We start from the raw sequence: 89,295 nt of genomic DNA, 5'->3' as shown, positions 1-89,295 counted from the left end.
GGTCGTGGGCGTCGGCCCACACCGACCAAGGGAGGCGTAAACGCGCCTCCCTTGGAACCCTGCGTTTTTTCTGTTGTGAGATCGAGGCTGCGCAGGGTCGGAATGGACGTGTTTCAGGCACCTCAGTGATCGCCACGAAATGCCGGCGCTTAGGCGGTTCTCTCAGTTCGGGATTACTCGGCCTCCGGCCTCGCCCTTCGGGTCGTTGCTACGCAACGCTGTCTCGCTTCGCTCGGCTCGAGCCATAGGTCTCGAACCACTCCCTCGGCGTCACATCTGAACGCGACTTATTGGCTTCTCAACAGTGCCGTTCCAGTGGAGCGTTGGTCTACTCCACTGAAACGGCACGGGGTAAATGCCAGTAGGCCACGTTCAGAAATGACGCCGAGCAAGAGGTGGAAAACCGCGTGTCTTTGTACGCGGGTTGGAATCCCGCAGCGAGGGCACCGCCTAAGCGGCGGCATTTCGTGGCGACCACAGAAGCAACTGAAACATGTCCATCCCAACCTTGCGAAGCCTCGATCTTCCAGTTGCAGAAAAACGCAGGATTCCAAAGGGTTTCGTTTAAAACCCTTTGGGCCAGTGTGGGCGGCGAGCCCACGGTTTTGACCTTAAGGCCGGTGTGGCGGCAGCGCACGACCTTGCCCTTAAGGCCAGTTTGCATGGCAACGCAAGGTTTTGCGGGGGTGGGCGGCGAGCCCACGGTTTAGAAGTTAAGTTTTAAGCGGTTTTACAAAACCGCTCTCAAGTTATACATCGCCCTGCCGATAACCCTCTGTAGATGAATTAATGGAAAAAGGCACAACATGATGTTTAAGCGTATGAAAGTGGTCACGGCCATCGTTGTCTTACTGGTGGTCTTTGGGGCGTTACAGTTGGTTTCTGGTGGGCTGTTCTTCAAATCGCTTAAAACCGATAAAGATAACTTCGCCACTTCGCAGCAAATTCGTGTGCAACAGGCTGAGCTAAATGCCAGTTGGATTTATCTTCTGCAAACCCGTAACACCCTCAACCGCGCGGGCATTCGCTTTATGCTCGATGCCAACCAAATGGGGAGTGGGGCAACAGTTAAAGAGCTTATCGACGTCGCGCAAAAGGATTTGAAAGTTGCCGGCGAGCACTACGCCAAATATCAAAAAATTCCTAGCGATGCGAGCCAAAATCCGGCATTAGCGGCAGATATTAAAAAGAATTATGACGTTCTTAACGGCGCGCTGAGCGAGCTGATTGACCTTATCGGCTTGGGACGCATCAATGACTTCTTCGAACAGCCGACCCAGCAGTATCAGGACGGATTTGAGAAAGCATTCGTCAACTATATCGACCAAAACGACAAACTGTATAACCACGCGGTTAACGTCAGCGAAAACTCCTTTAGCAGCTCACTTTGGGTGCTGGGTGTGATCCTGATGGTGCTGGTGCTGTTTATCGGCCTGGCGTGGTTCGGCGTGCAGCGCGTGTTGGTTCACCCACTGCGTTCACTGGTGGAAAGCATTCAGCACATTGCTCGCGGCGACTTGACGCAGGAAGTGACGGTGGAAAGCCGTAACGAAATTGGTCTGCTGGCTGAAAGCATCAAAGACATGCAAAGCGAGCTGATCCGCACGGTGTCTGGCGTGCGTCAGGGCGCGGACGCTATCTATAGCGGCGCCAGCGAAATCTCTGCGGGTAACAACGATCTCTCTTCACGCACCGAACAGCAGGCGTCTTCTCTGGAAGAAACGGCCGCCAGCATGGAGCAACTGACCGCGACCGTGAAACAAAACGCCGAAAACGCGCGTCAGGCGAGCCAGCTTGCACTGAGTGCCTCCGAAACGGCACAGAAGGGCGGCAAAGTGGTGTCTAACGTGGTGCAAACCATGAGCGATATCGCCGCTAGTTCGAAGAAAATTACCGACATTACCGGCGTTATCGACGGTATTGCTTTCCAGACAAACATTCTGGCACTGAACGCGGCGGTTGAAGCTGCCCGCGCCGGTGAGCAAGGCCGCGGATTTGCCGTGGTTGCTGGGGAAGTGCGCAGTCTGGCGCAGCGCAGCGCTCAGGCGGCGAAAGAGATTAAAGGCCTGATTGATGACTCGGTAAGCCGCATTAATACCGGTTCCGTTCTGGCCGAAAGCGCCGGTGAAACCATGAGTGATATGGTCAGCGCCGTCACCCGCGTGACCGACATTATGGGCGAAATCACCTCTGCTTCTGATGAACAGAGCCGTGGCATCGAGCAAGTGGCGCAGGCCATTACCGAAATGGACCGCGTAACCCAGCAGAACGCCGCGTTGGTTGAAGAATCAGCCTCGGCCTCGGCGGCGTTAGAAGAGCAGGCGAGCCTGTTGACGCAGTCCGTGGCGGTATTCAGCCTTGGCCAGCATCAGGTGAATGTCGCTCGCCCGACCACTACCTCGGCCCGTCAACCTTTGCTAACGCCAAATCTTTCTTCCACACCAGCTGGCAAAGGTGCCGCCAGCAACAACCTGACTGAAAACTGGGAAACCTTCTAAGCAGTCAGTCATTGAGCATTTAACAGTAGCAATAGCATGACAGGGGCGGTTTCCGCCTCTGATGCGTCAGTAATGAGAGTAGGGAAAGCCATTTGGGCAACAGCAACAGAATCTGTCGTTTAAGGAGTCCGCATTATGAGTGCTCCTAATTCAAACCATGTTCCGGATAACGCGTCAATTATGGCGCAAATGATCCAACGGCTACCGCTGTCGGACATCCATTTTCGCCGTATCAGTGAGCTTATCTATCAGCGCGCCGGTATCGTTCTGGCGGATCACAAAAGAGAGATGGTTTACAACCGACTGGTTCGTCGATTGCGAATTCTAGGAATTAATGATTTTGGCCAGTATCTGGCGATGCTGGAAAGTGATGCGAATAGCGCCGAATGGCAGGCATTTATTAATGCTTTAACCACCAACCTGACGGCTTTTTTTCGCGAAGCTCATCATTTTCCTATTCTCGCTGAACATGCTCGCTCGCGGCCGAACAATTATAGCGTCTGGAGTACCGCCGCCTCAACGGGGGAAGAGCCTTACTCCATCGCCATGACCCTGAGTGAAGCACTGGGGCCAAGAATGGCCAGTTGCAGCATTTATGCCAGCGATATTGATACGCAGGTATTAGAGAAGGCCGTCGCTGGCGTCTACCGTCAGGAAGAGTTGCGCACGCTCAGTGCCCAGCAGATGCAAAAGTTCTTCCTGAAAGGCACAGGCCCGCACAGTGGGTTGGTGCGCGTTCGCCCGGAGCTGGCGCAAATGGTGGCTTTTCAGCAGATCAACTTGCTGGCTGGCCATTGGCAGCTTACTGGGCCATTTGATGCGATTTTTTGTCGGAACGTGATGATTTACTTCGACAAACAGACGCAGGAAAAAATCTTACGCCGATTTGTTCCGTTACTAAAACCGGGCGGCCTGATGTTTGCCGGACATTCCGAAAACTTCAGCCAGATTAGCCGGGAATTTTATTTGCGTGGCCAAACTGTTTACGGTCTCGCCAAGGAGAGGTAATGAATAAAATCAGAGTGTTGAGTGTCGATGACTCGGCGTTGATGCGGCAGTTGATGACCGAAATTATCAACAGTCATCCGGATATGGAAATGGTGGCAACCGCGCCTGATCCGCTGGTTGCGCGCGACCTGATAAAAAAATTCAATCCGCAGGTTTTGACGCTTGACGTCGAAATGCCGCGCATGGACGGACTGGATTTTCTCGAAAAATTGATGCGCCTGCGCCCGATGCCGGTGGTGATGGTTTCTTCTTTAACCGGGCAAGGGTCGGAAATTACCTTACGGGCGCTGGAGCTGGGGGCCATTGATTTTGTCACCAAGCCGCAGTTGGGGATCCGCGAAGGCATGCTGGCCTATAGCGAACTGATTGCCGACAAGATCCGCACGGCGTCAAAGGCGCGGCTGAATAAGAACGTCAATGCTGATATGCCGCGCATGCTGAGCCATACGCCGCTGCTCAGTAGTGAGAAGTTAATTGCCATTGGCTCGTCTACCGGCGGGACCGAGGCGATTCGCCACGTATTGCAGCCACTGCCGCCGACATGCCCGGCACTGATGATCACTCAGCATATGCCGCCTGGGTTTACCCGCTCTTTTGCTGACCGGCTGAACAAGCTGTGCCAAATCACGGTGAAAGAGGCGGAAGACGGCGAGCGTGTGCTGCCGGGACATGCTTACATCGCGCCGGGGGACAGGCATATGGAGCTGACCCGCAGCGGGGCAAACTATCAGGTCAAGTTGAACGACGGCCCGGCGGTGAATCGCCATCGCCCGTCGGTTGACGTGTTATTCCGTTCGGTGGCGCAATTCGCCGGACGCAATGCTGTTGGGGTGATCCTCACAGGAATGGGCAATGACGGCGCTGCCGGCATGCTGGAGATGCACCGCGCCGGGGCCTATACCCTGGCACAAAACGAAGCCAGTTGTGTGGTGTTCGGGATGCCCCGTGAGGCGATCGCCTCCGGTGGGGTCAATGAGGTGGTGGATCTCAGCCAAATAAGCCAGCGCATGCTGGCACAAATATCAGCCGGACAGGCTTTACGTATTTAATTTTTCATCCCGCTAGGGTGATGAAGCAGCACAATTTAGGAGCACTAAAACATGGCCGATCCAAATCTGCGTTTTCTGGTGGTAGATGACTTTTCAACTATGCGCCGCATCGTGCGCAACCTGCTGAAAGAACTTGGTTTCCAGAATGTGGAAGAAGCCGAGGATGGCGTTGATGCACTGAACAAATTGCGTGCCGGTGGATTCGACTTCGTGGTGTCTGACTGGAACATGCCAAACATGGACGGTCTTGATCTGCTGAAAACTATCCGCGCCGACGCCGCATTGGCAAAAATGCCGGTGCTAATGGTCACCGCAGAAGCCAAGAAAGAGAACATTGTGGCAGCCGCTCAGGCTGGCGCCAGTGGCTATGTCGTTAAGCCATTTACTGCCGCGACTCTGGAAGAGAAGCTCGGCAAAATTTTTGAAAAACTAGGCATGTAGGAGCAGATATGGCTGACTTACTTCCTCCAGGAATGACAATGCCTGCAAACGATGCAGCAACCGCGGGCGATATTATCGCCCGGATTGGGCAACTGACACGCATGTTGCGCGACAGTATGCGCGAATTGGGGCTTGATCAAGCCATCGCCCAGGCAGCGGAAGCCATTCCTGATGCCCGCGATCGTCTGGATTACGTTGTCACCATGACCGCTCAGGCGGCAGAACGTGCTTTAAACTGTGTTGAAGCGGCGCAACCGCGCCAAAACAAACTTGAAGCTGCGGCGAAGAAACTGGATGCGCGCTGGGACGAGTGGTTCGAAAACCCAATCGAGCTGTCCGATGCTCGTGAGCTGGTGACGGACACCCGCAGCTATCTGAAAGAAGTTCCTGAGCACACCAGTTTTACCAATGCGCAGTTGTTGGAAATCATGATGGCGCAGGACTTCCAGGACTTAACCGGGCAAGTTATCAAACGCATGATGACCGTGGTCCAAGAGATTGAGAATCAGCTGCTGTCCGTACTGATGGATAACATTCCTGAGCAGAACATTAAAGCCAAGCGTGAAAACGACAGTCTGTTGAATGGCCCGCAACTCAATGCAGAAGGCGTCGGCGTGGTGGCTTCCCAAGAACAAGTTGATGACTTGTTGGACAGTTTGGGCTTCTAAATCGTCGCCTTCCTCTTTTATCTCTACCTCCCTTATTCCATCCGTTTGTATTCTGAGCAAACGGATGGAGTCAGTAATAGCGATCTTTAGCGCAGCTTAATCATTTTTTCTCAAAAAACAGTTACCTGGCTTATTAGAATAAATCTAAACCAATGATCCTTGTTTCTTAGTTAATTCTAAGCGAGAAACACTCACATCTACTGATTAATTTCTATGAATTTCAATCTCATGAGTTTCTTAAGCGCGATGCTTGGAATATATAACCAAGAAATATCCTAATTAAAGTAATTTAATGTGAGTGGCTTTATTAGTAAATACGCCTTCCAAAGTATTGCTCCATTAAAATGCTGTCGTTATACTGCGCCGCATCAAGAGGTTATTAGCGTTATCAATAACTCTTCTTGTTATCTTTGAACATATTTCCTCATTTTAATTAACAGAGGAAAAAAAGGATATTGGTTATTGTTAACCAATAAATGTAGCAGTAATAATTGACTATATATAAGGAAATTACCCATGAAAAAGATGACTATGTCACAAGCAGCTACCATCGTTGGCGGTACTTTTAAAAGCTATTGCAGCAATACCTATGAGCAGAGTATGGGCCCTAACGGTAAAGCAGCATGCTATTCCGTAAAAACCTGTACTGATAAGCACGGTGTTATCAACAAGAAAATGACCGTTAGCTCGGGTTCAAACTGTTTAGCAAACTGATGAGTCGTTAAGTTGATTTAGTCAGTTGGGTACATTGTTAGTTATAACTTTGTACCCATTTTTTTAATTAACTCCCTATACTCAAGGATTGAGTGGATCATGCGTAAAAAAATAATCTCCGTTACTTTATATTCGATTTTCATTGCGGTCATTTCTGCCTTGATCACTACGGCCTATTTTCACCAGTTTGTTTTAAATAAAAACGAACAATCCTCTCAAGATTTATTAACATCGCTCAGTACAGATAACGTCACCAACAGCATCATTGAGGATGGGCAGGATATTATTGAAATCCTCTCTTATGGTTGCCATTACTGTGCATCGAATGAAGAAAATATCCAACAGCTTGAAAAACGACTGCCTGCGGGGAAAAAGCTGGTGCGTTTGCATGTAAGCTATGACGACCAGTCCGGATTGGGGCGCTATGCCGCAGTATTTGCCACCCTTGATGCCATGGGCGTAGAAGCCAAATATCGTGATAGCGCTTATCAGGCAGTCAATAAAGATAATATTGATTTAGGTGATGTCGCACAGCTAACAGCCTGGCTTAAAAGCAACAAAATCAGTCTGGCGGAATACAATAAAGCGCGCCAATCACCTGTTGTGAAAGAGAAGCTGGCGTATATGACCCAGGTGACCCGCGATTATAATATCACCGTCACACCGACTTTTATCGTTGCTAAGAAGTGGGTAGCGATTCAGGATCGTTCATTCCCTGAATTTGCTGACCAGTTATTATCCTTACTGAATACAGACCGTCCGCTGGAGCAGTAATGAAACTCCTGCTGTTACGGTGCCTATTAGCCTGGATGAATCTTGCCACTTATTTTCGGCGAGTGGGTGATCTCTTTCCGCGCATTGGGACGCGAATTAGCTATTTTTTATTGCGGCATATTCGCTATCGCTGGCTTTTCATTTTACCGCACATGAGTCGAACGTTAGGCATGACCGGACGTGGGCTCAGGCTGCGGGCCGAGGTTGCGCGGGCGAATAAAGCGTCTTTGCTGCAAGACAGTAAACCCCTCGATTATATCTGGTTAACCCAGCGCCGCGAGTGGCTGGTGAAAGCCGCGACCTATGGGCGTAATGCTCAGGTTCTTCAAGAGATTGCTGCCTGCACCGGGCAACTTAACGCAGTGGTTGAACCCTTACATCGACAGGGACAGCCAGTGATGCTGGCTCCGCTCCATATGGTGTCGGACATTCTGGCGACCATGGTGGCAGCCGGGGTTTATCCTGGTAAAGCCACAGTGATTGCCTCCTTTGGCGAGCAGGTTCATTCACCTGAAGAGCTGACACTAGGCGGGTTGAACCTTGATTACTGTTCGATTCATGACCAGAGCAATGTTATCGCCGGAAACTTACTCTCTTCTGTGATGGGAGCGGCGCAGGGTGATCGTAATATTATATTGTTCCCCGATATTACCCCTGAATTCACGCTTGGCGCTTACCAAGGGCAAACCTCTAAATTGGCGTGCCAATTATTTCAACGCCCGGCCAAATTACATAATGGCATTGTGAGGTTGTCACGTGCGATATCCGCCCAGGTGGTGTTTTATCATCTCTATTATGAAGGGGGCGTGAAGATAAAGATTTATCCGCCGATGCAAGCCAGGCAATTAAAACAGCAGATGCCAGAAATTATTGAACAGTCGATTAGAGAGCATGCCGATGATTGGATGTTATGGCATGCACATTCACTCTACTTTATTAATGAGTAACACCCGAGATCCCATTACTGCGCATTAATTTAACAGGACGTTAAAACAGTCAATTATGGATAATATTATTCCGAAATTAATTTTTCAGGGCGAAACCAACGAGTGCGGCTTAGCCTGCATCAGTATGCTTGCTGAAACGCAGGGGATCAGCATCTCTCTGGAAGAGCTTCGCGAGCGTTTTCCCGCTTCGGCTCACGGCACTGCCTTGTCGACGCTATGTGAAATTTTATCCGAATTGGCTATTCCGGCCTATCCGGTGGTGTTCGAGCGGCAAGAGCTCGCTGAGATCCCACTCCCCGCCATTCTCCATTATGGGGCTAGCCACTATGTGCTGCTGGCCTATCGGCAGGGCAACTATGTTTGTGTGATGAATCCCGGCATAGGTGAACAGTTGCTGCCTGTGGAGGCTCTTAAGGCAGAAATCAGTGGCTACGCGTTGGTGATTGACTCAGAGACGCCGCCTGACCCACAGGCCGTTGCCGCCGTGCAGCGCAATCGCCGTTTTCGCCTGCTGGAGTGCATGAGCCTCAAACAGACGGCGGCCATTCGCGGTATCTACGGCCTGATGGTGCTGGCATTTCTGGTGTCGCTAACGCTCTTCATCATGCCAATCATGGTGAGTAGCGCCATCAATACGGTGTTTTCATCAGCGGGTAACGCTGATTTTCCCTATTTCTATTTCCTGCTCGCCTTTATTGTCTCGACCCTGCTGGCCTATGTGGTTAGAAGTGTCACAGAGCGATTTATTAAGCGTTTTGTAGTCTTGCAAAGCGTGGCGGGCTTTTCACGGTTACTCAGCAACACTTTAAGCTTTTTTGATAAGCGCAGCCCGGGCGAAATCTACAGTCGCTTCTCCAGTTGGCAGTTGGCCGCGGCGCAGAAAATCGAGCTTGATAACGGCCTGCGAACTGACTGGATCGTTGGTGCCATTGCCTTCGGCGTGATGTGTTATATGAGTCCACTGCTGGCGATGGTGTCGGCGGTGGGGGTGACATTGATGGGTCTGGTGAGCGTCTGGGCGATTTATCGCGACCGGTTTTACACGCAGCAATTGCAGGTCAAAAGCGCCGAACAGAGTGATTTCTTACTGGAAACCATTCAGGGTTTTTCCACTATAAAGTCGGCGGGTATCAGTCCTCAGCGCCAGCAAGTTTTCGCCACCTACGCATCATCGCTATTCATCTGCCAGCAAAAACAAAAGATGTACGAGCAGGTGAAAAGCAGTCTGTATCAGTTTATCAGTAGTCTAGAAATGGTGCTGTTTATGCTGCTGGCGCTTCCTTTGCTGAAAAACAGTGTTATCTCGCTGGGAGAGTTTTTTGCCTATAGCTTTGTGCGCCAAATTTTTACTAATTACATCACGCAAATCTTCTTTTCAGTGCTGCAAAAAAACCAGCTCCATGTCATCGATACCCGCGCGAATGATTTGTTCCCCCATGGCGCAAGCAAGGTGGAGCCTGAGAGCCAGCGTGCTGCCCCGGCGGTTCACTTCCACCAGTGCCTGAGCTATCGGCAGATCAATTTTGCTTATGATGCCGCCAAGCCTCTGTTGCAGCAGCTGTCATTTAGCGTCCAGCGTGGTGAAAAAATTGCCATTGTCGGCGAGTCAGGGGCTGGAAAAAGCACCTTGCTGAAAATTATTACCGGGCTGGTTAGCCCTCAGTCGGGGGAAATATTGGCTGATGGTGATGCATTAGACAGTCAGCAATTGCAGAAACTGTTTTTCTTGCAGAGCCAGGAGGACATCCTGTTTAGCGCCTCGGTGCTGGAAAATATCACGCTGTTTGATAACCACGTTGATGGTGAAAAACAGAGCCGCATTGATAAATCGCTGATGGGATTGAAGTTGCACCAGGTAATTGAGCAGCTTCCAGGCAAACAGCATGCGCTGATCCGCGAAAGTCATGCCGCGCTCTCTTTGGGACAGCGCCAGCGCCTGTTGCTAGCCAGGGCCATGTACAGCAATTGCCCAGTCTTAGTGCTGGATGAGCCCACGGCCAATCTCGATGATGAGACGGCTTACCGGGTCATGGCCTATTTAATCGAGCACTGCCGCGAATTTAACAAATCGCTGATCACCGTCACCCACAGCGAATCGACCTTGGCGCTGTTTGACAAGGTCTACCGCATGTCTTCCGGCCATATTGCTCAACTGAGTCAAGAGGCCACGCCAGCATGAGAAGAGCTATCGCTTTAATGAAAAACAAGCCCGGCAAAGCGGCGGCGGTAGTGACTGTCGTCATTGTCATGCTGATTGTCGGCGCGTGGCTGCGTCAGGCAAGCGCCATCGGCGATATCTCGATTGCCACGGTCGCGGTGAGCCGCGGTGATATTGAGAAAACCGTGCTGGCGACCGGTACCCTCAAACCCTCTCTGCAAGTCAACGTGGGGGCGCAGGTCAATGGGCAATTGACCAAGGTTCATGTCCGCCAAGGGGAGAGAGTACAGAAAGGCCAACTGCTGGCTGAAATCGACCCGACGTTGCAGCTTAGCGAATTGCGCAAGTCTCAGGCAGAGCTGGCAAGCGCCGAGGCGCAAAAGAGGGCGGCGGTGGTCACCCTTGAGCAATATCAGTTGGAACTCAATCGCCAGTTGCGCCTCGACAGAGAAGGGGCGGGGACGCGCAGCACCCTCGAACAAGCACAGGCCAAGGTGGCCACTCAAAAGGCGCAAATTGATGTCAATCAGGCTGGGATAGTGCAAGCGCAGATGTCACTAGAAACGGCACAAGCCAATCTGGGCTTTACCCGTATTGGCGCGCCCATCGATGGTGTCGTCTTGGGGATTGTTACCCAAGAGGGGCAGACCATCGTTTCTTCGCAAAGTGCACCAACCATTTTGGTTCTCGCCGACGTCAGCACTATGTCGGTCCACACCCGCATTTCCGAGACGGACATTCTAAAAGTAAAAGTCGGCCAGCCGCTGTGGTTTTACGTGCTCGCCGAACCGCAACGGCGCTATGACAGCCAGATGCAGGCTATTCAGGACGCGCCGACTCAGGCATTGCAAGACAGCAATGGCGAAAGCTCATTCGATGATCAACCCTCCGCAGTCTATTACAACGGAATGTTCAACGTCGCCAACCCACAGGGCGTGCTGCGCACCTCGATGACTGCGCAGGTGTTTATCGTTGTGGAGCAGGCGAAGAACGCACTGCGCCTGCCGGTGACCGCCCTCGGGCCGCAGCAGGGTAAAAATCGCTATCAAGTGCAAGTGCTTAAAGATGGCCGCGCTGAGTCAAGATTGATTAACGTTGGCATCAACGATCGCCAGTTCGTGGAAGTGCTTGAAGGGCTGCAAGAAGGTGAGTCGGTGGTCACGGCGGCTGAAGCTATGACGGAGAGTGAAAATGGCTGATTCGACAGCGTTGATCGAACTCAAGCATATCTCCCGCAGCTTTGTCTCTGGCAGTGAGCAGGTGGAGGTATTGAAGAATATCTCCTTGAATATTCATCGTGGCGAGATGGTCGCCATCATTGGCGCATCCGGTTCGGGAAAGTCGACGCTAATGAACATTATTGGTTGTCTCGACAAGCCGACTCAGGGCGAAATGCGCATCATGAGCGTCCCCACCGGCTCCGCCAGCAGCGCCGAGTTGGCGCAGCTGCGCAGCCAGTTTATCGGTTTTATTTTCCAGCGTTATCACCTGATACCTTACTTAACCGCGCAGGAAAATGTTTCTATTCCGGCGTTATACACCGCCATGCCCGCCGCAGAGCGCGAACTCAGATCACAGCATTTATTAACCCGTCTGGGCCTTGCCGGGCGCATGTTGCATCGCCCGTCACAGCTTTCTGGTGGCCAACAGCAGCGCGTGAGTATTGCCCGCGCATTGATGAATGGCGCGAATATTATTCTGGCCGATGAGCCGACCGGGGCGCTCGATAGCTCCAGCGGGCAGGAGCTTATGGCCATTTTACACGGCCTGCACCATGCAGGGCACACGCTAATTATCGTTACCCATGACCGTAGCATTGCCCGCCAGTGCCAACGGATTATTGAAATTAGCGATGGCGAAATTGTGGCGGACGGCGCGAACCCAGAGTGGCAAAAGGCTCCGATCAACACCGCCTTGCCCGTGGCCGTCGACACAGGCCGATCTCCCGCGTGGCGAGATGTAAAAGAGTCTATCCGCATGGCGTGGCGTTCGCTGCTCGGCCATCGCGGCAGAGCGTTTTTATCAATGCTCGGGATCATCATTGGTATCTCCTCCGTAGTCTCTTCAGTGGCGGTAGGAGAAGGGGCGAGACAGAGCATCCTTAGCGAAATCAGCCAGTTGGGCAGCAGCACTCTGGAAATACTTCCCGGATTGAGCTGGGAACAAATGCGCCCGGAGTTTCAATGGGCGCTGAAAATCAGTGATGTAGAACTGTTGCAGCGCCAGCCCTATGTCGACAGCCTTTCACCCGTGGTCAGCAAGTCAGTAATGGCGGTGCGCGGTGGCAGGCAGGTTTCAACTTCCCTGTCTGGCGTTAGCGAGGGGTATTTTGACGTGCTGGGGGCCGTTTTCAGCGCGGGCAGTCGCTTTACTCGGCAAGACGTGGACGAGCGCGAACCGGTGATTGTCATCGATACCAATATCAAAAACACCCTTTTTCCTCACTCCGAAGAGCCTATTGGGCAAATTATCCAACTGGCCGGTGTGCCTTTTCGAGTGATTGGCGTTGCCAATAAGCCCGGCCCGAAATATGCCGGGGACCTATTGCAAGCCTGGATGCCCTATACCTCGCTGCTACAGCGAATGTCGGGAGATAAGCCGCTGGCGTCAATCACCCTGCGGGTTGCCGAGGGCTATGCCATTGCTAACGTGCAGGACAAAGTTGAGAAACTGCTGGAGCGTGAACACGGTCAACGCGACTTTTTCACCATGACCAATGACCAAATGACCAAAGCGATACAAAGCGCCTCCGACTCGATGACGCTGCTGATCACCGCCATTGCCGGTATTTCCCTGCTTGTGGGCGGAGTGGGGGTCATGAATATCATGCTGGTATCGGTGACCGAGCGGACGCATGAAATCGGCATTCGTTTGTCCGTCGGCGCGCGCCCGGGCGATATCATGCGGCAATTTTTAATCGAAGCCATGGTCATTTGCTCGCTAGGCGGCGCTATCGGCATTGTCGGGTCTGGCATTGCCGGTCTGATTTTCGCCCAGATCACGGATGCCTTCACCCTGGTCTTTACCTGGCCGCCGATTGTCATGGCCTGCGCCTTTTCCGCTTTGATTGGCTTGGGATTTGGTTTTGTCCCGGCTCGCAACGCGGCCCGTCTACACCCAACGGAGGCACTGGCTCGCGAATGAGAAAAATACTTGGTTTGATCATGCTGTTCTGCCTGTCGGGATGTGGACCCGCGCTCAAAAGTGACTATCAACGCCCGACGTTATCCATCCCCGAACAGTGGCGCGCAAGCGAGAATACCGGCTCAACCGGCGCATCCTTCCTTAGCCACAGCGCCCATTGGTGGGACAATTTTCAGGACCCGCAGCTCTCTCGGGCGATTAACGCCATGTTGGAGAGCAATAACGATTTGGCTCTGGCAACTTTGGCGCTTCAGCAAGCCCAACTGACCGCAGGCCTGCGAAAGACCAATATGACGCCAGATTTCACCGCGTCGCTGGGGGCCAGCAATAGCAAAAATATCAGCACCTCGGCCCACGCTGATGAGAATTACAACGGCGCATTAAACGCTTCCTATGAGTTAGATTTGTGGGGGAGGCTGGCACGCAGCCGGGATCAGGCCGAATGGTTGGCTAAGGCATCAGAGCAAGACCGGCAGGCCACGGCGCTGACGCTGATCGGCACGCTGTCGCAGCTATATTGGCAGTTGGGTAGTCTCAACCAGCAAATTATTAACGGCCAGCAAGGCCTTAATATCGCCGAAAGCTCTCAGCGTTTGGCCATGTCACGCTTTAACGCCGGGGAGGTCAGCCGTTTAGACGTGGTGCAGGCGGAACAGGCAGTACTCAACCGCCGCGTGACCCAGCGTGACCTCGAGCGGCAGCGCGAAGAAGCGCGTAACGCGATGGCGATCCTGTTTAACCGTGGTCCTCATCAGAGACAGGCGGAGCCTGCAACGCTAAAGATTCATCAGTCGGTCGCGGTCGTAGAGCATTTGCCGTTGGAGGTCATCGCCAAGCGACCGGACGTGCAGGTCGCGGAGTGGAACCTTCGGGCAGCCCTCGCGGGGTCAGACGTGGCACGCCTCGATTTTTATCCCAAACTGACCTTAAGTGCTGGACTCGGCGCCGGAGCCACGGCCTTTCAGCAGTGGTTCAGTAATCCGGTGCGCACGCTGGGAAGCACGCTTTCCCTGCCGTTCATTGAATGGAATAGGGTGCAGCTGACCATTGAGCAGTCAAAGCTTGAGGTACAACGGGCAGCTATTCAATTTCGCAGCAAGGTGTATAGCGCTCTGAGTGACGTGGATAACGCCATGTCGCAGCGCGTGACCTATCAACAGCAGAAACAGAGCCAATTGATTGATTTGCAACTTAGCCAGCAGCGGCTGCAACTGGCAGACAGCCAGTATCGCGCGGGTGCGGTTTCCTATCAGACATTGCTTGATGCACAGGACAGTTTGCTAAACAGCGAAAATACGCTGGTGCAAACGCAATACAACTATCTCTATGCCACGATGAAACTCTGGCTGGCGTTGGGCGGAGTTTGATTTAACCGCCAGAAATTTAAAGGAATGCAAGATGAATAAGGATATTGCTGGCGCGGGGAATTCTCCACGCCGTGTAGTGATCACAGGTTACGGCGCGGTGACGCCAATGGGAGCAAATGCCACTGAAAGCTGGGACGCTATCATGAATTACCGCCTCGGCTACCGTTACTACGACAGGTCGGCGGCGGGGATTAAATCACGCTTTTTCGGCCTGATTGATAATGAGCCGCCGCTTAAGTCGGTGCCCGCCGCGATCCGTCGCCGGCTGCCGCGTTTTGCACATCTGGCCTTGCTCTCCGCGCAACAGGCCATGCAGATGGCCTTTGGTGAAAAGCGCCCTGAGGAGTTCTACGATTTGCTTGAGTGCGGCGCAATCATAGGCTCAGGCTGGGCTGGGCAGGATGAAACGCAGATGCAACATGAAGATTATCTGCGCAGCAATATGGGTTCACCCTTTGGTTGCTTCTTTTCGATGCCCAGTTCAGCAACGGCGGCGGTCAGTTTGTTGTGGGGCTTGAGGGGATATCAAAACTCGCCGGTGGCGGCTTGTGCCACTGGCACCATCGCCATTGGTGATGCTTTCGAACTGATTCGAGCCGGGCGCGCCAAGATGATGCTGGCCGGGGCGGGTGAGTCGCTGCGTTCTGACTCGTCGACCTGGAATATCGATATTCTCGGGGCGCTATGCCGCGAGCCGCAGGACATCACTAAGGCCTGTTGCCCGTTTAGCTCCGAGCGCAACGGCTTCGTCTTGAGCGAGGGGGCAGCCGTGCTCTGTCTGGAAGATCGCCAAAGCGCTCTGGCGCGCGGAGCAAGGATCCTTGGCGAGATTAAAGGTTATGGCAATTACTCTGATGCCTTTGATTTCACAGCTCCTGCGGAAGACAAAATTGCTCGCGTAGAAACGATTCGCCGCGCATTGGCGCAGGCCGGGATAACTCCCGATGACATTGATTATATCAATGCGCACGGAACCTCAACCCCGCTGAATGACCTAAACGAAACACAGGCCATCAAACAGGCTCTCGGCGAACAGGTCGCCTATAGCACCCCCTGTTCCAGCACTAAATCCTATTCCGGACACCTTATTGCCGCGGCAGGGAGCTTTGAAAGTATCGTCTGTTTGCAGGTGCTTGAGCATCAAATCATGCCCGCGACTCATCATATGCAGACTGCCGATCCCCATTGTGACCTTGATTACATCGTCGAAGGGCACCGTCGTGGCGACGTGAAAAATACGCTGAATCTTAGTTTTGGATTTGGTGGAGCAAACGCCGCCCTGATCATAGGTAAGGGGGAGTAATGTCAATGCAATACCAATTGCAAGATGCCGAGCAGTGGGCGGCATTTTCCGGCGATAACAATCCTATTCACTTTAATTTAGCGGCAGCCCGCCATTTGGGGCTGGATGTGTTATGCATCCATGGCATGCGCGCCATGCTGGATATCAAAGCGAGTCTGGGGATCCAGGCACCCGTTGTCATGCCACAGAATCAAAGCCTGCTGTTTAGCTGTCGTCTGGATAGGCCGGTTTTTTATCAGCAAGCCCACCTGCTGGAGACTGAGGAACTCTCACGCAACGGCCAGATCCAACTGCGTAGCACCCTGCGTAATGCGCTAAGCCAGGAGGGGTGTATCAATGCCAAACTGGTCGCAGCACCTGATCTGACTAAAGGCCCGGAGGCCGAGGATGGCCAGATCTCAACGCTGGAAATGCTCACATCGGCGCGGCAATTGTCTGCAATGACCGGGCAGAGTCTCAACTTATGGAATGTGCTAGACGCTCTGCTGTTTAAGCAGCTTATTCACTCGCCAGAGACCATGTGCCGCGTTCGCGATGTCTTGCCAGAGCTGGATTGCACAGATTTGATGGCGGTATTTAAGCAAATGCAAATAGTGCAAACTCATCATGAAACGCATTTCTCCCCCAGTCTGTTAGTGCCTGATGACATAACCGCTTTTGCCCAACCCCTGAACTTCTCTATCTTGCCTGCGCTAATGGTGGGAAAGAGCCATAGCGGCTTTATTTTGTGCGTGGCCATCCAAGCTTTTGTGAATAAAAAAGCGTTGATAAAAAGCTCCATTACATTGAAAGCGACAATTTTTGGCGCTAAATAACACACCTAAAACATAGCTTTTAAGGGAATAAAAATGATTGATTACAATGAAGTTTATAGCAAAGTTTGCGCCATGCTGTGTGAAGCTAAGGATCTCGAGATAGAGTCCATTTCTGAAGACATGCCTCTCTCACAGCTCAAGTTAGACAGTCTGGATTATGTTGAGCTGATGCTTCTGGCCAATAAAGAGTTCAGCGTTACGATAGAAACTGACGTTTTCGTTGACCAACCTGGCCTCACTCTGCGCGAGCTTTGCCAATTCATTAGTGAGAAGGGTGAATAGCCTATGCTGGACAAATGGATCTTGGTCACCGGCGGAAGCCGCGGTATTGGCCGGGCGACGGTTCTCGAGCTGGCGAAAGAGTGGAATGTTGTGTTCACCTGGCAGAGTGCTGAACAGCAAAGCCAATCACTTCTGGCATTGTGCGAGTCATTACCTGGGCAGGTTGAAGGGATTCGCTGTGACGGTCGGAATGAGGCGACGGTAAATGACACGGCTTCTCAGCTTATTCAACGCCTTGGCGCTCCCTATGGCATTATTCACAACGCGGGCGTTACGCTTGATGCATTGCATATGTTTCAGACATCCGACAACTGGCGACAGGTGATGGATACCAATCTTAATGCCGTGTTCAATTGGAACAAGCCCTTGCTTCCCGCCATGATTGCGCAAAGGGAGGGGGCGATAGTCATGATGTCGTCAGTATCAGGCATTAAAGGCAATATTGGGCAGACGGCTTACAGTGCCAGTAAAGCGGCCATGATCGGCCTGAGCCGCTCTCTCGCAGTAGAGTTAGGCAGGTTTGGCATTCGGGTCAATAGCTTATTACCTGGCTTTATTGATAGTGAAATGCTGCAATCTCTACCCAAAGAGAAAATGACAGCCATCCGCAGCCTCATTCCGATGAGAAGATTGGGGCAACCTGAAGACATTGCCAATGCGGTATCATGGCTGGTCGGCGAGGGTGCCCGTTACATGACAGGCCAGACGATAGTTATTGACGGCGGCCTTACCGCCTGACACCTCTCTCCAGTACTGACTTATCAACGTTAAATGAACATCAAGGGCACCTTTACTCTTGATGTTCAATTTGATGTATTTGTTTTCCCACTCCTTCTTCCTCTCTTTCACAACACTCTCATCCTGTTCTGTTAATTTTTCTCCAATCTCGGTCAGTAGTATAAACAGAAGCTAAACATTAGAAATATCTTACCCAGATCCTTTTAAAGTAAAGACTTCGCTTAGCCATACCTCTAGGTGTTTAATTGTTAACTACAAGGCTGTTATCGTTGCCTTTTATTAGTGAGTTAGTTAACTCGTCTGGCTTAATGTGACAGTGGATTTGAGTGTTTACAGGTATCTTGACGTCAGGGGCTAATATAAACACTAGGCTTTAATTTAAATAATTCATTTTAAACTGAAATGACACATTTGGCTTTATATGCTAACTAAACATTGCTTATGGAGCATGCGTTCAAAATTTTTATGTTTCTTGGAATAAAAAGTTAGTGATTTCATATCAGGCGTTCATATAAAAGCAAAGACTAATTGTAGCGTAAGAAAATACTTAGTTTTGAATGGAGTCGAAAGTTTTAATTTTTAACGCAAAGTACTGATTTATAATCATTAATTTAAAGTTTTATATTATAATAGACTGTCTATTGACAGTTTTTTTTAGCGGAACTAAAGTAGAGCCACTTTGCTTCGGAATGAATTGTTGAGCATTTTTACTGTAATGACTTAGCCGTTTATTTAAGAGGTGGAACCTCTAAAGAACAAAGTAATGGAATGGCAGATGGTTTTGTCAAAAACAATGCGAACGCCAATGACGGCGTCCTCTATGCATATGTTCAAAGGAAATTTGAAATGAAAAAAAATATTACTGGTCTTGCTTTGTTGGTTGCTTCTGTAATCTCTTCTTCAGCTTTCGCTATTGACGGTACAATAAATTTTAAGGGCGACGTTATTAGTAACCCTTGTACCGTTAGTGCAGCATCCAAAAATCTGGATGTTCAACTGGGTAAAATTGGTACTACAGCGTTTCCAACATCTGGATCTTTATCTGCTGCTCAAAAATTCACCTTAGTATTAACAGGTTGCCCTTCAACAGTGACCAGTGCCAAAGTGCGTTTTGATGGTACGCAAGTGGCGGGTGATAATACCGTATTAGCCGTTGCTACTGGTACAGGTAAAGCGACTGGCGTCGGTATCAAAATTTATGACAAAGATGATAATCCGATTAGCTTGTATCAAGATTCAGCAGCCTATGCTTTAAAGACCACTGCTAATAACCTTGATTTCAAGGCACGTTATGTCTCTCTGACTACTGCTGTTACCGCTGGTGCAGCAGAAGGTGCAGCTCAATTTACAATTATCTATCAATAAATCTCAGTCATTAAACATAATGGTTTAGAAGCGATTTGATATATCAGATCAGGGGTAGATATTACCCTTGATCTATTTAAGATATTTTATTGGGTAAACATCATGGAAAGATGGCGAGCTACGATTATCACAGCATTTTTGCTGTTTATAACCACATCGGTACAAGCAGGGATTGTCATTGGCGGCACACGTCTTATTTACGAAGGCAATAAGAAAGAAGCATCAATCACTGTTAATAATCCTGACAAGGTTCCTTTCCTTATTCAATCCTGGGTAGACGGTGAGCTTGTTTCAGGGCAGAAAAAAGCAGAAAAGGCGCCATTTCTCGCTACACCGCCATTATTCCGTCTGGATGCTGAACGGCAGAATGTTTTGCGCGTGATACGCGCCGGAGGAAATCTGCCGGAGGATAGGGAATCTATATTCTGGATGAATATTAAATCAATTCCTTATGCGGAAAAAAGAGAGAATACACTGCAAATTGCCGTCAAAACGCGGATTAAGTTGATATATAGACCTACAGGTGTCGAAACTACACCCGAAGATGCCGTAAAAAAACTGACATGGCAACGTACGGGTAATTCTGTGCAGATCACCAACTCTTCAGCCCACTATTTTACTTTCTTTAACGTCAAACTTAACGGCGCGGAAATTAAAGATGTCCCAATGGTGGCGCCATATTCAAACGTCAGTTTTACTTTACCGAATAATATCTCCGGTAACACCTTAAGCTGGCAATATATCAACGATTATGGCGGCACAAGCCAATCATTTGTTCAGACATTATGATCGCTAATAGCCACTAAGTAGGCGTAAATAACGTCAGGGCGCTATGGATGCGCACTACCTATCACGCCGATTATTTGGCGGTGATAAGAATGGAATCAAAATAATGAAAAAACCGAAGAGTTACCGCTCAGTCGGCTTCAAACATTCCTATCTCGCTTGGTTCATCTCCTGCCAGCTTGCTGCAATGCTTGGCGGAGCCGGGATCGCGAACGCTGAGGAATATTTTAGTCCGGCTTTACTTGAAATTGATAACCCAATGCAGGGAAATGCTGATCTTTCAATTTTTGAAAAAAGTGGAAATCAGCCACCAGGGACTTATCGCGTTGATATTTATCTCAACGGGACAATGATCATCACACAGGATGTCAACTTTAACTTATTCACTGATGCAGCAGGAACCCAAAGCCTTCTACCCTGCCTAAATAGTGAGATGTTAAAAGAGTTGGGCGTCAAACTCGCGCTGTATCCAAAAATCAACACAACGGATGAGTGCGTGAACCTCAGCCAGGATATTCCGCAGGCATCGGCACGTTTTGATTTTGAACAGCAGCGTTTAGACCTTAGCCTTCCTCAAGCAGCACTAAATCAACAGGCTCGTGGCTACGTATCGCCGGAAAAATGGGATAACGGTATTCCAGCCCTGTTGATGAATTACAATTTTACCGGTGCGAATCAAGAGGCCAAAAATAGTATTTCACAGGATAGTGATAGTTATTATTTGAACCTTAGAACCGGCATGAATCTGGCCGATTGGCGCCTGCGTAACTATTCTACGTGGAGCCGAGATAGCGATGGTAAGGACCGCTGGAAATCAATTAATACCTATATGCAGCGCGATATTAAGGTATTAAAGAGCCAGTTAACTCTGGGTGATAGTGCTTCGCCAAGTGAAGTATTTGATGCTGTTTCGTTTCGCGGTGCGCAACTCGCCTCTGACGATGACATGCTCCCTGACAGCATGAAAGGCTACTCACCGGTAGTGCGTGGGATTGCGCGAAGTAATGCGCAGGTCACTATCAGGCAGAATGGTTATATTATTTATCAAAGCTATGTCGCACCGGGTCCATTTAATATTTCGGATCTCTATCCAACATCGGGCTCCGGTGACTTACAGGTCACTATCAAAGAGGCCGACGGAAGCGAACAGAATTTGGTTGTTCCTTTCGCCGCTGTCCCGGTACTTCAGCGCGAAGGTCGACTCAAATATAGCCTGACCAGTGGTCAATACCGCTCAAGCAACAGTGATGTTGAGAAAGCAGTCTTTTCACAGGGCACTGCTATTTATGGCATGCGCTATGGGGCCACTGTTTACGGTGGGGTACAGGCTGCCACTAAATATCAGGCTTTTGTCGCTGGTTTGGGGCAAAATTTAGGGCGAATTGGTGCGTTGTCTGCTGATGTCACGCAAGCTTGGACCACTCAGAAAGATACCCCTAAAACCAGTGGTCAATCATATCGGTTGCGCTACGGGAAAAGCTTCGTAGAAACAGGGACTAACTTCAGTCTTGCTAGCTACCGTTATTCAACGGCAGGTTTCTATACCCTGCAAGAAGCATTAGACAGCTACAACAACGGCAATAGCTATACTTCGGACCAGAAAAAGAACCGTTTTGAGTTGACCATGAGCCAAAATCTGTGGCAGAAGGGCGGTGCGATTTCAGTCAGCATGGTTAAAGAAAAGTATTGGAATAATAATCGCAGTACTGAATCTGTCGGAGTGGGATATAACAATACATGGTCTGGTATTTCGTATGGCCTGAATTACACTTACAACAAAAATGGTACGGACGGCTACGGTTCCCGTACTCTATATACTGACCAAATTTTTGCCCTTAACGTCAGCATACCATTGAATAAATGGTTACCGGGCGGATACGCCACCTATGGTATGAGCACCAGTAAAAAAGGCAATACCACTAATAACCTAGGCTTAAGTGGTACAGCTTTGGCTGATGATAATTTAAGTTATAACCTGAGCCAGGGCTATGGCAGTCAAGGTCAGGGATCCAGTGGAAGCGCCGCCGCCGATTATAAAGGGGGACAAGGCGAATTCAATGTTGGCTATAGCTATGACAAAAACCAACGCCGTCTGAGTTATGGTTTAGAAGGTGGAGCGATAGTCCATGAAAATGGTTTAACCCTCTCTCAACCTTTGAGTGAAACCATGGTCTTGGTGAAAGCGCCAGGGGCTGGAAATGTAAGAGTAACTGGCAACTCAGGCGTTATCACTGATGGGCGCGGATACGCGGTCGTACCTTACGCAACGCCATATCGTAATAACCAAATTGTGCTTGATACTCAATCCCTGCCTGACGATGTAGATATCACCATGAGTTCAACATCGGTGATTCCTGCTCGAGGAGCTGTAGTACGTGCCGATTTCAACCCTCGCGTTGGCCAGCGTGTATTAATGACTCTTATCCGTAGCAATGGTGAGCCAGTGCCATTTGGTGCCATGGTTACTGATCTTAGTAACAAGAGTTATAACGGAAATATCGTCGGTGACGGTGGCCAGGTTTATCTTACCGGGATGAGTGACTCAGGACGATTAAGTGTGAAATGGGGTAATGCTGCATCGCAAACCTGCGAAGTGGATTATCGCCTGCAAAAATCGATTGACGCTGCCAATATCGAGTTGTTGAAAGGGGAATGTCGATGAAATGGAATTTGAATATGAATAATATAAATAGCACTGTTTTCTCGCAGTTAACGAACTCTGCCAAGAACAAAGTTGGATATGCCAGAGCGTTTACGCTGTTAGGGACGAGTATTGCATTATTCGCGTTTAGTGGAACAGCAAATTCTGCTACCTGCGGGCCTGACACCAGTACTAAAGTGTATAATTTTAATATGAATTATACCTTAACTACGCCATCAGAAAATACCGCGGGAATGTTAAAGCCCAACGCATTTAGTTGGAATACCGCGGGTGATTACATTATTCGATGCAATTGCCGTGGGGTCTTTTTTGCACCATATATTACCGCAAAAGTACCTGAAAGTGGTGGGGTGGTTTATAACGATGGTACTAATAAATACTATGGGATAAGCCCTTACTTAGGAGTGGCGAGTAGTATTTTTGTCGCGGGTGGTTTAAGGAAAATGATCCCTGCACCTTTCCATATGAGCAATCAAAATACTACAGGTACATCCTGTGAAAGAAGTGGTTTTTGGGAAACTGGCAATAAAGGTTCAGTTTCACTCTATTTTAGAAGAGCCTTCGTCGGCGTACAGACTATTCCAATGACTAAAGTTGTTGATATTTTTGTTGCTACTGATGGCGAAAGTATCTCAACAGTACCCGTTTCTTCTGTCTATATGAGTGGAACAGTAACTGTACCCCAATCCTGCACTATCAACGGCGGAGGAGTGATCACTATTCCTTTCGGCGATATTATCGCCACGAATATTAATACTAAAGGTGAGATGGCCAAAGGTTTTGTGCCTAAAAACCAGCAACTTAATGTCGCCTGTAACAATATTTCAGAGGGTGTCAAGGTGAGCCTTTCGTTTCAGGGGACGCCAGACCCAAGTGAACCCAGCGTTCTGGCAACCACTAACGAAAATGTGGGCGTAAAAATTGAAAATGCTTCAGGCGCAGTTATCCCACCAATAAGCGGAGACCTGCCGTTAAATATGAATTACGCGTCGCAATCTGCATCTACCCAGATAAAGCTCTACCCCATTAATACCACTGGGCGAACACCGGGCACCGGTAATTTTACTGCGACTGCAACGATTCAGGCTGAGCTTGAGTAAGCTGACAAGCAGCATCCCATAGCATTCACCTTAAAAGTGAATGCTACTTAAAGGTTAGAAGGATGTAGATATGACTATTTTTACAGCGACGAAATTCAAGGTGATTTCGTCAATAATGCTGATTTTAAGTGCAACCTCGTTTTCCTCAAAGTCAGCCACGACTTTGCAAATCACCGGCAATATAAAAGCCGCGGCTTGCCGGGTTAATTTCCCGACCTCTGGCGTTGAGGTAAACCTGGGTGATGGTATACATCAATATGTTCTATCATCAGCTGGTTCAGCAGCACCCTGGGTCAATTTTAGTCTGCAATTGAGCGCATGCCCTGAAACCACCAAAAGTGTCACAATGACAGTGAATGGGACCCCAGCCTCCGCAGGCTCAGATACTTTTATCAACACAGGTTCGGCAACTAACCTACAGATCCAAGTACAAAATATCAGTGACAGTCGGATGTTAGGTAACGGCGCCAATGTTACGCAGGCAATAGAGAGCGCAAGTTCTACGGCAAAGTTTAATTTACAAGCGCGTGCATATACTGTTTCCGGTAATGTCACCCCAGGATCAATAGTAGGCAGTATGCAGGTTAGCTTCACATATCAATAAGTAGTATTTTGATGCTGAGAAACGATGATACTTTGTTCCTGTGAGTTTGTAATAAATAAAAGGACTTCACTATTGTTGCTAACTGTTAGAAATGAAAGCGTTAAGCCAGTTTAATAACACTCTCTATTTTCCGAACATAAAGATGAGAAGATGAATAATTTTCCAATGTCGCAGTTACACCGTTGTGCATCGTCATCATCCATGAAACCTCAAGCCGTTAAAAATAACGGGGTGATCATTATGGAGAGCTGCCCCGTGACAGCTTTAGGGATGCGTCGCCTTTTACTGGAGAGTTGCGATGTAGGTAAGGATATTATTCATACCAATTCGCTGGCGGACATCATGCCGCTAATTAAGGCTCATCGCCCAAAACTTTTATTGATGGATTTATGCGGGGAAAAAGAATCTGTTTTGGATGGATTAAGGCTTTTGCCTTCATTACATTCTCGCTGGCCGGAGGTAAAAGTTATTGTCTGCACCGCTTTTAGCGAATACAGAATACTTCAATTGGTCGTTTCATCGGGTGCTCACGGCATTTTATTGAAAAGTGAGCCGACGATAGCCTTTGTTCAATGTATCTCGCAGATTGTATCAGGGGGGAAATTTTACAGCCCTAAACTGCGACAGTTGTTGAGCTTATCAGACCCGGGAAAAGAGATAACTGCGCTGACACGACGCGAGTTGGATGTGTTGACCTATCTTTTTTCCGGTATGAATGTCTCTTCAGTGGCAGCGAAAATGCATCGTGATATCCGCACTATTAGCACTCATAAACGCAACGCTATGGCGAAGTTAGGATTTAAGAACGACAGTGAGCTGTTTGCACAAGGAATATGGATGATGAAAGCTTGGCCCGGCGTTGTCTTCTGACGTAATAACGGTCGGCCAATAAAACGGCATACATCTAATAATACAGGGAGTTATATTTTGCGTGTCATGCCAACTACACCACTCAAAATAGCATTAATGGATAGCAGCCCGCTAGCACTTGCCGGTCTATGCTATTTTCTTGATTCACTAGGTATCGTGAAAGATGTCATTTTGCAAGAAAACAGTCTTAAGAAGGTAAGCGAAGCCTTTATGTATCAGTCAGTTGATGTGCTCGTCACTGATTTGTACAGCCAGAGTGAGTCCTTCATCGAAGGGCGAGATATTATTCTAAATCTATGTTCGCAGTATCCTAATCTGATTATGATTGTCTACACATCTTGTCAGTCAGGAGAGCAAATGCGCCCCTTGCTTTGCGAGCCTAATATCAGTCTTATTGCACGTAGTGAGCCTTTAGCCAAAATTGTTGATTCTTTTAGGCAGGCTTTACAAGGGAGACGTTTTCTAAGCCAGAAGATCTGTGGCTATCTTGCCTTGCAAAATAGTTCAGCCGATCTCTCTGCTCGTCAACTTACCTGCAGTGAAAAGGAAGTGCTTAAGCATCTGTTTAATGGAATGAGTCTGGGAGAAATTGCTACTCTGAGAAGTCTTAGTATTAAGACGATCAGTGCCCATAAGTGTAATGCTATGCGTAAATTATCCGTTAAAAATGATGCTGAATTATTTTTGATGAAAGATAAACTTTATCTCTAAACATAGTGTGTATCTCAATTAGGGTGTAAATAAGTAGGCCCGCCCTTCAACTTTATAGTGAAGGGCGAGAGTCAAACATCAGATTCGGCAACTGAGATTAAATCTCTACCGCCACAAAATGTGGCGTATTGCTGGTAGTGTAAATAGCGGTGTTTTGAATATTACGATGCCCTAAATAATTTTGAATCAATCTTGTATCAAAGCCTTTATCGGCTAAAGCATAGCCGCAGGCATGCCTAAGCATATGGGGATGAACCTGAGTATCCAGCCCGGCCATTTCGCCATATTTACGCACGAGTCGATAGAATTGCTGTCTGGAAAGCTGCCCGCCATGTTTTGATAGGAACAACCACGGAGTATCTGCATCTAAAAAGCCTGAACGTATCTGTAACCAATTTTCTATAGCTACAATTTCGCGGGGCTGCAAAGGGTGCTGGACAGTAAAACCGTTTTTTAAACGGGAAACGGAAATCCTTTTTGTTTGTAATTCAATATCACTAATCCGCAAATTAATTAGCTCTGTCACGCGCAGTCCATGTATAAAACACATTAACAACATGCATTCATCACGCGCACGGTTTTTACCCGTAGCCGTTGCCGTAATCATTTTCTCTATTTCTTGCTGATTTAAAAAATTCTGCATTATTTTGATTACCTATCCATGGTTTTTTGATGGTGTATATATAACGATTTGTAAGAGTTAGTGCCGCTTATTTAATTATGTAGCTCCATTTCATGGCAATATGAGAGGAATTATAAAAGTTGTCATGAAAAAACCTTCGCTGGGTAAGTCATTCCGAGTTGTATAGTTGCGCGTGGCGCAATCTCAGTAATCACCTTCAAGCCATTTATCTCAAGAATAACCCCCATTTATCCCCTTTGTTCCAGCAATCAGACCCACAAGGTTTTGGCATGCTATGCCTGAAATTGTATCCATGGCTTTTTGGCGATGGATGATGCACCAACAGGAACCGACCGGTGGCTGAAGAAAGCGATCTCGAAAAAAGCGAAGCCCCCACACCCCACAGGCTTGAAAAGGCCCGCGAAGAAGGGCAGATACCGCGCTCGCGCGAACTGACCTCCATGCTGATGCTGGGGGCCGGTTTTTCATTGCTATGGGTATCCGGGGAGTCAATGGCGCGGCAGTTAGCGGTGATGATTTCACAAGGTCTGAATTTCGATCACGACATCATCAGCAATGACCGGCAAATGCTGCGGCAAATGGCGTCGTTGCTGGGGCGTGCAGTTTGGGCACTGCTGCCCGTAATTGGTGGGTTAGTTCTGGTTGCGCTGGCCGCGCCTCTGCTGCTCGGCGGGTTGAACTTCAGCGGCAAATCTTTTGCGCCGAAGCTCAATCGTCTGGACCCCATTGCCGGGCTGAAGCGCATGTTTTCAGCGCAGGTGCTGGCAGAACTCCTGAAAGCCATTCTGAAAGCCACCATTGTTGGCTTCATTTGCGGTCTTTACCTGTGGCATCACTGGCAGGACATGATGCGCCTGATGGCGCAGCCGACCATTCCGGCGCTGGCCGAGGCTCTAAGCATGGTGGCGTTTTGCGCCATGATGGTGGTATTCGGCCTGATCCCAATGGTGGCGTTCGACGTCTTTTGGCAAATCTGGAGCCACATTAAAAAGTTGCGGATGAGTAAACAAGACATTCGCGACGAGTTTAAGAGTCAGGAAGGCGATCCGCACGTTAAAGGCCGTATTCGCCAGCAGCAGCGGGCCATGGCGCGTCGCCGCATGATGGCCGACGTGCCGAAGGCCGACGTTATTGTTACCAACCCGACGCACTACGCCGTTGCGCTGCAATATAGCGAAAGCAAAATGAGCGCGCCGAAAGTGTTGGCGAAAGGGGCGGGTGACGTGGCGCTGCGCATAAAAGAACTGGCTGCCGAACATAGAATTCCGACGCTGGAGGCCCCGCCGCTGGCGCGAGCGCTTTACCGTCATAGTGATATTGGTCAGCAGATCCCCGCCGCGCTTTATGCCGCGGTCGCGGAAGTGCTGGCGTGGGTGTATCAGCTTAAGCGCTGGAAGCGTGAAGGCGGATTAATCCCGAAAAAACCTGAACATTTACCGGTGCCTGAAGCATTGGACTTTGCTGGAGAAACAGAAACACATGGGTAATCTGGCCGCGCTGCTGCGCTTACCGGGCTTCAAAGATACACAATGGCAGGTGCTCGCCGGGCCTATCCTGATCCTGATTATTTTGTCGATGATGGTGCTGCCTTTGCCGCCGTTCATCCTCGACCTGCTGTTTACCTTTAACATTGCCCTGTCGATCATGGTGTTGCTGGTGGCGATGTTCACCCAGCGCACCCTTGAGTTTGCTGCTTTTCCAACCATTCTGCTGTTCTCTACCTTGTTGCGACTATCCCTCAACGTGGCCTCGACGCGTATCATTTTGCTCGAAGGCCATACCGGCGCAGGGGCGGCGGGGCGTGTGGTTGAAGCATTCGGCCACTTCTTGGTTGGCGGTAACTTTGCTATCGGTATAGTGGTGTTCATCATCTTGGTATTGATTAACTTTATGGTTATCACCAAAGGTGCCGGGCGTATTGCTGAGGTGGGCGCGCGTTTCGTGTTAGACGGAATGCCGGGTAAACAGATGGCCATTGACGCTGACCTCAACGCCGGGCTGATTGGCGAAGAAGAAGCGAAAAAACGCCGTTCCGAAGTGACTCAGGAAGCCGATTTCTACGGCTCAATGGACGGTGCGAGTAAGTTCGTGCGCGGCGACGCCATCGCGGGCCTGATGATCATGGTGATCAACGTGGTTGGCGGCCTGCTGGTGGGTGTGTTGCAGCACGGAATGGATCTCGGCCACGCGGCTGAAAGCTACACCTTGCTGACCATCGGTGACGGTCTGGTTGCGCAGATCCCAGCATTGGTTATCTCGACCGCGGCGGGCGTTATCGTTACCCGCGTGGGCACCAATGAAGATGTCGGCGAGCAGATGGTCACCCAGCTGTTCCGCAACCCTCGCGTGATGATGCTCAGCGCCGGCGTTTTGGGCCTGCTCGGTCTGGTGCCGGGTATGCCGAACTTCGTCTTCCTGCTGTTCACCGGGGCTTTACTGGCTCTGGCGTGGTGGACTCGCGGCCAGCAGCAGAAACCGGCAGTGGCGAAAGAGACGGTGCAGGTGAATACCGAAAGCCAGCAGCTGGTGGAAGCCAGTTGGTCGGATGTTCAGTTGGAAGACTCTTTGGGTATGGAAGTCGGCTATCGCCTGATCCCAATGGTCGACCACGCGCAGAACGGCGAGCTGCTGGGGCGTATCCGCAGCATTCGTAAGAAGTTCGCGCAGGAGATGGGCTATCTGCCGCCGGTTATCCATATTCGCGACAATCTTGAATTACCACCTGCCGGATACCGCATCTTGATGAAAGGGGTGGAAATCGGTTCCGGCGAGGCCCATCCGGGTCGCTGGATGGCGATTAACCCTGGCAACGCGATTGGTCAATTACCGGGTGAAGTAACTCAGGATCCGGCCTTTGGCCTGGCCGCCGTGTGGATTGAACCGGCACTCCGCGAACAGGCACAAATTCAGGGCTTTACCGTGGTGGAAGCCAGTACCGTGGTGGCCACCCACCTTAATCACCTGATCAGCATGCATGCGCAAGAGCTGTTTGGCCGTCAGGAAACGCAGGAGCTGATGGAGCGCGTCAGCAAAGAGTTGCCGAAGCTGACTGAGGACTTCATCCCGGGCGTGGTAACGCTGACTACCTTACATAAAGTATTGCAGAACCTGCTGGCGGAGCGCGTTTCTATTCGCGACATGCGCACCATTATTGAGACTCTGGCCGAGCATGCGCCGAATCAAACTGACGCCAACGAACTGACGGCCGTGGTGCGCGTCGCGCTGGGCAGGGCAATCACTCAACAGTGGTTCCCGGGCACCGGTGAAGTGCAGGTTATTGGATTGGATACCGCCCTTGAGCGCCTGCTGCTGCAAGCACTGCAGGGCGGCGGCGGGCTGGAGCCGGGGCTGGCGGAGCGTCTACTGACACAGGCCCAGGCCGCGCTGCAACAACAGGAGGTCAATGGAGCGCCGCCGGTATTGCTGGTCAACCATGCGCTGCGCGCTTTGCTGTCTCGCTTCCTGCGTCGTTCATTGCCGCAAATTGCCGTGATGTCGAATTTGGAGATGAGCGACAGCCGCCAGATTCGTATGACTGCCACCATTGGCGGAGAGTAATGATGAAACAAATGGCTACGGGGCTTTTAATCATGTGCTGCTCGGCATCCGCTCTGGCGGCCTCTGGCTCCTGGTCGGACAGCAAGGCGGGCATCACGCTGCAAAATCGCGGGCAGATGGCTTCTGCTTCAATGCTAAGTCCATCAGCAAACGCGCCGGTGATGCAGATGCCCTCGGCGGTTATCGATACTATAAGTTGGAGCTACAGCCTGTTGGGTCCGGAACCGGCGGGTTTGCAGGTGCAGCTGTGCAGTAGCAGCAACCGCTGCCAGCAGCTGGACGCCGCGCAGGGGCAAACGCGTAACTTCTTTGGTCAGTCGGCGCAGTCTTCTTTCAGGCTGGTATTTGGGGTTGAGGGACAAGGCAGGCTAAACCCGCCGCTGCGCGTGGTGAGTCAGCAGGTGATCGTGAATTATCGCTAAATGGGTTGCCAGGGCTGGCTTTTAAAACCAATCCTGCCGTCAATCACAAAAATATCGCTGATATCGGCGATATTTTTTTGTCTGAGTTTTGGCAGGCTGGGAATTTATGAGCAGGAGAAAGGAGGATAAAGTTGGAGAGGTTATACCGAAATTTTACGCACGGTCTGCCCGCTGACTGAAGTCTGGCCGTTTGGGCCATAAAGCTTTTGCGTTTGGCTGGCGCCCAGAATGGCCATGGCCTGCGTGTTGTAGTCAATTTGCTTATTGAGCAGCATACCGTTATGGCGGTTTAGCGCGCTGAGCTTCTCACTCAGTTGAACCACGGCCTTCCACATGGCAGCAATTTCAGGCTGACGCGAATAGGGCGCATTCTGCTTCAATCTCGCGTCATGTTCCCGACGCTGTTTATCAAGATAATCGACGGTGGTCAGCAGGGAGCTTTTTTGTTCAGTTATATTTTGCAAAGCTACCCCATTGACGCGGCCTGAGCAGAGCAGGGTTTGTTCATGTTGAATGATCAAATCCAGCGCTTCCAGCGTTTCCACCAGCGTCTTCATGGTCTTGATAAAATCTTTCATCGGGCTTCTTTACCTTTCAACTTAAGCTTATTGACTTAAATATCGTTGAGATAGGCCTGCGTGTCCTGCAACAACGCATCGGCAATTTTGCCGGTATCCATGGTCAGTTTGCCGTCACGGATAGCCTGCTTTAACTGTTCTACACGCGCAGTATTGATATCTTGTGAACTTGATTTGGTCAGCACGGCCTGAGCGTCACTCAGGGTAACGGCAGTCCCGCTAACCGGCGCGCTGTTGGTGCTTTCTTTGCGTGTCACTTGCGCATTGGTGTCAGACGGATCGCGCTGTTGAATCGGGCTAACCGGTTGCGATGCCTGAGTGCGTTCGATGCTCATAATACTTCTCCCAATCTGATATGCCGTCAAATTGCGGCTTTGATATCAGGTTATCGACACTTTACGGAAAAACTTTAGCCTTTATTGCAATGGCAGGGAAACATTCGCTAGATGGCGATGCTCACCGTGCCATCTGCTGCTACTTTGCCGTTAACAATCTGCCCGGAAGGCATTCTGACCCGCACGGTTTCACTGGCGGCGGCGTTATTCATCGCCTTGCCCGAGCTGGAAACATTAAACCCGGTTCCCGTCGCCTGTACCTGAACTTCCTGCCCTGCGTGGACCATCCACGGGCGGCGCAGCATCGATAAAGTTAGGGGCTGACCGACATTAATATTGCGCAGCGTCACCGCGTTGATGGCTTGCTGGCTGTCAAGAATAGCCCGTGGCGGCAATAAGTCCAATCTCCCCGTTTTCTGCTGCATATCGGCCTGAGTCAGATGCGCGCCGGAAGAGACGTTTCGCGCCGCCACCCAGTAGCTGCCACTGACCTGCACCTGTGCCTGCACGTAGCTTTTTTGCCCGTTGCAGTTCACCGCCACGGAGACATTTCCCCAAGGCCGCGCATTGGGGGAAAGAGAAAGCTGTGGTGAAAGGCACTGCGGCTGGCGGGCGGCAGGGGTGGTAATAAGGCTTTTCACCTGAGTCCCATTACCGGCGTACTGCTGACTGAAAAACTGCTGAATATGTCCAGCCAAGGGCGTGTTGTTATTGTCTGACGCCGCCGACGGCGCTGCTGCCAGCACCGCGCCCGGTATCAGGCTCAGTAAAAACACGCCTGCTTGTCCACTCTTCAGCTTAGTCATTTCGCCTTGCGCCTCGTCATGATGGCCTCTGGGGGGAACCCCACTTCTGGCGACAAGTCTACCCGCAGTTTGCATTTCCTAAAGGGACAAATAGCGGGGCATTTTGCGCTTATTCCCGCGATAGGTTGTTGACATAGGGATTTATGCTGTCGGCTCCAAATTCTCACTTTGCGGAGGGCGCATGCTCGACAAATTGAACGCCGCACTACAGTTCCAACAGGAAGCGCTCAACCTGCGCGCCCAGCGGCAAGAAATTCTTTCGGCGAATATCGCCAACGCCGACACCCCGGGGTTTCAGGCGCGCGATATCGATTTCGCCAGTCAGTTACAGAAAGTGATGGAAGCAGGGCGAGCGAACGGCAGCGGCATGTCGCTGGAGTTAACCAACGCGCGCCACATTCCAGCGGCGACCAGCTCAGGCCCGGATCTTGACCTGATGTACCGCATTCCCGATCAGCCGTCGATGGATGGCAACACGGTGGATATGGACCGTGAGCGTACCAATTTCGCGGATAACAGTGTGCGATATCAGACTGACCTGACCGTATTGACCGGGCAGGTGAAAGGCATGATGTCGGTACTTCAAGGATAACCAGTATGTCGATGCTCAACATTTTTGATATCGCCGGTTCGGCGCTTTCTGCCCAGTCGCAACGCATGAACGTCAGCGCCAGTAACATGGCCAACGCCGACAGCGTCACCGGCCCGGATGGTCAGCCATACCGCGCCAAGCAGGTGGTCTTTCAAGTCAACGCCGCGCCTGGCCAAGAAACCGGTGGCGTGAAAGTAGCCGAGGTGGTGGATGACCCGGCACCGATGCGCATGGTGTTTCAGCCCGGCAACCCCATGGCGGATGCCAAGGGTTATGTGCAGATGCCCAACGTCGACGTGGTGAGCGAAATGGTTAACACCATCTCCGCCTCACGCAGCTATCAGGCCAACGTCGAGGTGTTGAATACCACCAAATCGTTGATGATGAAAACCCTGACATTGGGTCAATAACGGAGCCGCTTATGTCAGTTTTAAGTTCAGTCAACGACAGCACCGACAACACCATTAATACCGACAACAGCAAGCCGAAATCCACGGCGGATGATCTGTCGAATAACTTCCTGACCCTGCTCGTCGCCCAGCTTAAGAACCAAGATCCTACCAACCCGATGGATAACGCCCAGCTCACTAGCCAGTTGGCGCAAATCAATACCGTGAGCGGCATCGAAAAACTCAACACCACCTTGGGCAGCATCTCCGGGCAGATCAACAGCAACCAGTCGGTTCAGGCCACGGCGCTGATTGGTCACGGGGTGATGATTGAAGGGCGGGCGATTCTGGTGGGCAGCTCTGACGGCAAGGTCAGCACCACGCCGTTTGGCCTGCAACTCGAAAGCGCGGCGGACACCAACAATGTGGTGATCAGTGACTCCACCGGCAAAGTGGTGAAAACCATCGCGCTGGGTTCACAGACTGCCGGCGTCCACAGCTACACCTGGGACGGCAAGCAGGATGACGGCACGGCGGCACCGGACGGCGCATACACCTTCAGCATCAACTCGACCAACGGCGGCCAGCAGATGGTCGCCACCGCGCTGAACTACGCGCTGGTCAACGGCGTTACCAATGACAGCTCCGGCGCAGTGCTGGATCTCGGCGTGCGCGGCACCACCACGCTCGCCAACGTTCGACAGATTTTGTAGCAGATTGAAGATTTCACACAGCAGCATAAACAGAAATTTATAATTTTAACCTATTGATTTTGCTTTTAATCACTCTCGTTTTAGGACTGGCTACAGCCCTGCAACAAGAAGGATGACAGGCAAAAAGGAGCAGACCATGAGCTTTAACCAAGCAGTCAGCGGCCTGAATGCAGCATCGACCAACCTGGACGTGATTGGTAACAACATCGCCAACTCCGCCACCGCTGGTTTCAAATCAGGCACCGCCTCATTCGCCGACATGTTCGCCGGTTCTCAAGTAGGTATGGGTGTCAAAGTGGCAGCTATTACTCAGGACTTCAGCGACGGTACCACTACCAATACCAACCGTGGTTTAGACGTTGCGCTGAGCGGCAACGGCTTCTTCCGCCTGACTGACTCCAGCGGCGGCGTGTTCTATTCGCGTAACGGCCAGCTCTCTCTGGATGACAAACGCAATCTGGTGAACACCCAAGGTTTGAGCGTGACGGGCTACCCGGCAACCGGGACTCCGCCAACCATCGCTCAGGGCGCACAGCCAGTGCCGTTGACCATTCCGAACACCATGATGATCGCCAAGCCAAGCAGCAGCGGCCTGATGGTGGCTAACCTGAACTCCAGCGACAAGTTGCCGAAAAACGCCACTTTCTCCAGTTCAGATCCGGACAGCTACAACTACGTCAACACCATTACCACCTATGACTCACTGGGTAATAAGCATGACAACAACGTGTATTTCGTTAAGTCATCTAACTCGGCTACCCCGAACTCTTGGGACGTCTATTCACAAGATACCAGCGTTTCAGGCTCTAAAGCGGGCAAGCTAGGCACCTTGAACTTCAACCAAAACGGTACTCTGGCGAGCACCACCAATGCTGACGGCACGCCAACTGCGACGGCTTTTGCTTTCACTCTGCCGATGGATAACAGCACCAACGGTGCTACGACGCCGCAAAACGTCTCGCTGAGCTTCCTTGGCAGTATTCAGCAGAACACCGGTAGTAACAGCATCGGTGCGTTGAATCAGGATGGTTATGCCGCGGGCCAGATGACCGGCTACCAAATCAATAACGACGGCACCATCACCGGTGTCTACTCCAACCAGAAAACCCAGCTGTTGGGTCAGATCGTGATGACTAACTTCTCTAACCCGGAAGGTCTGAAATCTGAAGGCGATAACGTGTGGTCCGCCACCCAGTCCTCTGGTCAGCCAATCACCGGCATTGCGGGTGCAGGCGGTTTTGGTGAGATGAAAAGCGGGGCGCTGGAAGCGTCAAACGTCGACCTGAGTAAAGAGCTGGTCAACATGATCGTGGCTCAGCGTAACTACCAGTCGAACGCGCAGACCATCAAAACCCAGGACCAGATCCTGAACACGCTGGTCAACCTGCGCTAATCGCGCTGAATGACAGACGCAAAAGGAACGCACTATGGATCACGCTATCTACACCGCGATGGGTGCTGCCAGCCAGACGCTGAACCAGCAGTCGGTCACCGCGAGTAATCTGGCCAATGCCTCAACGCCGGGTTTTCGTGCCCAACTGATGGCGCTGCGCGCGGTGCCGGTCGATGGGCCAAGCCTTGAGACACGTACTTTGGTGACGGCTTCAACGCCGGGTGCCGACATGACTCAGGGCCAGCTGAACTACACCGGTCGCCCGCTCGACGTCGCGTTACAGCAGGACGGCTTTTTGGCGGTGCAGATGCCTGATGGTTCTGAAGCCTATACCCGAAACGGGGATCTTCAGGTTTCGCCGACCAATCAGTTAACCATTCAGGGGAACCCAGTGATGGGTGACAACGGCCCGATTGAAGTGCCGCCGAATGCGCAACTGACCATCTCGGCCGACGGCACCATTTCGGTGCTTGAGGCGGGTGCGGACCCTAACACCATGGGCCAGCTGGCCCAGTTAAAACTGGTGAAAGCCAACGGCAGTGAAGTGACCCGTGGCGATGACGGCATGTTCCGTCTCACGCCGGCCACTGCCCAAGCTCGGGGCAATACCCTCCAGGCCGACCCGACCATCCACGTGATGCCGGGAACGCTGGAAGGCAGCAACGTCAAACCGGTGGAAACCATGGTTGACATGATTGCCAACGCCCGTCGCTTTGAAATGCAAATGAAGGTCATCCACAGCGTGGATGAAAACGAACAACGCGCCAACCAACTGCTGTCGATGACCTAACGGCGGCAGAGGAGTAACAACATGATCCCATCGCTATATATCGCGAAAACTGGCCTTGACGCGCAGCAGACCAACATGGACGTCATCGCCAACAACCTGGCGAACGTCAGCACCAACGGGTTCAAACGCCAGCGCGCGGTGTTTGAAGATTTGCTGTACCAGACAATCCGCCAGCCGGGTGCCCAGTCTTCCGAGCAGACCAATCTGCCGTCAGGCTTGCAGATCGGTACCGGTGTTCGCCCGGTCGCTACCGAGCGTATCCACGCGCAGGGCAACCTGTCGCAGACGGATAACAGTAAAGATATCGCCATCAAAGGGCAGGGTTTCTTCCAGGTGCAGCTGCCTGACGGGACCTCAGCCTATACCCGTGACGGCTCTTTCCAGGTTGACCAAAACGGTCAGCTGGTGACCTCCAGTGGTTATCAGGTTATCCCGGCTATCACCATCCCTGCTAACGCCCTGAAAATCACCGTCGGCCGTGACGGCATTGTCAGCGTGACCGTGCAGGGGCAGGCGGCAGCGCAGCAGGTAGGGCAACTGACGCTCAGCACTTTCATCAATGACTCAGGCTTAGAGTCCACCGGTGAAAACTTGTATCAGGAAACCCAAAGTTCTGGCGCGCCAACGGAAAGCACGCCGGGCCTGAACGGCGCAGGCCTGCTGTACCAAGGCTATGTTGAAACCTCAAACGTTAACGTGGCGGAGGAGCTGGTCAACATGATCCAGACCCAGCGCGCGTATGAGATCAACAGTAAAGCAGTATCAACATCCGACCAGATGTTGCAGAAGTTAACTCAGCTTTAAGAGTAAGAAAGGTAACGCCCGGCGTTACCTTGGCCTGCGGGGGACGGTACGCCGCCCCCGTTACTTCAGGCTCCGATTCATTCTTTTTCGAAGGCGATTTCCGTGGTGACCATGAAATTAACGTCGGTAGACAGTGCACATTTTCACCGACATGGCGTGTTGGCTCTGCCGCTATTAGTGACCTTATTGCTCAACGGGTGCGCGTACATGCCGCATAAACCCTTGGTCGAAGGCGCCACCACGGCTCAACCTGCTCCTGCGGCACCACCGGTTCCGAACGGTTCGATTTTCCAATCCGTTCAGCCGATGAACTATGGCTATCAGCCCCTGTTTGAAGACCGTCGACCACGTAACGTCGGCGATACCTTGACGCTTGTACTGCAAGAAAACGTCAGTGCCAGCAAAAGCTCCTCCGCCAACGCCAGCCGTAATGGCTCAAGCAAGTTTGGCGTGGCGACCGCGCCGCGTTATCTGGAAGGCCTACTCGGCAATGCCCGCGCCGATATGGATATCTCCGGCGATAACACCTTCGGCGGCAAAGGCGGCGCGGCGGCGAACAACACCTTCAGCGGCACTTTGACCGTGACGGTTAGCGAAGTGCTGGCCAACGGCAACCTGCGCGTGGTTGGCGAGAAGCAGATTGAAATTAACCAGGGCACCGAATTTATCCGGTTCTCCGGCGTGGTGAACCCGCGCACCATCAGCGGCTCCAACAGCGTGGTTTCCACGCAGGTGGCGGACGCCCGAATCGAATATGTGGGTAACGGCTACATCAATGAAGCGCAGAACATGGGCTGGTTGCAGCGGTTCTTCCTAAATGTATCGCCGTACTAATGAGGCACTCATGCGAAAACTAATTTCCGGCTTACTCTGTATTACGCTCTGCGCGGCGGCCGCGCTGCCGGCTTCGGCGCAAAGAATTCGCGATCTGGCGACCATTCAGGGCGTGCGTGATAACGCCCTGATCGGCTACGGCTTGGTGGTTGGCCTCGACGGCACTGGTGACCAGACCACCCAAACGCCATTTACCACCCAGACGCTGACTAACATGCTTTCCCAGTTGGGGATCACCGTGCCACCCGGCACTAACATGCAGCTGAAAAACGTGGCGGCGGTCATGGTTACCGCCAAGATGCCGCCGTTCGCTCGCAGCGGACAGGCCATCGACGTGGTGGTGTCCTCCATGGGTAATGCCAAAAGTATTCGCGGCGGCACCCTGCTGATGACTCCCATGAAAGGGGTAGACAACCAAGTTTACGCGCTGGCACAGGGTAACGTGCTGGTGGGCGGCGCCGGAGCCTCGGCGGGCGGCAGCAGCGTGACGGTTAACCAGCTCTCCGGCGGCCGTATTACCGGCGGGGCAACCATTGAGCGTGAGCTGCCAAGCACCTTCGGCACCGAAGGGGTGATCAATCTTCAACTCAATGATGAAGATTTCAACCTGGCTCAACAGGTGACCGACGCCATTAACCGTCAGGGCAGCATGGGCACGGCGACCGCGCTGGATGCTCGTAACATTCAGGTGATGGTGCCACGCGGCAACAGCTCGCAGGTGCGCATTTTGGCGCAGATCCAGAACGTTGAAGTGACCGTCGGCCCGATGGATGCCAAGGTGATCATCAACTCCCGTACTGGCTCGGTAGTGATGAACCGCGACGTGACGCTGGACTCTTGCGCCGTGGCGCAGGGTAACTTGTCCGTGGTAGTCGACAGACAAAACGACGTTTCCCAACCAAACACGCCATTTGGCGGTGGCCAAACCGTGGTGACGCCAAACACCAATATTTCCGTGCGCCAGTCGGGCGGGGCCTTGCAGCAAGTGCAGTCGAGCGCCAGCCTGAACAATGTGGTACGCACGTTGAATGCGCTGGGTGCGACGCCGATTGACCTGATGTCTATCCTGCAAGCCATGAAAACCGCAGGTTGCCTGCGCGCTGATTTGGAAATCATCTAATGAGCGATCTTATGTCGATGTCCGGCGCTGCGTATGACGCGCAGTCACTGAATAAACTGAAAGTGGCGGCCAAGAACGATCCGCAAGGGCAGGTGAGGGAAGTGGCGAAGCAGTTCGAAGGCGTTTTCGTGCAGATGATGCTGAAAAGCATGCGTTCCGCACTGCCGCAGGACGGCCTGCTGAGCAGCGACCAAACCCGGCTTTATACATCGATGTACGATCAGCAAATTGCGCAGGACATGTCGGCTAAAGGGCTGGGCATGGCCGATATGATGGTGAAACAGCTCACCGGCGGTAATCCCGAGCCCTCCGAGAAGGCGGGTACGGTGCCAATGGCGCTGGACAACGAAGTACTGAGCACCATGCCGCTTCAGGCAATGGAGCAGATGATCCGCAAAGCCATTCCTAACGCGCCGGACCGCACTTTGGGCGGCGCACCGTTGCCGCAGGACAGCGGCCAGTTTGTGTCTCGCCTGAGCATTCCGGCGCAGGTCGCCAGTCAGGAAAGTGGCATTTCACACCAGCTGATCATGGCGCAGGCCGCGCTGGAATCCGGCTGGGGTCAGCGCGAAATTCCCACTAGCGACGGCAAGCAGAGTTATAACCTGTTTGGTATTAAGGCGGGCGGCAACTGGACCGGGCCAACCACGCAAATCACCACCACCGAATACACCAACGGTGTGGCGAAGAAGGTGCAGGCCAACTTCCGCGTTTATGGCTCTTATGTCGAAGCCATCAGCGATTACGTGAAACTGCTGACCAACAACCCGCGCTATGCCCACGTGGCGGCCGCCAACACGCCGGAACAGGCGGCCCACGCGCTGCAAGCAGCCGGTTATGCCACCGATCCTAACTACGCCGCTAAGCTGGTGAATGTTATCCAGAAAATCAAAGGGGCCGGCGCGCAGGCGGTCAAAGCCTACAGCACGGATCTCAGCAAAATTTTCTGAAAAAACTGTCTTTTACGTCTCAAGTTCTCAAGGCATTAGCCGATAACTCTTTCAGAGCGGAAAAAGGGCGCGAATCCCGATTTCCATAACACTTTGATTTTATATCATTCGCCGGGCTGGTTCCGGGAGCAGAAGGGTCACTCATGTCCTCAAATGGCTTAATTAATACCGCAATGAGCGGACTGAATGCGGCTCAGGCTGCACTGAGCACGGTGAGTAACAACATCGCCAACGTCAGCGTGGCGGGCTACAACCGCCAGACCGCGATCATTGTTCAGAGCAACGGCAACAGCACGGCGGCGGGTTACATCGGTAACGGCGTTAACGTCAGCAGCATCAACCGTGAATATAACGCCTTTGTTTCCAACCAGTTACTAGGCGCCAGCACCATCAATAGCGCGCTGGGCACCCAGTACGCTCAGGCGAGCCAGATTGATAATCTGCTGTCGAACAGCACCACCAACTTATCGAGCACCATGCAGAACTTCTTCAAAAGTCTGCAAACCCTGACCAGCAACGCCGGTGACAGCGCGTCACGTCAGGCCGTTTTGGGGCAAGCGCAGGGGATGGCGGCACAGTTCAACAGCGCGGCAAAATACCTCGCTGATATGAATACCGGTATTAACCAGCAAATCACCGATAATGTGAACCAAATCAATAACTATGCTTCACAAATCGCCAAGCTGAACCAGCAGATCACCGCCACGCGCGGCAGCACCGGGCAGGAGCCAAACGCGCTGCTGGACCAACGCGATGAGATGGTCAGCAAACTGAATGATATCGCCGGTGTAACCGTGACTCAGCAAGACGGCGACGCCTATAACGTCTCGTTCGCCAACGGCGTGCCATTAGTGCAGGGCAGCGATACCCGTACCGTAGTGGCAACGCCGTCCAGCGCTGATCCGAGCAAACTGACTGTGGGTATGACTCAGCCAGATGGCAGCGTGACCCAGGTTAGCGAAAGCCGCATCACCACGGGTGCCTTGGGTGGCGTACTGGCCTTCCGTAAAGACAACCTTGAGCCAGCCATAAACCAGCTGGGCCAGTTGGCGCTCTCCATTGGCAGCAGCTTCAACGGCGTGAACAAAGCTGGTTTTGACGTGGCCGGTAACGCTGGAACGAACTTCTTCAACTTCAGCAATCCGTCGACCATTTCGAACACCAAAAACACCGGCACGGCTAACATGACGGTGACCTACGCCGACGCAACTGCAGTGAAAGCCAGCGATTATGTGATGTCCTACGAAGGTGGCAAGTGGACGGCAACGCGCACTTCCGATGGGGCAAAAATCACCCCGACGCAGAGCACCGATGCCAATAACGTCACTACCATGACCTTCGACGGCATCAAGATTGATGTCACCGGCACCCCGGCTGAAAAAGACAGCATCACGGTGAAAACGGTAAGCAATGCCGCGAGCAGCCTGAATGTGGCATTGACCGACGGTTCGCAGATTGCCGCCGCCAGCAAAACAGATTCCGGTGCCAGCGATAACACCAACGCGCAGAAACTGTTGGATTTGCAAACCGCCAAGCTGGTGGAAGGTAAATCAACCCTGACCGGCGCATATGCCAGCCTGGTGAGCAGCGTGGGTAATCAGGTTGCCAGTTTGAAAACCAACACCACGGCGCAAACCAACATCGTCACCAACTTGCAGCAGCAACAGCAGTCGATCTCGGGCGTTAACACCGACGAAGAATACGGCGATTTGCAGCGTTATCAGCAATATTATCTGGCTAACGCGCAAGTGATTAAGACGGCATCAACCATTTTCGATGCGATCATTAACCTGTAACGCATTCACCGCGACTCGATAAGGAACTGATGCCATGCGCCTTAGTACCAACATGATTTACCAGCAGAATATGAACAGCGTCTCGAATGCTCAGTCGCTGTGGCAGGATACCGGTGTGCAGCTCTCTACCGGAAATCGGGTGAACAAGCCGTCGGATGACCCGTTGGCCGCCTCGCAGGCGATTATGGTTCAACAGGCGCAGGCGCAGAACGATCAATACGCCATCGCGCGTACCTTCGCGAACCAGAATATGAGTCAGGAAGAGAACATCCTGAACAACGTCACCACCGCAATTCAGAGCGCGCAGAGCCTGATCGTTAACGCCGGAGACGGTGCGTTGAGTGATGATGACCGCGCGTCATTGGCGACCAAATTGCAGGGTATCAAAGACCAAATCGTCAATATGGCAAACAGCACAGACGGTAACGGGCGCTATATCTTTGGCGGTTACAAAAGTGATAAGCCGCCGTACAGCGTGGATGCAACGACGGGGGCAGTGACCTATAGCGGTGGGGATGAAGCGATTTCCCAGCAGGTTGATGCCAGCCGTACCATGACCATCAGCCACACCGGTACTCAGGTATTTAACACGCTGACGTCTAACCCAGTGAAAGAGCCGGACGGCACGCCAAGCCAGACCGATATCTTCAAAACCATCGACGGCGCTATCGCCGCGTTGAAAACGCCAAAAGCTAATTTCGCTAGCCTTTCTGATTACACGGCAGCCATCGACAAAAGCAACCGCGGCCTGTCGAACTCGCTGAACAACGTGCTGTCCGTGCGCTCTCAGTTGGGTACCCAGCTGGACGAGTTGGATAAGCTGGATTCGATGGGCGACGACACCAAGCTGATTAACGGCGATAAGCTCAACGCGCTGGTCGGCACCGACTGGACGGCGGCTATTTCGCAATACAGCTTGCAGCAAGTCGCACTACAGGCGTCCTATAAAACCTTTACCAGTATGCAAGGGCTGTCGCTGTTCCAAATGAATTCTTAATTTCCCGCGAATTCAGGTCTAAAACGTCTCACTGAAAGGGGCCTGCTGGCTCCTTCTCATCTACACCTTTTCTGAGCGTACTTAAACCGGGTGCGTTCAGTTTGTATGTCACTTTGTCAGCCTAAGGGCAGGGTGACATACACTTTTTATTTTCAATTGCATCTTTGGGTTTGAATTCAAATTCAAATTTAAATTCAAGACCTTGCGTTGCCACGCAAACTGGCCCAGAAGGCGCGAAAGCGCGCGCCCTCTGGACACCCACGCTCTTTAGTGCTGGAGGATCGAGGCTACGCAGGGGGGGATGGACGTGTTTCAGGTAGCTAAGTGATAGCCGCGAAATGCCGCCGCTTAGGCGGTTCCCTCGCTGCGGGATTACAACCCGCGTAAAAAGCCACGCGGTTTTCCACCTCTTGCTCGGCGTCACTTCTGAACGCGACCTACTGGCAATTACACCGTGCCGTTTCAGTGGGTTAGGTCAGGCTGGGATGAGGAGTGGTTTAAATCGTGCTCAATGAGGCAAACCTCACCCCAGCCCTCTCCTTAAAAAGGAGAGGGAGCAAAGCAAAACCCAATGATCTGCTTTACCCAAACATTGCCAGCAGCACCGGAAACAGGAAAGGTGCAATAAGCGACGTCATGATCCCGCATATCACCAGTGCCAGCGAGCTAAAGGCACCTTCTTGAAAATCAACTTCTGCGGCGCGGGCCGTGCCTAGGGCGTGGGAGGCGGTACCCATGGCTAAACCGCGTGAGGTTTTGGTGGTGATTTTCAGGACATTCAAAATACTGTGACCAAACACCGCGCCAAGAATACCTACGAAAATCACGCAGACTGCGCTAATCGCCGGGATGCCGTTGATCGAGTGAGCCGTTGCCATGGCAATCGGCGTGGTCACAGATTTTGGTAATATTGAGGCGGCCAATTCAGGCGTCGCGCCCATCCACAAGGCTATCGCCGTGCCGCTGGTCATCGCCACCATACTGCCAATAAAACAGACGCTGATGATCGACTTCCAGCGGGCGCGTATCTGGTGCAACTGCTCATACAGCGGGAAAGCCAGCGCCACCACCGCCGGTTGTAGCAGGTCATTCAGAATCTTACTGCCAGCAAAATAACGGGCGTAGGGAATGTTGGTCACTAACAGTAGTGGGATGATCACCACCATCGACATCAGCAACGGATTCAACAGCGGAAGTTTGAGCTTGATAGCCAGCTTGCGGGTGGCGAAAAATACCAGCAGCGTTAAAGGTAACGACCAGAGAATGTCGATCATGATTTCTCCTCCGCGTCATTATCCAGCGGCTTTTCACGATGAATAAAGTGCGAGCAGTAAGCCGTGATCACCAGTACGACTAAAGTGCTGACCAGACAAGAAACCACCAGAGGGCCGAACTGGGCGCGCAGCATATCGTAATAGGTCATCACCCCGACACCGATGGGTACGAAGAGCAGGGCCATGTAGCGGATGAGCACATTACAGCCTGGCTTCACCCAGCGATAAGGCAAAACTTGCGTCGAAAGCAGGCAGAAAAGGATCAGCATGCCGATAATGCTGCCGGGAATGCTGATTGGCAGCAGTGATGAAATTCCGATGCCAGCGTATAAGCAGGCATAGATCAAAATAAATGACCTTATATATTGTAAAAGCAAAGTTAATACGTCGCGCATAGCCTTCATCCCAGTAAGGTGACGCATTCATCATACAATTAAACTGTGATCTGCACCACAAAAAGGAGTATGAAATTAATGCATGAAGTGTATGCCATTTTGGAAACGTACTTAATGTAACTTTGCAGCTTTATCTCAGCTTTGACGTGGTTGACAGAACGTCCGCGTGCCCTTTGAAACGATAAAAGGGCACGTGGTGGCTCATTTCATTAAGGGCAGCAGGCTTTGATAAAGCTCGTGGAAGATTTTTCGTCGTTCAAGATAGCACTGCTGCTTTGCAGCGTCAGGGCGATGCGTTTGTTCCAATGGTAACTCAGGTAGCAGCTCTTCCATTGACTTATTCGGGTTCATCGCCAACTGCGCCAAACGCGCTGCACCAAGGGCTGGTCCAACATCGCCGCCGGTTCGATACTCCAGCGTCAGCCCGCTGATATCCGCCAGCATTTGCCGCCAATAGGCACTGCGTGCCCCACCGCCTATAAGAGTGATGGAATCAGGTTTCAGGCCCGTGGCGTGAAGGGCATCCATACCTTCTGCGAGGGCGAATCCTACGCCTTCTAATACGGCCCGACCAATATCGGCCGGGCCGTGTTCATGTGTTAAGCCAAACAGGGTTCCGGTAGCGTTCGGATTATTGTGCGGCGTGCGCTCGCCAGAAAGATAGGGCAAGAACCAGACAGGGCTTTGGGCCGGCGTCGATTCTTCAACCAGCTTAAGCAGACTCGCTACCGAGTCCATCCCCGTTAGCTTTACCGCCCAGTCCAGACAAGAAGCGGCGCTCAGCATTACCGACATCAGATGCCATTTATTGGGCAAGGCGTGACAGAAGCTGTGCACCGCCTGCTGCGGATTACTGAGGAAGCCTTCGCTAACTGCAAAATAGACGCCCGATGTGCCGAGTGACAGCATCGCCTGGCCTGCCCGATAGAGGCCAACGCCCACCGCACCGGCTGCGTTATCTCCTCCGCCTGCGACCACCGGCACGCGTGCGATACCCCAACGCTGAGCCAGTTCGGCACTCAGCTCGCCTGTGATCTGATTGCCTTCAAACAGGCGTGGCATTTGTTTGCGCGAAAGGCTACAGGCGGCGAGTATCTCATCGCTCCAGTCTCGTTTGGCGACGTTCAACCACATCGTGCCTGCGGCATCTGACATATCACTGGCAAACACGTCGGTCATGCGCCAACGCAGATAGTCTTTCGGCAGCAGCACTTTGTCGATGCGACTGAAAATATCAGGTTCGAATTGCTTGACCCATGCCAACTTCGGCGCGGTAAAGCCCGGCATCATAATATTGCCCGTGATTTCCCGCGAGTTGGGCACTGCCTTTTCAAGCGCCTGACACTGCTTGGCGCTACGCCCGTCGTTCCACAAAATGGCCGGACGCAGCACTTGCCCCTGCTGATCTAACAGCGTGGCGCCGTGCATTTGTCCCGTCAGCCCAAGGGCCTTAACTGTGGCAAGGTTATGTTCAGCCCCCAACGCGAGAAGTGAGTTATCGGTGGCTGTCCACCAGTCTGCGGGATCTTGCTCCGACCACAAAGGGTGAGGGCGGGAAAGGGGTAGAGGTTCCGTGTGCGTAGCCACGACCTGACCTTGTTCGTTAAGTAAGATGGCTTTGACACCCGACGTGCCAAGATCGATACCGAGATACATAAACACTTCTCTCCCTGTAGGCTGCTGCATGAGTCTGCTTCGCCCAGCAATTATCATGCCGGGCGAAGCAGATTTTATATCTTATGGGGCTTAGCCAAATAAATAGCGGTTGACGAGATTCTCTAGTTTTTCTTGTTGACCACTCTGATGAGCCGGAGCTAACTGATGCTGCTGAGCAAACTGGGACAGGGCCTCAAGAGACATCTTGCCCTGCAAAATTTGCTGACCAAACTCAGCATTCCAGCCGGCGTAACGCTGGGCGACGTGCTTGTCCAACTCGCGACTTTCCACCATTTTAGCCGCCACTTTTAGTGCGAGCGCCATGGTGTCCATCGCGCCAATATGACCGTAAAACAGATCGTATTTGTCAGTGCTTTGGCGACGCACTTTGGCATCAAAGTTCAGGCCGCCGGTGGTAAAACCGCCAGCCTTAATGATTTCGTACATGACCAGCGCATTCTCTTCCACGCTGTTAGGGAATTGGTCGGTATCCCAGCCCGACTGTGGGTCGCCGCGGTTGGCATCAACGGAGCCAAAAATTCCCAACGCGATCGCATTGGCGATCTCATGATGGAACGAGTGGCCGGCAAGGGTCGCGTGGTTGGCCTCCACGTTAACTTTAACCTCTTTCTCCAGACCAAACTGTTTCAGGAAGCCATACACCGACGCCACGTCAAAATCATACTGATGCTTGGTGGGTTCTTGCGGTTTTGGCTCAATAAGCAGTGTGCCCTGAAAACCGATTTTATGTTTGTGCTCAACGACCAGCTGCATAAAGCGGCCAATTTGCTCGCGCTCTTGGCGTAAGTCGGTATTCAGCAGGGTTTCATAGCCTTCGCGGCCCCCCCAAAGCACATAGTTTTCTCCCCCGAGTTTTTGGGTCGCTGCCATCGCATTGCACACCTGCGTTGCTGCCCAAGCGAACACTTCTGGGTCGGGGTTGGTCGCCGCCCCCGCGCCGTAGCGTGGATGTGAAAAGCAGTTCGCGGTTCCCCACAGTAGCTTAACGCCGGTGCTCTCCTGTTTGCTGGCTAATACGTCAGTCATCACCGCGAGATTATGGGCATACTCCTTGATGGTCGCGCCTTCAGGGGATACATCAACGTCGTGGAAACAGTAGTAAGGAACATTCAATTTTTGGAAAAATTCGAAAGCGACGTCTGCTTTGCTTTTTGCCAGTTCCAGAGCCTCTCCCGGTTGCTGCCAAGGGCGGTCAAATGCCCCCAGACCGAACATATCAGAGCCGTTCCAGCAGAAGGTATGCCAGTAACAGGCCGCAAACCTTAGATGTTCTGCCATGGTTTTACCCAAAATGACTTCATTGGGATTGTAATGGCGGAATGACAAAGGATTGGTGCTGTTGATTCCCTCGTAGCGAACCGCGTCAAGCTTGTCGAAATAAGCGTGCATTGAAAACTCCTTGGAAACTGGCCCAGATCGGCTGGGAAGTGAGTTTTAATCTTCGGAGTTGAACGCCTTGCTAACAATTACGTTATTTCACACTCAAATTAACTTAATTATTAAATGTGCTGTAGATCGCATAAATAAGCAGAGCGGGACGATTTATTTTCAGGAGTTACGTGATGTCACGTAAATAAATTGAGCGAAGTGCAGCTCGTTACCATAAAACTATGACATCCATCAAACATTCGGAAAGAAACTAAAAAACATAACGCGACGATTAAAATCTGCAATTGCCGAAGTGAGGGGCAGAGACAACAATTCCACGGCGACAATAACTCTTCATTGATGAGCAATCTTTGGTGGTTAAGCCAGAGCTTCTCCTTTTCAGCCTCGATATAAAAAAGGTCTTAGAAGATGAAAATGAAAAAAATCTTACTTACAGCCTGTGCCGCAATGTTGTTTATCAGCCAAGCTGGTATCGCTAAAGAAATTAAAATTGGCATGGCTATCGATGACTTACGATTAGAACGCTGGCAGAAAGATAGGGATATATTTGTTGCCAAGGCGAAAACATTGGGCGCGGATGTTTTTGTACAATCGGCCAATGGTAATGAAGAAACACAGATGGCGCAGATTGAAAATATGATCAATCGCGGCGTGGATGTCTTAGTGATTATTCCCTATAACGGCGAAGTGTTGAGTAATGTTATTGCCGAGGCGAAGCGAGAAGGGATCAAGGTTCTGGCTTATGATCGCATGATCAATAATGCTGATATCGATTTTTATATTTCGTTTGATAATGAAAAAGTGGGCGAGCTGCAAGCACAAAGTCTGGTCCAGCGCGTGCCTCAAGGTAACTATTTCCTTATGGGAGGATCGCCTGTCGATAACAATGCCAAGCTCTTCCGTGCAGGGCAGATGAAGGTGCTTAATCCATTAATCAAAGAGGGTAAAATTAAGGTTGTTGGCGACCAGTGGGCAGATGGATGGCTACCGGAAAACGCGCTGAAAATTATGGAAAACGCATTGACTGCCAATAACAATAAAATTGATGCCGTCGTAGCCTCTAACGATGCCACGGCAGGCGGTGCTATTCAGGCTCTTTCTGCCCAGGGGCTGGCAGGTAAAGTAGCGATTTCAGGTCAAGATGCCGACCTTGCCGCGATAAAACGTATTCAAGCCGGCACGCAAACTATGACGGTTTATAAACCTATCACCAAGTTAGCGGATAAGGCCGCTGAAATCGCCGTTCAGTTAGGCAAAGATGAGAAACCGGCGTCCAATGCCACCTTAAACAATGGCAAAAAAGAGGTGCCTTCCTATTTGTTAACCCCTATTCAAGTTGATAAAGAAAATATCGACTCAACCGTGATTGCCGATGGTTTCCATAAAAAGTCGGAACTTAATTGATATTGAGTTAATGATTTTTGCCATCAATGGGACTCGCTCGGCATTCGACGGTTTTACTGTCTGAATGTCCGAGCAATGCGAGGTAACTCATGCCTGTATTATCGGAAAAAAGCTGTCTGCTGGAAATGCGACACATCACCAAAAAATTTGGTCAGGTTAAAGCCGTCGATAATATTAGTCTTAAGCTAGATGCCGGCGAAGTGCTTTCTCTTTGTGGGGAAAATGGTTCCGGAAAATCAACCTTAATGAAAGTGCTATGCGGTATTTATCCTTATGGTAGCTATGAGGGAGAGATCTATTTCTCCGGCGAGCCGCTATTAGCCAAAGGCATTCGTGAGACAGAACAGAAAGGCATCGCGATTATCCATCAGGAATTAGCGCTAGTGAAGCAGATGAGCGTGCTGGAAAATATGTTCCTTGGTAACGAGTGGGGCAAGTTCGGCTTCCTCGATACCGACCAGATGTATTTACGCTGTCGGCGGATGTTAGCCCAGGTTAAATTAAACATTGATCCTCATACGTTGGTGGGGGAATTAGGTCTTGGGCAGCGCCAACTGGTTGAAATTGCCAAGGCGCTCAACAAGCAAGTGCGTCTGCTGGTTCTGGATGAGCCAACCGCCTCGCTCACTGAGAGTGAGACGGAAATCTTATTAGATATCATCCGCGATTTACGAAATCACGACATCGCTTGCATTTATATTTCGCACAAACTGAATGAGGTGCGGTCAATCTCCGACAGACTTTGCGTCATCCGTGATGGGCAACATATTGCCACGCGGGACGCACCCGGAGTCACGGAGCAGGAGATTATTGCGATGATGGTCGGCCGAGAGTTGACCGAACTCTTCCCTGAGCGCCAGAGGCGGATTGGCAAAGAGGTGCTGCGCGTATCGCAGCTAACTGCCTGGCATCCGATTAACCGTCACATTAAGCGAGTGGATAACGTCAGTTTCCATCTGCATGCCGGAGAAGTATTGGGCATTGCAGGGCTAGTGGGGGCTGGACGTACTGAAATTGTGGAGTGCCTATTTGGGGTTTATCCGGGGCGCTGGCAGGGCGAAGTGACCATTGCCGGCAAGATTGCACACATCAACAACTGCCGTGATGCGATGCGACTGGGATTAGCCATGGTGCCGGAAGACCGCAAACGCGACGGCATCGTGCCGGTTATGGCGGTAGGCAGCAACATCACTCTGGCGGCACTGGATAATTTCACCGGCGGCGGCGTGATCCACGAAGCCAATGAGCAGCAGACCATCCGGCAGTCGGTGCGCCAACTGAACATCAAATCTTCCTCTTCCGAATTGGCAATTGGTCGTCTGAGTGGCGGCAATCAGCAAAAAGCGATTTTGGCCCGCTGCCTGTTACTCAAACCCAAAATCCTCATTCTCGATGAGCCGACGCGCGGTATCGATGTCGGCGCAAAACATGAGATTTATAAATTGATCGGTCAACTGGCGGCAGAGGGTATGGCAATCATTGTTATCTCTTCCGAACTGCCAGAGGTGTTGGGGTTAAGCGACAGGGTGCTGGTGATGCATCTTGGCCAGTGCAAGGCCTGTCTGGATAACCATAATTTGACCCAGCAACAAGTGATGGAAGCCGCCTTAAGGAGTGAAGTTAATGTCTAAAATATCCCCGCCAGTCACTGGCGAAACGGCTAATCAATCAGCAGGGTTTTCACTGCATCGCCTTAAGAATATAAACCTGCAGGTCTATGTCATGCTCGCCGCTATTGCGGTGATTATTGTGTTCTTTTCAATCACTACCGATGGCGCCTACATCAGTTCACGTAACATCTCCAACCTGCTGCGCCAAACGGCTATCACCGGGATTTTGGCCGTGGGAATGGTGTTCGTCATTATCTCAGCGGAGATTGATCTCTCCGTCGGCTCAATGATGGGCTTACTCGGCGGCGTGGCGGCCATTTTTGATGTCTGGCTGGGATGGCCGTTGCCGTTAACCATTGTCGTCACGCTACTACTGGGATTGCTGCTTGGGGCATGGAATGGCTGGTGGGTCGCCTACCGTAAAGTCCCATCGTTTATTGTCACGCTAGCGGGGATGCTGGCATTCCGTGGCATCTTAATTGGTATCACCAGTGGGACCACGGTAGCACCGACCACGGCGCAAATGTCGCTGATTGGTCAAAGCTATCTGTCAAATGGCTTGGGTTTTGGGGTTGGCGTGGTGGCACTGGTGCTGTTTATTGGTTTTCAGTGGCGTAAGCGTAATCAGCGGGTAGCGCTCGGTTTGCCGGTGACAGCGGCGAAAAACGATGTTACCCGACAGGCACTGACGGCGGTGATCGCTCTGGGCGCAGTCTTACTGTTGAATGAATATCGTGGCGTGCCGACCCCGGTGTTGATTCTGGTCGCGCTGATGCTGGGCGGGATGTTTATGGCTTCGCGCACGGCCTTTGGGCGGCGAATTTATGCTATCGGTGGCAATATCGATGCTGCACGACTCTCCGGCGTTAATGTTGAGCGCAGCAAGATGGCGGTCTTTGCTATTAATGGCCTGATGGTGGCGATTGCCGGTTTGATTCTCAGTTCACGCCTTGGCGCGGGTTCACCTTCGGCGGGTAACATTGCCGAACTGGATGCCATTGCTGCCTGCGTTATTGGCGGAACCAGCTTGGCTGGCGGGGTGGGCAGCGTCGCGGGGGCAGTGATGGGAGCTTTCATTATGGCTTCACTGGATAATGGCATGAGCATGCTGGATGTTCCCACCTTCTGGCAATATATCGTCAAGGGCGCGATTCTACTGCTGGCAGTATGGATGGACTCGGCCACCAAGCGGCGCGCATAAAGAGACTTATTCACGAGGCGGCTTATCCGAAAGGGGACAAATGGCGATTAAATCCAGTAAACATCACAAATTCTCACGCCGAAGGCGCGGATTTGCCGCGGTCATGTTATTGAGCTAACTCACTGCGCCCCATCTGTTTCTAAACGCTGGGGCACTTTCTTAACTATCTTTCGCTGAGATGGAAACGGCATGTTTGATAAGCGCTTTCGCATAACACTGCTATTCAACGCTAATAAAGTCTATGACCGGCAGGTGGTCGAAGGCGTCGGCGAGTATTTACAGGCGTCACAGTGTGATTGGGATATCTTTATTGAAGAAGATTTCCGTTGTCGTATCGATAACATCAAAGATTGGCTGGGTGATGGCGTTATTGCCGATTTTGACGATCGTGAAATAGAGCACATGCTGCACAATCTCAATGTGCCGACGGTGGGCGTGGGCGGTTCTTATCACCGCGCGGAGGATTATCCCCCCGTACACTACATTGCGACTGACAACTATGCGCTGGTGGAAGCCGCGTTTATGCACTTGAAAGAGAAGGGTATAAACCGTTTCGCCTTCTATGGCTTACCCGGCAGCGGCGGCAAGCGCTGGGCGCAAGAGCGAGAACACGCCTTCCGCCAACTGGTTGCGGCAGAGCAATATCAGGGCGTGGTCTATCAAGGGATGGAAACTGCGCCGGAGAACTGGCAGTACGCGCAGAACAGGCTGGCCGACTGGATACAAACTTTGCCCCAGCAGACGGGGATCATTGCCGTGACGGATGCACGCGCTCGCCATCTGCTTCAGGTGTGTGAACATCTGGATATCGCGGTGCCGGAAAAACTGAGCGTTATTGGCATAGATAATGAGGAGCTTACCCGTTACCTGTCGCGCGTTGCGCTGTCATCCGTGGTGCAAGGCACGCGGCAGATGGGCTACCGGGCGGCCAAGTTACTTCACCAACTGCTGGATAAGCGAGAATTGCCGTTGCAGCGTATTTTGGTTCCGCCGGTAAAAGTGATGGCGCGCCGCTCTACCGATTTTCGTTCATTACGTGACCCTGCCGTGATCCAGGCTATGCATTACATTCGCCACCACGCATGCAAAGGCATTAAGGTTGAGCAGGTGCTTGATGCAATTGGCATATCACGCTCAAACCTTGAAAAGCGTTTTAAAGATGAAACCGGCCAAACTATTCATGGCATTATTCATGATGAAAAGCTGGATAGGGCGCGGAACTTGCTGGCGGCAACCTCAATATCTATCAATGAGATCTCGCAAATGTGTGGCTATCCGTCATTGCAGTATTTCTACTCGGTATTCAAAAAAGGCTATGACATGACGCCGAAAGAGTATCGTGATAAGCATGGTGAAGTCCTTTATTGAGTCATAAAAAAGCCCCCGGGCACCGGGGGCAACATAAATCACAACTTGATCAATCTCAGGCCTTTTATGGCTCTTTGACTTCCTGATATCCGACAAGCATTAATGTGGCGTTTTTCCCACCTTCTTTGCTACTCATCGAAATGACTCTCCCCTGACGTTCACCGCCTACGATGTAGGAAATTTCAGTTTTACCTGCCGCCAGTGCGGCCCTGACGGGTTTGTCTACGGTCACATAACGGAACTGCTGGTTATTGTTTAGCTGCATACTGCCATCGGCGGTGTAATTGAATGGTGGTCGAGTGTTCCACGTCACGCTCTTTTCACTCCAGGCATTAGGATCCGTCGGATAGAAGAAGATATTTCTGACTGCGGAGTCGGTGGTATTGCCATCCCAGACGCGAATTTTATAGGTAAAGGTTACGCCCGGATAATCCTCCATATTGCTCGGGAGTGGCGGAATAGTGAATTTTAATAATGCCATGCTCTGTTTATTCACATCCCGACCCGGAGGGTTCCAGTTGTCTTGAATTAACATAGTAGTTTGGTCATTAAAGTTTTTATCACTATCTTCCAAATTACTAATATAGGTATCTTCAATCACGTCGGTATAGCTATATGGAATATTCTTTCCACAATCCATCTTATAATTCATACAGCGTTCGGTCATGAATGTTGCGGCTTGGTCTGTCCATGCATTCATAAAATCACCGTGAGCTGTATAAGGGCTGCCCCAGCGAGGCGTTAATACGCCATCAACTATTGTAGGATCCATCGATAACTCTATTTTACTCACATCCAGAGAAGTAATTTGTGGCAAGACGTAGGCGATGTTCATATTGACGGTGGCGAGTTTCACCGGATAATCCGTCGGGCATTGATTATTAGTACTATAAGTTGCGTTAATGACGCCGGCGCCCGCTTTGAGATTTTTTCCATCCCAACAGTTGGGGAAAGCAATGCCGATATTTAATTGCACGGCGTCACCGGCAGATCTCAGCCCGCAGATTTGGTCTGCCTTGTTGGTGTATCCAGTACCGTTGGCACATAAGAAAGTAATATGCGGATTTGGGCCGGTACCATCGTGGTCACCGGCTAAGAGTTGCAGCCCGTGTGGATAGGGGGTTAGCGGGTTGTTAATAACATCATTGGCCTGATAGTAGTTCTTCATATAGGACGGATGGACGATCTCACCATTGGGGAGTTTCATGGTGGGAACCCAATAGGCGGTGCTGTCCGCCGCGTTGTTGCAAGTCGTGCCTGACTTGGTTAATAGGGTATCGGCGGTGGAAAAGGCGTTAGTAGAGCGATTGCCAAAAAAATCATGGGACATCGCCATACCAGGTTTGCCGAACATTAAAATCGGATCGTCAGATTTCATATGGCTAAAACTACAATCAACGTCGATTTGAGAATCTGCCGCCAGAGCAGGCACGGGGAGGAAAGCCGCTAGCCCGAATAAGCAGGGCAAAGTGGTCAATACTTTTCTCATGGGATATTCCTCAAAAATAATCAATGATGCACAAGAGAATAAATCGATGAGAGAAGTATTAGCGAAGTTAAATCATTTAGAGAACTTAAAATCTGCTTTCCTGTTATTAATGACAGCAGTCTATGCACTATATATGGGGTGACTAAGAAGTGGGTGGCGGAAGATAATCCTTGCAACGATCATTTATCGAAAAAATTATCTTCCTGTTCTTCTAATGCAGGTTTTTACAGCCTGATACTCAAGGGTGCATTACTTTCTGTCGGCTTAAAAAGGATGCCTTTATCACTTTCGCTGGTTGCGAAGTTTTCAACATAGCTAATCTTGTGAACATTACGCAGACAGAGACTCCAGTCTGTAGCTTCACCCTCAGCGGTAAAGATTATCTGCTCGCCTGAGCGGGTCGCCGTGAGGGTGAAAATCGTATTGCCGTGCAAATCGGTCAGCTTGCTTTCGGCGGTGTGACCTTCATCCAGCTCGAAAAGGTGGAATTCTGGCGCAACGCTATAGTCATAATCTGGCTTCTGATTATTACTGCCTAACGCCAGCAGCGTATTAGGCCGCACATAGAGCGGCAGGCTGTCAAAGCCGTGCTGCTGGTGATGCCAGCGGTTACCTTCTGCCACTTGGTTAGAGAGCAAGTGGGTCCAGCGGCCCGAAGGCAGATAGAAATCAACCTCTCCTTGTTCACTAAATACCGGGGCGACCAGCAAGTCATCGCCGAGCATATATTGGCGATCGAGATAGTCACAGGCCGGATCCTCAGGGAACTCAAGCATCATGGCGCGCATTACTGGCGTTCCATTGTTTGCTGCCTGAGTGGAGGCAGGATAAAGGTAGGGCATCAGTCTGCATTTGAGTTCGGTAAACAGGCGCAAGACGTCGCAGGCCTCTTCATCATAAACCCAGGGAACCCGATAAGACTTACTGCCATGCAACCGGCTATGGCTCGACAGCAGGCCAAAGGCGCACCAGCGCTTATAGATATGTGCAGGAGCCGTGTTTTCAAAGCCGCCGACGTCATGACTCCAGAAACCAAAGCCGGACAGGCCGATGGATAGCCCTCCGCGTAAACTTTCTGCCATTGATTCATAGGTGGCGTAACAGTCGCCGCCCCAGTGAACAGGGAATTGCTGCGCTCCTACCGAGGCTGAACGCGCAAAAAGCACGGCTTCCGACGCGCCCAGCATGTCTTGTAATGTTTCGTAGACCAGTTGGTTGTAAACAAACGCATAGTGGTTGTGCATTTTCTGCGGATCACAGCCGTCATGCCACACCACGTCCGTAGGAATTCGCTCGCCAAAGTCAGTTTTGAAGCAGTCAACGCCCATGTCGATGAGCCGTTTTAGATGATCGGCATACCATGTGCAAGCCTGTGGGTTCGTGAAATCAACAATGGCTTGACCAGGCTGCCATTTGTCCCATTGCCACACGCTTCCATCCGGGCGTTTTAATAAATAGCCGCGTTCTTTGCCTTCTTTAAACAAAGGAGATTTCTGCCCGATATAGGGATTAATCCATACGCAGATTTTTAATCCTTTATTTTTAAGCCGGCGGAGCATGCCCTGTGGGTCCGGGAACACTTGCGGATCCCACTCAAAATCACACCATTGGAAGGCTTTCATCCAGAAGCAGTCAAAATGGAAAACGTGTAGCGGCAAGTTACGCTCAGCCATGCCGTCAATAAAGCGATTCACCGTCTCTTCGTTATAGTTCGTGGTAAACGAAGTGGTCAGCCATAAGCCGAATGACCAGGCGGGAGGCAGTGCTGGTCGGCCGGTGAGCCGAGTATATCGGTCTAACACTTTTTTGGGCGTCGGACCGTCAATGACCAGGTATTCAAGGTATTCGCTTTCCACGCTGAACTGCACCTTCGACACTTTCTCGGAGGCGACTTCAAAGGAGACGGCTTCAGGGTGGTTCACCAGCACGCCATATCCGCGATTAGTGAGGTAAAAGGGAATGTTTTTGTAGGCTTGCTCGGTACTTGTGCCGCCATCGCGGTTCCAGGTTTCTACCGTCTGGCCATTCTTTACCAGTGCGGTAAAGCGTTCTCCCAGACCATAGACAGTTTCGCCGACGCCTAAATCCAGACGCTCCATAATGTAGTTTTTGCCATCACGGTTGTTCTGCACATAGCCATTGGATTTGGCTACGCTGCCGGTGATGCGCTTGCCGTGCCGCAGAAAGTCCAGCGACCAGTGCGGGCCTTTGGTCACGCGCACGCTGAGGTCGCCGCTGTGCAGCGCGCAATATTCCTCACCGTTTTCGAACCTGACGTCGTGCTGAGTTTCGACGTTGAGCGGATACTGCGGGCCGAGATCCAAACCGCCATCAAAATGGGTAATTCGTACCCCAATGACGCCATGCTGCGGGGAGAAGAAACGCAGCGTAAAGAGCGACGTATCAAGCTGGTTGGCTCGCTCACTGGCTTCTCTCGGCGCGGCATATACTGTCATTTCTTGATCAGAAAACTGGACGTCCGACACATACAGTGGATGGGTTAGGACCAGTCCCTCTTGAATTAACCAGTTACCATCACTGATTTTCATTTTTCACTCTCCTTGCTCTCATGATCCTGAGCCAATTTAAAATATGGATTAATGTCTTACTTGAAAAATTCACGTTGATTACGGCGAATACCGCTGGCAACTTCGTCCAAAATGCGGCGTAAGAGTGGGGTGCGCAGGATGTAAAAGCGTTTACAAATAATGGCGCTGAGCAGATAACAGGCGGCGGGAACCAGAGTAAACAGAGCAATGATGCTGGTGAGGGTGCCGCCATTTTGGGTTGCCGCGCCGGACTGATATCCCGCACCAGCCAACACCCAGCCGATGAGCGCGCCAGCAAGGGCTAAACCGAGTTTTAATACAAACAGCGTCCCGGCAAAACTGATCCCCGTCAGGCGCTTACCGTCGTTCCATTCACCGTAATCTACGGTGTCAGACATCATTACCCACTGAATGGGCGTGACCAACTGGTGGAATACGCCAATCACAAAGATGAAGGCAAACATGGTGACGCTGGCGTGAATCGGCAGGAAGAACATGGCCGCACTGAGTACTGCTAAAATGGCGTTAGTCCACCAGAAGACGCTGACCTTACACTTCCAATCGGTCAGAGGTTTAGCCAGCGCGCTGCCGAAGAGGTTGCCCACCGAGTAGGCTCCGAGGAACCAGGCAAAGAGCACCGGATTGCCCAGAATGTAGGTGACGTAATACATCATGGCCCCGCCGCGAACGGCTACCGCCATAATGTTGAGAATGGTCAACAGGCCGACAATGCGCCATTGATCGTTATGCCAGATATCCCGGAGATCTTCTCGCATCGTGCCGGTCGGTTTACCTTCATCGCTGACGCGCTCTTTGGTAGTCGCAAAGCATATGGCAAGCATAACAATGGCCACCACCGCCAGTACCGCGATCCCGCCTTGAAAACCGAGCGCCTTATCCTCGCCACCGATCAATTGCACCAGCGGCATCATTAAGACGGTGCTCAGCATGCCACCGGCGGTGGCTAAAACGAACCGATAGGACTGCAGCGAAATACGTTGAGTAGGATCGGCTGTTATAACGCCACCGAGGGCGCAATAAGGGATATTAACCACCGTGTACATCAGCGTCAGCAAGGTATAAGTGACTGCGGCATAGACCATTTTTCCGGTCATGCTGAGATCGGGAGAAGAGTAGGCGAACACGCACACTATGCCGAAAGGTATGGCACCGAACAGCACGTAAGGGCGAAATTGCCCCCAGCGGGTGCGTGTTCTGTCGGCCAGTAACCCCATGCAAGGGTCGGAAATCGCATCCAGTGCGCGGGCCAGCAAAAACAGCGTGCCCACGTATCCGGCGGGAATACCGAAAATGTCCGTATAGAAAAACATCATATAGAGCATGACGTTATCAAAAATAATGTGGCTAGCCGCGTCCCCTAAGCCGTATCCCACTTTTTCTTTTACCGAAAGAACCTCAGAAACCGATCGCACTTCAGAGCTCATAACGAGACGTCCATATCAACAATGTGAGCTTGCAGTTTTAATCCTTGTCGCGGGTATGGGCTATTGAGTTATTTACTTCTGAAATTACGTTTATTTATTTTTGTGATCGGGCAACAGAAAAACGGCTTAGGTTTGCAAAGTTGCGTTGTTTTGCTGCGAGGAAGCCCTGCTTTATAGCATTTGGCTCTATTCTTAACGGACGAAAAATAATCGAATGGAGATCTGATGAATACTCTTTTTCGCCCCACAGCGCTGTCCATGCTGGCCGCATTGTTCCTCTCTCCCGCCTTTGCCGTGGATAAATCCCCAGAGTCGGTCCCTGAAGCCAACGCCAAGGTTGAAGAGCTGGCAGCGGGCTTGGATCATCCTTGGTCTTTGGCATTTTTGCCCGGCCAGCAGGCCGCATTAATCACCGAGCGTTCCGGGCAGTTGAGGCTGTGGCGGGCTAATAAAGGCTTATCTAAGCCTTTGGCAGGATTACCAAAAGTGTGGGTTGCAGGGCAGGCTGGGCTGTGGGATGTCCGTCTGGCGCCTGATTTTGCCAGTAGCCGCCGCGTCTACCTCAGCTTCGCGCAGCAGGGAGATAAGGGACAGGCCAATGCGGCATTGGGCTACGGGCGTCTGGCCGAGGATGACAGCGGCCTGAAAGACTTCAAAACTATCTTTGTGCAACAACCGGCGTTGAGCAGCGGGATTAATCTCGGCGGCAGGCTGGCTTTTGATTTGCAGGGCAATATCTTCATGTCGACGGGAGATAACAACCAGCGGATGTCGGCCCAGCGGCTCGATAGCCTCAAGGGTAAAATCCTACGCCTGACCCCTGAAGGCGGCATTCCGCAAGATAATCCTTTGGTGAATAAGCCAGCGGCCAAGGGGGAAATCTGGACTTATGGCAATCGCAATGTACAAGGTTTAGCCATTAATCCCTGGAGTCACGCGCTGTGGGAGACAGAGCACGGACCGCGCGGCGGGGATGAAGTCAATCTGCCGCAAGCAGGCAAAAACTACGGCTGGCCGCTGGCGACCTACGGCATAAACTATTCAGGGCAGCCGATACCCGAGGCCAAAGGAACCCATCTTAACGGGGCGGAGGACCCGCTCTACTATTGGCCGGTATCGCCGGCGCTGAGTGGCATGGCGTTTTACAACGCGTCTAAATTCCCGCAGTGGGATCACTCACTATTTATTGGCGCGTTGGCGGGGAGATCCTTGATTAGGTTGACGTTACAGGGTAACAAAATCATCGCGGAAGAGCGTCTGCTAAGCGAGCGTAATGAGCGTATTCGCGAGGTGCGGCTGGGGGAAGATGGCTATATCTACGTGTTGACCGATGAAAGTAATGGCAAGTTGCTGAAGGTGGCGCCGGGAGCCTAGGGCGAAAATGGCCGGAGCTGTCTCCGGCCAGAAGCATATTAAGTCAATGCGATCATCACGTGCTGCTGATACGCCGCGCGTTGAGTAAGCTGTTGGTACCAGCGCTCAACGTGTGGGTGCTTTTGGCGCTCAATATCCAAATTGAACCACGCATAGGCTAAACAGCCCAGCGGGATATCCCCCAAGCCAAACTGTTCCCCGGATAACCATTTTTGCTTCGCCAGCACCTCGTCGAGCGTGGCCCAGGCCTTCTCAAAAGCCGCCATGCCGGTAGCGATAACCTGCGCATCGCGCTGTGCTTCAGGCGTGCGGATCAGGCTGACATAGACCTGCCGGAAGGGGATCGCCAGCGTGCCGCTGGCCCAGTCCAGCCATTTATCGGCAGAAGCGCGCTGTTGGGCATTTGCCCCCCAGAACTCAGGCTGCGCGGAGCGCTCCGCCAGATAGCGCAGAATGGCATTGGATTCCCACAGCACGAAGTCGCCGTCCTGCAAGCAAGGGACTAAGCCATTAGGGTTGAGCGCCAAAAAGCTGGCTTCATTGTTTTTGCCATATTGGCCCCCGGCGTTTATCAGCTGGTACTGCTCACCAAGCTCTTCCAACAGCCACAAGACTTTCTTCACATTGGTCGAATTTTCACGACCCCAGACCGTTAACATGATAATCACTCCAACAAAGTAAAAAGAGGGGCGGCTCAGCTGTGAAAACGCGTCCAGAGCGAAATCAGCAGCCAAGCGGCAAGTGTCCAGCACAGTACGCCGCCGAGTAGTGCATAGGGCAGTTTCATTGAGCCGACGAGGAAATAGAGGGCGACCAGGTAGACCATGTAAGGGATCACGGCCCACAGCCCGAAGATGATGGTAGTGCGTAACGCTTCAATGCTGCGTTCAGTGCCGACAATATAGTGGGCTATCAGCGCAAATGTGGGAAATAGAGGCAATAATCCTGCGATATAGTAGTTTTTGGTTTTCGACAATAAGCCGATTGCCACGACCATTAGCGCACCAATCAGCGCTTTTATGAGCAGACCCATCTTTTATTTCCTATCGTATTACCGCGCTATGTTGAGAGTCCATTGCGGGTAAGCACTTTATAGTTATCGTCAATAATCAATGCCGTGGCACAAACTTGCCCGAGTCACATTATCTGGTCAAGAGGCGCGATGAGAATAAATATTGCGCAGCAAAATGCAACAAAGCTTAAAAATCGCGACTATTCTAACAATCTTTACATTGCAACGGTTTCATCGCCGCGCATAAAACGGTAGGTTTTAGTCTCGGCGAACGTTTCACTTTTCAGGCGTAAATCTGTTTGAAAGATAAGATAAATTTCAGTTACATGGACAAAAGCGCTGATAACCTATGACAATTTCTCCTAAATTCCAACGGACCTTCCTATGCGCGCTCGGCGGCGGCGTTATGCTGCTAGCGCTTCCTGCTGCACAGGCAGATACCAACCCCGTAGCCCCGCAGATTAACGCGAAATCTTGGGTATTAATGGACTATAACAGCGGCAAAGTGCTGACTGAGTCCAACCCCGATGCCCGTCTTGACCCGGCCAGCCTGACCAAAATTATGGTCAGCTATGTGGTGGGTCAGGCGATTAAATCTGGCAAAGTCACTCCTGATGACATGGTTTCAGTTGGGCAGGATGCCTGGGCGACGGGCAACCCGGTGCTGCGCGGCTCCTCGCTGATGTTCCTCAAGCCGGGCGACAAGGTGCCGGTTTCCGAGCTGAACAAAGGGATCGTGATTCAATCGGGTAACGACGCCAGCATTGCCTTGGCTGATTACATTGCCGGAAGCCAAGACTCTTTCGTCAGCCTGATGAACCGCTATTCGCAGCAGCTCAAGTTAGATAACACTCATTTCAAAACCGTCCACGGTCTTGATGCAGACGGGCAGTACAGCTCGGCGAAAGACATGGCGCTGCTGTCTCAGGCGCTGATCCGTGATACGCCGGACGAATACGCGCTGCACAAAGAAAAAGAATTCACCTTCAACCATATTCGCCAGATTAACCGTAACCGTCTGTTATGGAGCAGCAGTCTAAACGTTGACGGCATCAAAACCGGCTATACCTCCGGCGCGGGTTATAACCTGGTTTCTTCGGCCAGTGACCCAAGCGGCATGCGCCTGATTGCCGTGGTGATGGGCGCGCCAAGTGACCGTATTCGTTTTAGCGAAAGCGAAAGCCTGCTGACCTGGGGGTTCCGTTTCTTTGAAACGCTGACGCCGATTAAAGCGGGTAATGCTTTCACCACCCAGCGCGTGTGGTTCGGCGAGGAGAAAATGGTGCCGCTGGGCGTGGCGGAAGACGCATCTTTGACCATGCCAAAGGGCCAGCTCAAAAACCTTAAGGCCAGCTTTAATCTAACCAACAAAGAGTTGGAAGCCCCGCTGAGCAAGAATCAGGTGGTGGGAACGGTTGATTTTAGCCTCGACGGCAAAGTCATCGACTCACGCCCGCTGGTGGCGTTGCAGGAAGTGAAAGAGGGCGGCTTCTTCAGCCGTATCTGGGATTTCGTGATGATGAAAATCACCGGCCTGTTTGGTTCGATTTTCGGCAAATAATTTTGTCATTGTCTGTAATCAAAAGGCCCGGCATGAGTATGCCGGGCCTTTTGTTTTCGTGGCTTGTGACGCGTCGCGATAAGAGATTACTCGCGAACCCAGCCTTTACGGATGGGCAGGGCAAAGCTAAAGCGATAGAGCTTGTCTAAGCCTGCTGAGATCTGCTCGCCATACAGGTTCCACACCAGCTGCGAGAACAGACAACCCACCATGCCGACCAACAGGCCGCCGAGCATATCCAACGGCCAGTGTACCCCGAGGTAAACGCGTGACCAGGCAATGCCAAGGGCGGTGACGATTAACAGCGCGCCAGACCACAGGCGATGCCAGAACAAGAACGCAATGGCAAAGGTGAAAATCGCGGTGCCGTGGTCGCTAGGGAAGGAATCATCGGGCGCGTGATGCAGGAAGTTATAGCCAAAGCCTTCAACGAACGGACGTGCGTGCGGGAATAGCATCGACAAGGTTTTTGCGCAGCTCATTGAGAACAACAGTGCGATAACGGTTTTTGTCACTAAGGTACGCTGGAAAACGATATGTTCGCGGTGACCCCATAGCCAAAGCCCAATAATGAGCATCGGCACAATCATAATCATGTCATTGGCCATAAAAGTGGCAAATTTGATCAGCGCGGGCGGGGAGTCTGGCGTGGCGTTAATCCAGGTAAATAAAAGATGGTTTAATTGCTCCATGCTTGGTACCCCAGCACGGTTTTTTGTTCACTTTGAATCTGCAAAATCACTACCCTCATCATCATTGGAGTCAGCCAAATAAGCGGCTGAAAATGTTCTAGTAACTTACTGACCATAATTCCAAAATTCGGTTCAACGTTAGTTTGAGTTAAGCGCTGGGTAAAGGGGGATCGTCTGAATATCCCAATTTCATTGAGCTACGGTATAGGTTCAGAGTGAAATCAGTTTATGGAGTGAAAATTAAGAAATCCTTAAGCCGGGGGAGGACGAGCCTCCCGACTTAAACAGTCTGAAAATGGTGATGAGGCAGGAAAGAGCGTGTTTTTTAATGCAGTGAGTGATTAACGCGGTTTTTGCGCGGCGAGCAGGAACATCATTGGGCGTTCGGTCTCTTCTTGCAGAGCGGGCGTGCTGGCTAATTGCTCGGCAGAAGGACCCCACTCATCAAGCTGGGAGATAATAAATCCACTCTTGATCAGCAAGTTAATGTAAGTCGCCAGTTTACGATGCTGTTTGACAACCCCTTCGGCAAACCAGTTTGTGACGCGTTCGCCTTCCCGCTGATAGCCGTCTATCGGCCAGGTTTTCTGCCCGCTGGTGGTCGTTAGCCAACCCGGTTGCGCCGGTGCGGTGAAAATCGGGTGCTCGGCCGAAAAGACAAAATGCCCGCCCGGAACCAGAGATTGATACACCTGGTCAAACAGCCCTGAGAGGTTTTGCAGATAGTGCAACGCCAGAGAACTGTAGGCCAAAGAGTATGTTTCAGCCGGTAATCTCAGCTGATCCAAGTCTTCACGGCGATATTCAATACCAGAATCAGCCGTCATACTGCGGGCCTTTTCCAGCATCTTTGCAGAAATATCTAACCCTAAGACCTGCGCCGCCCCCTGTTCGCGCATATGGCGGCAGAACCAGCCATAACCACAGCCGAGGTCAACCACTTTTGCCCCGCGAAGGTCGGGCAGCATGGCTTTTAGGGCAGGCCATTCCGGCGCGCCGTCTAAACCATGAATTGAACGGTTAAGTTGTGAATAACCCTCGAAAAATTGCTGATCGTCATAAATGTTTTGAGCCATATTAATGCTTCCTTTAAAACGTTATCCTGTGCCGTATAGGCCCACATAGTGTAGTGAAAAAAGTCCGGGAGAAAAACGTTTGGAGATTCGACAGGCGGTACTGGCTGAGATTGAGCCACTTCGGCAGCTAGGGATTTCAACTTACCGCCACTATTTTGGCGCGTTGTGGCAAAGCCCGGCGGAGCTTGAGGCGTTTCTGGAAAGTGACTTCTCCCTTGAGATTCTCACCGCAGGGTTTAGCGATCCGCAGCAACAGTGGTGGGTGGCTTGTGAAGAGGGGCGACTGCTGGGGTTTGCCAAAGTGCACGACCAGCAGACGCTGCCGGAGAGCGAACAGCGCGGTGCTATGCTTTGTAAACTTTATCTGCAGCCTGGCGCGAAATCCCGGGGACTGGGCTCGCTTTTGTTCAACCACGTTGAGCAACAGGTAAAAAACCGCCAGCAGAACTTACTTTGGTTGACCGTGTTGCAAAGCAATACTGCCGCTATCGCATTTTATCAACGTCAGGGCATGATGATTCATAGCGAATCCGCCTATGTGACACAGACGCAAACTACGCCGCTGTGGACAATGAAAAAGGAATTAGGATGAGAAGGAAGGTGCAATGGTCAGAGTAAAACTGGGCGGGCTGTTTATCACGCTGGCAGAGAATGAAGAGATCCCAGCTGACGAAGAGCTTTACGAGCATTACACCTACATTATTCGCTCCCAGCCGCGCGGTTTTGAGATCCTGCGCTACGATCCTTATGCTGGTTGGAAACGCAAACCTGACCGTTGGTTCTCGACCGGGCACAACGCCTTTGTCTTTGCCTACGAGTCTTACGTTGAAGAGTGGAATCAGGTCGATGGCCGCATCGGCGGGCCTTCTCAGACCGTCAATCGTATCATTTAGGCCATCACCAGGAGCGCCCGTGGATCACCCTTCGGCAGACAAGATTATCGATTTATACCAGCGTAACAGTGATTATTGGGATGATATTCGCGGCAAGCAGCTTTTCGAGTTGCCCTGGCTCGAGCACTTTCTCAACCTGCAATCCGCCGTAGCCGACATTCTGGACATCGGCTGTGGCTCCGGCAAGCCGATAGCTAATTACTTTGTCGAGCAAGGCCATCGGGTGACCGGCGTGGACTCTTCGGCGGCGATGATTGCCCTCTGTCGCCAGCGTTTTCCTGCCCATCACTGGCAAGTGGCCGATATGCGGCAGCTTGCGCTTGGGCAGAAATTTGATGGCATTCTGGCGTGGGACAGTTTTTTTCATCTTAAACGCGACGATCAGCGTGGGATGTTTGCCCTCTTTGAGCAGCACGCCAAACCCAACGCGGCACTGATGTTTACCAGCGGCCCCGCCAACGGCGAAGCGATTGGCGAATTCAATGGCGAAACTTTGTATCACGCCAGTTTAGCGCCAGAAGAGTACCGCCAGTTGTTGGCTGATCATGGCTTCAGCCTAGTGAAAAACGTGGTTGAAGACCCTGAATGCGGCGGCCACACCATTTGGCTGGCGCAGGCAGGCGAATCCTGAAACCTAACAAATAGAGCATTAATAAATAATCATCAATGGTTATATAAATTAATGCTTTTAAAAATTCGATAAATTATCTTCCTAATAAAATCATGCGGATGTGTTTTTATTCCGTTCACTAGCACCTCTTACACATTGCATTTGTTAAACCATGGTCTAATTTTTAATCAGGTGCCGGCATCATGCATAAGCCGCCCACCTACATAGCCCGTATTTAATAGCTCTGGCTTAATCATTCAACTGCAATAAGGGTATATTCATGAAAGAAAACAAAGAATTGCGCGAATTGTCTATGGACGAAGTTGATGCTGTAAGTGGTGGTGGATTGATCGGTGATTTGCTGGGTAACGTGGGTCAAATTGTGACGCCAGTACCGATTGTCGGCCCGATTTTGGGCGGAATTTTAGGTACCATTGGCGGCAAGTTCCCTCTGTAACTTTCCCAAAAGTATTTGAAGAAGCCCCGTTTATCGGGGCTTTTGTATTGGTCCAATCTCAGATAACGACTAAGCTAAGCCAACTGATTTTCAGGCCGGAGCAAAGCATGACCTTCGATTGGCATAGCGCACCTTTATCCCGCGGCACGGTGATAGATAACCACTATAAAAACACCCAAAACGTACGCCGTTTTCTCACTCAGGAGTGCGGGGAAAACTTCAAATTCGACAGAGACTTTATGGCTTGGATCCGCAGCGGCGCAGCTAAGAATCTGGGCGACGTGGTAGATGAGTGGGTTAGGCGGGGGGAGGGAAGTACAAAAGAAAAAACCCGATAGTTTAATTAGTCTATATAAAACAATGAATTACATATTTTACAATGAGTTGGCTATGTGGTGATAGGTGATGAATTAGGAGTATTGCCATTCTCTATCGCCACTTTGTCGCCACTTTTCATGGTGGCCAAGGGGTTGAAGTGAAGGGCGGTATCGAGGTGTTCAGGTGCGAAATGAGCATAGCGCATTGTCATCTGAATATCAGAATGACCAAGAATTCTTTGTAGCACCAAAATATTGCCACCGGACATCATAAAATGGGCTGCAAAGGTGTGGCGTAGAACGTGAGTAAGCTGGCCTTTAGGCAAAACAATATCAGTTGAATCGATTGCGGCCATAAATCGGAAGTAGCATTCGCTGAAAAATCTGTCTCCCTTAAGGCTAGTGATTTCGTCGTAAAGTTCCTTGCTGACCGGAACGCTACGATTCTTCTTTCCCTTCGTTCTGACGAACGTAATTTTATACGGCGTAACCTGCGAACGTTTAAGTTTTTCGGCTTCACTCCACCTTGCACCAGTCGACAAACAAACCTTCACTACAAGAGGTAAATCAGGCTTACCTTTGCTACAAGCTACGAGTAACTGCGCTATCTGCTCATGGGTTAGCCAGGACATTTCTTTTTCAGCTGTTGCAAATTTTCTCAGCGTCTCTAGTGGATTGGGTTGTTTCCATTCTCCAAGGCGGATCAGCTCGCTGAACATACCGCTAAAATAGCTTTGCTCAAGGTTAATGGTTACCGGGTCAGCACCTTGTCGCCAGCGTTCTGCAAAGTAGATTTCGCCGTTTAAGCGTTTATCGCGGTAGTGTGCAAAGTCTTTGGCAGTGAAAGTAGTAGCGGGGGGATTGCCTAGGGCTTCGACCATGAGGCAAATCTTTTGATAGGTTTGCTTACCCGCTGTCAGAGACTGGCCATGCAGGTTATACCAAAGCTTTGCTATGTCGCCCAGGCTGCGGCGATCCGTCTTTTCACCAAGCCAAGGCTTATTATCCGCTTCATCCATCGTGTGACGTTCGAAAGCTAAAGCCTCGCCTTTAGTTGCAAACTGTTTACGTACCCTGCGGCCGTTGCGGCCAGCAGGGTAGCATTCACAAATCCATGAACCTGTTGTAAGTTTCCGAACTGCCATTCTGACCCCCTTCTTAGAAGGGGATATTTAACTGTATATAAAAACAGTGGTCAATGTGTGTTTTTGAAAATTCATACATTAAAGCTGAGAATTCTCATCTTTAAAAAATTCAGCAATTTCAAGCATCCATCCAGGGGTGTTAATATCTTCACTATCATAAACTTCTGAGCAGTATCTATAACAAAAATCAACTTTTTTACCAGGAAGATCAAGATAATTTTGTATAATATCTTTTTGCTTAGCTGTTATATCTAATATTCCCGCAGATACCTCGCAATCTAAGGTTTCTATATTTTTCATGAAATCAAAATCTTCATTACCCGCCTCATATAAACTATATAAAGTTTGGTAATAAAAAAGGCCATCCAAAGCATCTTCAATTTCAGTTGCGGGGCTAACTCTATTATCAGTTGTTTTTAATAAATCAATGCAGCCAGTTTTTTTATTAAAAAGTAATCTTCTTAATCTTAAGTTAGCTATGGAATCTGTACTATTGAACTCAGTATGTGCTTGATCAGTATCCAATAAGCAGAATACTTTTCCTTTGATTGTGCTTCTTCTGTCTTTTAATGCAAGTGTCAAGTAGGTATATATGTCTTTGAGAGCAAATGAGCCGCCAACAGGCAAAATAATCAAGTTTTCGATGTCTTCACACTCAAGGTGAACCTGAAGATAATTTTTGTCAGTTTTCCCTTCGCATAATAACCAGTTATAATTATTGGTTGCAGTAATGGAAGCAATTATAGATTGTACTAAATCATGGGTGCTTTTAACTTCTAGCGTGTCTAAATAAATCCCTTTAGACTCTTTTACAAAATTACTTATTTCCTCTTTAAATGATCTTAGGTTAAGTAATTTGATATGATTCTGATTTGGAGATATATAAGTGGCTGAACCGACACCAGCAACCGGGAGGAAACCATACCAGTGAGTGGTAATAAGTGTTTGAACCCCTAGCTCACTGATATTTTTTATCTTTTCGAATTGTTGGAAGCATGCGGTTGCGTGAAGTGAAAGCTCCGGCTCGTCAATGGCAAATATTGTTTGTGATGCGTTCTTTTTTGGGTTTGATTTAAGGAAAGCAAATGCAAGATCTAGTAATGCTTTTCTTTTTTCTCCCGAACTAAGATTAGTTATTGGCGTGTCACTCCCATCGATTCTACGATGCAATATTTTATCAGTAAAAAAGGTTTCTATGATTTTTAGAATCATATGTCTCTGAGTGAAAAGCGTTTGTCGCTGGGAAGGTTTTTTAAAATGATAGCTATTATCAAGTAAATTAGATATATCTGAGATATACTGGTTTAAATGCTTATTTATTTCATCTATATCTTTCTTTTGTATGATTTTTTGTATTTTGTTTTGTATGTCATCACCAAGCAATGATTGCGATAGTTCACCTTCAATCTTTGAGTAACTATCGACAGTAATCTCAGCCGGTAAATAAATGTATGAATAAAGTTCTCTGATGAAATCAAGTATCTTTGGCTTTACCTCATCTAACGAACGTTTTTTTAACCACGCAAAATTTGTGAATGGTTCTAAAGCTTCTGATAACTCTTCTCCGTAATCAGGGATTGATTCAAAGATAGACATTGAAGGAACAGGAATCTCACCAGCTCTCGTTTTTGTAAAACCAATTGGAATTAAAAAATAACTTTTTTCGTTGTAGTTTTTTGCTAAGTTATCTTTATGTTCAATAAATTTGTCCGCAATTCCCCGCTGAAATGTTGAGGTAAATTCGTGTGATTGAAGATTCCAAGTGATATTGCTGATTACTTCCAAAATGCGAGTGATTATATTTCCGCGGCGAATTTTTGATTTCGCAATAAGAAACACAGGTACTATGAAAGGTTCTCTAGTTTCAAGCCCTTGGCCTCTAACTTCATTATTAATATCTAAACGGTGAATGTCATTTTGGTTTAGTACCGTATTTAATGCAGAAAGAACCGTGCTCTTCCCAACACCGTTCTCCCCTATGAAGTAAGATGAGTTACTATCGAGCATTATAGGAATGTAATTCTGGTTTTTGAAAGATTTAAAATTCCGAAGAAATAATCCGACAATCATTGTGAGGTCCTTCTAGAAATGAGTGTTGATGATGACTTTAACTTTTCCTATAAAGTCAATGTCATTTATTGACGTCTCGAAACTACGACCACCCAACTCAATTTTTATCCTTTCAGATGGCAATCTTGTTATTTCCCTAAGACTATTTTTCCCATCTATTCCTATCAACCACAAGCCATCACTAATATCATCATTTTTTTTCTCTAATACGTATGTGCTTTCTCTTTCGACAAGAACAATTGGAGAAATAAGCTGTTCAGTAATTAATGTTTTATCAAGGAAAAAATAACCAAAATTCAGTAGCTCGCCTTCAACTATTTTTGTTTTAGGTAAAGAAAGCAAATCTGAATGGCTATTCTCAAAAATTGGCCCATCGCCAGATACAAGCCATTTTAATGAGGCATTTGTTTCTAATGCACACTGGATGACCCATTCAGCAGGAAATATGTCCCTCATAAATCTCGTTGCAAGAGTGCTCTTTGATACACCCAAGTGATCACACAACATCTGCCGAGTGGAAAAACCATAAGCCTCTACTAGCCGCAAGATAACTTGTTGTCCACCTGTTTTAAAATCCATCAAGTTCGCCCCAAAGAACAAAAATTAATTGACAGATTCCCAAAGCGATCTTAATGTTCGCCATGAAGTTCGATTTGGGAAACTTCACTTGTAATCACTATTAATAGCGGCTCGCCACAAGCCAAAGGGAGATGTTGCCCCATGAGACCTAACATTTCAATCACTCTGATCACCCCCCACGTCACAATTGAACGCTATAGCGAACTCACTGGTTTAGCTGAGGATACTATCAACGACATGCTGGCAGATGGCCGTTTACCGCGACATCGCCTTCGGAAAGATAAGAAGCGCGAAAAAGTGATGATCAATATGGCGCAGTTAACCGTTGACGCGTTATCAGAATGTGACCTCGCCGCCGCTTAGTTCGATATTGCAATACGCTGAGGGTATCGACCATGTTTGATTTTCAAACCTCTATACATCCGCACTTAGATACAGCATGCCGCCGCTTTTCATTGGCTCACAACCTAACCGAGGTTGCGGAAAAAGTGGGGGTGACTGCTCAGGTTCTCCGGAACAAGCTGAACCCTATGCAACCGCATCGCCTAACACTGGCCGAACTAATCATTATCACTGATCACACTGATGATTCGACCTTGTTAGACGGCTTGCTAGCGCAGCTTAATTGCTTGCCAGCCGTGCCAATGAATGAAGCAAAGCCTGACAACTTACCAACACATGCACTCAGTGCTACGGCTGCAATCGGCGCTATCGCCGGTGAAGCTTTATCTACTGCGCCTATGACGCAGACACGTAGAAACGCCATTTTAGACCGAGCCAATCAGGCGATCCGCGATCTATCTTTGCTCGTTGTGTCAGTTGAATCGCGTTTTCATACCGCCCCAGCATTAACCAGCGCAATGGATGTATTAGGTGCGTTTGGTGTGATGCCTGGTCTGAACTGAGGTGATCCGATGCAAGTATTCACACGATTTTTAGTAAAGCAGTCGCCGTCTCTCCAACTGCCAAGTTATGGCCATGGCTGGTTAGAGTTGCCAAACGGTCAGCGCTGGCAGCCCGCCGCCAGTAAAGTGCAGTTTCTAAGTGGCCGCAATAAGCCAGCCGTAAAACCAAAGCGTCGCCCATGGTGGTTTCGCCTGATGGGCTTAAGGGGGGAGCGTGGAAACACCTACACCTAAATGGATAGCACAGGCCCGCAAGATGATTTCTGGCTGTGACAGCCGAGTACAGCACTACTGGAACAATTTAGATGAAGAGGGGCGGCGTTATCTCTGCTTCATCGCCGGACTTAAGCAACGCCATATCGAATGTGATTGGCCTGATTTGAGTGAAGGGGAGAAGGTTTCCTTGTGGGGCGCGGTCTTAAAGGTAAGGCAGTTGCAGCAAGATACGCGGTTCTTCACCCCGGAAGATTTCAAAGGCGCAGGGGCTTGCAGAGTGGCTCCGCGAGAAGTTGAACAAGATGTTAATAATTCAATGCACTGAGGACAGTATGAAAATGATTATGGTTGAGAAAGCAGGGCTTAAGGAAGATTTCATCGCCTGGAACGTTGCACCTAGTTATGCCTCTATGTTCTTGGAAAAGTGCCAAGACGTTGACGGAATGGTGGCCCTGTCGCCTTACATGTTTAACGATTCGATGCACCTTGATAACCCGCACCAGTTGTTTGCGGTCAATTGCGCTTTCTGGTGTCGCGTTTATCGCGAGGCTGAAAGCAGCAAAGAACAGAATGAGGCTCTTGCCTCCATCCGGGCGACGTACTACATGGCCAACTCTCTAGGCCAGGGTTCCATTACCGTATTGATTACACGATGGTGGGATGCTGCCAGACCTTTGCATGGTCTGAATTCGTTGAATGTCTCGCCTGTTGCCCGTCAGAAAACTGCACTTACTCACATTCACTAATTAACCCACAGCTAAGAATTCCCACGGCTTCCCCTTGGTGGCCGGGGGCTCTTGCTGCCTAAATTTGGAGTTTTGCCATGCAAATGAAACGTAATGACCGGAACCAATTCCCTAACCTTTGGAGTGGTTTCGATACTGCAAAGCCTGGTTGTGATCAAACCGCCACATTGATTACAGGAGCACGTGCTGAAGCAATGGCTGATGCTGCGGTGAAGTTTTCCTGCCATCTGGATCGCCTGGCTACGCATGTTGCCAATGAGGGCTTAAGTGCTTCCGAGATTGTAGAGCTAATGCGCCAGGAGTCTGAACAATTGGGCCGCTCCGGCCGTAGCCATTCCTTACCGTGATTGAATTGAATGGCCAGCACCATGCGGTGCAGCAGTGGCAGCAAGAGCAGTTTGCCCCTGGCGCACCGGATGAAATTAGTCTGACCGAGCGTCAGCTCTGGCACCAGAATAGCCTTGATCATGATTGGCGTGCTGAGTACCTGGCAGGGATGCCAGATTTCTTGGCGCGCTATTTTGGCGATCGTTATTCCAAGTTATTGGAGGCTGGCCCAACGGGCCGCCGCCGTGCCAATACGTTTTTACGCACTACGGTAGGTAAGAGCGTATTGCCACGTCTGCGCAAGGTCTGCGCACAATACACAACTTCATACCAGGCAGCTGGTGTTACACCGTTCCCGTTTGTTGCCGATCTTGAAAAGCTGCCAACTTTTGGCCGTGACGAATTGCGAAACCTTGCTCATAGCATTGCTAACTTTATGGGCGAATCCTTTGCCGATTTTATAAGCCTGGCTTTTCCTAAAGAAGCAGCCGGTGAGAAAGAAATGGAGCGCCGGGCGCTGGCAGCGTTTAAGCATTTAGGCAAGCTGGTAAAACAGACAGGTATCAATCCACCATACTGGCAGCAATTTAAGGCGGGGCGCTCTTTTACGCCGCGCCATGCCGAGTCGGGTTTGCTGCGCATGATGGCCCCTGAATGGTGGCGCGGTAAGTTGAAGCGCAGCCGCGATTTACAGCGTGAGCACATGGCCATCGCCGTTGGCCAGGTGCAAAAGGCGGCATCCGCTTATGTCAGCCGTTCGACGAGGGGCGAATGGGTTGAACAGAAGAAGCGTAACCGTGAGTTTTTCAAATCTTACGATTTGCAGAATGAGGAAACTGGCGAACGCCTATCCCTGGCCGACATGGTAGATGCCAGCAACGCCAATCCAGCAAAGCGCCGCTGTGAACTGATGGTGCGCATGCGCGGATTTGAAGACCTGGCCAATGAAATGGGCATGGCAGGGGAGTTCTACACCATAACTGCCCCGTCCAAGTATCACGCCGTGCATAGCAAGGGTGGGTTTGTTTCTCAGTGGAACGGCGCCAGCCCACGACAAACACAAAAATACCTCTGCGGCGTATGGGCTAAGGCTCGCGCTGCGTTTTCGCGTGCGGGTATTAACGTGTTTGGTTTTCGTGTCGTAGAGCCGCACCACGATGGGACGCCGCACTGGCATATGCTTTTATTTATGCCGCCATCATACGTCGAGCAGGTGCGTGACATTGTCTGTTATTACTCCCGCCGTGAAGACTCCGAGGAATTGCAATCTGCATACGCGCTTAAGGCGCGTTTTCACGTTGAGCCAATCGACCCGGAAAAGGGCAGCGCAACCGGCTACATCGCTAAATACATTTCAAAAAACATCGACGGCTTTGCGCTGGATGGAGAAGCTGACGACGAAACCGGCGAAAACCTAAAGGACATGGCCAAATCAGTTTCAGCCTGGGCCAGCCGTTGGCGTATTCGTCAGTTTCAGCAAATTGGTGGTGCGCCGGTGACGGTATGGCGTGAGCTACGCCGCATGGGTGACAAGACGCTAGAAAATAGTTTGATGGATGCCGTGCTGGCCAGCGCGGACGTGGGCGATTGGGCTGCCTATACCCAGGCCCAGGGCGGCGCATTGGTGAAGCGTCGCGATCTGGTTGTGCGCCTTATGTATGAAATCACCGAGTGCGGTAACGAATACGCCGAAGATGTGCAGCGTGTGCAGGGAATTTACTCACCGCTTCTTGGCAGTGGCTCGGAAGTAGAAACGCGTCTGGTTAAGTGGGCGATTGTTCCGAAGTTGGCAGCCAGCGAAGCGGCTGCTGCTGTTCCTGGCGGCCTTGCCGCCCCTTGGAGTTCTGTCAATAACTGTACTCAAAGTACGATCACCGAGTTGAAAAAGGGCATTGGCATTCAACACCAAGATGGCGATCAGATGGCCAAAGCGTTGCTTAGGGGCAATATTGTGCGCCTGGATGATGAAACAGAGATGATTTTGCGTGACGGGGAAGTGAGGTTGCGGACGCGTCGGCGCTACTGCCGTTCCTGCGGCGACTTAATGACGGCAGAAAAATCCTCCTTTGATGATGGGGGGATTTGCTTTGTTTGTGATGAACAGGAAGTGCGGCAAACTCGCGCTTCCGAGTTTTAAATTGATAATGATTTCAAGGCGTTAGGAATTTAGAAGAATTATGAACTTGTAAATGCATCTTCATTTCGCTTTCATAATTACTAACAATCTTGTACTGTACATGCATACAGTCATTTGCGCTAAGGGAGGGGGGAACCTATGAATGATTTGTTTTTTGAAACGCTGGCTTTAGAAAGAATTGAAATGATTACAAGACTCGTATCAGCAGGAACGTGTGCTGCTGGGGATGAAAAACGGGCCGTAGATTGGGTGGCGGAATTATCTGCTGATTTGCTGAAAAGATTAGATGAGTACGACAAACAAAACCCCCAAGATGGGGGCAGTGGTTCAGGCTTGTTGCAGTAGAGTCAAAAGCATTTGTTTGTCATCGCCTTTTAGCGAGTTAACTAAACCTTTCAATAAACTGCCCTGGGATTTGGCGCTGGGGCTGATGGTGTGCGAAAAGGTCATATTCATAACAAAAGTATGACCACACTCATAATCAGAACAGGCGCAATAGATATCTGATATTTCGCGATGTTTGCGGGCGGTCTTCTTAATCACAGAATTAGCGCCGCATTCAGGGCATATCACTTTCATAACGCGCATGTTGATTGCTCCGGGAGAATAATAACCCGGATAGTTTATCTTTTTGCGCCTCATTTATCATCACCGCTTTCATCTTCAAACGCGAAATTCAAATGTAAATGTTGTGGGATATCTGGATCGCTATTCACGGCATTCATAATCATGCGTTGTAACGGGATAACCTCATCTTTTCGGTACGTGGCGCGGGACTTCTCCGGGTCGGGAAGCCCGCCCGTGTTTACTGGGATAATTCCCGCTAAGCCAGCCGGGAAGCGATGTGCGTTGAGAACGTCCTGGGCGCTGATGTTCTTCACGTTGTTAAATTCATCGTTCGCGCCAATATCCCCCACCGGAATAAACTGAATAGCCTTTTCCGTGCCGCCCGGAATATTCACAAAAATGGTAGAGAAATTACCGATCCCCTTTGAGCTTTCCAGCTGGTCGGAAATTTCTTCCTCAACTTCATCGCTCATATTGGGGTCATTGGTATAAATAATACCGCCCGTGTGCGCCCCGTTGTGATAATAGCGGCGGCGGAAAATAGTTGCCTCGCTGTTTAATAAAGCTGAGTGGATGCCGCTGATATAGTCCGGTAGGCCATAAACCTGCTGCTGCGGGTCATACTGCTTTAGAAAAACCACGTCTTCCGGTTCGTAAACCAGTGGTTCCCCGTCCTGCAAAATGACAAATTCTCCTGTTTTACGCACGCGTAAATAAAGTGATGGCAAAGGGCTAAGTGCAACAACGTCGCCCCAGCCGTTACGAATTTTCACGATCCCCAGGTCACCAAGTGAAAGAAAATCAAATACGCCGCCGCGCAGCTGCTCATGCGTTAGGCCGCCTCCTAAATAGTCGGCGGCAACCATATTATGGCGGGCGTAAATCACGCCACCGTGCTGGCTGTTTAGGTTGGTGAGTTGCACCAGGGCGAGGCGATCAATAGGCTGCGTATAATGGTCAAACTCATTGTCATACCAAATATCTTTGTAGTTGGTGCCGGTGGTTAAAATCGGCTCCGGTTTTCCCAGCGTGATGATGCTCATTTTCTTATTGCTGGCCTTGCTCCCTGGCTGTGTGGCGCGAACCTTTGCGGGGCGATGCTGCTTTTTGCGCTTGCTCATGCTGCCTGTTTCCTTACTTTCCAATTAGATTTGCGTTTGTGCTCAAAGTTGATCGGTTCGTTAATAACGGCGTGCGCGATAGCCCAAAAGGCATCGGCGTGGCCAGTCTCCGCGCTGCGGTCTGCTTTAAATGTCATGGCGTTGCCGCTGGCCGTTGCCGTTCGCCGGATAGCCAGGAAAGATGCGGGGATTTCCTTATTGTCTTTGTTCCATTGCAGGCGCTTGGCTCCAATCACATCAATCATTTTCAGTACCAGGCGCGTTTTGGTTTCCATGCCGTAGTGAATGGCCACTGCTTCACGTAGCGCAAAATGCTCAATCAGTTCAAACACGCCGCGCCCGATGCCGGTAACGTCTACGCCGATGTAGCTCATGTTGTATTGGCCAAACAGCTTTTTGATCTGTGCTGCCTGATAGCTGAAATTCATGCCTTTCCAGTGCAGAACGCGCAGCACGCGAAAAACTTCTACGGCGTGAATGGGCGGGGCGACAATCACGAAAGTTGACGTGTCCCCGGAGCGGGCCGGGTCGAAGCCGCCCCACACTTCACGGCCACCGAATGGCCGCTCTGCCGTTTCGTCGTGATCATCCCAATCCTCAACATCGACGCCGCAGCGCTCCAGCTCGCTGAAACTAAAAACGCTGTCTTGGCTATCCACGAACACGCACATGTAAAGCATGTTGAACGTGTCACGGTTGTAGCGATTACGCAGCTTATCGATGCTGGCCAGATTAAAGCCGCCCGCAACGGCATCCTTCAATGTAATGACGTAGCGCCATTGCCCGTCTGGACAGCTGCGGCCGCCGTCGCGCATTTCATCAAAGGTAGGGAACTGAACGGCCGTCCTGTTTTTGTCGCCGCGCTTCCATTCTTCCCCCGTCCAGAACGGGTAAGCCTGGTGCGTTTTGGCGCTAGGTGTTGAAAAATACGTTGTGCGCCAGTGGTCGTGCGTGGCCATGGCGCTGGCCACCTCGTTTAATGCGGCGAAGTTAGGCACCCAAAAATATTCGTCGCAGTACAAATGCCCGCTATAGGATTGCGCGGTGTTTTTGTTGGTAGACAGAAAACGCAGCTCTGCGCCGTTACTCAGGCGGATCGGGTTTCCGGTCAGCGCTACGCCGAAATACTGCTCTGCGATATTCACGATGTAAGAGCGGAATACTTCCGCCTGGGCTTTGGATGCAGATAAGAAAATTTGAGGCTTGCCGGTTAACACGGCATCTTCAAATGCTTCAAACGCAAAGTACCAGGTGGCCCCAATCTGGCGGCTTTTGAGGATGTTGCGGATCTGCTTGGCGATATTTAGGCGTAAATGTTTCTGATACCCGAATAAATGTTCTTCGGCAAAAGCGTCAAAATCATCTTTGGTTAGGCCAGAGATATCATTTTTCTTATTCTTGCGTTTCTTTTTGGGTTCGCCGTTGTCGTTCTGCTCCTGGTGTCCACCCTGATAATCAGGATTTGAAGCAGCCAGCTTTTCTTTATGCTTATTCGTCTGCGCTCGCAGCTTTACGGCGTGAGAAATAAGGGTGTCCATTTCCTTTATTTCAAGCTCTGATTTAGCGTCGCGACCAACCAATAATTGATAGCGGCGCTCAATCGCTTCTTCTGTAGATTCGTGGCTAAGTAAATCTGCCCAATTCCATTTTGTTGCCCAATAGTAAATGATGCGCGCATTTGGCAAGTTTAAATCTTTGGCGATCTCTTTTGGCGTGGCGCGTTTTAAATAAAGCGAACGCGCAACGCTTATTAAATCCTCTGAATAATAAGCCACTTTTATTAGTCCCTTAATGTCTCTCTGTTTCCATGATGGTAATTATGCGGTGGGTGATTCTTTATTTCGTTAACTTAATATCGGGTTTAATTCGTCTAATGGCTATATCCGAATTTATCTTGCTGCGGGGCTGAAAATAATTGGCGATACTGCAATTCACGGAAACAAGGAGATGAATTCCGTATGTCAGGTTCTCATTTAATGACGGAATGGCTTTGCATCGCAACCGAAGGGGAAACAGTTGATAAGCGTTATTTGACGCGGCAAATGTTAATCGACGCGGCAGAAACCTATGACCCGAAATTATATACAGCCCTGTTGTGGCCTGAGCATGGACGCACTGGAAATGTGGGTGAAGTGCTCGAAGTAATGGCCGTTGAAGGGGATGACGGTTTAGTTAGGCTTTATGCTCGTTTGTGTCCATCGGTTGAGCTGATTTACGCCAATCACAATGGAAGACTTATTTTTACCTCCGTTGAATTAACGCCAGATGGCGACTTTCGCGGAACAGGGCGTTATTACCTGGAAGGGTTAGGCGTCACGGATGAACCCGCAAGCGTTGGCACAACGCGGATGCGATTTAATAAGCGAAAGCATAATTATCTTTTTGGTAAAAGTGTTCCGCTTAAATTTAACAAAGTGAAGGAAATTAAGATGGCAGGGAACGGTAAAGCTAAAAGCTCATGGCGCAAAATCTTTAGCATCGAAGACGAAACCCCAGGCGATGATACTCCGCAGGGTGACGACAAATTACAAACGCTAGCGGAAGCATTGGCGGCGTTGGAAACTCGCGTTTCAGCACTTGAAACCAAAACGGATGAAACTGATTCAACCGTTGATGATATTCAAAGCGATGTTGAAACCGTGAAAGAAGTGGTTGATACGGAAGAATTTGCACGCCTTCGCGATCACTTGCCGAAAATCGTTAATAACTTTAGCAAGCTGGACAAGCGTATTACCGACTTGCCAAAAAATAACCCGAAAGGCGGGCGCAAACCTTTTAACCACTTATAAGCCTTTATAAGTGATTCACCAGGGAACCTATTAACCGCAATTGCGATTAAGGATGATTGAACAATGAATTTAAATGCAAAGGCGCGTGGCTTTTTAAAGCAATTCGCGGCGGGCTTGGCGTCGGCCTACGGTCTGGATGCTGGCGAGGAATCTAATTATTTCTCACTGACTGACCCGAAAGAAACCCAGCTGCGCGATGCGTTACTGGAAAGTTCCGACTTTCTGAACTGGATCACCGTGGCAGACGTTGATCAACTGTCTGGCCAGGTCGTTAGCGTGGGCGCTTCTGGTCTGCACACCGGCCGCAGCGAAGAAGGGCGTTTCCGTCGTAATGTCGGCGTGTCCGGCAACGAATACAAGTTGGTAGAAACTGACTCTTGCGCCGCGCTGCGCTGGGACTTGCTGTCTATCTGGGCGAACGCCGGTTCTGAGGATGAATTCTTCCAGCGCGTTACCGACTTCACCACGCAATCTTTTGCGTTGGATATGCTGCGTATCGGTTTTAACGGTAAGAGCATCGCGAAATCCACAGATTACAAAGAGAACCCGAACGGCGAAGACGTCAATATCGGTTGGCATGAAATCGTGCGTAATTGGGAAGGTGGTAAGCAAATTCTGACCGATGCGGTCACGCTGGATCAGCACGGTGACTACAAGTCATTGGATGCCATGGCATCAGATTTGATTAACGCCAAGATTCCGCAGCAATTCCGCAATGACCCGCGCCTTGTGGTGTTGGTCGGTGCTGACCTGGTGGCGGCGGAACAGTATCGCCTTTACCAAGCTGCTGATCGCCCATCGGAAAAAATCGCGGCGCAAATGCTGCAAGATTCGATTGCGGGCCGCCGCGCCATTATTCCGCCATTTATGCCGGGTAAACGTATGGTGGTGACGACGCTGAGTAACTTGCACATCTATACCCAGCGTAACACTCGCCAGCGCAAGGCGGAGTTTGTCGAAGACCGCAAGCAGTACGAAAACAAGTATCTCCGTAACGAAGGTTACGCGGTTGAGTACCTGGATTTGTACGCGGCGATCGATGAAAGCGCGGTGACGATTGGCACCGTGGCCGAACCAGCTGAAAAAGTAGGGGAATAACCATGATGTCACCCGCGCAACGCCATTCGGCACGAATTGCCGCAGAGGCCAAGCTTAAGCAGCATCGGGCGCTGGATATCTCCGAAAGCATGCACGTTATGGCCGCCGCCTTACAAAAGGATGTTGAGGCATTGCACGGGCTGACACTGTCCCAAAAGGTGGCCATCAAGCGCGATCAGTATTTGCCGCGCTGGATGCCAACGGTTGAAAAGTATCTAGCCAGCGGCGAGGTGCAGCGCAACCCGGTTTTAGCCTGGTGCGTGATTTGGCTCTTTGACGTGGGCGACTTTGACGCCGCCCTGGATTTGGTGGATATCGCCATCGAGCAGGGACAGGAAACCCCGGACGACCTGAAAAGCAACTTTGTCACCTTCACCGCTGACACTGTGCTGGCCTGGGCGGAGGGGATGGCCAAGGAGGGCCAGCCGATTGAGCCGTATTTCTCCCGCACGTTTGCCAACGTGATGGAAAAATGGGAGCTGTACGAAGTGATCCAAGCCAAATGGCTTAAGTTCGCCGGTATGCGCCAGCTCTTTGACGGCGACGGCATTCCACGCCCAACGGTAACGGAGGATGTGGCACTGCTAAAACAGGTGGATGGACTGCTGGCCCAGGCGCACAAGCTGCATAGCGCGTGCGGGGTTGGCACCATGCGAAATCAAATTGCCGCCCGTATTCGGGCGTTGCAAAAGTAAAGACTACCGCAAGCCGGGGCGGGCGCGAGGGAGGTAATGCCTATGGGCTATGTACTTTGGATCTCGGTCAGCCCGCTTCTCTTTTCGGAGAAATTTTATGTTCAGTGGAACACCGATTGAATACGACGATGAACCGCTGAAAAACGATGGTTTTTGGCCGGATTTGAACCTGCAAGAGTTTCAGGAACAGCGAAGTATTCCGGCTGATATTGATAGCGGAACGGTGGCCACGGCGCTGCTGACCGCAGCCGGTGAAGTTAACGATTTGCTGGCATCAATCAGGGATGACTACCAGGCCAAGGGGATTGGCCAGGCAAGTGAAGCACCAGGCATAAGCATGATGGACGGGAATCTGTTATGCGCCCGCTATAAGCGTGCGGTTTATGCCCGCGCCAAGGCGGATTTATTGGGGGAGTTTGCCAGCATCGGACGCCGGGAGACTCACCCAGGGCAGGAGAGCGAGGAAACCCGCAATAGCCTGCTGGCCGAGGGTTCCATTGCTATTCGAGCCATCAAGGGAAAACGCCGCGTGGGAGTGCGCAAAATATGAGCCAGTTGGATGAGCTGACCGCTTTCATCAATGCGAACATGCCAAAGCGCACTTTCGCCGGCACCGGGTTCGCCAGTTTCATGGATGAAATGAAGTTTATCCCGGCACAAAGGGATTTGGGGCTAGACCAGTACCGCCTGGCCATCATCCGTTATGACGCGGCGCTGACGTGGGACAGATTCCCCTACCGGGCGTATGACCCGCGCAACCTGGCCGCGCTGCTGATGGTTTGGCTCAACCAGTCTGATCGGGAGCTTTATGACGAGGTGGGCATTGATGTGGATTTGCCCGATTTCGACATAGACGTGATTGACGATGAAACGGCGGTGTTGGCCATTTCGGTGCCGATGGTTGAAGCGCTGACGATGGTCAAAGACGAGCAAGGCAATATCCCCATGGATGGGGAAATGTGGCGACTGGCTGACCCACAAATCTGGCTGGCCAGCGAGGCAACAGTCTACGGCGTGGACAGTCACGGCGTACACATCGGGGACGGTGAGAAGTGATAAGGGGGCAGTTAGACCCCGCCCAGGTAAAGGCGTTACGCAAACAGCTAAACGCCCTGGAGCTGACGCCGCAGAAACGCCAGCGGCTGTTATGGCGATTGGCCAAGTACGGATTAATGCCAGCGGCCAAGCGCAACGTGCGGAACCAGGAAGGGCCGGACGGGCAGAAATGGCAGGGACGCCAAACCAAGCGCAAGGGCAAGATGCTGCGCAACATGCCAAAGCTGCTTCACATCAGGGATATGCCCCAAATTGACGGGGTGCGGGTGTACCTAAGCGGCGGCGGTTATCACAACGGCAAAAAATCCGTGGCAGCGGGAACGGTGGGTTACGGCCAACAAAACGGCATGAGCGTGACCGTGAACCGCCGCCAGGTAGAAAAAAAGAGCCGGGTAGAAAGCCTACCGGCCAGCGTTCGCCAGGCCAAGCGGCTGCGCACGCTGGGGTACAAGGTACGAAAGGGCAAGCGGTGGCGTAAACCAGCGCTAAAGGAAATTCAGGAAAGCATGACGATGGCCAAGGCGGGCCTGTTAATTAGGGTTCTTTCTGGCAAGGCTGCGAAAGCCTCCTGGTCAGTTGATGTGCCAGCGCGTCCCTTCCTGGGTATTTCGCAAGAGGATTTCAACAAAGCGTTAGCGCGTCAATTGCAGGGCATTGGCTACGGCGCAGGATAAGAGGGAACGGCATGACATGGCCAACGGTTGGAGTTAACCAGGTTAACCAGCTACAGGGTGAAACCAAAGAGATTGAGCGTGCAGTCTTGTACGTGGGGACGGGGAAAATCAACGCGGGTAAAACCCTGCCGGTGAATACCCAAACGGATTTTGACACCTTGCTGGGCGCGGCTGACAGCGTGCTTAAAAGCGATCTGAACGCGGCCATGCTGAACGCGGGCCAAAACTGGAGCGGCTTTGTTCACGTATTGGCAGAGAGCGCCGAGCCAGGGGATTGGGTTGACGCGGTGCTGGAAGCGCAGCGCGTGGCGTCGGTTGAGGGCGTCGTGTTATCGCAAACCGTCAGCGATAAGCAATCCATCAACGACGCGGCAAGCCTACGCGCCAAGCTGCTGGCGACGTTTGGCCGCTGGTGCTGGTTCATTCTGGCAGTAGAAGGCCCGCAGGACAAAGAAGCCTGGGCGGATTACCTGGTACGCATGGCGACGCTACAGGCACAAATTGCCGCGCCGTCCGTGCAGTTGGTGCCGCGCCTGTTTGGCAATGAGCCGGGCGTGTTGGCGGGCCGCTTGTGCAGCCGTGCCGTCACCGTAGCCGATAGCCCGGCGCGTGTGCAGACCGGCGCACTTCTGGCGATGGGTAGCGATGAGTTGCCGGTTGATGGCAATGGCGCGGTACTGGAGTTGGCCACGCTACAAGCCTTGCAGGAAAAGCGTTTTAGCGTGCCGATGTGGTACCCGGACTATGACGGGTTTTATTGGTCAGACGGCCGCACGCTGGACGCCGAGGGCGGGGATTATCAGGCTATCGAGGCGCTGCGCGTGGTCGATAAGGTAGCGCGGCGTGTTCGCCTCCAGGCAATTGCCAAGATTGCAGACCGTTCGCTAAACAGCACGCCAAGCAGCATCGCCGCGCACCAGGGCTATTTCGCCAAGGTACTGCGCCAAATGGCTAAGGCGTCGGAAATCAACGGGATCACCTTCCCTGGTGAAGTGATGCCGCCGCAGGATGGCGACGTGACGATCACCTGGAAGTCACCCACTCAGGTGGAGATTTATATTGTGGTGCGCACTTACGAATGCCCGAAAGGCATCACCGTAAGCCTGTTACTGGACGCTGGCGCAGCAGGGAGCAAATAACCCATGAAACGTATTTCAGGACAATCCACCGATGTGCGTATCGATGGCGACTTGATCCACATCGAAAAGGTGAATTTAGATATCACCGACAACACGTCGGCCGCGCAGACTCAAGGTGTACCTGATGGCTACGTGTCCGGGGACGTGGCGGCCGAGGGTGAAATTGAAATCACCACCAAAGTGCTGCAACAGCTGACCGGCATTGCTCGACGTGCGGGTTCGTGGCGCGGTATCGAGCCGGTTGATTTGCTGTTTTACGCCAAGGCCGGTGGCGAAGAAATGAAGTTCGAGGCGTTCGGCTGCAAGCTGGTACTGAGTAACCTGCTTGATAACGATCCGAAGGGGGGCAGCGTGCTGACGCACAAAATTAAGTATTTCGTCACCAGCCCGGACTTTGTACACATCAACGGCGTGCCGTATCTGGAATCAGAAGATACCCGCAACTTGATTGGATAAGGGATTGCAGGGATGCAAGAGCATGAAAAGGGGCTGTTAAGCCTGATGATTATCGGGGCGCTCATTGCCCTGGGTAAAGCACTGAGCAGCGGTGAGCATATTACGCCCTCGCTGTTTATCGGCCGCATTATTTTAGGTTCGGCGGTGTCAGTGGCGGCGGCGGCCATCCTGATTTGGATACCCGACATTAACCCGCTTGCGCTGAGTGGCGCGGGGGCCGCGCTGGGGATTGCGGGCTACCAGGTTGTTGAGGTGTGGATCAGGCGCAAGGGAAATGGCGTGTTATCAGGAAAAGGAAGCCCAAAATGACATTGAGCGAAAAACAGCAGTTGTTCACGCAGCTGATTGCCCAGCTGATTGACTGGGCCGGGCAGCGCGGTTATCGCCTTACCTTTGGCGAAGCCTACCGCACGCCGGAACAGGCGGCACTGAATGCCAAAAGCGGGGCGGGTATCAGCAACAGCTTACACACGCAGCGCCTGGCGGTGGATTTTAATCTGTTTATCAACGGCAAGTACCAGGATAAGAGCGAGGCTTATTTACCTTTGGGTGAATATTGGGAGTCGCTGGGCGGCACCTGGGGTGGGCGCTTTAAATCCCGCCCGGATGGGAACCATTTTAGCCTGGAACATAACGGGGTGAAGTGATGGCCAAGCAGCTGGCCATGATTGGCCTGGCCATTCTGGCCGTGTTTGGGGCCGGGTGGAAAGTGGGCGATTGGTATCGCGACAGTCTGGATTTGGTGATTGACCGCGCCGCTACGGCGGCCGGTGATAAGGCCAGAAGCGAGAGCCAGAAAATTGCCAGCCAGTCAGGCAGAGATTTAGAAATAAAACTGCAAGGGTTAAAGGATGCGTGGCCAGCCGAAATTAGAGCGGAACTGGTTAACCCGGTATTTGATAACGGTTGTCTTTCTTACGATTTTGTCAGGATGTACAACGCCGCCGCCGAAAATGCCGAGCGAACCTTATCAAGAAAACCTGTTAACAAAATGCCCGGAAACAATACCGCGCCTTAATGGCGTATTGGGTAAAGACGTTGCCGCCGTGCTGTTAAAAATAACGCCGCAATATGCGGAGTGCGCCGCACGGCATAATCAATTAATTGACGAAATAAACCAGCGAAGGAAATTAAACCAATGAGCAAAGTAAATACTATTGAATTAGCCGTAAACGGCCAGGCGTTAATTTTTGAGCCAAACACGACCGCCTACAACAAATTCATTAACGAAATGTCGATGGATAATAAGCTGGCTCCGGCTAATAACTACCTGCGCCGCATTGTGGCTACAGACAGTAAAGCCGCGCTGGATGAAATTCTGGATATTCCAGGCGCTGCCTTGCAGCTGGCGGCCGCAGTTAATGATAAATACGCGCCTAAGCTGGAAATTGAACTAAAAAACTAACGGCGCGGGTTAGCGCCATCGAAAATAATGGCTTGGAGCAATACCTTATTTTGCGCCGCCATTATCTCCCCCACGAAAATGACGATATGGAAAACCTAGCGCGTGCCGTTTGGCTGGACAATCGTCATTGGGAATATCAACGCATTGCCATTGCAAATGGCATTGCCCTGGCTTTTAAAGGCGACTAATGGCGGATTTAGATTTTACGCTGAGTTTAATTGACCGAATCACCGGCCCCTTAAAACAGGCCAAGACGTCGGTTAATGACTTTGCGCAGGACAGCCAGGCCGCCTTTGGAAAGCTTGCCATTGGCGTGGGGGCGCTGTGGGGCGTAGGGGCATCGGTCAAGGCGGCATTAGATCCGGCTATCCAAATGTTTGACGCCATGCAAGAGGCCAGTGCGCGGGGCGTAGGTGATAACCCGCTTGCCAAGATTTCAGACGACGCCTTTAAATTCAGCGTGCGCTATGGGGAGTCAGCAGTAGAGTTTGTGCAATCGTCGGCGGATATCAATGCGGCGGTGGCCGGGCTGACCGAGGGCGAATTACCCCGCGTCACCGTTGTTGCCAACACCGTGGCCAAAGCGCTGAAAGGAACGGCCGCAGACGCTGCCGGATTCATGGGCCAAATGTTTACGCAGTTCGACGGCTACGCGGCCGAGGTGGGAAAAGTCCAGTTTGCTGAGGAGTTGGCCGGGAAAATGGCCTACGTCAAAAAGCAATTTGGCACGGACATGGCCACCATTAAAGACCTGATGGAAGGTGCGCGGGGCGTCGGGACAAACTACGGCGTCGGGCTGGATGAACAGCTGGCCGTGTTGGGCGAGCTGCAACGCTCGTTAGGCACCGAGGCCAGCGGCTCTTATGAGGGCTTCTTGAGCGGGGCGCAGGAAGGGGCCAAAAAGCTGGGGTTAAGCTTCCAGGACGCCCAGGGAAAAATGCTGTCCATGCCCGCCATGCTGGAGAAACTCCAGGGCAAATACGGTAAGAGCATCGATGGCAACCTGAAAGCCCAGGCGGAGCTTAACGCGGCCTTTGGTGACAGCGCGGCGGTGATTAAACAGCTGTATGGCAACGTTGATTCACTCCAGCGCAACATCACCGAGCTGGGCAGCAATGACGGCATGAAGCGGGCCACGGAAATGGCCGAGAAAATGACGCGGCCGTGGGACAGGCTAACGTCTATCTGGTTTGCCATGCGTGCCGCCATCGGCTCTACGCTGCTGCCAGTGCTCTATCCGCTAGTGAATAAGATTGCGGATGGTGGGGAGAAGTTAACGCGCTGGATGCGTCTATTCCCCAACATCGCCCGCGTGATCGGCTATGCCGCGCTGGCCATGCTGAGTTTTGCGGCCGTGGGGGCGTTGGCCAATATCGTGATGGGCGTGCATGGCTTCATCATGCTAGGCATTACCCGCCTACTGGGGCCAATGGCCAAGTTGTTTGGCCTTAATCGCCTGGCTATGGCGGCGGGCAACGGCGTGGCCAAGATGTTTAGCAGCACCCTGAAATATTTACGCGGGGCATTGCTGGCCGCCAGCATGGCCGCCCGCGCCGGTTCGGTGTCATTCCTGATGATGATCGCCCCGATTGCCTTGGTTGTGGGCGCGATTGCGGCGGTAGTCATTGCGGTGATTAAGTTCTGGCAGCCAATCAAAGCCTTTGTGAAAGGCTTCATTAGCGGGTTTGGCGAGGCGTCCGGGGCGCTCACGCCGTTTAAGCCGATGTTTGGCGCAATCGCCAACGCCATTGGCTGGGTGTGGGACGGTATCAAAACGCTGATCAGCTGGTTTGGTGATCTGCTCTCGCCGGTGAAAATGACCGAAGACCAGTTAACCAGCGTCACCGGAGCCGGTGAAACCTTTGGGCGGATTGTGGCGAACGCCATCGACTTTATTCTCATTCCGCTGGGCCTGGTCAAACGCGCCATTGAAACGCTGGTTGATGTATTTGCCATCGTGGGGCGCGGCTGGATTGATGTGATTAAGGTGTTTGATATTAATTCGCCGGTGGAGTCGTTTAAGAAAATTGCCGAGATTATCGGAAATGTATTTTCAGGATTGTGGGACACGCTGAAATCATCATTCACCGGGACGTATAACTGGATTGTCGAAAAGCTGAATAAATTACCGGGCGTCAATATTGAGCTTAAAGAAATGCCGAGCGAACCGCCGAAGGGAATTAAACCGCCGCCAGGCTATGCTGAAACGGAAAGTAAAATTCCTGATGCGCAAATGCGTAAAACGGCACCACCGCCGCCAATTGCGCTGGAAAATAATATGTCTACGGGCGGCGTGGTGAAAGGCGTGGATCGCGGTGGGTTAAGTAAACAGATTAATACGTCTGCGAAAACTACCGTTGATAACAGTAAAACAATCGGCACCGTGAATATTCATCCGGCCAAAGGAATGACACCGGCCGAGCTAATGGAATGGCAGGAATTAGGCGCATGACGGAACCGCTCTATATCGACCTATTAATTACCGGGCGTAATTTCACGCTAAACGCAGGAAATGAGCCGGTACTTTGTAATAACAGAATCAGCATTGGCCAGGATATTGTCCACGCCATTATTGAAAGCGGGTTAACCACGGAATTGGTGGCAGAGCGAAGCCCCACGCTTCGCGCTGACGTGATTTTGCAGTTAACGCTACTCATTGAAAGCGATGAACGGATTGTTCCGGGAACGGTGAACATCACCGAAGAGTCGTTAAAAAAGCTTTGGGTAGAGGCGCAAACCTACGATTTCGGCAAGGTGGAGGCGGGCGTAGATTATGAATAACAAGCCAACGATTGATTTTGAAAAGGTGCTGAGTGACAGCGGGATGCCGACCACCAAAGAGGCGATCCGCGACCAGTTCAACGCCATCGTAGACGCCGAAGGGATGATAACCAATACGTCGAAAATGTCCCCGTTCTGGAAGCTGGTGACGGCGATTGTCACCACGCCGGTGCTTTGGATAAAAGACGTTCTGGCCAACACGGTGCTGGCCAACATGTTTCTGGGCACGGCCAGCGGGCCAATGCTGCGAATGTTGGCCTGGGGCGTCAACCTGGTGGCCAAGCCCGCCAGCTATACCAAAGGCGTGATCCGCTTTATCAAAGAGGACGCCAAACAGGCCGTGACGGTGCCAGGCGGAACCATTATCCAGACCGAGCGCATTAACGGCGTGGTCTATGCGCTGAAGGTTGACGCAGACACCACGCTGGCGGCGGGGCTGGCCAGTGGCCTGGTGCCGGTGACGGCCACCGAGGCGGGCGGCGCGTTTAACCTGGCTCCGGGTTATTACCGTATTTTGCCCGTCGCCGTGGCAGGTATTAGCCAGGCCGTAAATCAAGATGATTGGCTGCTGACGCCTGGCGCAGACGAGGAATCTGATGATGACCTGCGCGAGCGCTGCCGCAATCAGTTCAACCTGGTTGGCAACTACCACACCGATGCAGTTTATCGCAGCATGATAGCGGCCGTGGTCGGTCTGAGCGTTGAGCGTATTTTCTTTAAGCATGACGCGCCACGCGGGCCGGGAACGGCCAACGCTTACCTGCTGCTTGATAGCGGGGTGACTTCCCAGCCGTTCATTGATGCGGTGAATGATTACATCAATACCAAGGGCCACCACGGCCACGGCGATGACATGCAGTGTATGTCGATGC

At 51.2% G+C, this 89,295-nt stretch carries 93 protein-coding genes and 1 other RNA gene (1 of these 94 cut by a window edge); 72 read left to right on the top strand and 22 right to left on the bottom strand.

Features of this window, described 5'->3' with window-relative positions:
• Positions 1-160: 160 nt before the first annotated feature.
• A non-coding RNA gene (locus tag SBO83_RS06725) (RtT sRNA) lies at positions 161-276 on the bottom strand.
• A 533-nt stretch (positions 277-809) separates the two neighbouring features.
• On the opposite strand from SBO83_RS06725, the gene SBO83_RS06720 reads away from it, so the two are divergent.
• From SBO83_RS06720 to SBO83_RS06610, 23 genes are all read left to right on the top strand, one after another.
• On the top strand, positions 810-2,498 hold the full coding sequence (locus SBO83_RS06720; RefSeq protein ID WP_396130940.1) for a methyl-accepting chemotaxis protein: 1,689 nt from the start codon (positions 810-812) through the stop codon (positions 2,496-2,498).
• Positions 2,499-2,633: 135 nt separating this feature from the next.
• Positions 2,634-3,506 (top strand): protein-glutamate O-methyltransferase CheR, encoded by an 873-nt coding sequence (gene cheR, locus SBO83_RS06715; RefSeq protein ID WP_396130905.1) that lies wholly within the window; start codon positions 2,634-2,636, stop codon positions 3,504-3,506.
• Positions 3,506-4,555, top strand: a complete 1,050-nt coding sequence (locus tag SBO83_RS06710) for a protein-glutamate methylesterase/protein-glutamine glutaminase (protein ID WP_034789950.1) — start codon at positions 3,506-3,508, stop codon at positions 4,553-4,555. The genes cheR and SBO83_RS06710 overlap by 1 nt, the downstream gene beginning before the upstream one ends.
• Before the next feature lie 51 nt (positions 4,556-4,606).
• Complete coding sequence (gene cheY / locus SBO83_RS06705) at positions 4,607-4,996, top strand: chemotaxis response regulator CheY (protein WP_100938303.1); 390 nt, start codon at positions 4,607-4,609, stop codon at positions 4,994-4,996.
• A 38-nt stretch (positions 4,997-5,034) separates the two neighbouring features.
• On the top strand, positions 5,035-5,664 hold the full coding sequence (cheZ, locus tag SBO83_RS06700; RefSeq protein WP_396130904.1) for a protein phosphatase CheZ: 630 nt from the start codon (positions 5,035-5,037) through the stop codon (positions 5,662-5,664).
• A gap of 516 nt (positions 5,665-6,180) precedes the next feature.
• Positions 6,181-6,378, top strand: coding sequence for a DUF4762 family protein (locus SBO83_RS06695; RefSeq protein WP_396130903.1), 198 nt, complete (start codon positions 6,181-6,183; stop codon positions 6,376-6,378).
• A 99-nt stretch (positions 6,379-6,477) separates the two neighbouring features.
• Entirely contained in the window at positions 6,478-7,152 is a 675-nt protein-coding gene (locus SBO83_RS06690; RefSeq protein ID WP_396130902.1) for a DsbA family protein, read from the top strand.
• A complete protein-coding gene (locus SBO83_RS06685; protein WP_396130901.1) occupies positions 7,152-8,099 on the top strand; it encodes an ABC transporter in 948 nt (315 codons plus the stop codon). The genes SBO83_RS06690 and SBO83_RS06685 overlap by 1 nt, the downstream gene beginning before the upstream one ends.
• A gap of 55 nt (positions 8,100-8,154) precedes the next feature.
• Positions 8,155-10,278, top strand: a complete 2,124-nt coding sequence (locus SBO83_RS06680) for an ATP-binding cassette domain-containing protein (RefSeq protein WP_396130900.1) — start codon at positions 8,155-8,157, stop codon at positions 10,276-10,278.
• Entirely contained in the window at positions 10,275-11,456 is a 1,182-nt protein-coding gene (locus tag SBO83_RS06675; protein WP_449536230.1) for an efflux RND transporter periplasmic adaptor subunit, read from the top strand. Before SBO83_RS06680 ends, SBO83_RS06675 begins: the two co-directional genes overlap by 4 nt.
• Entirely contained in the window at positions 11,449-13,401 is a 1,953-nt protein-coding gene (locus SBO83_RS06670; protein WP_396130898.1) for a MacB family efflux pump subunit, read from the top strand. The genes SBO83_RS06675 and SBO83_RS06670 overlap by 8 nt, the downstream gene beginning before the upstream one ends.
• On the top strand, positions 13,398-14,768 hold the full coding sequence (locus tag SBO83_RS06665; RefSeq protein ID WP_396130897.1) for an efflux transporter outer membrane subunit: 1,371 nt from the start codon (positions 13,398-13,400) through the stop codon (positions 14,766-14,768). The genes SBO83_RS06670 and SBO83_RS06665 overlap by 4 nt, the downstream gene beginning before the upstream one ends.
• Positions 14,769-14,799: 31 nt before the next feature.
• Positions 14,800-16,071, top strand: a complete 1,272-nt coding sequence (locus SBO83_RS06660) for a beta-ketoacyl synthase N-terminal-like domain-containing protein (RefSeq protein ID WP_396130895.1) — start codon at positions 14,800-14,802, stop codon at positions 16,069-16,071.
• The gene (locus SBO83_RS06655; protein WP_396130894.1) at positions 16,071-16,886 is read left to right on the top strand and encodes a hypothetical protein; all 816 of its coding nucleotides are present in this window, start codon (positions 16,071-16,073) and stop codon (positions 16,884-16,886) included. Before SBO83_RS06660 ends, SBO83_RS06655 begins: the two co-directional genes overlap by 1 nt.
• 33 nt (positions 16,887-16,919) lie before the next feature.
• Positions 16,920-17,168, top strand: a complete 249-nt coding sequence (locus SBO83_RS06650; protein ID WP_396130892.1) for a phosphopantetheine-binding protein — start codon at positions 16,920-16,922, stop codon at positions 17,166-17,168.
• Positions 17,169-17,171: 3 nt separating this feature from the next.
• The gene (locus tag SBO83_RS06645) at positions 17,172-17,906 is read left to right on the top strand and encodes a 3-oxoacyl-ACP reductase FabG (RefSeq protein WP_396130891.1); all 735 of its coding nucleotides are present in this window, start codon (positions 17,172-17,174) and stop codon (positions 17,904-17,906) included.
• 768 nt (positions 17,907-18,674) lie between these two features.
• Complete coding sequence (locus SBO83_RS06640) at positions 18,675-19,271, top strand: fimbrial protein (protein WP_396130890.1); 597 nt, start codon at positions 18,675-18,677, stop codon at positions 19,269-19,271.
• Between the two features lie 102 nt (positions 19,272-19,373).
• Positions 19,374-20,060, top strand: a complete 687-nt coding sequence (locus SBO83_RS06635) for a fimbria/pilus periplasmic chaperone (RefSeq protein WP_396130889.1) — start codon at positions 19,374-19,376, stop codon at positions 20,058-20,060.
• Positions 20,061-20,163: 103 nt separating this feature from the next.
• The gene (locus SBO83_RS06630; RefSeq protein WP_396130888.1) at positions 20,164-22,719 is read left to right on the top strand and encodes a fimbria/pilus outer membrane usher protein; all 2,556 of its coding nucleotides are present in this window, start codon (positions 20,164-20,166) and stop codon (positions 22,717-22,719) included.
• Positions 22,716-23,819 carry a fimbrial protein gene (locus SBO83_RS06625; RefSeq protein WP_396130887.1) on the top strand — a complete coding sequence of 368 codons (1,104 nt, stop codon included), beginning with the start codon at positions 22,716-22,718 and terminating at the stop codon, positions 23,817-23,819. Before SBO83_RS06630 ends, SBO83_RS06625 begins: the two co-directional genes overlap by 4 nt.
• A gap of 70 nt (positions 23,820-23,889) precedes the next feature.
• Positions 23,890-24,423 carry a fimbrial protein gene (locus SBO83_RS06620; protein ID WP_353501858.1) on the top strand — a complete coding sequence of 178 codons (534 nt, stop codon included), beginning with the start codon at positions 23,890-23,892 and terminating at the stop codon, positions 24,421-24,423.
• Positions 24,424-24,573: 150 nt separating this feature from the next.
• A complete protein-coding gene (locus SBO83_RS06615; RefSeq protein WP_396130886.1) occupies positions 24,574-25,293 on the top strand; it encodes a LuxR C-terminal-related transcriptional regulator in 720 nt (239 codons plus the stop codon).
• A gap of 66 nt (positions 25,294-25,359) precedes the next feature.
• Positions 25,360-26,004, top strand: a complete 645-nt coding sequence (locus SBO83_RS06610) for a response regulator transcription factor (RefSeq protein WP_353503954.1) — start codon at positions 25,360-25,362, stop codon at positions 26,002-26,004.
• A 97-nt stretch (positions 26,005-26,101) separates the two neighbouring features.
• Here SBO83_RS06610 and SBO83_RS06605 read toward each other — a convergent pair whose 3' ends face one another.
• Positions 26,102-26,647, bottom strand: coding sequence for a tyrosine-type DNA invertase (locus SBO83_RS06605; protein WP_396130885.1), 546 nt, complete (start codon positions 26,645-26,647; stop codon positions 26,102-26,104).
• Positions 26,648-26,982: 335 nt separating this feature from the next.
• Here SBO83_RS06605 and flhB point away from each other — a divergent pair, with 335 nt between their 5' ends.
• Genes flhB through SBO83_RS06590 form a run of 3 tightly spaced genes read left to right on the top strand, consistent with a single transcriptional unit; the run spans position 26,983 to position 30,627 of the window.
• Positions 26,983-28,134, top strand: a complete 1,152-nt coding sequence (gene flhB / locus SBO83_RS06600) for a flagellar biosynthesis protein FlhB (protein ID WP_353501861.1) — start codon at positions 26,983-26,985, stop codon at positions 28,132-28,134.
• Positions 28,127-30,205, top strand: coding sequence for a flagellar biosynthesis protein FlhA (flhA, locus tag SBO83_RS06595; RefSeq protein WP_353501862.1), 2,079 nt, complete (start codon positions 28,127-28,129; stop codon positions 30,203-30,205). The genes flhB and flhA overlap by 8 nt, the downstream gene beginning before the upstream one ends.
• Positions 30,205-30,627, top strand: a complete 423-nt coding sequence (locus SBO83_RS06590) for a flagellar protein FlhE (protein WP_396130884.1) — start codon at positions 30,205-30,207, stop codon at positions 30,625-30,627. Before flhA ends, SBO83_RS06590 begins: the two co-directional genes overlap by 1 nt.
• Before the next feature lie 140 nt (positions 30,628-30,767).
• On the opposite strand, the gene SBO83_RS06585 is transcribed toward SBO83_RS06590, so the two are convergent.
• The 3 genes from SBO83_RS06585 to flgA all read right to left on the bottom strand — a co-directional run bounded on the left by SBO83_RS06585 (position 30,768) and on the right by flgA (position 32,346).
• The gene (locus tag SBO83_RS06585) at positions 30,768-31,205 is read right to left on the bottom strand and encodes a flagellar export chaperone FlgN (RefSeq protein ID WP_396130883.1); all 438 of its coding nucleotides are present in this window, start codon (positions 31,203-31,205) and stop codon (positions 30,768-30,770) included.
• Positions 31,206-31,240: 35 nt separating this feature from the next.
• Positions 31,241-31,540: a flagellar biosynthesis anti-sigma factor FlgM gene (flgM, locus tag SBO83_RS06580; RefSeq protein ID WP_353501865.1), complete on the bottom strand. Its 300-nt coding sequence runs from the start codon at positions 31,538-31,540 to the stop codon at positions 31,241-31,243.
• A 107-nt stretch (positions 31,541-31,647) separates the two neighbouring features.
• Entirely contained in the window at positions 31,648-32,346 is a 699-nt protein-coding gene (gene flgA, locus SBO83_RS06575; protein ID WP_396130882.1) for a flagellar basal body P-ring formation chaperone FlgA, read from the bottom strand.
• A gap of 181 nt (positions 32,347-32,527) precedes the next feature.
• Here flgA and flgB point away from each other — a divergent pair, with 181 nt between their 5' ends.
• The 11 genes from flgB to flgL all read left to right on the top strand — a co-directional run bounded on the left by flgB (position 32,528) and on the right by flgL (position 42,724).
• Positions 32,528-32,938 (top strand): flagellar basal body rod protein FlgB, encoded by a 411-nt coding sequence (gene flgB / locus SBO83_RS06570; protein WP_034789994.1) that lies wholly within the window; start codon positions 32,528-32,530, stop codon positions 32,936-32,938.
• A gap of 5 nt (positions 32,939-32,943) precedes the next feature.
• Positions 32,944-33,348 (top strand): flagellar basal body rod protein FlgC, encoded by a 405-nt coding sequence (gene flgC, locus SBO83_RS06565; protein ID WP_034789996.1) that lies wholly within the window; start codon positions 32,944-32,946, stop codon positions 33,346-33,348.
• Between the two features lie 11 nt (positions 33,349-33,359).
• A complete protein-coding gene (gene flgD / locus SBO83_RS06560; RefSeq protein WP_353501868.1) occupies positions 33,360-34,040 on the top strand; it encodes a flagellar hook assembly protein FlgD in 681 nt (226 codons plus the stop codon).
• Between the two features lie 136 nt (positions 34,041-34,176).
• Positions 34,177-35,433, top strand: coding sequence for a flagellar hook protein FlgE (gene flgE / locus SBO83_RS06555; RefSeq protein ID WP_396130881.1), 1,257 nt, complete (start codon positions 34,177-34,179; stop codon positions 35,431-35,433).
• A gap of 34 nt (positions 35,434-35,467) precedes the next feature.
• Positions 35,468-36,223, top strand: coding sequence for a flagellar basal body rod protein FlgF (locus SBO83_RS06550; protein ID WP_353501870.1), 756 nt, complete (start codon positions 35,468-35,470; stop codon positions 36,221-36,223).
• 21 nt (positions 36,224-36,244) lie between these two features.
• Positions 36,245-37,027 carry a flagellar basal-body rod protein FlgG gene (gene flgG, locus SBO83_RS06545; RefSeq protein ID WP_353501871.1) on the top strand — a complete coding sequence of 261 codons (783 nt, stop codon included), beginning with the start codon at positions 36,245-36,247 and terminating at the stop codon, positions 37,025-37,027.
• Between the two features lie 111 nt (positions 37,028-37,138).
• On the top strand, positions 37,139-37,861 hold the full coding sequence (locus SBO83_RS06540) for a flagellar basal body L-ring protein FlgH (protein ID WP_396130939.1): 723 nt from the start codon (positions 37,139-37,141) through the stop codon (positions 37,859-37,861).
• Positions 37,862-37,871: 10 nt separating this feature from the next.
• Positions 37,872-38,981: a flagellar basal body P-ring protein FlgI gene (locus tag SBO83_RS06535; protein ID WP_353501872.1), complete on the top strand. Its 1,110-nt coding sequence runs from the start codon at positions 37,872-37,874 to the stop codon at positions 38,979-38,981.
• Positions 38,981-39,931 (top strand): flagellar assembly peptidoglycan hydrolase FlgJ, encoded by a 951-nt coding sequence (gene flgJ, locus SBO83_RS06530; protein WP_396130880.1) that lies wholly within the window; start codon positions 38,981-38,983, stop codon positions 39,929-39,931. Before SBO83_RS06535 ends, flgJ begins: the two co-directional genes overlap by 1 nt.
• A 143-nt stretch (positions 39,932-40,074) precedes the next feature.
• The gene (gene flgK / locus SBO83_RS06525; protein WP_396130879.1) at positions 40,075-41,727 is read left to right on the top strand and encodes a flagellar hook-associated protein FlgK; all 1,653 of its coding nucleotides are present in this window, start codon (positions 40,075-40,077) and stop codon (positions 41,725-41,727) included.
• A gap of 34 nt (positions 41,728-41,761) precedes the next feature.
• Positions 41,762-42,724, top strand: a complete 963-nt coding sequence (gene flgL, locus SBO83_RS06520; protein WP_396130878.1) for a flagellar hook-associated protein FlgL — start codon at positions 41,762-41,764, stop codon at positions 42,722-42,724.
• 581 nt (positions 42,725-43,305) lie between these two features.
• On the opposite strand, the gene SBO83_RS06515 is transcribed toward flgL, so the two are convergent.
• The 4 genes from SBO83_RS06515 to xylA all read right to left on the bottom strand — a co-directional run bounded on the left by SBO83_RS06515 (position 43,306) and on the right by xylA (position 47,459).
• Positions 43,306-43,998 (bottom strand): CidB/LrgB family autolysis modulator, encoded by a 693-nt coding sequence (locus tag SBO83_RS06515; protein WP_396130877.1) that lies wholly within the window; start codon positions 43,996-43,998, stop codon positions 43,306-43,308.
• On the bottom strand, positions 43,995-44,393 hold the full coding sequence (locus tag SBO83_RS06510; RefSeq protein WP_353501876.1) for a CidA/LrgA family protein: 399 nt from the start codon (positions 44,391-44,393) through the stop codon (positions 43,995-43,997). Before SBO83_RS06510 ends, SBO83_RS06515 begins: the two co-directional genes overlap by 4 nt.
• A 201-nt stretch (positions 44,394-44,594) precedes the next feature.
• Entirely contained in the window at positions 44,595-46,049 is a 1,455-nt protein-coding gene (xylB, locus tag SBO83_RS06505; protein ID WP_396130938.1) for a xylulokinase, read from the bottom strand.
• Between the two features lie 90 nt (positions 46,050-46,139).
• On the bottom strand, positions 46,140-47,459 hold the full coding sequence (gene xylA, locus SBO83_RS06500; RefSeq protein ID WP_396130876.1) for a xylose isomerase: 1,320 nt from the start codon (positions 47,457-47,459) through the stop codon (positions 46,140-46,142).
• A 408-nt stretch (positions 47,460-47,867) separates the two neighbouring features.
• Here xylA and xylF point away from each other — a divergent pair, with 408 nt between their 5' ends.
• The 4 genes from xylF (at position 47,868) to xylR (ending at position 53,042) form a co-directional block, all read left to right on the top strand.
• Positions 47,868-48,863 (top strand): D-xylose ABC transporter substrate-binding protein, encoded by a 996-nt coding sequence (gene xylF / locus SBO83_RS06495; RefSeq protein WP_396130875.1) that lies wholly within the window; start codon positions 47,868-47,870, stop codon positions 48,861-48,863.
• 89 nt (positions 48,864-48,952) lie between these two features.
• Positions 48,953-50,494, top strand: a complete 1,542-nt coding sequence (locus SBO83_RS06490) for a xylose ABC transporter ATP-binding protein (RefSeq protein WP_396130874.1) — start codon at positions 48,953-48,955, stop codon at positions 50,492-50,494.
• Positions 50,487-51,674 carry an ABC transporter permease subunit gene (locus tag SBO83_RS06485; RefSeq protein ID WP_396130873.1) on the top strand — a complete coding sequence of 396 codons (1,188 nt, stop codon included), beginning with the start codon at positions 50,487-50,489 and terminating at the stop codon, positions 51,672-51,674. The genes SBO83_RS06490 and SBO83_RS06485 overlap by 8 nt, the downstream gene beginning before the upstream one ends.
• A 189-nt stretch (positions 51,675-51,863) precedes the next feature.
• Complete coding sequence (gene xylR, locus SBO83_RS06480) at positions 51,864-53,042, top strand: D-xylose utilization transcriptional activator XylR (protein ID WP_396130872.1); 1,179 nt, start codon at positions 51,864-51,866, stop codon at positions 53,040-53,042.
• A gap of 64 nt (positions 53,043-53,106) precedes the next feature.
• On the opposite strand, the gene SBO83_RS06475 is transcribed toward xylR, so the two are convergent.
• The 3 genes from SBO83_RS06475 to SBO83_RS06465 all read right to left on the bottom strand — a co-directional run bounded on the left by SBO83_RS06475 (position 53,107) and on the right by SBO83_RS06465 (position 58,525).
• Positions 53,107-54,531: a CBM96 family carbohydrate-binding protein gene (locus SBO83_RS06475; RefSeq protein ID WP_396130870.1), complete on the bottom strand. Its 1,425-nt coding sequence runs from the start codon at positions 54,529-54,531 to the stop codon at positions 53,107-53,109.
• A gap of 224 nt (positions 54,532-54,755) precedes the next feature.
• Positions 54,756-57,080 carry an alpha-xylosidase gene (gene yicI, locus SBO83_RS06470; protein WP_396130869.1) on the bottom strand — a complete coding sequence of 775 codons (2,325 nt, stop codon included), beginning with the start codon at positions 57,078-57,080 and terminating at the stop codon, positions 54,756-54,758.
• 56 nt (positions 57,081-57,136) lie between these two features.
• Positions 57,137-58,525 (bottom strand): glycoside-pentoside-hexuronide family transporter, encoded by a 1,389-nt coding sequence (locus tag SBO83_RS06465; RefSeq protein WP_396130868.1) that lies wholly within the window; start codon positions 58,523-58,525, stop codon positions 57,137-57,139.
• Between the two features lie 225 nt (positions 58,526-58,750).
• Here SBO83_RS06465 and SBO83_RS06460 point away from each other — a divergent pair, with 225 nt between their 5' ends.
• A complete protein-coding gene (locus SBO83_RS06460) occupies positions 58,751-59,899 on the top strand; it encodes a PQQ-dependent sugar dehydrogenase (protein ID WP_396130867.1) in 1,149 nt (382 codons plus the stop codon).
• 38 nt (positions 59,900-59,937) lie between these two features.
• On the opposite strand, the gene SBO83_RS06455 is transcribed toward SBO83_RS06460, so the two are convergent.
• Together SBO83_RS06455 and SBO83_RS06450 are read right to left on the bottom strand one after the other, a co-directional pair.
• Entirely contained in the window at positions 59,938-60,558 is a 621-nt protein-coding gene (locus SBO83_RS06455; RefSeq protein ID WP_396130866.1) for a glutathione S-transferase N-terminal domain-containing protein, read from the bottom strand.
• A 35-nt stretch (positions 60,559-60,593) separates the two neighbouring features.
• Positions 60,594-60,932 carry a GlpM family protein gene (locus SBO83_RS06450; RefSeq protein ID WP_396130865.1) on the bottom strand — a complete coding sequence of 113 codons (339 nt, stop codon included), beginning with the start codon at positions 60,930-60,932 and terminating at the stop codon, positions 60,594-60,596.
• Between the two features lie 328 nt (positions 60,933-61,260).
• Between SBO83_RS06450 and SBO83_RS06445 the strand changes: the two genes are divergently transcribed.
• Complete coding sequence (locus SBO83_RS06445) at positions 61,261-62,472, top strand: serine hydrolase (protein WP_353501888.1); 1,212 nt, start codon at positions 61,261-61,263, stop codon at positions 62,470-62,472.
• A gap of 86 nt (positions 62,473-62,558) precedes the next feature.
• Here SBO83_RS06445 and ybjG read toward each other — a convergent pair whose 3' ends face one another.
• Entirely contained in the window at positions 62,559-63,164 is a 606-nt protein-coding gene (gene ybjG / locus SBO83_RS06440; RefSeq protein ID WP_396130864.1) for an undecaprenyl-diphosphate phosphatase, read from the bottom strand.
• A gap of 341 nt (positions 63,165-63,505) precedes the next feature.
• Complete coding sequence (locus SBO83_RS06435; protein WP_396130863.1) at positions 63,506-64,240, bottom strand: methyltransferase domain-containing protein; 735 nt, start codon at positions 64,238-64,240, stop codon at positions 63,506-63,508.
• A 79-nt stretch (positions 64,241-64,319) separates the two neighbouring features.
• Here SBO83_RS06435 and SBO83_RS06430 point away from each other — a divergent pair, with 79 nt between their 5' ends.
• The 5 genes from SBO83_RS06430 to SBO83_RS06410 all read left to right on the top strand — a co-directional run bounded on the left by SBO83_RS06430 (position 64,320) and on the right by SBO83_RS06410 (position 66,538).
• Entirely contained in the window at positions 64,320-64,832 is a 513-nt protein-coding gene (locus SBO83_RS06430) for a GNAT family N-acetyltransferase (RefSeq protein ID WP_396130862.1), read from the top strand.
• Positions 64,833-64,845: 13 nt separating this feature from the next.
• Positions 64,846-65,133 carry a hypothetical protein gene (locus SBO83_RS06425; RefSeq protein WP_353501892.1) on the top strand — a complete coding sequence of 96 codons (288 nt, stop codon included), beginning with the start codon at positions 64,846-64,848 and terminating at the stop codon, positions 65,131-65,133.
• Between the two features lie 19 nt (positions 65,134-65,152).
• Positions 65,153-65,764: a methyltransferase domain-containing protein gene (locus SBO83_RS06420; RefSeq protein WP_396130861.1), complete on the top strand. Its 612-nt coding sequence runs from the start codon at positions 65,153-65,155 to the stop codon at positions 65,762-65,764.
• Positions 65,765-66,023: 259 nt separating this feature from the next.
• Positions 66,024-66,200: a hypothetical protein gene (locus SBO83_RS06415; RefSeq protein ID WP_396130860.1), complete on the top strand. Its 177-nt coding sequence runs from the start codon at positions 66,024-66,026 to the stop codon at positions 66,198-66,200.
• A gap of 107 nt (positions 66,201-66,307) precedes the next feature.
• Positions 66,308-66,538 carry a DUF6434 domain-containing protein gene (locus SBO83_RS06410; protein WP_396130859.1) on the top strand — a complete coding sequence of 77 codons (231 nt, stop codon included), beginning with the start codon at positions 66,308-66,310 and terminating at the stop codon, positions 66,536-66,538.
• A gap of 50 nt (positions 66,539-66,588) precedes the next feature.
• On the opposite strand, the gene SBO83_RS06405 is transcribed toward SBO83_RS06410, so the two are convergent.
• From SBO83_RS06405 to SBO83_RS06395, 3 genes are all read right to left on the bottom strand, one after another.
• Entirely contained in the window at positions 66,589-67,662 is a 1,074-nt protein-coding gene (locus tag SBO83_RS06405) for a phage integrase (protein ID WP_396130858.1), read from the bottom strand.
• Between the two features lie 78 nt (positions 67,663-67,740).
• On the bottom strand, positions 67,741-69,732 hold the full coding sequence (locus SBO83_RS06400; RefSeq protein ID WP_396130857.1) for an AAA family ATPase: 1,992 nt from the start codon (positions 69,730-69,732) through the stop codon (positions 67,741-67,743).
• A gap of 12 nt (positions 69,733-69,744) precedes the next feature.
• Positions 69,745-70,311, bottom strand: coding sequence for a helix-turn-helix domain-containing protein (locus tag SBO83_RS06395; protein WP_396130856.1), 567 nt, complete (start codon positions 70,309-70,311; stop codon positions 69,745-69,747).
• 141 nt (positions 70,312-70,452) lie between these two features.
• Here SBO83_RS06395 and SBO83_RS06390 point away from each other — a divergent pair, with 141 nt between their 5' ends.
• The 8 genes from SBO83_RS06390 to SBO83_RS06355 all read left to right on the top strand — a co-directional run bounded on the left by SBO83_RS06390 (position 70,453) and on the right by SBO83_RS06355 (position 74,987).
• Positions 70,453-70,674, top strand: coding sequence for a regulator (locus tag SBO83_RS06390; RefSeq protein WP_396130855.1), 222 nt, complete (start codon positions 70,453-70,455; stop codon positions 70,672-70,674).
• Positions 70,675-70,706: 32 nt separating this feature from the next.
• Positions 70,707-71,216, top strand: coding sequence for a phage regulatory CII family protein (locus SBO83_RS06385; RefSeq protein WP_396130854.1), 510 nt, complete (start codon positions 70,707-70,709; stop codon positions 71,214-71,216).
• 9 nt (positions 71,217-71,225) lie between these two features.
• A complete protein-coding gene (locus SBO83_RS06380) occupies positions 71,226-71,450 on the top strand; it encodes a phage filamentation protein Fil family protein (RefSeq protein ID WP_396130853.1) in 225 nt (74 codons plus the stop codon).
• Positions 71,431-71,757, top strand: coding sequence for a hypothetical protein (locus SBO83_RS06375; RefSeq protein ID WP_396130852.1), 327 nt, complete (start codon positions 71,431-71,433; stop codon positions 71,755-71,757). Before SBO83_RS06380 ends, SBO83_RS06375 begins: the two co-directional genes overlap by 20 nt.
• 7 nt (positions 71,758-71,764) lie before the next feature.
• Positions 71,765-72,178, top strand: coding sequence for a hypothetical protein (locus tag SBO83_RS06370; protein WP_396130851.1), 414 nt, complete (start codon positions 71,765-71,767; stop codon positions 72,176-72,178).
• Positions 72,179-72,255: 77 nt separating this feature from the next.
• Complete coding sequence (locus tag SBO83_RS06365) at positions 72,256-72,525, top strand: DUF2732 family protein (protein ID WP_396130850.1); 270 nt, start codon at positions 72,256-72,258, stop codon at positions 72,523-72,525.
• Complete coding sequence (locus SBO83_RS06360; protein ID WP_396130849.1) at positions 72,522-74,642, top strand: replication endonuclease; 2,121 nt, start codon at positions 72,522-72,524, stop codon at positions 74,640-74,642. The genes SBO83_RS06365 and SBO83_RS06360 overlap by 4 nt, the downstream gene beginning before the upstream one ends.
• 138 nt (positions 74,643-74,780) lie before the next feature.
• Positions 74,781-74,987 carry a hypothetical protein gene (locus tag SBO83_RS06355; protein WP_396130848.1) on the top strand — a complete coding sequence of 69 codons (207 nt, stop codon included), beginning with the start codon at positions 74,781-74,783 and terminating at the stop codon, positions 74,985-74,987.
• Here SBO83_RS06355 and SBO83_RS06350 read toward each other — a convergent pair.
• From SBO83_RS06350 to SBO83_RS06340, 3 genes are read right to left on the bottom strand one after another with little or no spacing between them, the layout of a single operon-like run.
• Positions 74,970-75,284 (bottom strand): ogr/Delta-like zinc finger family protein, encoded by a 315-nt coding sequence (locus SBO83_RS06350; RefSeq protein ID WP_396130847.1) that lies wholly within the window; start codon positions 75,282-75,284, stop codon positions 74,970-74,972. The two genes, SBO83_RS06355 and SBO83_RS06350, sit on opposite strands and share 18 nt — an antisense overlap.
• On the bottom strand, positions 75,281-76,330 hold the full coding sequence (locus SBO83_RS06345) for a phage portal protein (RefSeq protein WP_396130846.1): 1,050 nt from the start codon (positions 76,328-76,330) through the stop codon (positions 75,281-75,283). The genes SBO83_RS06350 and SBO83_RS06345 overlap by 4 nt, the downstream gene beginning before the upstream one ends.
• Complete coding sequence (locus SBO83_RS06340; RefSeq protein ID WP_396130845.1) at positions 76,327-78,105, bottom strand: terminase large subunit domain-containing protein; 1,779 nt, start codon at positions 78,103-78,105, stop codon at positions 76,327-76,329. The genes SBO83_RS06345 and SBO83_RS06340 overlap by 4 nt, the downstream gene beginning before the upstream one ends.
• 183 nt (positions 78,106-78,288) lie before the next feature.
• Here SBO83_RS06340 and SBO83_RS06335 point away from each other — a divergent pair, with 183 nt between their 5' ends.
• From SBO83_RS06335 to SBO83_RS06260, 16 genes are all read left to right on the top strand, one after another.
• Positions 78,289-79,119, top strand: coding sequence for a GPO family capsid scaffolding protein (locus SBO83_RS06335; RefSeq protein WP_396130844.1), 831 nt, complete (start codon positions 78,289-78,291; stop codon positions 79,117-79,119).
• A gap of 63 nt (positions 79,120-79,182) precedes the next feature.
• Positions 79,183-80,217 carry a phage major capsid protein, P2 family gene (locus tag SBO83_RS06330; protein WP_396130843.1) on the top strand — a complete coding sequence of 345 codons (1,035 nt, stop codon included), beginning with the start codon at positions 79,183-79,185 and terminating at the stop codon, positions 80,215-80,217.
• Between the two features lie 2 nt (positions 80,218-80,219).
• A complete protein-coding gene (gpM, locus tag SBO83_RS06325) occupies positions 80,220-80,912 on the top strand; it encodes a phage terminase small subunit (protein ID WP_396130842.1) in 693 nt (230 codons plus the stop codon).
• A gap of 97 nt (positions 80,913-81,009) precedes the next feature.
• Entirely contained in the window at positions 81,010-81,462 is a 453-nt protein-coding gene (locus tag SBO83_RS06320) for a head completion/stabilization protein (protein WP_128124414.1), read from the top strand.
• On the top strand, positions 81,459-81,968 hold the full coding sequence (locus SBO83_RS06315; RefSeq protein ID WP_396130841.1) for a phage tail protein: 510 nt from the start codon (positions 81,459-81,461) through the stop codon (positions 81,966-81,968). The genes SBO83_RS06320 and SBO83_RS06315 overlap by 4 nt, the downstream gene beginning before the upstream one ends.
• Complete coding sequence (locus SBO83_RS06310; RefSeq protein WP_396130840.1) at positions 81,965-82,642, top strand: phage virion morphogenesis protein; 678 nt, start codon at positions 81,965-81,967, stop codon at positions 82,640-82,642. Before SBO83_RS06315 ends, SBO83_RS06310 begins: the two co-directional genes overlap by 4 nt.
• Positions 82,643-82,653: 11 nt before the next feature.
• On the top strand, positions 82,654-83,781 hold the full coding sequence (locus tag SBO83_RS06305) for a DUF2586 domain-containing protein (protein WP_396130839.1): 1,128 nt from the start codon (positions 82,654-82,656) through the stop codon (positions 83,779-83,781).
• A gap of 3 nt (positions 83,782-83,784) precedes the next feature.
• On the top strand, positions 83,785-84,237 hold the full coding sequence (locus tag SBO83_RS06300) for a phage protein (RefSeq protein WP_396130838.1): 453 nt from the start codon (positions 83,785-83,787) through the stop codon (positions 84,235-84,237).
• Between the two features lie 12 nt (positions 84,238-84,249).
• The gene (locus tag SBO83_RS06295) at positions 84,250-84,546 is read left to right on the top strand and encodes a holin (RefSeq protein ID WP_396130837.1); all 297 of its coding nucleotides are present in this window, start codon (positions 84,250-84,252) and stop codon (positions 84,544-84,546) included.
• Entirely contained in the window at positions 84,543-84,884 is a 342-nt protein-coding gene (locus SBO83_RS06290) for a M15 family metallopeptidase (RefSeq protein ID WP_396130835.1), read from the top strand. Before SBO83_RS06295 ends, SBO83_RS06290 begins: the two co-directional genes overlap by 4 nt.
• The gene (locus SBO83_RS06285) at positions 84,884-85,255 is read left to right on the top strand and encodes a hypothetical protein (RefSeq protein WP_396130834.1); all 372 of its coding nucleotides are present in this window, start codon (positions 84,884-84,886) and stop codon (positions 85,253-85,255) included. Before SBO83_RS06290 ends, SBO83_RS06285 begins: the two co-directional genes overlap by 1 nt.
• A 120-nt stretch (positions 85,256-85,375) precedes the next feature.
• The gene (locus tag SBO83_RS06280) at positions 85,376-85,642 is read left to right on the top strand and encodes a putative phage tail assembly chaperone (protein ID WP_396130833.1); all 267 of its coding nucleotides are present in this window, start codon (positions 85,376-85,378) and stop codon (positions 85,640-85,642) included.
• A gap of 32 nt (positions 85,643-85,674) precedes the next feature.
• Positions 85,675-85,830: a DUF6890 family protein gene (locus SBO83_RS06275; RefSeq protein ID WP_396130832.1), complete on the top strand. Its 156-nt coding sequence runs from the start codon at positions 85,675-85,677 to the stop codon at positions 85,828-85,830.
• Complete coding sequence (locus SBO83_RS06270) at positions 85,830-88,094, top strand: phage tail tape measure protein (protein ID WP_396130831.1); 2,265 nt, start codon at positions 85,830-85,832, stop codon at positions 88,092-88,094. Before SBO83_RS06275 ends, SBO83_RS06270 begins: the two co-directional genes overlap by 1 nt.
• Entirely contained in the window at positions 88,091-88,423 is a 333-nt protein-coding gene (locus SBO83_RS06265) for a DUF2590 family protein (RefSeq protein ID WP_396130830.1), read from the top strand. Before SBO83_RS06270 ends, SBO83_RS06265 begins: the two co-directional genes overlap by 4 nt.
• Positions 88,416-89,295, top strand: partial view of a baseplate J/gp47 family protein gene (locus tag SBO83_RS06260; protein ID WP_396130829.1) — the 5' portion only. Its footprint extends 305 nt past the window's final position; 880 of the gene's 1,185 nt are visible here — the first part of the coding sequence; its start codon is at positions 88,416-88,418; the stop codon falls past the right edge of the window. Before SBO83_RS06265 ends, SBO83_RS06260 begins: the two co-directional genes overlap by 8 nt.

Origin of the sequence: Ewingella allii, assembly GCF_044430645.1 — a bacterium.
GTDB lineage: Bacteria > Pseudomonadota > Gammaproteobacteria > Enterobacterales > Enterobacteriaceae > Ewingella > Ewingella allii.
Note: the sequence above shows the minus strand (reverse complement) of the source record. Positions and strands in the feature narration are given on the sequence as shown.

Excerpts from the sequence above, each read along its gene's own strand:
- SBO83_RS06720 (WP_396130940.1), top strand. The coding sequence starts at position 810 with ATGTTTAAGCGTATGAAAGTGGTCACGGCCATCGTTGTCTTACTGGTG.
- cheR (WP_396130905.1), top strand. The coding sequence starts at position 2,634 with ATGAGTGCTCCTAATTCAAACCATGTTCCGGATAACGCGTCAATTATG.
- SBO83_RS06710 (WP_034789950.1), top strand. The coding sequence starts at position 3,506 with ATGAATAAAATCAGAGTGTTGAGTGTCGATGACTCGGCGTTGATGCGG.
- cheY (WP_100938303.1), top strand. The coding sequence starts at position 4,607 with ATGGCCGATCCAAATCTGCGTTTTCTGGTGGTAGATGACTTTTCAACT.
- cheZ (WP_396130904.1), top strand. The coding sequence starts at position 5,035 with ATGCCTGCAAACGATGCAGCAACCGCGGGCGATATTATCGCCCGGATT.
- SBO83_RS06695 (WP_396130903.1), top strand. The coding sequence starts at position 6,181 with ATGAAAAAGATGACTATGTCACAAGCAGCTACCATCGTTGGCGGTACT.
- SBO83_RS06690 (WP_396130902.1), top strand. The coding sequence starts at position 6,478 with ATGCGTAAAAAAATAATCTCCGTTACTTTATATTCGATTTTCATTGCG.
- SBO83_RS06685 (WP_396130901.1), top strand. The coding sequence starts at position 7,152 with ATGAAACTCCTGCTGTTACGGTGCCTATTAGCCTGGATGAATCTTGCC.
- SBO83_RS06680 (WP_396130900.1), top strand. The coding sequence starts at position 8,155 with ATGGATAATATTATTCCGAAATTAATTTTTCAGGGCGAAACCAACGAG.
- SBO83_RS06675 (WP_449536230.1), top strand. The coding sequence starts at position 10,275 with ATGAGAAGAGCTATCGCTTTAATGAAAAACAAGCCCGGCAAAGCGGCG.
- SBO83_RS06670 (WP_396130898.1), top strand. The coding sequence starts at position 11,449 with ATGGCTGATTCGACAGCGTTGATCGAACTCAAGCATATCTCCCGCAGC.
- SBO83_RS06665 (WP_396130897.1), top strand. The coding sequence starts at position 13,398 with ATGAGAAAAATACTTGGTTTGATCATGCTGTTCTGCCTGTCGGGATGT.
- SBO83_RS06660 (WP_396130895.1), top strand. The coding sequence starts at position 14,800 with ATGAATAAGGATATTGCTGGCGCGGGGAATTCTCCACGCCGTGTAGTG.
- SBO83_RS06655 (WP_396130894.1), top strand. The coding sequence starts at position 16,071 with ATGTCAATGCAATACCAATTGCAAGATGCCGAGCAGTGGGCGGCATTT.
- SBO83_RS06650 (WP_396130892.1), top strand. The coding sequence starts at position 16,920 with ATGATTGATTACAATGAAGTTTATAGCAAAGTTTGCGCCATGCTGTGT.
- SBO83_RS06645 (WP_396130891.1), top strand. The coding sequence starts at position 17,172 with ATGCTGGACAAATGGATCTTGGTCACCGGCGGAAGCCGCGGTATTGGC.
- SBO83_RS06640 (WP_396130890.1), top strand. The coding sequence starts at position 18,675 with ATGGCAGATGGTTTTGTCAAAAACAATGCGAACGCCAATGACGGCGTC.
- SBO83_RS06635 (WP_396130889.1), top strand. The coding sequence starts at position 19,374 with ATGGAAAGATGGCGAGCTACGATTATCACAGCATTTTTGCTGTTTATA.
- SBO83_RS06630 (WP_396130888.1), top strand. The coding sequence starts at position 20,164 with ATGAAAAAACCGAAGAGTTACCGCTCAGTCGGCTTCAAACATTCCTAT.
- SBO83_RS06625 (WP_396130887.1), top strand. The coding sequence starts at position 22,716 with ATGAAATGGAATTTGAATATGAATAATATAAATAGCACTGTTTTCTCG.
- SBO83_RS06620 (WP_353501858.1), top strand. The coding sequence starts at position 23,890 with ATGACTATTTTTACAGCGACGAAATTCAAGGTGATTTCGTCAATAATG.
- SBO83_RS06615 (WP_396130886.1), top strand. The coding sequence starts at position 24,574 with ATGAATAATTTTCCAATGTCGCAGTTACACCGTTGTGCATCGTCATCA.
- SBO83_RS06610 (WP_353503954.1), top strand. The coding sequence starts at position 25,360 with ATGCCAACTACACCACTCAAAATAGCATTAATGGATAGCAGCCCGCTA.
- SBO83_RS06605 (WP_396130885.1), bottom strand. The coding sequence starts at position 26,647 with ATGCAGAATTTTTTAAATCAGCAAGAAATAGAGAAAATGATTACGGCA.
- flhA (WP_353501862.1), top strand. The coding sequence starts at position 28,127 with ATGGGTAATCTGGCCGCGCTGCTGCGCTTACCGGGCTTCAAAGATACA.
- SBO83_RS06590 (WP_396130884.1), top strand. The coding sequence starts at position 30,205 with ATGATGAAACAAATGGCTACGGGGCTTTTAATCATGTGCTGCTCGGCA.
- SBO83_RS06585 (WP_396130883.1), bottom strand. The coding sequence starts at position 31,205 with ATGAAAGATTTTATCAAGACCATGAAGACGCTGGTGGAAACGCTGGAA.
- flgM (WP_353501865.1), bottom strand. The coding sequence starts at position 31,540 with ATGAGCATCGAACGCACTCAGGCATCGCAACCGGTTAGCCCGATTCAA.
- flgA (WP_396130882.1), bottom strand. The coding sequence starts at position 32,346 with ATGACTAAGCTGAAGAGTGGACAAGCAGGCGTGTTTTTACTGAGCCTG.
- flgB (WP_034789994.1), top strand. The coding sequence starts at position 32,528 with ATGCTCGACAAATTGAACGCCGCACTACAGTTCCAACAGGAAGCGCTC.
- flgC (WP_034789996.1), top strand. The coding sequence starts at position 32,944 with ATGTCGATGCTCAACATTTTTGATATCGCCGGTTCGGCGCTTTCTGCC.
- flgD (WP_353501868.1), top strand. The coding sequence starts at position 33,360 with ATGTCAGTTTTAAGTTCAGTCAACGACAGCACCGACAACACCATTAAT.
- flgE (WP_396130881.1), top strand. The coding sequence starts at position 34,177 with ATGAGCTTTAACCAAGCAGTCAGCGGCCTGAATGCAGCATCGACCAAC.
- SBO83_RS06550 (WP_353501870.1), top strand. The coding sequence starts at position 35,468 with ATGGATCACGCTATCTACACCGCGATGGGTGCTGCCAGCCAGACGCTG.
- flgG (WP_353501871.1), top strand. The coding sequence starts at position 36,245 with ATGATCCCATCGCTATATATCGCGAAAACTGGCCTTGACGCGCAGCAG.
- SBO83_RS06540 (WP_396130939.1), top strand. The coding sequence starts at position 37,139 with ATGAAATTAACGTCGGTAGACAGTGCACATTTTCACCGACATGGCGTG.
- SBO83_RS06535 (WP_353501872.1), top strand. The coding sequence starts at position 37,872 with ATGCGAAAACTAATTTCCGGCTTACTCTGTATTACGCTCTGCGCGGCG.
- flgJ (WP_396130880.1), top strand. The coding sequence starts at position 38,981 with ATGAGCGATCTTATGTCGATGTCCGGCGCTGCGTATGACGCGCAGTCA.
- flgK (WP_396130879.1), top strand. The coding sequence starts at position 40,075 with ATGTCCTCAAATGGCTTAATTAATACCGCAATGAGCGGACTGAATGCG.
- flgL (WP_396130878.1), top strand. The coding sequence starts at position 41,762 with ATGCGCCTTAGTACCAACATGATTTACCAGCAGAATATGAACAGCGTC.
- SBO83_RS06515 (WP_396130877.1), bottom strand. The coding sequence starts at position 43,998 with ATGATCGACATTCTCTGGTCGTTACCTTTAACGCTGCTGGTATTTTTC.
- SBO83_RS06510 (WP_353501876.1), bottom strand. The coding sequence starts at position 44,393 with ATGCGCGACGTATTAACTTTGCTTTTACAATATATAAGGTCATTTATT.
- xylB (WP_396130938.1), bottom strand. The coding sequence starts at position 46,049 with ATGTATCTCGGTATCGATCTTGGCACGTCGGGTGTCAAAGCCATCTTA.
- xylA (WP_396130876.1), bottom strand. The coding sequence starts at position 47,459 with ATGCACGCTTATTTCGACAAGCTTGACGCGGTTCGCTACGAGGGAATC.
- xylF (WP_396130875.1), top strand. The coding sequence starts at position 47,868 with ATGAAAATGAAAAAAATCTTACTTACAGCCTGTGCCGCAATGTTGTTT.
- SBO83_RS06490 (WP_396130874.1), top strand. The coding sequence starts at position 48,953 with ATGCCTGTATTATCGGAAAAAAGCTGTCTGCTGGAAATGCGACACATC.
- SBO83_RS06485 (WP_396130873.1), top strand. The coding sequence starts at position 50,487 with ATGTCTAAAATATCCCCGCCAGTCACTGGCGAAACGGCTAATCAATCA.
- xylR (WP_396130872.1), top strand. The coding sequence starts at position 51,864 with ATGTTTGATAAGCGCTTTCGCATAACACTGCTATTCAACGCTAATAAA.
- SBO83_RS06475 (WP_396130870.1), bottom strand. The coding sequence starts at position 54,531 with ATGAGAAAAGTATTGACCACTTTGCCCTGCTTATTCGGGCTAGCGGCT.
- yicI (WP_396130869.1), bottom strand. The coding sequence starts at position 57,080 with ATGAAAATCAGTGATGGTAACTGGTTAATTCAAGAGGGACTGGTCCTA.
- SBO83_RS06465 (WP_396130868.1), bottom strand. The coding sequence starts at position 58,525 with ATGAGCTCTGAAGTGCGATCGGTTTCTGAGGTTCTTTCGGTAAAAGAA.
- SBO83_RS06460 (WP_396130867.1), top strand. The coding sequence starts at position 58,751 with ATGAATACTCTTTTTCGCCCCACAGCGCTGTCCATGCTGGCCGCATTG.
- SBO83_RS06455 (WP_396130866.1), bottom strand. The coding sequence starts at position 60,558 with ATGTTAACGGTCTGGGGTCGTGAAAATTCGACCAATGTGAAGAAAGTC.
- SBO83_RS06450 (WP_396130865.1), bottom strand. The coding sequence starts at position 60,932 with ATGGGTCTGCTCATAAAAGCGCTGATTGGTGCGCTAATGGTCGTGGCA.
- SBO83_RS06445 (WP_353501888.1), top strand. The coding sequence starts at position 61,261 with ATGACAATTTCTCCTAAATTCCAACGGACCTTCCTATGCGCGCTCGGC.
- ybjG (WP_396130864.1), bottom strand. The coding sequence starts at position 63,164 with ATGGAGCAATTAAACCATCTTTTATTTACCTGGATTAACGCCACGCCA.
- SBO83_RS06435 (WP_396130863.1), bottom strand. The coding sequence starts at position 64,240 with ATGGCTCAAAACATTTATGACGATCAGCAATTTTTCGAGGGTTATTCA.
- SBO83_RS06425 (WP_353501892.1), top strand. The coding sequence starts at position 64,846 with ATGGTCAGAGTAAAACTGGGCGGGCTGTTTATCACGCTGGCAGAGAAT.
- SBO83_RS06415 (WP_396130860.1), top strand. The coding sequence starts at position 66,024 with ATGAAAGAAAACAAAGAATTGCGCGAATTGTCTATGGACGAAGTTGAT.
- SBO83_RS06410 (WP_396130859.1), top strand. The coding sequence starts at position 66,308 with ATGACCTTCGATTGGCATAGCGCACCTTTATCCCGCGGCACGGTGATA.
- SBO83_RS06405 (WP_396130858.1), bottom strand. The coding sequence starts at position 67,662 with ATGGCAGTTCGGAAACTTACAACAGGTTCATGGATTTGTGAATGCTAC.
- SBO83_RS06400 (WP_396130857.1), bottom strand. The coding sequence starts at position 69,732 with ATGATTGTCGGATTATTTCTTCGGAATTTTAAATCTTTCAAAAACCAG.
- SBO83_RS06395 (WP_396130856.1), bottom strand. The coding sequence starts at position 70,311 with ATGGATTTTAAAACAGGTGGACAACAAGTTATCTTGCGGCTAGTAGAG.
- SBO83_RS06390 (WP_396130855.1), top strand. The coding sequence starts at position 70,453 with ATGAGACCTAACATTTCAATCACTCTGATCACCCCCCACGTCACAATT.
- SBO83_RS06385 (WP_396130854.1), top strand. The coding sequence starts at position 70,707 with ATGTTTGATTTTCAAACCTCTATACATCCGCACTTAGATACAGCATGC.
- SBO83_RS06380 (WP_396130853.1), top strand. The coding sequence starts at position 71,226 with ATGCAAGTATTCACACGATTTTTAGTAAAGCAGTCGCCGTCTCTCCAA.
- SBO83_RS06370 (WP_396130851.1), top strand. The coding sequence starts at position 71,765 with ATGAAAATGATTATGGTTGAGAAAGCAGGGCTTAAGGAAGATTTCATC.
- SBO83_RS06365 (WP_396130850.1), top strand. The coding sequence starts at position 72,256 with ATGCAAATGAAACGTAATGACCGGAACCAATTCCCTAACCTTTGGAGT.
- SBO83_RS06355 (WP_396130848.1), top strand. The coding sequence starts at position 74,781 with ATGAATGATTTGTTTTTTGAAACGCTGGCTTTAGAAAGAATTGAAATG.
- SBO83_RS06350 (WP_396130847.1), bottom strand. The coding sequence starts at position 75,284 with ATGAGGCGCAAAAAGATAAACTATCCGGGTTATTATTCTCCCGGAGCA.
- SBO83_RS06345 (WP_396130846.1), bottom strand. The coding sequence starts at position 76,330 with ATGAGCAAGCGCAAAAAGCAGCATCGCCCCGCAAAGGTTCGCGCCACA.
- SBO83_RS06335 (WP_396130844.1), top strand. The coding sequence starts at position 78,289 with ATGTCAGGTTCTCATTTAATGACGGAATGGCTTTGCATCGCAACCGAA.
- SBO83_RS06330 (WP_396130843.1), top strand. The coding sequence starts at position 79,183 with ATGAATTTAAATGCAAAGGCGCGTGGCTTTTTAAAGCAATTCGCGGCG.
- gpM (WP_396130842.1), top strand. The coding sequence starts at position 80,220 with ATGATGTCACCCGCGCAACGCCATTCGGCACGAATTGCCGCAGAGGCC.
- SBO83_RS06320 (WP_128124414.1), top strand. The coding sequence starts at position 81,010 with ATGTTCAGTGGAACACCGATTGAATACGACGATGAACCGCTGAAAAAC.
- SBO83_RS06315 (WP_396130841.1), top strand. The coding sequence starts at position 81,459 with ATGAGCCAGTTGGATGAGCTGACCGCTTTCATCAATGCGAACATGCCA.
- SBO83_RS06305 (WP_396130839.1), top strand. The coding sequence starts at position 82,654 with ATGACATGGCCAACGGTTGGAGTTAACCAGGTTAACCAGCTACAGGGT.
- SBO83_RS06300 (WP_396130838.1), top strand. The coding sequence starts at position 83,785 with ATGAAACGTATTTCAGGACAATCCACCGATGTGCGTATCGATGGCGAC.
- SBO83_RS06295 (WP_396130837.1), top strand. The coding sequence starts at position 84,250 with ATGCAAGAGCATGAAAAGGGGCTGTTAAGCCTGATGATTATCGGGGCG.
- SBO83_RS06290 (WP_396130835.1), top strand. The coding sequence starts at position 84,543 with ATGACATTGAGCGAAAAACAGCAGTTGTTCACGCAGCTGATTGCCCAG.
- SBO83_RS06285 (WP_396130834.1), top strand. The coding sequence starts at position 84,884 with ATGGCCAAGCAGCTGGCCATGATTGGCCTGGCCATTCTGGCCGTGTTT.
- SBO83_RS06280 (WP_396130833.1), top strand. The coding sequence starts at position 85,376 with ATGAGCAAAGTAAATACTATTGAATTAGCCGTAAACGGCCAGGCGTTA.
- SBO83_RS06270 (WP_396130831.1), top strand. The coding sequence starts at position 85,830 with ATGGCGGATTTAGATTTTACGCTGAGTTTAATTGACCGAATCACCGGC.
- SBO83_RS06265 (WP_396130830.1), top strand. The coding sequence starts at position 88,091 with ATGACGGAACCGCTCTATATCGACCTATTAATTACCGGGCGTAATTTC.